Consider the following 115,343-nt stretch of genomic DNA (forward strand, 5'->3'; position numbering starts at 1 on the left):
AGCAGGTCAAGGCCGCCCCCACGCCGGAGGCGCGGGAGGCGCTGCTGTCGGCCTTCGCCGCCAAGATCCACCTGCCTTACCTCACCATGGCGGCGCTGCTGGCTCTGCTGGCCGTCTGGGTGGTTCGCTCCCCCCTGCCGGAAATCTCGGCCGAGTCCAATGCCGGCGGCGGCCAGTCGCGGGACAGGGACACCCCACCCCTGAGCCGCATTCCCCATCTATGGCTGGGCGTGCTGTGCCTGTTCCTTTACGTGGGGGTGGAGGTCATGGCCGGCGACGCCATCGGCACCTACGGCCATGGATTCGACCTGCCGCTGGATGAGACCAAGTTCTTCACCTCCTTCACCCTGGCCGCCATGCTGGCGGGCTATCTGGGCGGCCTGGTGCTGATTCCCCGCGTGCTGTCGCAGGAACGGTATCTGGCCCTGTCCGCGGCCCTGGGCGTGGTGCTGACCATCGCTGCCTATGCCACCCATGGCTACGCCTCCGTCGCCTGCGTGGCGGCGCTGGGCTTCGCCAACGCCATGATGTGGCCCGCCATCTTCCCGCTGGGCATCCGCGGCCTGGGCCGGCACACGGAGATCGGCTCCGCCTTCATGGTCATGGGCATCGCCGGCGGTGCCGTCCTGCCCCAGCTGTTCGTGCAGCTGAAGCAGCACTTTCCCTTCCAGGCCGTGTTCCTGGCGCTGATGGCGCCGGCCTATCTCTACATCCTGTTCTTCGCCCTCTATGGCCATCGCGTCGGCCGCAAGGCCGCCATCGCGGCTCCCTCCCTCGCCTGATCCTTATCGCTTCTTCTGAAAAAGCTCATGACATCCGATCGCTACTATCTGGGCGTCGATGGCGGCGGCACCAAATGCCGTGCCCGCCTGCGCGCCGCCGACGGCACGCTGCTGGGTGAAGGCCTGGGGGGTCCCGCCAACATCCGCCTTGGCCTTGACCGGGCCTGGGCCAGCATCATGGAGGCCATCCAGGCGGCCCTGGCACAGGCCGGCCTGGACGCCGCCGCCTTCCCTCGGCTGCACGTCGGCCTGGGTCTGGCCGGCATCGTCACGGCGGCGGACAGCGTCCGCACCCGCGCCGCAGCCCCCAGATTCGCCAGCGTTTCCGCCGAAACGGACGCCCACGCCGCCTGCCTCGGCGCCTTCTCCGGCCGGGACGGCGCCATCCTGATCGCCGGCACCGGCAGCGCCGGCTATGCCCTGATCAACGGCCAGGGCCACGCCGTGGGTGGCTGGGGTTTCGAGGTCTCCGACGAAGGCAGCGGCGCCAGCATCGGCCGCGAAGCCATCCGCGTCGCCCTGCGTGCTCACGACAGCCTGGCCCCGGAAACCGGCCTGACCCGGCAAATCCGGCAGCGGCTGGGCGGCTCGCCCGCCGCTATCGTCGCCTGGGTGAACGATGCCGGCCCCGCCGATTATGGCCGCCTGGCCCCGGATGTCCTGGCGCACGCCGCCAAGGGCGACGTGGTCGCCTGTACCATCATCGCCAAGGCCGCCAAGGAGTTGGAGACCTACATCCGTCACCTGCACGCCCTGGGCGCCCCGCACCTGTGCCTGATGGGCGGGCTGTCCGCCCCGCTGACCCCGTGGCTCAGCCCTTGGGCACGGTCGCTGCTGGCCGATCCCGAGGGCGATGCTCTGGAAGGGGCCTTGCTGATGGCCCGCCTAAACATCCCCTCCCCCATCGCCAAGAGCGCCCTGCCATGACCCTTGATAACCTGATGGCTGACACCCTGATGGCCCCTCTTATGGCCAGCGAGGCCGCCGAAACCCCGGATGCCCTGCGGCGGCAGATCGATCGTTGCGCGCCCCTGTTCCAGGATCTGGGTGAGCGCCTGCGCCGCCTGGCGCCACGCTTCGTCGTGACCGGCGCCCGGGGCAGCAGCGACCACGCCGCGACCTACGGCAAGTACCTGGTTGAAACCCAGCTGGGCCTGCCCGTGGCCTCCATCGGTCCGTCGGTGGTATCGTTGTACCAGACGCCGCTGCACCTGAAGGACGGACTTTACATCGCGGTGTCACAATCGGGTCGCAGCCCGGACCTGTTACGCCTGACGGAAACGGCCAAGGCCGGCGGCGCCTTGACCGTGGCCTTCGTGAATGACGAGACCTCGCCCCTGTTCCAGATGGTGGACGTGGCCATCCCGCTGTGCGCTGGCCCGGAAAAGAGCGTCGCGGCGACCAAGTCCTATCTGACCTCGCTGTTCGCCTTCCTGCAGATGGTGGCGCATTGGAAGGCGGATCCGGCCCTGCTGGCCACGGTCGCCGACGCCCCCGGCTGGTTGGAAAAGGCCATGGCGCTGGATTGGTACCCCGGCCTATCGCACCTGGCGACCGTCCGGGGTCTCTACATCATCGGCCGGGGGCTGGGTGCCGCCGCCGCCCAGGAAATGGCCCTGAAGTGCAAGGAGACCAGCCGCCTGCATGCCGACGCCTTCAGCGCGGCCGAGGTCATCCACGGCCCCCTGGCCCTGGTGGGTCCGGACTTCCCCGTCCTGGCGCTGACGCAGGATGACGCAACCCTGGCGCCCACCAGCGATGCCATCCGCCGCATGGTCGGCCTGGGCGCCACCGTGCTGTCCACGGCGGGCGACATTCCGGGCGTGGTGGCGCTGCCCGCGGTGGCCGGCGTGCCGGCGGAACTGGCCCCGCTGACGGCGGTGCAAAGCTTTTACATGGGCATCCACCGCATCGCCGCCGACCGGGGCCTGAACCCCGACGTTCCCCCCAACCTGGCCAAGGTGACGGAGACGGTCTGACATGCGCCAACTTCTGACGGGGGCCCGGCTGTTCACGGGCGACGTGCTGCTGGATGACCACGCGCTGCTGCTGGCGGGGGCCGAAATCCTGGACATCGTGCCGGCCGTCGCCAGTGTGGCGGGCGCGGCCCGGGTGCCCCTGCCCGAGGGCAGCCTGCTCGCCCCGGGCTTCATCGACACCCAGGTCAATGGCGGCGGCGGCGTGCTGTTCAACGACACGCCCACCGCGGCCGGCGCGCTGACCATCGCCGCCGCCCACCGGCGGTTCGGCACCACGGCGCTGCTGCCCACCGTCATCACCGACGACCTGAACATCATGATGGCAGCGGCGGAAGCCGCCGCCGAGGCGGCTGCCGTACCCGGCGGCGGCATCATCGGCGTTCATCTGGAAGGCCCGTTCCTGAACCCGGAACGCCGGGGCGTGCACAAGGCGGCCCACATCCGCCGACCCAACGGCATCGACCTGGACCGGCTGTCCGCCCTGCCCCGCCACTTCGGCGACCTGGGCCGCGTGGTGCTGACCCTGGCGCCGGAACAGGTGAACGACGGCGACATCGCGCGGCTGGTGCGCGCCGGGATCGTGCTGGCCGGGGGGCACTCCGCCGCCAGCCATGAACGCACACAAGCAGCCTTGCGCGCCGGCCTGCGCGGTTTCACCCACCTGTTCAACGCCATGCCGCCCATCAGCAACCGGACGCCGGGCATCGCCCTGGCGGCCATGACCGCCAAGGACGCCTGGTGCGGCCTGATCGTCGATGGCGTGCATGTGCATCCCGACCTGCTGGCGCTTGCCCTGGCCGCCAAGCCCCGCGGCAAGATGATGCTGGTCACGGACGCCATGCCGCCCACCGGCACCGACGCAACCACCTTCACGCTGTATGGTGAGCGCATCCACCGGCGTGATGGGCGGCTGGTGACCGACGACGGGGTGCTGGCCGGCGCCGACATCGACATGGCGCAGGCGGTGCGCAACGCCGTGCGCCTACTGGGCGTGGAACTGGAGGAGGCGTTGCGCATGGCGTCGCTTTACCCCGCCCGCTTCCTGGGCATGGACGGGCGACTGGGGCAATTGGCCGCCGGTTTCCAAGCCGACCTGGTGCTGCTGGACGCGCAGCAGCGGGTCCTAGGCACCTGGGTCGCCGGCCAGCGGGACGGCGCGAATGCTCCCGCCTGAGCGATCGGGGATCCGGACAGGAGCATTATATTTTATATGCTATCCTACTGTACAAATGTGCAATAAACTTTCTTCGCCCGACCGCAATTGCGTCATTGTGTCTCTGACAGCGGTGTCTCATCATCGGGTGGAATAAAGAAATTAATTTGAAAAAGGGAACCCGGCCGCATGCAGCCGCCCCTCCTCCCCCACCAGACCGAGCTTCATCCTGCGCTGGGGGCCAGCCTTTCCGGCACGAATCTGGAGCGCGCCGGCGACCATAACCAGCGGGTCATGCTGCAGGCCATTCGCGTCAGCGGTCCCCTGACCCGGGCAGACTTGGGGCGAATCACCGGCCTCACGCCACCGGCCATCGCCAATATCACCCGACGCCTGCTGAACGAAAGTCTCATTCTCGAGGTCGGCCGATTGCAGGGCACACGCGGGCAGCCCGCCATGCGCCTGGCCATCAATCCGGACGGTTGTTTCGCCATTGGGGTCAATGTCGACCGTGACCATGTGACCCTGGTGGTCCTGGACCTGCTGGGCCAGGTGCGGCACCGCGCCGTGCTGGAGGTGGACTTCCCCCTGCCCGACGCCGTCGCCGCCTTTTTCAAGTCGCAGGTGGAGGAATTGGTGGAAAGCCAGGCCTTTCCCCGCAACCGCCTCATCGGCATTGGCGTGGCGCTACCCGATGATCTGGGCCGGGTGAACCTGCCAAACCGGCCGAAGAGCTTTGAGGCGTGGAGCACGACGGACATCCCCGGCCTGTTCACCGCCACCCTGCCCCTGCCGGTGTTCATCGAAAACGACGCGGCGGCGGCGGCCTTGGGGGAACTGCAGTTCGGCTACGGCCTGCGCGACCTGAGTTTTTTCTACGTGCTGATCAACCAGGGCCTGGGCGGCGGAATCGTCATCGACGGGCAGTACTTCAGGGGGGCCCAGGGCCGTAGCGGCGAATTGGGTTTTCTGCCCATCACCTCCCCCCGTACGCCGGCACGGACGTTGGAGGAGGCGGTGTCACTCTCGGCCCTGTGCGCCTATCTGGCCGCCCGGGGCCGCGCCGTCACGCGGCCGGAACAGCTGCTGGATCTCGACACCGTGGGCCAGCAGCTACTGAACGATTGGCTGGACCTGGCCGCCGAGTTGCTGACCACACCCATTGTGGCAGTCAGTTGCCTGGTGAACCCAGAGGCGGTGTTCTTCGGCGGCCGCCTGCCGGCCCCGCTGATCGACCGCCTGGCCCAGATGATCAATGACCGCCTGTGGGCGCACTCAGGCGCCATCCCCGTCATCGTTCCCGTCCGCCGCGCGGCCACGGCCGTTGACGCGCCGGCGGTGGGGGCGGCCTTGTTGCCCTTCAATGACCGTCTGCTGCCATCCCGGACCACTCTCATGAAAACGGCAGCCGACTGACTGTATTAATTATTTCATTTTGCCTTTTTAATGGGTATGGTTTGTTTAGGGAGACATCCGAAGGCCTCGAGCAAGGGAGGGGGCCCGGACAGCGCACCATTCCCCCATCCGTTACCAGACGGCCTGCGAGAGGGCTTACGCATGATTCAAATCGGGGTCGATTTCGGCGGCACGAAGATCGAGGCCGCCGCCCTGGATCTCAACGGCCGCTTCCTGTCGCGGCTGCGCGAACCCAATCCGGGCAGCTATGACGCCGCCATCGCCACCATCTGCCGTCTGATCCAAAAGGTGGAGGCGCAGGCGGGCACGCAGGGCACCGTGGGGATCGGCGTCCCAGGCTCGATTTCCCCCCAGACCGGCCTCATGCGCAACGCCAATTCGGTTTGGCTGAACGGTCGCGTCTTTCACAGCGATGTCGCCGCCGCCCTGGGCCGTGAGGTCAGGGTCGCCAATGACGCCAACTGCCTGGCCCTGTCCGAGGCCGTGGACGGCGCCGCCGCCGGCGCGCGCATCGCCTTCGCCGTCATCCTCGGCACCGGCTGCGGCAGCGGCCTCGTGATCGATGGCCGTCTGATCGAGGGCGCCAATGGACTGGCCGGGGAATTGGGCCATATCTCCTTGCCTTGGCCCAAGGCGGATGAGGTGCCGGCGCCCGACTGCTGGTGCGGCAACAAGGGCTGCCTGGAAACCTGGGTGTCCGGCACCGGCTTGAGCCGGGAGTTCCGGGCGGTCACCGGCCGCAAGTTGGATGCCGAAACCATCATCCAGAGCATGCGCCGCAACGAGCCGGATGCCGTCGCCGCCTTTGATCGCTTCATCGACCGGCTAGGCCGCGGCCTGGCCGTGGTCAGCAACATCGTCGATCCGGACGTCTTCGTCTTCGGCGGTGGCCTGTCTAACGTCACCGAAATCTACGACCGGCTGGCCGGCGCCATCCGGCCCTATCTCTTCACCGATGTCTGGGAAGCGAAACTGGTCCCGGCCCGGTGGGGTGATTCCTCCGGCGTGCGCGGCGCCGCCCGACTGTGGGAACGCACGCTGTAATGCTGCCCCCTCGGCTCTGGGCCGCGGTGGTCATGGCCGCCATGGCCGCTGCCGTGTCACCCATCGCAGAGGCCGCATCTCCCCTGGACTTGTCGGCGGCTGTGGTCGTGGCCCCTGGGGTCGAGGGACCGGAGGCCGCCGCCATCGACATGCTGGTGGATGAGGTCCGCAAGCGTACCGGCATTGCCTTGTCCCAGGTGCCAGTGGCACCCGACACGCCGGCGCGCATCGTCATCACGCATGCGGTTGGTAAACCGGAAGGCTATCGCCTCACGACCCGACAGCAGGGACAGCGGATCGTGCTGACGATCGCCGGCAACGATAGCCGGGGCGTGCTGTTTGGCATCGGGCACCTGCTGCGCACCCTGTCGATGACCCCGGGCCACATCGTCCTGGACCAACCGCTGAACCTGTCCACCAGCCCGAACCAACCGGTACGCGGCCACCAGATCGGCTACCGCTACAAGAACAACACCTATGACGCCTGGACGCTGCCGCAATTCGAGCAGCAGATCCGCGACCTGGCGGTGTTCGGCGCCAACGCCGTCCAGCTGATCGCCCCGGCGTCGGACGACGCGCCCAGCAGCCCTCTGTTCCCCGCGCCGGCCCTGGAAACCACCCTGGGCATCGCCCGTCTGCTGGACAAGTACGGCCTGGATTGCGACCTGTTTTACCCGGAAATGCGCCAGGACTATGCAGATCCGGCCACGGTGGCGGCGGAGCTGGCGGCGTTCGAGGATCTGGTGCGGCGCTTCCCCCACCTGCACGCCGTCTACGTCCCGGGCGGCGACCCGGGCCATACGCCACCGGACCTGCTATTCCCCCTGCTGGAGCGGCAGGCGCGGATCCTGCGGCGGTATCACCCCGGGGCCCAGCTGTGGGTATCGGGCCAGGGATTTGACGAGGCGCACTACGAAGCCTTCTACCGCCTGCTGGCGCGGCGCCCCGCCTGGCTGACCGGGGTGTTTTTCGGCCCGCAGTCGCGCGATCCGTTGCCCGTGCAGCGCGGCCGCATTCCCCGGCGCTATCCCATCCAGTTTTATCCTGACATCGGCCACACCCTGCACGCCCAGTTCCCCGTGCCGCACTGGGATTCGGCCTTCGCCCTGCTGGAGGGGCGGGAGCCCATCAACCCCCGCCCCCGGGATGAAACCCTCATCTTCCGCCACTTCGCCAGCCTGACGGCCGGGTTCGTGACCTATTCGGAAGGGGTGAACGACGATGTCAACAAGGTGCTGTGGACGCGCCTGGGCTGGAACGCCGCCACCCCGCCGGAAGAGACGCTGCGCGACTACGCCCACTATTCCCTGGGCGGGGCGGAAGGAGACCAACTGGCCGCCCTGATTCTGGCGCTGGAGCGCAACTGGTCAGGCCCCATCAAGGACAACAGCGGTATCGCCGCCACGCTGCAGGGCTTCCAGGGCCTGAAGGAACGTTCCGGCCTGAAGGACAACTGGCGCTTCGAGTCCCTGCTCTACCGTGCCACCTACGATGCTTACGCCCAGGCGCGGGCCCGGGCGGAGGCGCGGCGCGAGGCCAAGGCCCTGGACGCCCTGGCCCAGGCACCCGCCCGGGACAGCCGCGACGCCATGGCGGCGGCGACCGCCGCCCTCGCCCAACCTGACGATGCCGAAACCGGCCGGCTGCGCGACCAGCTGTTCGACCTGGCCGGCCGCCTTTACGCGCATGTGGGATTGCAGTTGAGCGTTCCCCGCTACGGCGCCTCGGGCGTCGAGCGGGGCGCCAACCTGGACCGGGTGGACACCAGCCTGAACGACCGTGTCTGGTTGACACGGCGCTTCGCGGACATCGCCGAACTGCCGGATGAGATGACGCGCCAGGCGCGCCTGGCCGAGATCGTCACCTGGCGGCACCCGGTACCGGGCAGCCTGTACGATGACCTGGGGAACCCGGAGCAAGAGCCGCACCTGGTGCGGGGCAAGGCCTACGGCCAGGATCCGGAACTGTACGACAGCGCCATCGACGGCATCGCCGACCGGACCCCGGATGACGGCTGGCGCCTGTCCTGGATCACCTATGCCGAGACGCTGTATGAGCGCCCCATCCACCTGCGGTACCAGCGGCTGGATCCCAAGCGCCATTACACCCTGCGCGTCACCTATGCGGGCGAGGATTACGCCCTGCCCATGCGCCTGACGGCCAACGGTGGCATCGAGATCCATGCGGCCCTGCCCAGGCCGGCGAACCCGGCGACCCTGGATTTCGACATTCCCCAACAGGCCACCCGCAACGGCCGGCTGGACCTGGAATGGACGCGGCCCCCAGGCCTGGGCGGCAGCGGACGGGGACACCAGGTGGCCGAGGCCTGGCTGATCCCCCGGCCCTGAGGCCGTCAGCGGATCACGACACCCAGCTCGGCGAAGGCCACCTGGCCCTCGCCCCCCGCGGCCCGGGTGATTTCCAACCGCAGGAAGCGGCCGATGCGCACCTCGGGGAACATCACGCGCTGCTCACCCGTGTTGGCGGCGATGTTGGCGAACTCCCCCGCCACCACCGGCCCCCAGGTCTTGCCATCGGCGCTGACCTGGAAGCGGTAGTCGCCCGGCGCGCCCACCCCCGGGGGACGCTGGCCCGCCGGCAGCAGGGTGACACCCTTCAGCGGGCGTATGGCCCCCAAATCCACCACGACCTCATGCGGCAAGCCCCGCCCGCCGGTGACCCACAGGCTGCCGAGGTCGTCATCGATGATCGCCTCGGCCCCCGGCGCCGTGGCCGACACCACTCGCCAGTCCGCCTTGGACACGTCGAACCGGCGCATGGCGACGCCGCTGCTGGCACCAGTGCGCGGCAGGTGGCAGATGGCCTGGACGATACCGCCATCCGGCAAGGGGAAGGGATCCTGGTAAAGGGGGGAGCGTAGGCTCGGAACCTCGCCATCGGTGGTGTAGTGCAGGATGGCGCCCGGGATGTCGCTGGACAGCGCGACCAGGCCCCGGCGGTCGCGGCGGATGCCCGGTTCCTCCACCAGGTCGGGCAGGTGGAACAGCGCCACCTCGCGGATGGCCGGGCAAGCGTCCGCGTCCAGGATGCGCAGGCGCAGCCGGGTGGTGCTGACCGGCGCGGGCAGGCGCACCAGGCGCTGGCTGCCGATGGCGGTGTAGCGGGCGAGTTCCGCCCAGTTGCCCTGCCCGTCGTCCCAAACTTCCAGCGTGAAGGCGCCGATCCGCTGGCCCAGCGGCAAATATTCGCGCAGGCGCACGACGTTGAAGGTGCGCGCCTGGGGCCATTCCAGTGTCAGGTCGGCGGCGTGGGCGGTATCCGGCGGCGCCCAATAGCTGTCCGCCCGCCCATCCAGGACGTTGCCGGGGTCAAAACCGGGCCCGCGTACGGCATTCGCCTGGACCACGGCCCCTTGGGCCAGGTCCGTGCCGAAGGTGGCGCGCAGCAGATCGCCCCAGCCTTTCAGCACGCTGGCGTCATGGTCCGGAATGCGGCCGCGCCGGTCCGGCGGCAGGTTCAGGATCAGGTTGGCGCCCCGGCCGACGGACTCGAAATAGATCCGTGTCAGGCGCCCCACCGACTTCACGTCGGCATCCTCGCGCGCATGCCAGAACCAGCCGGGCCGCAGGGAAACGTCCACCTCCGCCGGGCGCCAGTGCGTCCCGCCGCGCACGCCATGCTCCCCAATCTCCTGTGTGTAGGGGGTATCGCCCACCGTGGCGCGGCAGGGGTCGCCGGCATACCCTTCCTCATTGCCAACCCAGCGCGCATCGGCGCCCCAAGGCCCATGGGCGTCGCGGCCCCAATTGCCCCAGATGACGGCGTCCGGCTGGTATTGCCGCACCAGGGCCCAGGTGTTGGTCCAGTCGTAATAGCTTTCGGCGTCGATGGAGCGCTTTTCCCGCGCCCCGCCGTAATAGCCGTCGCCCCCGTTGGCGCCATCGAACCACATCTCGAACAGGGGGCCGTAGCCTGTCAGCAGCTCACGCAGCTGATTGTGATAATAGGTGATGTAGGCGGGCCGGCCATACTCCGCGTGGTTGCGATCCCAGGGGGAAAGGTAGAGGCCAAACCGCAGGCCGGCCCGGCGGCAGGCGGCCGCCATCTCCCCCACGATGTCGCCCTGCCCGTTCTTGTAGGGGCTGTTGCGGATGCAGTGCTCGGTATGCCGCGTGGGCCAGAGGCAGAAGCCGTCGTGGTGCTTGGCGGTCAGGATCAGGCCCGTCAAGCCCGCCGCCTTGGCGGCCCCGGCGATCTGGTCGGCGCTGAAGTCCGTGGGGTTGAACAGGGCTGGCGATTCATCGCCATAGCCCCATTCCCGATCCGTGAAGGTGTTGATGCTGAAATGGACGAAGGCGTAGGCCGCCATTTCATGCCAGGCCAACTGCCGTGCCGTCGGCACCGCCCCCCAGGGTTGCGGCGCCGGCACCTGCCCCGCCGAGGCGCCCACCAGGGACAGCGCGCTGGAGGCGGCACCGGTCGCCAGGACGGCACGGCGCGACGGCAGGAACGGGCGGGACATCGGCAGGCTCCCCGGTATGGCTTATCATTAATGAAACTGAATTAAATTAATGATGCCATGCTTGCGGAAGCGTTTAAAGACCTAAACCCGCGTGGCGGTGAAGGACGGCGGCCGATCCTCCGCCGCGGCACCAAAGCGTGGGTTGGGCCTGGATCCCATGGTGAAGACCAGGCGGCCGCCCTGCACCAAGTCGGCATGCCGGATCCATGTCCGGGTATAGGGCTTGCCCTGCCAGGCGACCGACTGAATGTAGGGGCTGTCCGGGCCGTTGCCGATGGCCTCGATGGTCAGGGTCCGCCCCTCCCCCACCGTCACGTCCACCCGGTCGAACAGAGGGGAGCCGAAGACGTAGATTGGGGTAACCGGATCGACGGCGTACAGGCCCAAGGCACTCATCAGGTACCAGGCGCTCATCTGGCCGCAATCCTCATTTCCGGCCAGGCCGTCGGGATCCGCCCGGTACATGGTCTTCAGCAGGCTGCGCACACGCGCCTGGGCCTTATGGTGGGCGCCGGTGTAGGCGTAGAGATAGGCGATGTGGTGGCTGGGCTCATTGCCATGGGCGTATTGGCCCACCAGGCCGGCGATGTCGGGGGGGGCGTCGTCCGGCAGCTCGGAACTGGTGGTGAACAGCTCATCCAGCTTGGCCTCGAACGCCGCCGGGCCGCCGAACATCTCCATATAGCCGTAGATGTCATGCTGGTTCAGGAAGGTGGCCTGCCAGGCATTGCTTTCCGTGAAGTCGCGCCACTTGCGGCTATGGCCCATGCCGCGCGGGTCGAAGGGCTGGGCCCAGCTTCCGTCGGTAAAGCGCGGGCGCATGAAGGTCACGTCGCGGTCGAACAGGTTGCGGTAATTCAGGGAGCGTCGGCGCAGCGCGTTGGCGTCGTCCGCCGCCCCGACGGCATCGCCCAGGCGGGCGATGGCCCAGTCGTCATAGGCATACTCCAGTGTCTTGCTGACCGCCTCTTCCACCGTGTCGCTGGGGATGTAGCCCAGGCGCCGGTATTCCGGCAGACCGCTGGTCTGGGCCTGGAAGGCCTGCTTGCGGAAAACGGGCCAGGCCGCCTTGTAGTCGACGCCGGGTATGTTCTTGGCCGCCGCCTCGGCCACCACCACCGCCGAATGCCAGCCGATCATGCAGCCTGTCTCGGTACCCTGCAGAGGCCATACGGGCGGACCAGCGGGGCTTTCCTCCGCCATGCGCACCAGCCCACCGACGATGTCGCCCACACGGCCGGGCGGCTGGGCCAGGGTGAACAGCGGATGCAAGGCGCGATAGGTGTCCCATAGGGAATATGTGGAGTAGTTGTTGGCCCCCGCCGGCAACTGGCGCACCGTGCTGTCCATGGCGCGATAGCGGCCGTCCACGTCGCTGAACAGCGTGGGCGCCAGCAGGGCGTGGTAGAGGGCGGTGTAGAAGATCTTGATGTCGGCGGCGTCACCGCCCTTGGTGATGGCCAGCCGGCCCAGTTCCGCCTCCCACGCCGCGGCCGCCGCCGCGCGCACACCGTCGAAATCCCAGCCCGGAATTTCCGTGTCCAGGTTGCGCAGGGCGCCGTCGATGTCCACAGCCGACAGCCCCACCTTGACCAGCAGAGGGCCGCTGTGGGCGTCGGGCAGGTCCAGCACGCACTTCAGCGCCGCCCCTTCGACATCCTGCGCGCCCTCAGGCATGGCGTGGTCGTTGCTGTAGAACCACGCGCCGGCGAAGGGGCGCGACAGCTTCATCGCGAAGTAGATGACCCGCCCCTGCCCCCATTGATGGACATGACGGCCGCCCACCAGCGTGTCCTTGCCCACCAGGCGTAGCGAGGCGCCCGTAATACGGGTGACGGAGCCGGCAGGGTCCTGGAAGCCGTGGGCGAGGTCGATCAGCAGGTGGGCGCCGGCCGTGTCAGGGAAGTGGTAACGGTGCAGGCCGGCCCGCGCCGTGGCCGTCAACTCCGCTTCGATGCCGCTGTCCTTCAGCCGCACGCGGTAGTAACCGGGCGCCGCCTGTTCGTCCGCATGGTCGAAGCGGGCGCGGTATCCTTCATCCGGGCTTTCCAGCGTCCCGGGGTCCAGGCGGACGGGGCCGACCCGGGGCACCACCAGCACGTCCAGCATGTCGCCCACGCCGGTGCCGCTGAGATGGGTGTGGGAAAAGCCCAGAAGGCTGCGATCCTGGATATGATAGCCGGAGCAGGCGTCCCAACCGGCGGTGTTGGTGTCGGGGCTCAGCTGCACCATGCCGAAGGGCACGGTGGCGCCGGGGTAGGTGTGACCATGGCCGCCAGTGCCGATGAAGGGGTCGACGTGGCGGCAAAAGCCCCCGCCGGCTTTCGGCCCCGTGCCGGCGACCGCGGTGCCGACACCGCCCGCCAGCGGCACCAGGGCCGCGGCGGCCACACCGCCCAGCAGGTCACGCCGTGTCATCATGGGAAGGCCCTCCATCATCATCGCTGGCTCAGGTCAAAGGCTGGCGCAGCAGCGCCGGCTTGCGCGCCATCAGGTCCAGGATCAGTTCGCCGAACAGGCTGTTGGCCCAGGCAAACCAGGGTCGGGTGAAATGGCTGGGATCGTCCTGGCCGAAGGCTTCGTGCATGAAGCCGGTACCGGCATGCGTGCCCTTCAGCCACACCAGGCACTGGCGGATTTCCGCGTCGTTGTCGCTGGTCAGGGCGCGCACGATCAGGGACATGGGCCAGATCATGCCCAACCCTACATGCGGCCCGCCGACACCCTCCGCCGCGCGGCCCCGGAAGAAATAGGGGTTGCGGCCACTCAACACCCGTTGCCGGGTACGCCGGTACAGCGGGTCCCCGGCGTCACAGCAGCCGAGATAGGGCAGGCTGAGAAGGCTGGGCACGTTGGCGTCGTCCAGGAACAGGGCGTTGCCGAAACCGTCGACCTCATAGGCCCAGACCTCCTGGCCCTCTCCATCCGCGATGCGGCCGTTCCGCGTCAGCGCCACCGCCACGGTGTCCGCAAGGCTGTGGCAGGCGTTGGCGAGGGCGATGTCGCCATGGATGGCCTGCGCCATGTCGGCGAGCTGGCGCAGGCTGGCCACGGCGAACAGGTTGGCAGGGACGAGGAAGGGCAGCACGCAGGCGTCATCCGACGGCCGGAACATGGAATGGATCAGCCCGACCTTGGCCGTGGGGGCGCCGTAGCCGTCCAGCGGCAGCGTGTCGCTGGGCGTTTCGCTGGTGCGCTGGAAGCGGTAGGGCCCGGGGCCGTCCAGCCGCTGCTGCTCACGGAAGGTGCGCACCACCTGGGCCATGGCCTGGCGCCAGGCGGCGTCGAAGGGGACGGTGTCACCCGTCGCCCGCCAATAGCCGTGGGACAGGCGGATGACGTGGCACAGGCTGTCCACCTCCCACTTCCGCTCAGCCACCCCGGGCTTCATCTCCGTCATGTCCTCCTTGGCCCAGCTCAAGGGCGTGGTGGCATCGGCGTCTCGGCTGAAGGCGTTGGCGTAGGGGTCGATCAGGATGCAGCGCGCCTGGCGGCGGATCAGCCCCTGGTAGAGGTGGCGCAGGGCCGCGTCCCGCCGCGCCAGCGGCAGATAGGGCCAAACCTGGGCGGAACTGTCGCGCAGCCACAGGCAGGGGATGTCGCCGGTGATGACGAAGGCGTCAGGGCCACCGTCCAGGGATCCTAAGGATACCGTGGTGTCCAGGGTGTTGGGATAGCAGTTCTGGAACAGCCAGTAGAGTTCCGGGTCGGCGATGGCGGCGCGGGCATCCCGTATCACCGCCTCCACCGCCGGGCTCATGCAGCCCCGGGCGGCGGGTGCGGGGCGCCGGCCAGCCAGGGTGGGCGCGGCGGCGGCACGAAGCGGGCCCGACAGGCCCATACCCACGCCGGCCACGGCCATAGTCAGCACATCTCGGCGATTAGGCATCCACAACCCATGTCCAGGGCCCGTGATGGGAATGGGCCGGTTCCGCCGGCCTCATCCCCGCAGAATAGGGAAAGGCCCTGGTGACCGCCACCAGGACCTTTCGTCTCAGCGCAGGATCAGTAGCTGTACTTCATGCTGACCAGGATGGTCCGGCCCGTCTCCACCACGTCGGAGATGGCCAGGCTTTCCTTGCCGATGTGCGACCAGTAGGAGACGTCGTCGAACAGGTTGGCCACCGACAGGTCCGCCCGCACGCCATAGCCGAAGTCGTAGCCGGCGTGCAGGTCCACCCGCTGTGACGAACGCACCCACAGGTCATCCCAGCTGCTGCCCAGGCCCAGGTAGTCGTACTGGGCCACATAGGCACCGGTGTAGTGGTAGATCAGGTCCAGGGTGAAGCCGTCCTTTTCATAGAAGGCCTCGATATTGGCCATCCATTCCGGGGCGTTCTGGATGCGCTCGTTCGGGTCCAGCCCGGCGGCCTTGGTATCGACCGAGGTCCACTGCCGCGTGAGGTTGGCACCGATGCCGAAACCGTCGAACGGCGCCGGCATGTCCTGGAACTTCTGCCGGGCGGACAGTTCGACGCCATAAACCTGGCCATCCCCACCGTTGGTGGGATGATGGAAGATCACGGAGTTGCTGTTGGTGACGGCCGGGTTCGAATAGGTGCTGCCGTTGTCGTAGATGTAGTTGGAGAGTTGTTTGGCATAGCCTGCCACAACCAACGTACCGCCGTGGCCGCTGTCCCACTGGCCGGAAACGTCATAATTGACGGCGGTGATGGCCTTCAGGTTGGGGTTGCCCTCGGTGATGGTGGTGACACCGTTGGAGATGCTGGTCTGCGAGCCGCCGCCCAACTGCACAAAGGGTGGACGGGTGTAGCTGGTCCAGATGGCCGCGCGATAGACCGAATTGTCGTCGGGCCGGTAGTTGGCGAAAATGCTGGGCAGCGGCTCGTTGTAATGGGTGGAGTTATAGCCCCAGTGGCCCGCCAGCTCATTGCCGTCGGCATCATGCGGCGTCACCCAGAAAGTGTTGTGGATGGCCGTGTGTTCGAACCGGAAGCCGGGGATGACCTCCAGGTCGTTGAACTTGAGGTTGGCCATCACATAGGCCGCCGTGACCGCCTCGGTGCCCTTCTGCGTGTTGCAGTTCCAGTTGTTGACGTAGAGGCTGCTGCAGCTATCCAGGTTGCTGGGGCTGGAATAGGTGTTGTACAGGCGGAACAGGGCGGCCTGGTCGATGACCGGCACCGACCAGTTGTAGACGCCGGGATAGACCGCGGAATAGTTGCCGTTGATGATGCCAAGAGAACCAAAGGTGCGGCCGTCGGTGAAGTTGCCGTTGTACCAATCGCGGTTGGTCACCTGGCGCTCGCTGTCCTGATACTTCACGCCGAACTTGATGTATTCCAGCGGGCCGGCGTTCACGTCATACCGGGTGTCCAGCTTGGCGCCGCCGCGCACCTGGCCGCTGTACTGCTCCGTCAGTTCACCCCGGTCGCGGGCCGGCAGGCTGGCGACATTACCCAACTGCGAGATGATCTGCGAGCCGACCAGCGGATACGGCAGGTCGTTCACATATGTCGCCAGGACGTTGTTGCCGTACGCGAAGCCGTTGCCGTCGTTCTGGGTGGACCGGGTGGAGATTTCGATGTGGTTGGGGCGGTCGTTGTCGCCCCAGCTCAGGAATACGCTGGGGCTGAAGGTCCAGTTGCCCCACTTCTTCTCCCCGCCCAGCTGGGCGGTCGCCAGATCGGAATATTCCGGGTTGGTCTCGTACCACAGGCGGGTGGACAGGTACTGGATGTTGGGGTGGTAGAGGCCCGTGCTGCCAATTTGGTCGTAGGTCACGTTCATGCCGACCAGCTGGCTCAGCGTGCTGTTCTGTTCCGTCTGCGCCACGGCGTAGCCCAGGCGGAAATAGGCGCTGGTGGTGTCGTCCGGGCGCCAGTCCAGCGACACGTTGCCGCCGTAACGCTCGGTGTAGCCGGAGGAGACGCCGGCGTTGAAACCCGTGGTCTCCAGGTTCTTGGACGGGTCCAGGTTGCTGGGGTTGCTGCCGTCGGCGTTGGCAACGGCAAAGGCCCAGGCGTTGTCGCAGCAGGTGGACTCCATCACCGCGCCCATTTCGCTGTTGGCGTAGTGGCGGATGTCGTAATAGGCGCTGACGTAGACGCCGAACTGGTTATCGCGGCCGAACTTGCCCGCCGCCTCACCCGCCAGGCCGTAGCCCAGGCTGTCCTTGCTATAGTCCTCCGCCCGCGTCTCCAGCCGGCCGCTGGCCGTGAAGCTGAACATCAGCGGCTGGTTGTAGTCGAAGGCCGTGGGCGTGCGGAAATCGACGGTGCCGCCGATGGCGTCGCCGTCCATGTCGGCCCTGGACGTCTTGTTGACGACGATGGTGTTCAGGCCGGACGGCGGCAGCAGGCTCAGCTGCACCTCGCGGCTGTAAGGCATGCCCTGGGCGACGTTGACGCCGTTGATCAGGTTGACGTTGTACTCGCCGTTCAGGCCGCGGATGGAGGTGAACATGCCCTCGCCGCGCGAGGCGCCGTCGATGCCGCCCACGAAGGACTGGCCGGTGTTCATGACGTTCACGCCGGGCAACAGGCCCAGCGCCTCGGCCACGTTGTGCACCGCCGTGTGCTCCAGGTCCGCCGCCGACATGACGTCAACGGTGTTGCTGGCGTTCATCTGCAGGCTGGAGGCTTGGTAGCGGTTGGCGGCGACGATGATCTCTTCCAGGGCGGCGGTGTAGGCCTCGAAGCTGACCGTCACGGCACCATCCTTGGGCACGGTCACGCGGGTCGAGCTGGTGTGCAGGCCGGGGCGTGAGGCCGTGACCGTGTAGCTGCCCTCGGGAATGTTAGCCAGGGTGAAGGTCCCGTCCTCGCCCGAGGCGGTGGAATAGCCGGTACCGGGAATGGTGATGGCCGTGGCGGCCAACGGCTTGCCGGTGCCCGGGTCCACGATCGTGCCGGTGATGCTACCTGCGATAGCCGGCAGCGAGAACGCCATCACCGTCGATCCCGCCAGAAGGCCAGCCCTGAATTTGCCCAGGCCCATATCTTGCTCCCCGATTTTAGTGGAGCGGCGGCCGGTTTCACCGGGGCATCGGTCCCCGGGGAAAGGGTGGTTCAGCGCGCCGTTCTACCTACACAGGAACGCCTGGCTGGCGGCCAAGTCAATTCATTTTTTCTATTTTCTTTATTTTTGATCTAAAAATTTCATTCTATGCCGCCCCTCATATGAAACCTGGGCTCATGAAGATGGAAGGGGGTGCCGGCGAAGATATTGGAATTGCTTGCATTGCCGGATCAAGCCATACGGCCGTATCGGTCAATAGAGTGGCCATGCCTCAAGGTGATGTTTCACATAGGCGCGGGAAAGCGCGCTTTCCCTAGTCTTGCGCAGGCGTATCGCCACCTGCCGATGTAAAGCCCCGGACCATACGAACCCTTGGATGCGGCAACGGTTTCAGGCGGCGCCGGACACCCCGCCCTTTTCCCGACTCGCGAAGGTCGTCACCGCGGCGGCCAAATGGAAAATAATTTCCACTAGATGGCATTTGGGAATATATTTATCGAAGCAGGCTCCGCACACGACAGGGAAAGCCGACGCCATGGCCGTCATCCGCCGCCGCCTCGCCACCGTTCTGGCCGGGACCGCCCTCGCCACCCTCATGGCGCTCGGGACGCAAGCCAGGGCGGATACCGCCCCGCCGGGCATGGCCCAGGCCTATGCGCCGACGGCGGAGAACCTGGCCGCGCGGCAGTGGTTCCAGGATGCCCGGTTCGGCATCTTCCTGCACTGGGGCCTGTATAGCGAACTGGGTGGCGCCGGCAAGATGGGTATCGCCGAATGGATCATGGATGAGAACCAGATCCCCGCCCGCCATTACGAACGCCTGGCCCGGTTCTTCAACCCCACCGCCTTCGACGCCGACACCTGGGCGCAGACCTTCAAGGCGGCGGGCGCCCGCTACGTCGTCATCACGTCGAAGCACCATGAGGGCTTCGCCATGTTCGCCAGCAAGGCCAGCCCCTACAACGTCGTCGACGCCACCCCCTTCCATCGCGATCCGCTGGCCGAACTGGCCGCCGCCTGCCGCAAGGCCGGGCTGAAGCTGTTCTTCTATTATTCGCAGCTGGACTGGCACCATCCCGACTATTTCCCCCAGGGTACGACAGGCCATGCCTCGGAACGGCCGGCCGGCGGCGACTGGGACCACTACATCGATTTCGAACAGGCGCAGCTGCGCGAGCTGCTGACCCATTACGGACCTATCGGCGGCATCTGGTTCGACGGCTGGTGGGACCAGAAGGACACGGCCATGCGCGACCGCTGGCGCCTGGATGAAACCTACCGCCTGATCCACAGCCTGCAGCCGGCCGCCCTGATCGGCAACAACCACCACCAGGCACCCTTCCCTGGCGAAGACTTCCAGATGTTCGAGCGCGACCTCCCGGGCGAGAACAGCATGGGCTTCAACAAGGCCGGCGTCAGCGCCCTGCCCCTGGAAATGGCCGAGACCATGAACGGATCCTGGGGCTTCAACATGATCGACGACCAGTACAAGTCGACGGCGACCCTGATCCGCAGCCTGGTGGGCGCCGCCGGCCGCAACGCCAACTTCCTGATGAACACCGGCCCCATGCCCAACGGCGAGCTGCAGCCGGAGAACGTCCAGACGTTGAAAGAAATGGGACAATGGCTGAAGCGCTATGGCGAAAGCGTCTACCAGACCCGGGGTGGTCCCGTGACGCCGCGGCCCTGGGGCGTCACCACCCAGGCGCCGGGGCGCGTCTATGTTCATGTCCTGGACTGGAAGGATGGGCCCCTGTTCCTGCCCCTGACCCAGGCCGTGCGCAAGGCGACCCTGCTGCGCGACGGCAGCGCCGTGCCGGTACAGCCCCGGCCGGACGGGCTGGAACTGACCCTGCCGGCGGCGACGGGCGAGGCCATGAACGATTGGGACCGGGTGATCCGCTTAGATCTTCAGTGATGGAATTGAAGCGGGCGGGGGGCGCTGGGTTGCAGTCATCCTACTCCGTCCGCTTCACCCTCGTGAGCGTGCGGCGGAGATGTGCCTGCAGGATCTTGTCGCGAACCCGTGCGAAGAACTTAGGCGGCAGCATTCCGTACTCGAAGCGCACTGGCTTGGTACCGGGAACGGGCCGCAGGTCAGGACTGGGCCATAGGAAATCGTTGGTCTCCGTGACGACAATCCAGGAGGATAAGCCATCGAGCCCAAGATGGGCTTTCAGGGCAGCCGGTATTTCAATGGCATCGGCAGGGTCATTCGGTGGTGTATGTGTCACCGGTACAACGGTGATCATCTCCCGCCCCGCGACGATCTGGCGGGCGGCGACGATGGCGCAGGGCCGATCTTTCCGGCCCTCTTCCGCACCCCGGCGGTGTTCCCGCTCCCATAGATACGCGTAGGAAATGACGAGGCCCGGCCGCGGCGTCGGTAGGCTCATAAAGGTCAGTCTTCAAGAAGCTTGTCGAGATGATCGAATTCCGCGGGCACGGCGCTGTCGGCGATGGCCTTGAGGGTGTCCGCGTCCAGATCCTCGACCTTGCGGGCAACCCGCCCCTTCATCACCATCTCAAAGAACGCTGCCGACACCAGCACCGTATGGGTACGGCCATTCTTGGTGATCGCCACCGGAGCCTGTTGCGCGGCGTCCTGGTACCGCCCGACATGCTGCTGGAATTCGCTCGATGTGACTTTCATGGCCTCGCTCCTTTTATCTAAAATAGATAAAATGGATAAAATTGGCGAGGGCAATCGACGTCAGCGCCGCATGATCCAGTCGTGCGCGGGGTCGTTGCGGAATATCCAGCGCCGCTCCGGCCCCGCCATCACGTTGAGGTAATAGAGGTCGTAACCGTGGGGTGCGCCCACCGGATGATAGCCCCGGGGGACCATGACCACGTCGCCGTCCTGCACGCAGATGGTCTCATCCAGGCTGCGATCGTCGGTGTAGACGCGCTGGAACGCGAAGCCCTGCGGCGGGTTCAGGCGGTGGTAGTAGGTTTCCTCCAGCGCCGTCTCCCGCCCGGCCTCGGCCGTGTCGTGCTTGTGCGGCGGATAGCTGGACCAATGGCCGCCGGGGGTGATGACCTCCACGACCAGCAGGCTGTCGGCCGGCTTGCCCTCCGGCAGGATGTTGCGGACATGGCGGGTGTTGGTGCCTTGGCCACGCACCTCGCGCGGCATCTCATCCGCCGCGATGACGCGGGCCTGGGCGCCGTTCCGGCCCGGCGCGGTGCAGACCGCCAGCTCGACGGCATCCGTCGCCACCACACCATAGGACTGGCCCGCCGGCACGTAGACCGCGCCCGGCGCCTTGTCCTCGAACACGCTGGCGCGGCCACCGACGAGGCCCAGGTCCTGGTCACCCGCCGTCACCCGCGCCGTACCCGACAGCACCACCAGGCAGGTCTCACGCCCCGGCTCCACCCCGTCGAGCATCTGGCCCGGTGTCAGCCGATGCAGGCGGAAACCGACATGGGTCCAGCCAGCACTTTCCGGCGTCACTTCCAGCACGCGGCCGTCTGCGCCGGGCGCGCCGGATCGCACCAGCAGGGGTGACGCGCTCATAACGCCACCGTCAGGCCGGCGCCCGCCGCCGCCTGTTGCAGGTGACGCAGGCCCATCTCGCCATACTGGCGCGGGTCGGCCTTGGCGGGATCCTGTTCCGCCTCGATGATGACCCAACCGCTATAGCCGATGTCGGCCAGGGCCCGCATGACGGCGGCATAGTCCAGGCGGCCGTCGCCGGGCACGGTGAACATACCGTCCAGCACACCGTCCAGAAAGCTGCCACCCCGGCTCATCAGCGCCTGGAACACCGGCTGGCGTACGTCCTTGCAATGGACATGGGCCACGCGGGCCGAATGGGCGCGGATGACATCCACGGCGTCGATGCCGCCCAGGGCGGCGTGGCCGGTGTCCACCGTCAGGCCCACCGACGGGCCGGTATGGGCCAGGAACTGGGCCAGATCATCCGGCCGTTCCACCACTGTGCCCAGGTGATGGTGATAGGCGAAGCGCAACCCCTGCCCCACGATATAATCGGCGACCTCGGTCAGCCGGCGGCCGAAGACGGCCCACTCGGCGGCGTCCAGCCGGGGCGTCTGCGCCAGCGGGCGGGCGCGGTCTCCATGGATGGCGTTACTGGTCTCGGCATGGACGAAGACGGTGCTGCCCATGGCCTTCAGCAAGGCCAGATGCCCCTGCAAGGCGGCGATCTCAGCCGCCGCGTCATGGGCCAGCAGGTTGCCGCTGTACCACCCGCCCACCAGGTCCAGGCCATGAGCGGCCAACAGGGGCCTCAGCGCCTGCGGATCGCGGGGGAACTTGCCGCCCAGCTCTATACCGCTGAACCCGATGGCGCGGGCGTCGGCCAGCACCGTTTCCACCGGCGTCGCCCCGCCCAGTTCGGGCATGTCGTCGTTGATCCAGGCGATAGGACTGACGCCGAAGCGGATGGCCCCAGAGCGGACGGGCATGGCGGTTGATCTCCCTAACGTTGGTCTTTTGTCTTCTCGTCATACGCCGCGCGGGCCTGGCGGACGGCCGCCCGGTCGGACACCTCGGGTACGGCCACGTCCCACCAGGCGCCGCCGGCGGCGGTGGATGCAGCCGGGTCGGTGTCGATGACGATGACGTGCACGCCCGTGCCCGATCGCGCCTCGGCCAGGGCGGCTTCCAGCCCGGCGATGTTCGCGACCTTGCGCGCCGTGGCGCCCAGGCTGCTGGCATGGGCGGCGAAGTCGATGGCCGGCAGGGCCGCATGGCGCGTGTCGGCCAGCAAATTGTTGAAGGGCACGCCGCCCGTGGCCCGCTGCAAGCGGTTGATGCAGCCGTAGCCGCGGTTGTCCAGCACGGTGATGGTCAGTTTCAGGCCCAGCATCACGGCCGTGGCGATCTCGGAATTCATCATGAGATAGCTGCCGTCGCCCACCACGACGTGGACGTCGCGCTCCGGCTCCGCCATCTTCACGCCCAGGCCGCCGGCGATCTCATAGCCCATGCAGGAATAGCCGTATTCCACATGGTAGCCGCCGGGCCGCCGCACCCGCCACAGCTTGTGCAACTCCCCCGGCAAACCGCCGGCGGCACAGACGACCACCGCATCCTCGGCCGCCTGGCGCCATAGGGCGCCCAGCACCTGGGCGTCCGTGGGCAGGACGTTACCGCCCCCTGGGTTCCCCGGGGCGGCCATCGCCGCCTCCCACGCCTGATCCCAGGCCAGCGCCGGGGCCGCCAGGGCCCGCGTCCAGTCCGCCGGCACGCGCCAGCCGGCCAGCAGCGGCGCCAGGGCCGCCAGCACGGCGGCGGCATCGCCCACCACACCCACGGCGCCCTGCTTGGCCGCGTCATGGGTCGAAACGTTAACCTGCACCAGCGTACGCGCCGCCCCTCGGAACAGGGCGCGGGATCCGGTGGTGAAATCCTGCAGGCGCGTGCCGATGCCGATGACCAGGTCCGCCTCGGCCGCCGCCGCGTTGGCCACGCCGGTGCCGGTGACGCCCACGGCGCCCAGGTTGGACGGATGATCCCAGGGCAGCGCCCCCTTGCCCGCCTGCGTCTCCGCCACCGGAACACCGGTGGCCGCCGCCAAATCGGCCAGCAGGGCTTCGGCACCAGCATACAGCACGCCGCCGCCGGCGATGATCAAGGGCCGCCGCGCACCCCGGATGCGCACCACCAGGTCGGCCAGGTCATAGGGATCGGCCGGCGGGCGGCGGAACCGCCATAGGCGGGGGACAAAGAAATCCTCAGGATATTCCCAGGCTTCGGCCTGCACATCCTGGCAGAAGGCCAGGGTGACGGGGCCGCAGGCGGCGGGATCGGTCAGGACCGCCATGGCCTTGGGCAAGGCGTCCAGGATCTGCTCGGGCCGCGTCAGCCGGTCGAAATACCGCGAGACCGGCCGGAAGCAGTCGTTGGCCGAGACGGTGCCGTCGCCGAAATCCTCGATCTGCTGCAGCACCGGATCCGGCCGGCGGCTGGCATAGACGTCGCCCGGCAGGAACAGCACGGGCAGGCGGTTGACATGGGCCAGGGCGGCCGCTGTCACCATATTGGTGGCGCCCGGCCCGATGGAGGTGGTGCAGACCATGGCCCGCCGGCGGCGCGCCTGCTTGGCGAAGGCGATGGCGGCGTGGGCCATGGCCTGCTCGTTATGGGCGCGATAGGTGGGCAGGGCGTCCTGGCTGGCCTGCAGCGCCTCCCCCAGCCCCGCCACGTTGCCATGGCCGAAGATAGCCCAGCAGCCGGCGAAATAGGGCACCGCTTGCCCGTCCGCGCCCTCGACCCGTTGCGCCGCCAGATAGCGTACGGTCGCCTGGGCCGCCGTCAGGCGCAGGATCCCGGTGGTCACTTGCCCTGCCCCCTGGTGCCCTGTCCCCCGGTGCCCTGCCCCCCGGCGTCCTGTCTCTTGGCCACGGCCGCACGGGCCTGCCGCCAGGCGTCCACCAGGGTCTTCAGCTTGCCCGCCATCATGGCCACCACCTGTTCATCGTCCAGCCGGTTGGCAAGCCAGCCGCGCGCAACATCATAGAAGATGGTCCGCCCGACGGCGAAGCCCTTGACGATGCCCGAGGGGGCCGCCGCCTGGAAGGAGGCCAGCAGTTCCTCCTCCGGCGCCGAGAGGCCCAGCAAGACCACGCCCCGGCAATAGGGGTCGTTTTCCAGCACGGCCCCCTCGATATTGCGCCACGCTTCGGGATCGGTCACCGGCTCCAGCTTCCACCAGTCCGGCTTGATGCCCAGGGCGTACAGGCGGCGGATGCCGCGGGCCACCGTCATGGCATCGACGGGCAAGCCGGCCGGCACGATCATCTCGACCAGCAGTTCATGCCGCGTCTTACGGCAGGCATCAAACAGGCGCAGCAGCTGCCGCTCCTGCCGGTCGCGCAGGTCGGCGGCGTCGTCCGGGTGATAGAAGACCAGGCACTTGACCACATGGTGCAGCGGCCATTCCGCCAGCTCCGTCGCCACGTCGGCGGAGCTTTCGAACACCAGCGGGCGGGACTTGGGTTCCTCGATGGGGCGCCCGATCCAATAGGGGTCGTCGGCGGAACTGGCGAGGGCCGCGAAGCCATAGCGGCCATCCAGCAGCAGGCCGAAACGGTCGTCGCCGCCGGCCACCGTCTCCACCGCCCGCAGGGCCAGGGCCTTGAACAGCGGGATGCGGGCCGGGTCGGCGCCCAGCTCCGCCACCAGATCCTCGAACTGGCTGCGGTGGTCCACGGCCAGAACTGTCAGCTCGTCATAGCGCCGCCGCCGGGTGGTGGCCCAGTGGATGTGTTCCAGTTCGGCGCTGTCGCGCAGGCGGTGGGGCAGGCTGGGCTGGGCCAGGAACCATTCCAGTTCCGGCCAGGTGGGCATGGCGGGGGCGCAGCCGTGGCGCGACACGACGATGGCGCCGCAGGCGTTGCCCCAGGCGCAGCAGCGCTCCAGCGGCTCATCGTGCAGCCAGCCGCGCAGGAAGCCCGCCATGAAGGCGTCGCCGGCGCCCAGAACGTTGAACACCTCGACCGGGAAGCCGGGTACCACGACGCCCTCCGCCAGGGTGGCCGGAATGGCACCGGGGAAGGCGGTGCAGCCACCCGCCCCCTGTTTGCAGACGATGACGGCGCCGGTCTGGGCGCGGATGGCGCCCAGCGCCGCCAGCGTGTCGGTCACACCGCCCAGGATGTGGATTTCCTCCTCCGTGCCGACGATCAGGTCGCACAGCGGCAGAACCTCGCGCAGGCGGGTGGTGACGCCCTCATGTGCAACAAAACGATCCTCGCCCCGGTCGCGGCCGGCCAGGCCCCACAGCACCGGTCGGTAGTCGATGTCGAACACCACCCGGCCGCCGTTTTCCTTCACCAGCCGTGCCGCCGCCACGCTGGCGGCGAAGGCCTGGGGCTGGGACAGGTGGGTGCCGTTGATCAGCACCGCGCCGGTATGGCGCAGCCAGTCACGGTCCAGATCCCCCACGTCCAGCGCCATGTCGGCGCAGTTCTCGCGATAGAAGATCAGGGGGAAGTTTTCGCGGTCGCGGATGCCCAGGACCACCAGGGCGGTCAGCCGGTCGGGGTCGGAGACGACACCGGTGACGTCCACCCCCTCCCGCTCCAGCTCTTCCCGGATGAAGCGTCCCATATGGTCCGCCCCCACCCGGGTGATAAGGCCAGTGCGCAGGCCCAGGCGGGCGCCGCCGGCCGCGGTGTTGGTGGGACTGCCGCCCAGGTACTTGGCGAAGGACGCCATGTCCTCCAGCCGGCCGCCGACCTGCTGGCCGTAGAGGTCAACGCTGGATCGGCCGATGGCGATCAGATCCAGCGACTTGGGACGGGTTTGGACGGGGGATTGCGCAGAAGACGCCATGCCGGTTCCAGCCTTGGGGGCGCCGGATCGGCGCCCGATAGAATGGAACGTATATTCCACGTTTCATGTTTTTGTAAATAACGTATCGCCAAATGGGTCAGGCTTTCCGGCGGCGGGGCCGCGATACGCCCCTGGCGCTCGCCCGTTCGCGCTCGAACGCCAGGCTGATCACCAGGGTTTGCGCCAGGCACAGCGAAGCCGCCAGCGACCGGAAGCCGCGCACCTCGGACTCGCGCACCTGCAGGACATGGACCGCCATCTTGGCCATGGGGCTCACCAGGCTGTCGGTGATGGTCAGGACCTTGGCACCGGCGCCGGCCGCCGCCTCGACGGCGTGCACCGTTTCCTCGGCATAGGGGTGGTAGCTGACAGCGATCAGCAGGTCGGTTTCCCCGACCGCGCCCATCTGCTGGCTGGTCAGGCCGCCCACGCCATCGACGAAGATGGTGCGCTTGCCCACCTGTTGGAATGAATATGCCAAATAGGACGCCACCGGGAACGCGCGCCGAAAACCCATGATATACAGGGTTTGCGCCTGGTCGATCAGCTTCACGGCACGCGCGAGGTCGGCCTTGGTCATGGTCTGGCCCAGGTTTTCCAGCGCCAGCGTGTCGCGTTCCACGAATTCAGCCAGCAGGTCGCCGTCGTCACCGGCCCCCGCCTGGTGGTCCAGGGCGGCATTGAACTGGCGCACGCGCTCGCCATAGCCCAGGGCGGTGTGGTTGGCCAACAGGCCGTCGCGCAGCAGGCGCTGCATGGGCATGGCGCCGGAATAGCCCAGCGCCTTGGCGAAGCGGACGATGGCCGAAGGCTGGACGCCCGAGCGTTCCGCCACCACGGCCAGGGTTTCCAGCGCGAGGTCGTCCGGATGATCCAGGACAAAGCGTGCGATCTGCTGCAGCCGCTTGCTGAAGGTGTCATAGCGTTCCAATATGGCGGCCCGCAGCTCCTCGGCCGTGCGCGGCACGGTGGCACTCCCCGTCATCGCCCCTCCAAAATCCTATGTGGCCCCAAGAATAGACTCTCACCGGGTGAAGGCAACGCCACCCGGCGTTATGGATATTCCATCATACCCCATGGTATGATATTTTCATTCCATAATGTGATGATGACCGCCCCGCTGGCGCCGAAACCGGCCAGCCGGGCGGCCAGGCCTTGACAGGGAGCCTGCATGTTCGACATCGCCATTCTGGGGGCCGGCCGCATCGGCCGCATCCACGCCCGCAACGTCGCGGCCCACCCGGCCCTGCGCCTGAAGTACGTCACCGATCCCAACGCCGCGGCCAGTGACGCCGTGGCGGCCGAAACCGGCGCCGCGGTCAGCGACCTGGACACGGTGCTGGCGGACGAGGGCGTGCGCGGCGTGATCATCGCCAGCTCCACCGATCTGCACCTGGACCAGGCCGCCCGTGCCATCACCGCGGGCAAGGCCGTGCTGTGCGAGAAGCCGCTGGACATGGATCTGGCCCGCGCCCAAGCCGCCGCCCCGGTCCTGGGCGGCGACGTTCCCCTGATGCTGGGTTTCAACCGCCGCTTCGACCCGAACTTCGCCACCCTGAAGGCCCGACTCGAGGCCGGCGCCGTGGGGGCGCTGGAAACCCTGCAGATCACCAGCCATGACCCGGCCCCGCCGCCCGTCAGCTACATCAAGGTATCCGGCGGGCTGTTCAAGGACATGGCCATCCACGACTTCGACATGGCCCGCTGGCTGCTGGGCGAACCGGTGGTGGAGGTGTACGCCGCCGCCAGCTGCCTGGTGGATCCGGCCATCGGCGAGGCCGGGGACGTCGACACCGCCAAGACCATCCTGCGCACCGCCACGGGCAAGCTGTGCGTCATCAGCAACAGCCGCCGGTCCGGCTATGGCTATGATCAGCGCATCGAGGCCTTCGGGTCCAAGGGCCTGCTGCGCGCCGACAATATCCTGGAAAGCAGCGTCTCTACCTGGGGCGGTGCCGGCGGCAACCCGGGCGCCGCCAGCGACGCCTTCCAGAACTTCTTCCTGGACCGCTATGCCGAGGCCTATCGGCAAGAGGTGGCCCATTTCGCCGAGATCCTGGCCGGCACGGCCAAGCCCAGCGTGGGGTATGCCGACGGCGTGGCGGCCCTGGCCCTGGCGGAGGCCGCCGCCCGATCCGTCGCCACCGGCCAGGCCGTGCGCCTATGACGACGGCCCTGGAGCCTGCTTCCCAACCGGCCCTGAGGCCCGTCCGCGGCATCGGGCTGGGCGGCGGCTTGGCCGCCAACATCCTGAACATGGTGGGCATCGGCCCCTTCATCACCATTCCCCTGGCCATTTCCGCCATGGGCGGGCCGCAGGCCATGCTGGGTTGGCTGGTGGGCGCCGTGCTGTGCGCCTATGACGGCCTGGTGTGGGCGGAACTGGGGTCCGCCTTCCCCCGCTCCGGCGGGCCCTACCATTACCTGCTGCACGCCTTCGGCCCCGCCCGCCTGGGCCGGCTGTTCAGCTTTCTCTATCTGTGGCAGTCGCTGCTGATCGGTCCGCTGTCCATTGCCTCGGGCACCGTGGGTCTGGCGCAGTACGCCAGCTTCCTGGCCCCGGACATGAAGCCCTGGCACATGATGGCCATCGCGGCGGCCGTCTGCCTGGTGAACACCGCCCTGCTGTACCGCGACATCCGTTCCATTCAGCGCCTGTCCATCGCCATCACGGTGGTGGTGGTGGCCGCCTGCCTATGGATCGTGTTCAGCGGCGCCCTGCATTTCGACGCCAGGCTGGCCTTCGACTTCCCCGAAGGCGCGTTCAAGCCCACGGGCGCCTTCTGGATGGGCATGGGCTCGGCCACGCTGATCGCGGTCTATGATTACGGCGGGTACAACAACGTCTGCATGATCGGCGAGGAGATCAAGAACCCCGGCCGCACCATCCCCCGCGCCGTGCTGCTGTCCATCGCCATCGTCGCCTTGCTGTACCTGGGCCTGAACCTGTCCATCCTGGGCACCCTGCCCTGGCAGACGGCGCAGAAGTCCGGCGCCGTGGTGGCGGATTTCATGCAGGTGATCTATGGCCGCTGGGGTGGGGTGGTCGTCTCCGTCCTCATCCTGATCGCCAGCTGGGGGTCGGCACTGGTGGTGCTGCTGGGCTTTTCCCGCGTGCCCTACGCGGCGGCGGTGGACGGGCGCTTCTTCAAGCCCTTCGCCCGGCTGCACCCCAAGGGGCGCTTCCCCACCGTGTCGCTGCTGTTCATGGGTGTGGCGTCCGCCATCGCCTGCTTCTTCTCGCTGGCCGACCTGATCGCCGTGCTGATCGTCATCCAGACCCTGTTCCAGTTCACCGCCCAGTGCGTGGCGGTGGTCATGCTGCGCCGGCAAGGAGCAGCGGCCCCGGGGCAGTTCCGCATGCCGCTGTACCCCCTGCCCGTCATCATCACCATCGCCGGCTGGCTGTATATCGTCGTCACCAGCCAGCCCCGGCACATCGCCATCGGTATCGGCATGCTGGCGCTGGGTGTCGCGATCTATCTGGCGCAATCGCGGCGCGAGGGGGCCTGGCCCTTCCGGGTGCCGGCCTGGCGAGCGCCATGACCGCGACCAAGACCCATGACGTGGCCGTGGTCGGTGAGCTGTACATCGACCATGTGCTCAGCGGCTTCACCACCTGGCCGCAGCCGGGGGAGGAGGTGGTGACCGACGCCTACACCCGCGAGGTGGGCGGCGGGGCCGCCAACACCGCCTGCGGCCTGGCCCGCCTGGGCCGCGCGGTCCAGCTGGTGGGCATCGTGGGCGAGGCCGACGCCGCCTGGTTCCGTCAGCGCCTGGCCCCTTATGCCCTGGACACCGGCGGCCTGCGCATCGGCGACGGCGCCACCGGGATCAGCATCAGCGTCTCCACCCGCGAGGACCGGTCCTTCTTCACTCATATCGGCGTCAACCGCGCCCTGCCGGCCCTGCTGTCCGACCCGGCGACGATGGCCGACCTGACCCGCGCCCGCCACGTGCATTTCGCCCTGCCGCTGGATCGCGCGGTAGCCGACGCCCTGCTGCCCGTCCTGCGGGACGCCGGCTGCACCACCTCGCTGGACGTGGGGTTCCAACCCGGATGGCTGCCCGATCCGGCAAACCACGCCACCTGCCGCGCCGTCGACCACCTGCTGCCCAATGAGAAGGAAGCGGCGCTGTTCTGCGGCAGCGACGGGACGGAGGACTATCTGTCCCTGGCCCGCCGCCTGGCCCTGCCCAATCCCATCCTGAAGCTGGGGCGGCGCGGCGCCCTGGGCCTGGACGGCGCCGCGACCCTCAGCGCGGCCCCGCCCCCCGTGGACGCCATCGATACCACCGGCGCCGGCGACGCCTTTGACGCGGGCTACATCGACGCGCTGCTGGACGGCGCGCCGGTGCTGGAACGCCTGCGCCGCGCCTGCATATGCGGCGCCCTGTCCACCCGGGTGGCGGGCGCCTTGGGGGGCATCCCCGACCGAACGGAACTATGGAGCACTTATGAGCAATCCTACCGATCGTAAGATCGCGATGATCGGCGGCGGCGGCGTGCGCACCCCACTGGTCATCTTCGGCATCAACGAGGCGGCGGAGGCCCTGGGCGCCCGCGAGATGGTGCTGTACGACCCGGACCAGGAGCGTCTGAAGGTCATCGCCGCCCTGGGCCGCGCCGTCGTCGCCAAGGAGGGCGGCAGCCTGGTCATTCGGGAAGCCGCTGCCATCGAGGACGCGGTGGAAGGCGCCGATTTCGTCCTGAACAGCGTGCGGGTCGGCGGCATCGCCTCGCGCGCGGCGGATGAGCTGGCGGCCATCAAGCACGGCTATCCCGGGCAGGAGACCACCGGCCCGGCCGGCGCCGCCATGGCGCTGCGCACCGTGCCCGTGGCCCTGGACCACGCGCGGGTGGTGGAGCGGCTGGCGCCCAGCGCCTGGATCGTCAACTTCACCAATCCCGCCGGACTGATCACCCAAGCCGTCAGCACCCACACCAAGGCGCGGGTGGTGGGCATCTGCGACACCCCCACCGAGCTGCTGCACCGCATCACCCTGGCGCTGGGCGCCCGGCATGACGAGGTGGTGTGCGACTATGTCGGCCTGAACCACCTGGGCTGGGTGCGCCGCATTCGCCTGCGCGGCGAGGACGTGACCGACCGTGTGCTGGACGACGACCGCATCCTGTCGCAGCTGTACACCGCCCCGCTGTTCGACTTCGCCATGATCCGCACCCTGCGGCTGATCCCCACGGAGTACCTGTTCTTCTACTACAGCCGCCGCCGCGCGCTGGAGAACCAGAAGCGCCAGGGCAGCAGCCGGGGCACGGAGGTGGAGCAGTTGAACCACCAGCTGTTCGCCACCCTGAAGGATCGCCTGGGCGCCGACGATGGCGAGGGGGCGGTCGCCGCCTACGCCGCCTATCTCAACCGCCGCTCCGGCTCCTACATGAAGCTGGAGGCCTCGGCCGGCTCCGCCTTCGACAAGGACGCGCCGTTTGACGAGGATCCCTTCCGCGTAGCCAGCGGCTACCACCGCATCGCCCTGGACGTCATGACGGCGCTGTGCGGCGACAAGCCCGCGCGCATCATCGTCAACACCCGCAACGACGGCGCCGTGCCCAACCTGCCGGACGACGACATCGTCGAAACGCCCTGTCAGATCAGCCGCGACAGCATCATTCCGGAACCGCTGGAGCCCCTGCCCGACGAAGTCCACGGCCTGGTGCAGTCGGTGAAGTCCTATGAGCGGGCCGCCATCCGGTCGGCCATGAACACCGACCGGCTGACGGCGCGCATGGCCTTCCTGATCCACCCCGCCATTGGGGAGTGGGAGCCGTCGGACCCGCTGCTGCACGACCTGCTGGACCGCTGCATCCACTGCTGATCCCAACCGCTGATCAGGCACCGCGAGGGAGAGGATCCAGCGCGGTGCCCGGCCAGCGGTCAGGCCTGACGCACCGCGACGTTGCGGCTGAAGCCGAACTCGGCCCCGGCGGGCGTGCGGAACACCACGTCCAGGCGCCGTACGCCCGCCCCGGGGGCCAGCGCCACGGTCAGCGGCCCCGGCGGTGCCGCCGTCTTGCGGCCCAACAGGCGGCCGCCCTCATAGACGTCGCAGGACCCGACCAGGCTAAGGAACGCCACGCGGCCGCCCTGGCGCCCCACCTTGGCCTGAGGGGTGAAGCGGACTGAGCAGAGGGTATAGCCGTCCGCCGTCTGCGGGTCATGCGCCCAGCGTGTGCCGAAGTCGTCCCACGCCGTCATGTCCGCGTCGCGGTAGGCAAGCGCCCCTTCCATCGTGGCGGCAGGGGGAGCCGCGTACCAGGTATCCAGGATCAGGTCGGAGGGAGCGGTCGCCTGCTCCGTCGGGGCCGCCGCCGCCTCGACCGCCATGCGGGCACTGGCGGATTTCAGGCCGGGCGCGATGGCCGTCAGCGTGAGGGCCCCACGGCTACCCGCCCGCGTTTGCACGATGACCTGAGCCAGGCCGTTGAACAGGGCCCGGCGGGTGCCTTTCTCGGGGGCGGCGCTGTTGGGATCGCCGTTGCCCAGGCCGATGATGTCGCCCCCCTCGATGGTAAAGGTGACCATGTCCTGGGCCAGCGGCACCGGCCGGCCCTGGGCGTCGATCGCCTCCACCATGACGGGCGTGGCGTCCAGCCCATCGCCGCGCAGGCGGTCGCGGTCGGGCGTCAGTCTCAGGGCCGCGGCCGGGCCCGTCGTCTCCACCTGCGCGCGGGCCGTGACCTTGCCCCCGGCATAGCCCACCGCCTCCAGCCGTCCCGGGGCGTAGGCCACCATCCAATGGTTCATCTCATAGGGGTCGACCGCCTGCCGGCCCTGGGAGCGGCCATTCAGGAACAGCTCCACCTCCTCCATGTTGCCGCAGGCCATGACCTTGACGGGCCGGCCCTCCCGCCCCGCCCAGTTCCAGTGCGGCACCAGGGCCAGCACGGGGCGGTCCGTCACCCATTGGGCCTGGTGGATGTGGAAGGCGGCCTTGGCGAAGCCGCACAGATCCATGATGCCGTAGAAGGAGGAATTGGAAGGCCAGCCCCAGGGCGACGGCTCGCCGTGATAATCGAAGCCCGTCCAGACGAAGCCGCCGGCGATGAAATCGCGCGTCGCGATCGCCTTCCAGGCGGCGCGGTGGGTGTTCCAGTCCTTCACCGGGTCGTCATAGCCGGCGATGGTGCGGCTGTCCTTGTCCGTCACATAGGCGCCCCGGGTGCTGAAGGCGCTGGTGTCTTCCGACGAGATCAGCGGCACGTCGGGATGGGCGGCATGGAAGGCGTCGTACTTGTCCTGCTGGTAGTTGAAGCCGACCACGTCCACCGCCTGGGACACGTTCACCGGGGTGAACAGGCCGCCGTTCATGGCCGCCGTCACCGGGCGGGTGGTGTCCAGCGCCTTCACCGCGTGGGCCATGCGCCGCACCATCTCATACCCGGCGGCCGATCCCTGCATCGGTTCCTCGTTGAACACCGACCAGAGGATGACGGAGGGATGGTTGCGGTCGCGCCGCACCATCCATTCCAACTGGGCCAAGGTGTCGGGCGACGGGTTGAACTGCCGGTTCTCATCCATCACCAGCAGGCCATGACGGTCGCACAAGTCCAACACCACGGCCGATGGCGCGTTGTGGGTGCAGCGGATGGCGTTGCAGCCCAGTTCCTTCAGCCGCCGGATGCGGTAATCCCACAGCGCGTCGGGTATGGCGGTGCCGACGCCGGCATGGTCCTGGTGCACGCACACGCCCTTGATCTTGAGCGGCCGGCCGTTGAGAAAGAAACCCTTGTCCTTGTCAAACCGGGTGGTGCGAAAGCCGCAGGTGGTGGTGACCGCGTCCACGCACCGGTCCCCCGCCATCAATCGGGTCTGGACGCGGTAAAGGGTGGGCGCCTCCACGCTCCACAGCCGGGGATTGGCCACGCCCAGGTCCAGCCGGGCGACGCCCTGGTCTAGGGGCGTGATGCTCACCGGCGCCTGGCCGCTGGCCACCACCCGGCCGTCGGCATCCTCCAGCGTGCTGACCACCATCATGGCGGCGGGGTTCTTGCCGCTGTTGTAGGCGGTGACCTCCACCGGCAGCACCCAGCCGTCCCCTTGCGGCACTGGATGGGCATAGACGCCGTCGGTGATGATGTGGACGGGATCGCGCTTCACGATGCGAACGGGGCGGTACAGGCCGCCCCCCTCATACCACCAGCCTTCCATGGCATGGGCGTCCACGCGGATGGCCAAGGTGTTCAGGTCGTCGCCGAAGGTGGCGAAGGGCGTCAGGTCGATGGTGATGCCGTTGTAGCCGCTCCAGTTCCGGTCCACGACGGTGCCGTTGAACCAGAGGGTGGCGTGGGTGGCGATGCCGTCGATCTGCAGCTCGATATGGCGGCCCTGGTCGGCCGGATCGAAGCGCAGGACGGTGCGGTACCAGGCGATGCCGCGCCGGCGGTAGCCCTGGGCCCGGTTGGCGTCGGCCTCGATGGGCTGAAAACTGACGAAATCATGGGGCAGACGCACGTCGGCCCAGTCGGAATCATCGAAGCTGGGGGCGGCCGCCCCCCAGGCCTTGCCGGCCTTGGCGTTGTCGTAGGAATCGTCCTGGCTGAGGATCTCGGGGAACGGGATGTCGCCCTCGAAGAAGCGCCATCCCTGGTCCAGCGCCAGCACCTCGCGGGGACTGGCGATGGGTCGCGGCGCCATCGGGGATGCCGCGAAGGCGCCCACAGCGCCGATGGGGTCGCATCCGCCCACTGCCACGGCGATGGCGCCACCCGCCTTCAACATCTGCCGCCGGCTGATACCCCCGTCCCTGACCGCCACCGCGCCCTCCCCCGCTGATTTAGCGCCGATGCTACTGGGCGGTCCGGAGTGTCGCAATGACTATTTCATATTTATAGTATTTGGAAATTACGTTCCATCCAGGTGAGCATCAGGACAACCGCAGGCGCGGTGTCAGCATGAGGCAGAGCACCGCCCCCAGGGAGGGCAGGATGGTCATGGGCAGGATCAGGCCCAAGGCGGAAACGACCGTCTGGCGATCTCCGGTCCGCCAGACCAGGATCTCGCTGACCACCAGGATGGCGACGGCACACGCCACCTTGATGCATAGGGTCAGCAAGCCGAATACCTGTGTTGGCGCCAGGCGATGGCCGGACATCGCGGGTGACGCGGCACAGGCCCCGGCAGCCGCCCACAACAGCATGCTCATGCCCCCCAGGCCTGTTCCCAGCAAACCGGCAGCGGCGGCGGTGAGCGGCAGGCTGTGCGCGCCGGAGACCAGGAAGGTCAGCGCCCCGGTGATGGCCGCCGCCGCCGAGGCGCGAAACGCGGCCGAGGGGCTGTGTCGGTCCACCACCAGCGTCCACAGCGGCTGCCCCACCAGCCCGCCGATGGCGACGCAGGCCATGACGGTTCCCCGCGCCAGGGAGGAGGTGAGGACGGTGGCGGCGAAGTAAGGCTCCAGCCGCGTGAATACCGAGGCCGTCCCAGACAGGACGAACTCCGCCGCCAGCACGGCGGCCAGGGCCATGGGGAACCGGAATTGCGACAGGAAAGGGCGCGTCATCGCCGGTGCCGACGGCTCCAGGGCCAGTCCGCCACGCGCAGCCCACCAGAACCAGCCGGCGCTCACCATGCCGAGCCCCCACAGCACCAGGGCGAAGACGGCAAAGGCGCGCGCCTGTTCCAACCCGCTTCGGGCCAGCAGCAGCGGCGCCGCCACTGCGACGGACAGGGTGGCGAGGCCGGCGCCGACGAAGCGCAAGGCCGACAGGGCGGTGCGCGCCCTGTCGCCAGCGACCATGCCCAGCACGGCGTTCTGCGGCACGTCATACAAGGCGTAGGTCAGGCGGAACAGCAGCCCGGTGCCCAGCGCATAGAGGATGCGCCAACCGGCGGGTACCAGCCCGGTGGCCAGGAACAGCAGCAGCGACGCCCCCGCGAGGACGCTGCCCAGGACGTGCAGGCGGGCGGCGGCCGGAACGGTCGCCGCCCGGCGCCGCAGCACATGCCCCATCACCATATCGGTGGCGCCATTGATCACCAGCGACACCGCCAGCACGGCCCCCATGGCGCGGGGCGGCAGGCCGCACGCCTCGGTCAGGAAATAGGCGAACAGCAGCTCGCTGCTGTACCAGATCAGGCTCTTGCCATAATGGCCGACGCTGTAGGCGCGCCACACGGCCACCCGCAGCATCCGCGCCCATTCCGGGCCGCCATTCCCATCCATGCTGGACATCCGGCCCACCCGGCTTTGTTCGGGCGGCACACTAGCCCGTCCGCCGTTGCGGCTTTATGACAGGATATCAGGCGAAGAACGCCTCCCGCAGGGGCATGACGGCGGCACCCAGCGCCACCGGGTCGCCCAGCGCCTCGGCCACCACCACCGCGGGAAGCGGCGGCGGATAGCCCCGGCGATTGGTCGGGACCGGCACGACGATACGGTCGGCCAAGGCCTGGGCGATGGAGGGGGGCAGCCGGCCGCCGATGACGATGAGGCCGGGATCCATGCTGTAGGCCAGAAGCCCGCACAGCATGGCGAAGGAGGGCTGCGCCTGTTCCAGCCAATCCGCCACACCCGCCCATCCCACGTCGATGGCCTGCACCATTTCCTCAACCGTCGCGAAAACGTGGCCGTGGTTCTTCAGGCAGGTCTGCAACAGGTCCAGGTTGGCATACGTCACGCCGGCCAGCGTCCAGATGCCGCCGAACTCCCCCGCGTTACCGTTCTGGCCCCGGAAGGGCTTGCCATCGGCGATGATGCCGCCGCCGAAGCCATTGGTCAGGTGCAGGTAGGCGAAGTTGCGGCAGCGCCGGCCCACGCCGAACAAGCTTTCGCCGATGGCGGCCACGGTACCGTCGTTGTCCACACGGACCGGCAGGCGCAACGCCTCTTCCAGGATGGGCTCGATCTCCACCATCGCCCAATCGTCCAGGTAGGCCGGTGGGTTGAACAACCGCCCCCGCCCTACATAGAAGGCGGAAATGCCCACGCCCACACCCACCAGGCGCCGGGGATCGATCCCTGTCTCCTCCTCCAATTCCCGGCGAAAGGCCCGCAGGCGTTCCAGCACCACCGGCCGCGCCATGGTGGGCATGGCGGCGCGCCGCTGCCCCCGCACCGTGCCGGTGAAATCCATCAGGGTCATGGACACGGCGTCGCCCAGCAGCGACACGCCCAGGGCATAGGCGAAATCAGGGTTGAGGGAGACGTGGACGCTGGGATGGCCCGGCCGGTCCGCCTGCCGCGCCGCCGTGCGTACCAGCCCGTCTTGGTGGAACCCCTGCAGCAGCCGCGTCACCGTCGGCTGCGACAGATCCAGCGACCGGGTCAGTTCCGCCTGGCTCAAGCCCCCGCTTTTCAGCAGCAAATCCAGAATGCGCCGTCCGCCCTCGCTGACGGGCCGGGCCACCGAAACCATAGGAAGGGTTGGTTCTGACTCAGGAAACATCCGCATGGGAACAGGCAGCCGGTAACGGGTGACGACAGCACCATAGAGACATAAGCCCCCGCCGTCATCAAGGCGTCATACATTTCGCATAGTATGCATGCTGCATACATTTAACGCGCCGTGGGCGCCCGCGGTTCCATCCGCGGTTCAAGGGCCGGAACAGGCCAGGGGAAAGAAATGAGGTTGGGGACCATGCTCTGTGATAAACGCCGCCGGCGCGTGCTGATGGGGTCCGCGCTATCCTGGGGGCTCCTGCACGCGACGACCGTCTGGGCACAGCCGGGCACGGGTGCGGAAACGGCCGCACCCGTCGATACCACCGACAGCCCGGAAGAGATCATCGTCACCGGCGTGCGCCGGTCCAATGCCAAGGCGATCGACACCAAGCTGAACACGCCCGGCGTCACCGACGTCATCAGCGCCGACGACGCCCAGGCCCTGCCGGACCGCACCATCGTGGAGGCGCTGCGGCGCGTGCCCGGCCTGTCCGTCCTGCCGGCCACCGACAACGAACACCCGCGTGATGAGGCGGCGACGCCTGTCATCCGCGGCCTGGGCCCCGCCTACAACAACGTGACCATCGACGGCGTGCCCATCGCCAGTCCCGGCACGCCCAACGGCAACCTGGGATCGATGGGGCGCGGCGTGCGGCTGGACATCCTGCCCACCTCCATGATCAGCGAACTGCAGGTGACCAAGACCTTCACCGCTGACCTCGACCCCAATGCCGTGGGCGGCGCCATCAACCTGAAGACGCGCAGCGCCTTCGACAACGGCGGCCGTCCCTTCTTCACGGCGGAGGGCGCGCTGGGCATGGCCAACGACCATGGACAGCCCCGCAGCCAGGATCCGCTGGGCCGGCGCATCAGCGGCACGGGCAGCATGACCTTCGGCCCCGACCATATGTTCGGCGTGGTGGTCTCAGCCAATTACCAGAAGCTGGACAGCTTCACCGACACCCACATGACGACGGACACGGTCCACTATAATTTCTACAACAGCGCCGGCGTCCTGCAGAGCAACAACAACCTGGGCAACGGCATCGCCGTGCCGCAGCAGGACAAGTATTGGTATGTGGAAGACAGCCGCCAGCGCGTGGGCGTTACCACCAAGCTGGAAGCCCAGCCCACCGACACCCTCTACGGCTTCCTGACGCTGGGCCATTACCGCTTCGTCGACACGATGGAGCGCAACGAAGTGATCCTGGATCCCCGCAGCACGGCGCGGGTCTACAACCAGACCCCCACTTCGGGCAGCTATCCCGGTGGCGACGTGGAGGTTGGGTTCGAGCATTCCAACATCATCACCAGCACCAACCTGGCACAGGCGGGCATGGACTGGCACCCGGCCGACAACCAGGTGCTGTCGGTACGGGGCGACATGTCGCGGTCAACCTATCGCGAGCCGTTCGACATGGTAAAGTACATGAGCGGGGTGAGCTATCCCGCCCCCGGTTCAGCCGGCGCCATCACCTCCAGCGCGGCCAAGCCCGCCTATGGCTTCACCTATGACACCAGCCAGCTGAACCAGCAGTTCGCCATGCCGCCCAGCGCCTACTACAACCTGTCGAACTATGGCGGGCTGTACTGGCGCGATGCCAAGCGGTCAGCCGATGACGACATCAAGAACGCCCGCGCCGACTACCGCTACAACATGGGGGCCAAGGACCAGGGTCTGGGCTTCGCCGTGGGCGCCAGCTTCACCGACGACCGCCCCGACTACAACGTCTGGCGCAATGACTGGGAGCCGAACAACACCGCCGGCCGCGTGCTGCTGGTGGACGCCGCCGGGCCGGCCGGCGCGCCCATGAAATATTCCAATGGCCTGAACTTGCTGACCATCGACCCGGCCAAGGCCTGGGCCGTATTCAACGCCAACCCGTCCTGGTTCAACCTGACCGACCAGTCGTCCTTCAACAACCAGGACAACTTCAAGCACACGGAACAGACCGTGGGCGCCTATGCCACCGTCGCCTACGCCCTGGAGGACTTCCACGCCCAGGTTGGCCTGCACAACGACAGCACCGACCAGGACACGGTCAGCCGGGCCAAAATCTCCGGCGCGTGGACGGACCTGAAGACCAGTTCCAGCTACGACTACCTGCTGCCATCGGCCCTGGCCAGCTACGACATAACCCATGACCTGGACGTGCGCGTGGGCGCCAGCCAGACCATAGGCCGGCCGAGTTACGACAGCTACGCCGCGCGCACCTCCATCAGCTTCACCAACGCCTCCGACCTGGGCAATCCCAACGCCACCGGCGTGTCCGTCACCATCGGCAACCCCAACATCAAGCCGCGCCTGTCCACCAACGTCGACCTGGCCTTCGACTACAAGCTGCCCAACGAGGGCGGCGGCCTGCTGTCGCTGGCCCTGTTCAACAAGGACATCAAGGACGAGATCTTCACGGCCAGTTCCATCGGCTACACCTACCAGGGTGTCACCTACAGCAACGCCGTGGTCTCCACCCCGCAAAACGCCAGCAACGCCTCCATCCGGGGCGTGGAGTTGAACGCCATCGTCAACTCGCTGGAATGGATCCATCCGTGGCTGCGCGACTTTGGCGTCAGCGGCAACTGGTCCTTCATGGAGGGGGAGCTATCGGTGCTGCAGTCCAGCGGCGCCAGCCGCACCTTGAGCCGACTGGTGGGCCAGCCCAACCAGACCCGCAACATCCAGGTCTTCTACAGCGACAGCGATTTCGAGGTCCGCCTGGCCTATAACCGCCAGGGCAAGGCCCTGCGTTCCATCGTGCCTGACATCGCCTGGCAGGATCTGTACTGGGCCCCGCGCGAACAGCTGGACCTGCAGGCCAGCTACAAGGTGCGCGACAGCGTCACCCTGTTCGGCGAGGCCAGCAACCTGACCCACAGCCGCCTCACCAGCCTGGTCGGCCCCAACCAGAACCTGCTGAAGGACAGCTACTCCGTCCCCACCGTGTTCTGGGTGGGCGTGCGGTTCACGCCGGACCTGTGACGGACCGGAAGCCCCGGGGCGACGGTCCCCGGGGCGCTTCTCCACCTTATCGACGCGAGATCACCCCCGTGCGGTTCACCCGACGCCATCTCCTCTCCGCCGGCGGCGCCACCGCCCTGCTGGCCCCTATCCGGCGGGCGCTGGCCCTGTCACCGCCCCCCAACGGCGGTGGCCTGGGCGATATCCGCCATGTCGTCATCCTGATGCAGGAAAACCGCTCCTTCGATCACTATTTCGGGACGCTGCGCGGCGTGCGCGGCTTCCACGATCGGGCGACCGCACCCGGCAGCAACGGCGATATCTGGCGGCAGGCGGACGGCCAGGGCGGCCATGTGCGCCCCTTCCCCCTGGATGGCGCCGCGACCGCCGCCCAGAACATTGCCTCCCTGCCCCACTCCTGGGTGGACGGGCATGCCGCCTGGAACGGGGGCCGCAACGACAACTGGGTGCCGGCCAAGGGGGCGCTGACCATGGCGCATTATACCCGCGCCGACATTCCCTTTCACTGCGCCCTGGCGGACGCCTTCACGATCTGCGACGCCTTCTTCTGCTCCACGCCCAGCGCCACCAATCCCAACCGCATCCATCTGATGACGGGCACCCCCGACCCGTTCGGCAGGGCGGGCGGCCCGGTGCTGAAACAGCCGGCGGAGGGACCGGACTTCCAGCCGCTGAATGGGCCGCCCTTCTCCTGGACCACCTATCCCGAGCGCCTGGAACAGGCCGGCATCTCCTGGTGCGTCTATCAGGGGGTGGACGCGGACGGCCCCTTCACCATCGACGTCCAGGACATGATCCGGCCGCGGCATCGCCCGGCGGTGGATGAGAACGACGGTGTCAGCTGCTTCAACGCCCTGCGCTTCTTCACGCAGTTCGCCCACGCCCCGGTGGGGTCGCCGCTGCACGCCAAGGCGATGACCCGCCGGCCGCCCAGCGTCTTCGCCGCCGATGCCAAGGCGGGCCGCCTGCCTGCCGTCTCCTGGCTGATGCCACCGCACAACCACTCCGAACATCCGCGCTATGCCCCGCTGGACGGGGCCGCCTATATCGCCACGGTGCTGGAGGCGCTGACCGCCAATCCGGAAACGTGGCGCCACACCGCGCTGTTCGTGCTGTACGATGAGAATGACGGCTTTTTCGACCATGTCCTGCCACCGGCCCCGCCGGCGGGGCCGAGCGGCGGCCTGTCGAACGTGGACCTGACGGGCGAAATCAACGCCGGCGATGGCCAGCCCTTCGGCCTGGGCGCCCGGGTGCCCATGATCGTCGTTTCCCCGTGGACCACGGGCGGCGCCGTCTGCTCGGAAGTGTTCGACCACACCTCGGTCCTGCGCTTCCTGGAGGCACGGTTCGGGGTGGCGGAGCCCAACATCAGCCCCTGGCGCCGGGCGGTGTGCGGCGACCTGACCAGCGCCTTCGACTTCGCGCAGGCGGCGCAGGCACCGGCGGCCCTGCCGGATACGCGCGGCTACCGAGCCGAGGTGGAGGCGCAGGCCCACCGGCCGGAACCGATACCCCGCCGTCACGACACGCCATTGCCGCAGGAACCCGGCCAGCGCCCGCTGCGGCCCACGCCATATGACTTGGCGGTGGATCTGGTCGCGGCGCTGGGGCGGCCTCCCTCTCTGGTCTTCCACAACCGGGGCCGGGCCGCCGCCGTTTTCCATGTCTTCGACCGCCTGATGCCCGGCGCCGGCCCGGCGCGGCACACGGTGGCCCCGGGCACCAGCCTGCCCACCCCGGTACCGCTCAAGGCCGGACAGGGGTGCGATGTGCTGGTGCTGGGCCCCAACGGCTTCCTGCGCCATCTCACGGCCGGCCCGGACATGGCTGGCCGCTTGTCCCTGTCGGCCATACCCAACGCGGCCGACATGACGCTGACCCTGACAGTGCATAACCATGGTGGCGAGACGGTGCGATGGCACCTCGCTGACGGCGCCTACGGGGCCGCACCCGTCACGGCGACGGTCGCGGCCGGGGCATCCCAGGTCCTGTCCTGGCTCAGCGCCGCCCATGACGGATGGTACGACGCCACGGCGACCCTGACGGGCCCCGGGGGGCAGTTGAGCTGGCGCCTGGCCGGCCATATCGAAACCGGCCAGTCGAGCCGGTCCGATCCGGCGTGGGGGGTCTCGAGCTGAAAGGTTGGTACGTCCCGCCCGTCGTTCTGACATAAATGCGCGGATGTATGCGGTGCCGGTCCGCCAGCAGGATAGCCTCACGCACGGGCGGCGACAGCGTGGCGCTGGGCCAGCCACCCCGCCCTTCCTGCGCCGCTTCTTCTGATCACGGAAACTCGTTTCCGATAGCCACGTACTGGAAGGAAGCGGCTACCAGCACCATGAGATGCCACAGGACGTTATGATAACGCACGCGGTGCGCCAGATAGACGCCGACGCCTAGCGTATAGGTCAGCGCGCCGGCACCAATCCATGGCCCAGTGTCGGCCAGCAAGCGGCCGGACAGCGCGGGGATCAGGGGCAGGCCGATCCAGCCCAGGCAAACATAGAGGATGAGGCCCAGCCGTTCATGGCGGCGGGGCCACCCCAGCTTCAACAGGATGCCCGCCGTGGCGACGCCCCAGACAATGCCAAGGGCCACGGCGGCCGTCACCGCCGGCAGACGTGTCAGCAAGGGGGTGTAGGTACCGGCGATGGCGGCGTAGATGAAGGCATGGTCCAGCCGCCGCAGATAGTCCTTGAGCCACCCGCCGCCCATCAAATTATAAGCCGCGGACGCGGTGAACATTCCCGCCATGGCCAAGGCGTAGATGGCCACGGCCGTCAAGCTGCCGGCGCCGAGGGACTCTGAGCGCGACAGGACCAGCCAGGCACCTCCCGACCATCCGGCCGTCACGCCCAGCAGGTGGACGACGGCATCGGCGGCGTACTCACGACGGCTGTAGACGGAACAGCGGAGATGGTCGGGGTGGGTATCGATGGCGTCCCCCCTGAAGGAACGGGCCCCCGTCAGCGGCGGCGGGGTGGGGGACGGCGGGCGGGGGCGGCGGACCCGGGCCGCTCGTCCTTATGCCGGTAGGTGATGCGCCCCTTGGTCAGGTCGTAGGGCGTCATTTCCACCGTGACGCGGTCACCCGCCAGCGACCGGATTCGGCTCTTGCGCATCTTGCCGGCGGTGTAGGCGATGATCTCATGCCCGTTTTCCAGCTTCACGCGGAAGCGGCCATCGGGCAGCGCCTCTTCGACATAGCCGTCGAATTCGAGAAATTCTTCCTTGGCCATTGCATCCTCCCAGATAGGAAAAAGGCGGCGGCACGCCTAGGCATGCCGCCGCCGCTCGTCCAGATGAGGAGGAGGTCAGATGGCGCGCAGGTTCTCCGCCGCGGTCTTACCCTTGCGCGGGTCGCGGACGGAGTCGAAGCTGACCTTCTGGCCTTCGTTCAGGCCGCTGAGGCCGGCGCGCTCAACGGCGGAGATGTGGACGAAAACGTCGGCGGAGCCATCCTCGGGCTGGATGAAACCAAAGCCCTTGGTGCTGTTGAACCACTTGACGGTACCGGTGGACATGGGATGCCTTCTGGGATTTTTCCCGTTCGGAGCTGCCCGGCGCGAGAGTGCGGACGGGCATCAAAGTCACGACAGGGAACAGAACCGGCGTCAGCCGGTAGATAGCCCAGTAGCAAAGTCGACCCTGTCAGCATCTACCTCGCAGCGCCAAACCACAAGCATTAACGCACACTCTTCAGGACATGGCTGCACCCCGCGCCCTCTCCTGCCATGGGTATTGTGGCAACGGAATTCCGCACTATGACGGGCATGTTCGCCTTCAACCGGCCGCTCTTGCTGACCGAGGGGCCTGCTTTTTTTATGTAGGATCCACTCCGGACGTGTCCATCTGAAGCGGTCGCACTTTAGACCCCCAAACGGCGCAGGTCGGCGTCGACGGCGGCGGCGTAGGCTGGGCCGAAGAGCCGCAAATGGACCAGCAGCGGCCAGAGCCGGTAGACCGGCAGCCGCTCGCGCCACCCGGGCTCCAAGGCCAAGGCGTCAAAGAACGACACCGGCGGATGGTCAAACAGGGTCAGCATGGCCGCGTCCACCTCGCGGTCACCGACGTAACAGGCCGGATCGATCAGGCCGGAGACGCGGGTCCCGGACACCAGCACATTGCCGCCCCATAGGTCGCCATGCAGCAGCGACGCCGGCGGGCATCGCGGAACGTGATCGCCCAGCCGTTCGGCCAATTGCTCGATACGGGAGCCGAGACCGGCATCGACATGAGCGATGTGGCAGCGCAGCCGCTGCTCCGCCCAGAAGCCAGGCCAGTCTTCGGCGCGGCGATTGGGCATGGCCACAGAGCCCAGGCAATGGTCATGGGACCAGCCATAGGGCTCATCGGCGGGCGCGTGCAGCCGGTTCAGGCAGGCGGCCAGATCGTCCCAGGCCGCCGCCGGCGTGCCGTCAGCGGGCAGCTTTTCCATCACCAGCCAGCCGCCATCCGCCGCCAGCACCGCCGGTGCCGGAACGCCCGTGGCGGCAATGGCCCGCAGCATGGCGCCTTCCCGTCCGGCGCCGTCGCCGTGTTTGGCGACCACGCACGCGCCATCCGACAGCGTCAGCTCATAGACAACGGAGAGATCGCCCCCCGCCAGACGGCGCAGAGACAGTACGCGCCGCCCTAGCAGGCCGGATAAGCGGTCCTTCAAGGCATCCATGTCACCCCTCATCCGTCACAGGCCTGAAAGAGTAAACAACCAGGCGGCCCAGATCCCCAGGGCCAGGCAGGGCCCAAAGGGGATGGGCGTGGCCGCGTCCACGCGCCGGCCGGCCAGGCGCAGCGCCGCCATCGCCAGCAGGCCGGCCAAGGCGGCGGTCAGCAGCACCTGGGGCAAGGCGGCGGGGCCGACCCACGCCCCGCCGGCGGCCAACAGCTTGGCATCCCCCCGGCCGATGCCGTCACGGCCCCGGAAGCGGCGGTACAGAACCTCCAGCAACACCAGGCCGGCATAGGCCGCCGCCGCCGCCGCCAGCCGGTCGATGGGCAAACGCCCGTCCTGCACCCATGCCACCAGAATGCCGGCGGCGGCCAGCGGCAGGGTCAGCACGTCGGGCAGGATCATGTGGCGCAGGTCGATCCACGCCAAAGCCAGCAAGACCCAACCCAGGCCCGCCCCCGCGCAGAGCGTCAGGGAATCCAAAGGCATCAGGAAGGCCAGGCACAGGGGCGGCAGGACGGCCGCCAGCTCGATCGCCGGGTGGAAGGCGTCGATAGGCGCCGCGCAGTGCCGGCACCGTCCCCTGGACCATAGGTAGGAGAGGACGGGCACCAGGGAGGCCGGACCCAGCGTATGGCCGCACCGGTCGCACGCCGACCGCCCCCAGACGACGGACCGCCCTTCCGGCAGCCGGGTCACGACCACCCCCAGAAAGCTGCCGACGAAGGGGGCGGCGATCAGCAATGTCCAAAGGGTGATGATGTCCACTTTCCCGTTTCCCAACGCGTCCCGGGACTCCATGGGACCGCCCGCCATACCCCTCCGATTCGCAAGGGATTTCAACAGCCAATCGGCACCGGCAGCTGGAAATGAGCCGTTAACGCCGCTGAAACGGCGCCACACTTTTGAATCTTTCAAAATTTTAAGTACAGGTTCGATGTCACCGGTTACCTGTCCGGATAGACGACACACCCATCCTTTCGATGGCTTGCGCACGACCGCAGCACATTCCTGCGTTCCAGGTAACAATGTATACCGTTGCATCATGTTTAAAGTTGTAAGCGAGAGCTTTCCCCTTTTGGACAGTTACATTCGAATTTTGTAACCATTGCGGCCATATGAAATCAGAACATGCGGCAGTAACGTTGAGAACGACATCGATAACATTTTAGGAATTAACCACTTCTTTGACTCGACAGTGCGGGATTATACAGCCTCCCGAAGAAACGCGCCCGCTCAGGCGGCGCTACTGCAAGAGAAGACGGGGCATGTCTCTCGCAAGTTGGGGGCTTAAAATGACAGCTCGTGCCTTGCTCGCGTCCTTAGGGGCGCTGAGGGTTTTGTTTGTCGGGTTAATTATTAGCGGTATTTTAGGAATGTCCGCTGCATGGGCGGATAACGGCACTGCATTGCCGCCGTCCAACCGCATCTCCATCAACCTGGGAGAAACGCCATGGCGCTTCCTGAAGGACAGCGACCCGGCCAACGCCATGGATCCCGCCTATAACGACACCCCCAGCAACCCTAATCCGAACGAGGTATGGACTTCGGTCGGCGTGCCCCATTCTCCCAGCGACAACGACACCTTCCTGAATCTGAAGTCCGGTGGCGGCCAGGGTCAGCTGACGGGCAACATCACCTGGTACCGCAAGCACTTCTCGCTGGATAACGCCTACAAGACCCGCAAGATCTTCGTGGAGTTCGAGGGCGCGCACATGGGCGCCCGCGTCTTCATCAACGGCCATTTCATCCCGGGCAACAGCCTGGTGAATCCCAACGCCACCCACGTCGTTGGCTTCGTGCCGTTCATCGTCGACATCACGGACTATGTGAAGTTCGACGGCGCCGACAACGTGCTGGCGGTCAAGGTGGCGCGCGGCGACACCTTCTTCACCAACCCCAATTTCTCCGGCGCCTTCCGCTTCGGCCAGGCCGACAGCGGGCTGTTCCGCCCGGTGTGGATGTACATCACCGATCGGGTGCACATCCCGCGCAACACTTACGCCGTGCTGAACACCTGGGGCACCTACGTCTCCACGCTCAGCGCCAGCGACGCATCAGCCACCGTTCGGGTGCAGACCAACGTCGCCAATGAGTACGCCAACGCCCAGACGGTGACGCTGAACACCCAGATCGTGGACGCGTCGGGCAACGTGGTGGCGTCCGCCCAGGACACCAAGACGCTGGCCTCGGCGCCGCTGCCCGCCGTGCCGGCGCAGAACGCGCCTGAAACGGCCCCGCCACCCGCCACCTTCGACCAGACGCTGACGGTCGACCACCCCACCCTCTGGTACCCGAACAACAGCCAGTGGGGCCGCCCCTACATGTACACGGTGGTGCACACCGTCAGCGTGGACGGCGTCGTGGTCGACGCCACCACCACGCCGCTGGGCATCCGCACCATCGCCTGGGACCAGAACTTCCCCATCATCAACGGCCACGCCCATTACCTGTGGGGCGCGTCGGGCCGCTACGACTACCCCGCCCTGGGATCCGCCGTGCCGGAGGAACAGCAGTGGCGCGACGTGGCCCTGCTGGCCAACGCCGGCGGCAGCCTGTACCGCCCGGGCCATTCCGCCCAGGGGCCGGAGTTCCTGGCCGCCGCCGATGCCTTTGGCGTAATGATGGTCCAGCCCAGCGGCGATGGTGAGAACGGCTTCGCCCACCTGTGCCCCGGCGACACCTATGTCGGCAACTGCACCGCCTCCACCCTCGACATCGAGATGAAGAAGGAGGTGCACCGTGACATGATCGTGCACGACCGCAACAACCCGTCCGTGCTGGCGTGGGAGGCGGACAACGGCGTCACGGACACCGGCTTCGCCCGCGCCCTGAAGTCCCTGTCGGAAACCTGGGACCCGGTCCTGACCCGCGCCCAGTCCGACCGCACGCCCGATGCCGCCAACGGCGACATCCTGGGCTGCTCGGGCGATGGCTGCGATATCGGCGTGAAGCGCGACAACCCCAACGTTCCGGCCTGGGGCTCGGAATACTGGGACAACGGCGTCGGCCGCGACCTTTATGACTTCGAACTGCCCTTCGCCGCGCTGTACATGAAGCAGTGGGTGCAGAGCGTGGCCATGAAGTCCTTCGGCATGGCCCACTGGTACCTGGCCGACACGCCCGGCGAGATCGTGACCCAGGTGGACGGCCCCGGCTCGCCCACCGGTTCCGCCAGCGGCCACACCCCGGAAAGCATCCGCGGCAACGGCGCCTCGATGATGGACGCCAACCGCATTCCCCGCCTGCTCTACTACATCTACCAGGCGGCCTGGACCCCATACGACACCCGGCCGGTCGTGAAGCTGGCCTATCACTGGAACCGCGTGGGCCAGGTGCGGGTCAACGCCTTCTCCAACTGCCCGTCCGTGCGCCTGCTGCTGAACGGCCAGCGCCAGGGCGGCGACATGACGCCCAACCCGCTGACCAGCGACGTCAGCCCGGACATGACCCAGAACACCACCCTGCTGCCCACGCAGGTGCATTGGGACGTGATGTGGGCCGCGGGCACCCTGACCGCCCAGTGCCTGGACGCCAACGCCCGCGTGGTGCTGGACGCCTCCGGCAACCCCATCCAGGACACCCAGGTCACCGCCGGCACGCCGGACCACATCCGCCTGACCGTCACCCCGGAACTGGTTCGCCCCAGCGGCCAGCCCTTCGCCGTGCAGGCCAACGGCACCGACGCCGCCTTCATCACGGCGGAGGTGGTGGATGCCAATAATGTGCGCGTCCCCAACGTTTCCCCCACCCTGACCTTCGCGGTCAGCGGGCCCGGCACCTACCGCGGCGGCGCCGACCATTACGTCAACGACGGCCAACCCGACAGCTATCACGCCCCGGGCGACCCCAACCTGACGGCAGAGGGCGGCGTCACCCGCATCGCCGTGCGCGCCCAGTTCACCCCCGGCACCGTGACGGTCACCGCCACGGCACCCGGCCTGGGCGCCGGTACCGCCAGCTTCCAGACCGTGCCCACCACCGGGCCCAGCCTGGGCGTCAACGGCAACCTGTCCGTCCCAGCCACGCCGGCCGGCCAGCTGTCCATCGTCACCCCACCCCAGGACCAGACCGTCACCGTCGGTCAGACGGCGACCTTCACGGTGCTGAGCGCGGGGGCGGCGCCCCTGAGCTACCAATGGCAGCGGGGTGGCGTCGCCATCCCCGGCGCCACCAGCTACAGCTACACCACCCCCGCCACCAGCCTGGGCGACAACGGCGCCGCCTACAGCGTCATCGTCTCCAACGCTTCGGGCGCCAGCGTTACCTCCACGGCGGCCTTGCTGACCGTGGTGCCGCCCACCGTGCCCACCGTGCTGACCCAGCCCAAGGGGGCAACGGTCATCGCCGGCCAGAACGCCAGCTTCAGCGTCCAGGCCAACGGATCGCCCGTGCTGAAGTACCAATGGTTCAAGAACAAGACCGCCATCGATGGCGCCACAGGGTCGATCTACAACACGCCCGTGCTGACGCTGGCCGACAACGGCGCCAGCTACACCGTGGTGGTCACCAACACGGCGGGCAGCGTCACCTCCGACGCCGCCGTCCTGACCGTGGGGGCCGCCACCCCGCCCACCATCCTGACCCCGCCCGCCAGCCAGGCGGTGCCGGTGAACCAGACGGTGGTACTGTCGGTCCTGGCCTCGGGCACGGCGCCGCTGCATTACCAGTGGACGCATGACGGCGTGGCCGTCGGCCCCGACGCGGCCAACTTCGTCATCCCGTCGGTGCAGACGGGCGACGCCGGCGCCTACACGGTCACCGTCACCAACGTGGCGGGCACCATCACCTCCAAGCCCGCCGCCACCCTGTCGGTCAGCGGCAGCAACGGCACCAACCTGGCCCAGGGCAAGACGCCGCTGGAAAGCAGCGAGCAGAACGGCGGCCTGACCGCCAAGTACGCCTTCGACGGCAACGCCACCACCCGCTGGTCCTCCGCCCCGCAGATCGACCCGTCCTGGGTGGGCGTGGACCTGGGCTCCCTCCAGACCTTCGACGAGGTTGTCCTGGTGTGGGAGAACGCCTACGCCACGGAATACCAAATCCAGGTTTCCAACGACGAGGGCGACAACAAGACCTGGACCACCGTGTACCCGGCGGACGGCAGCATGGCCGTGGGCCACGGCGGCACGGAAACCCTGGCCTTCCCCAGCACCACCGCCCGCTTCGTGCGCATGCTGGGCAACAAGCGCGCCACGGACTACGGCTACAGCCTGTTCGAGTTCCAGGTCTACGACGTGCCCCAGTGCGGCACGGCAACGGAGCGCTACACCCTGCAGCCGGCCAAGTCGGGCACCTATGTCTCGCCCATCGCCGGCATCCCCAACGGGCCTTTTGTGCCCACCGTGGTCGACAACGTCAGCGGCCTGACCTGGCAGCAGTACGTGACCACCTTCACCCAGGCCGGCGCCCAGTTCACCCGGCCGGTGGCCGAGCAGTACTGCGCCTCCGTAGGCATGCGCGTCCCCACCCAGGACGAGGCGCTGACCATCGCCGGCAACAACTATTCGGCCTGCGCCTTCCCCAACCCCTGGACCACCTGGACCGAAACCGACGTGGCGGGTGAGACCGACCGGTCCTACTTCGTCTCCTCGGCCGGCCAGTCGTCCTCGCAGATCACCGACAACTCGCCAGGCTGGGCCCTGTGCGTGGTGGGCAAGCCGCTGGCCGCCCCCACCATCACGGCGCAGCCCGCCAACCAGACGGCGCCGCTGGGCGGCACCGCCACCTTCACCGTCGGCGTCGGCGGCCCCGGCCCCTTCAGCTACCAGTGGCTGGAGAACGGCGCGCCCATCGGCATCACCACGGTTCCCACCTTCACCACCGCACCCTTGCAGGCGACCGATGACGGCGCGTCCTTCAGCGTCATCGTCAGCAACGGCGGCGGCAGCGCCACCAGTGCCACGGCCACCCTCACCCTGAACGGCACCGCCGGCGACGGTAACGGCAACACCGGTAATGGCGGCAACGGCAACACCGGCGGCAACACCGGGGGCGGCAACAACAATGGCGGGGGCAATAACGGCGGCGGCAACGCCGATCCGCTGGCGCCGCCCACCAAGTCCCCGGCATCGGACCTGGCCGCCGGCAAGAAGGCCACGGCCACCAGCGACCAGGGCGACGGCTATCCCGCGTCGGCCGCGGTGGACGGCGACCTCAACTCCCGCTGGTCGTCCGGCTTCAGCGACACGGAATCGATCACGGTCGATCTCGGTGCCGTCCAGACCGTGGACCGCGTGGTCCTGCGCTGGGAAGCCGCTTACGGCGTGGGTTATCTGATCGAGGTGTCGACGGACAACAAGTCCTGGAAGACGGTGCACACCGAAACCCAGGGCAAGGGCGGGGTCGATGACATCCGCTTCGACGCCACCCAGGCGCAGTTCGTGCGGATGAGCGGCACCAAGCGCTCCAGCCAGTACGGCTACAGCCTGTTCGAGTTCGAGGTCTACAACACCGCCACCACGCCGCAGTACACCCTGACCGCCACGGCCGGGGCCAACGGCGCCATCCTGCCCGGCACGGTGTCGGTCCTGGCCGGCGCCAGCCAAACCTTCACCTTCCAGCCGGCCAACGGCTTCGCTGCCACCGGCGTGACGGCGGACGGCCAGAGCGTGGGGCAGGTGGCCAGCTACACCTTCACCAACATCCAGGCCGCCCACACCGTGGCCGCCACGTTCAGCGTCTCTTCGGCGGCGGTGGACCTGGCCTTGCACCAGCCGGCCACCTCCAGCGAGCTGGAGAACGCGGGCTACCCCGCCGGCAACGCGGTCGACGGCGACCCCAACACCCGCTGGTCGTCCGCCGTCGGGCCCACCGCGTGGTTGCAGGTGGATTTGGGCACGCCCAAGGCCTTCAACCGCGTGGTGCTGAGCTGGGAGAACGCCTACGCCGTGGGCTATCAGGTCCAGGTGTCCAACGTGGGTGGTGCTGATGACCAGAACTGGACCACGGTCCATCCCGAAACCAACGGCAAGGGCGGGATCGAGGACATCACCTTCACCGAAGTGACCGCCCAGTATGTGCGCCTGAAGCTGACCCAGCGGTCCGGCCCCTACGGCTACAGCCTCTGGTCCTTCCAGGTGTACGACATGCCGACCCCGCCGACGCTGACGGCCCAGCCCGCCAACGTCACGGTGATGGCCGGCCAGACCGCGCAGTTCACCGTGGCCGCCACCGGCACCGCCCCCTTCACCTACCAGTGGTACGTGAACGGGCAGCTGGCGGCGACCACCGATGCCCCCCTGTTCACCACCAAGAGCCTGACCACCGCCGACAGCGGCACCACCGTCAGCGTCGTCATCAGCAACGTGGCCGGCACCGTCACCAGCGGCAGCGCCACGGTGACGGTGACCGCCCCGCCCCAAACGGGGACCGGTTCGGGTGACACGGGTAATGGAAACACCGGTAACGGCAACACGGGCACCGGGGGCACGCCGCCGGTCTCCACCAACGCCAACCTGGCCCTGGGCGTCACCATGACGGCCAGCGGCACGGAGAATGACGGCTACCCCGCCGGCAACGCCGCCGACGGCAGCACCAACTCGCGCTTCTCCTCCAACTTCGACGACCAGGCTTGGCTGCAGGCCGACCTGGGCGCGGTGCGGGCGCTGAACCGGATGGTCCTGCGGTGGGAAAACGCCTACGGCGTGGGCTACGTGATCCAGACCTCCGCGGACGGCAAGTCCTGGAACGACGCCTACACCCAGACCAACGGCAAGGGCGGGGACGAGGATCTGTCCTTCGCCACCGTGAACGCCCGTTATGTCCGCCTGCAGGGGGTGAAGCGCTCTTCCGGCTACGGCTACAGCCTGTTTGAGTTCGAGGTCTACAACACCGCCAGCACGCCCCGCTTCACCGTCACGGCGACGGCGGGCGACAACGGCGCCATCACCCCGGCCGGCGCCACCCAGGTGCTGCAGGGGGCCGACCCGCACTACACCTTCACCGCGGCCGACGGCTTTGTCGTCACCAAGGTGGCGGTGGACGGGCAGGACATCGGTCCCCAGGCCGGCTACACGTTCACCAACGTCCTGGGGCCGCACAGCCTGGCCGTCACCTTCGGTCCGGCCTCGGCCGGCGTCGACCTGGCGGCCGGCAAGGCGGCCACCGCCAGCGGGGTGGAGAATGACGGCTACCCTGCCGGCAACGCGGTGGACGGCAACCCCAACACCCGCTGGTCCTCCGCCTTCGTCGATCCGTCGTGGATCGCCATCGACCTGGGATCCCCACAAACCTTCAACCGCGTGGTCCTGAGCTGGGAAAACGCGCACGGCATCGCCTACCTGATCCAGGTGTCAAACGTGGGCGGCACCGACGACAAGGACTGGACCACCGTCTACACCCAGGCCGCCGGCAAGGGCGGGGTGGAGGATCTGGGCTTCACCCCCGTGACCGCCCGCTACGTCCGCCTGCTGGGCACGCAGCGGTCCAGCCCCTACGGCTACAGCCTGTTCAGCTTCCAGGTGTTCAACAACCAGGCGGACCAGGCGCCCACCATCACCAGTCAGCCGCAAAACCAGACCGTGGGCCTGGGCCAGAGCGCCAGCTTCTCGGTCACGGTCAGCGGCACGGGCCCCTTCACCTACCAGTGGCAGCGCAACGGGGCCGATATCGCCGGCGCCACCAGCGCCAGCTACAGCACGCCGGCCACCACCAGCGCCGACGACAACGCCCAATATGCCGTCGTCGTGACGGGTCCGCAGGGCACGAAGGTGACCAGCACCCCGGCCATCCTGACGGTCAACGCCAGCGGCCTGCCCTACACGGTCTTCCCCGGCTTCGTCGGTGTCGACCTGCAGAACAACACCCACGGCGCCTACAGCGACGATCAGGTGTACGTGGCCGTCATCGGCCGCGACCCGGCCACGGGGCAGTTCGCCTGGCTGAAGCCGGACGGCACCCTGACGGCTGCCAGTGCCGCCGACAATGACGGCGCCGGCCACCTGACCAAGAACGGCCAGAACTACAGCAACTACTTCTTCACCCTGGCCCAAGCCAAGCAGCTGAAGCTGCCCAGGATGGACAGCGGCCGCGTGTTTATCGCCCTGGGTGAGCCGCTGTACATCAAGATCCTGATGGATGCGAACAACCAGGTCGGTTACGCGGGGCCCAACCCGCTGAACGGCACGGACCCCAACATCAACGTCTATTACGACTGGTACGAATTCACCTACAACCGCGACGGCCTGTGGATCAACACCACCCAGGTGGACCAATTCGGCCTGCCGTTGCTGCTGGACGTGTACGGTGCCAACAACACCTTCCACAAGCAGACCGGCATCAACCAAAGCCGTTCCGCCCTGTATGACGCCTATGTCGCGGAGACGCCGGCGGCCTTCCATTCGGCCCCGCTGTCGCCCTACCGCATCATGGCGCCGTACAACAGCACCTTCGACGTGGGCCAGGCCAACGCCACCTACTTCGACGGCTACATCGACCAGATCTGGGCGTTCTACGCCACCAACACCCTGACCATCGACATGTGGGGCGGCGCCCGCCGCTTTGTCGGTCAAGTCCAGGGCGGACAGATGGTGTTCAGCGAGGTCGACCTGAAGAACGGCGCCTACGTCGGCGGCAGCTACATCGTGAACAAGCCGACGACGCAGGACGTGCTGCGCGGGGCCGGGGCCCTGCACGCCGGCAACGATACCGAGCTGGCGCTGGAGGCCCAGCTGTGCGCGGCCTTCAACCGCCACATCACCGACAACGCCGGGGCCTGGGCCACGCCGTCGGTCTGGTACAGCGCGGCGCCGGCCAACTTCTACGCCAAGTTCTGGCACGACCACAGCGTCGGCGGCCTGGCCTACGGCTTCGCCTACGACGACGTGTCGGACCAGAGCTCCACCATCACCACCGACAAGCCGGAGCACGCGGTGTTCGGCATCGGCTGGTGACGGCGGCAACGTCAAGCAACCGAAAGGACGGCGGCGCCTGAAAAGGCGTCGCCGCTTCTTCGCATTTCAGGACCAGTGATTTAGGGGTCGAGGATGAGGGGATTTGAGAACAGGGCGCGCGAGCGGGGTTTCACCCTGCTGGAACTGCTGGTCGTGGTGCTGATCATCGGCCTGCTGGCCTCTTACGTCGGGCCCAAGTACTTCTCGCAGGTATCGAAGTCCGAGGTGACGACGGCCAAGGCGCAGATCGAGGCCTATGCCAAGGCCGTCGATAATTTCCGCCTGGACGTGGGCCGCTTCCCCACGACGGAGGAAGGGCTGGCGGCCCTGATGACCCGGCCGGCCACCGACGGCGACAAATGGAACGGCCCCTACCTGCGCAAGGACGTGATCCCAGACCCTTGGGGCCACCCCTACCTTTATCGCTCCCCCGGAGAGAAGGGCGAGTTCGCCATCACCTCCTACGGGCGCGACGGACAGCCCGGCGGCAGCGGCCCCGACGCCGACATCAGCAACGAGTAGGCCGCCAGGCGGGGATCATTTCGAATGCGGTATGAGGTCCGGGCGCTGTCGCCCGATCACCTGATGACCCAGCTGGTCCTGGATGCCCAGGATGAGGACGACGCGCGCCGCCAGACGGCGACGCGCGGCCTGGCCGTGGCCGAGGTGCGGCCGGCCAAGGGCCTTCGCGTGCCCGCGGCCCTTGGGGGAGCGACCGCCCGCCAGTGGTCGCTGGTGCTGTTCAGCCAGGAGCTGCTGGCCCTGCTGCGTGCCGGCCTGTCCATCGTCGAGGGGCTGGAGGCGCTGCTGGAGAAGGAGGCGAACGAAACCGCACGCGCCATCCTGCAGCGCCTGCTGGCCGGCCTGCGCGACGGCAAGCGCCTGTCGGTCGTGCTGGCGGAACAGCCGGCGCACTTTCCCCCCCTCTATGTCGGCATCGTCCGCGCGGCGGAGGGGACCAGCGACCTGCCCCGCTCGCTCGCCCGCTATCTCGACTATCGCCAGCGGGTGGACGGCGTGCGCGGCAAGGTGGTCAGCGCCGCCATCTATCCCTGCATCCTGGCCCTGGTGGGCGGGGCCGTGTCCTTCTTTCTGGTGGGCTACGTCGTTCCCAGCTTCGCCCAGATCTACCAGGGCACCGGCCGTTCACTGCCCTTCCTGTCGCGCCTGCTGATGGACTGGGGCCGCTTCGCCGGAGCGCATTCCGCACCGCTGGCGGCGGGCATCGTCGCCCTGGCCGCCCTGCTCGCCCTCGGTGTCCGGCACACCGTTCGGCGCGGTGGCGTGGGCCGGCTGCTGGCGGTCATCCCCGGCATGGCGGCGCGGGTGCGGATTTATGAGCTGTCGCGCCTCTATCTCACCATGGGCATGCTGCTGGAAGGCGGCATCACCGTGGTCGCGGCCATGGCGTCTATCCAGGGCATGATGTCGGCCGACGTGGCCGCCCGCCTGCGGCTGGCCAGCGACGCCGTGCAGGCCGGCACGCCCCTGTCCGACGCCTTCGAGGCCCAGGGCCTGGCCACGCCCATCTCGCTGCGCATGCTGCGCGTGGGGGAACGCTCGGGCGAACTGGGCGCCATGTTGACCCGCTCCGCCGAGTTCTACGACGGGGAGATCGGGCGCTGGATCGACCGCTTCACCCGCATCTTCGAACCGCTGCTCATGGCCGCCATCGGCATCATCGTCGGCGCCATCGTCGTGCTGCTCTACATGCCCATCTTCGACCTGGCGGACAGCCTGCAATGAGCCAAGACGCGCCCCTTCTAGCATTGGATGACGAAGCCCTGCTGCGCCAGGCGCGGCGGGCCGCCCTGGCCAGCCGGCGCGGCACGCTGGCGGAGTTCGAGGCCCTGGCCGGCGGGGAACCGCGCCAGCGCCTGCACCGCCTGGGCCAGGTGTTGGGCCTGCCCGTGCTGGAGACGGCGGCCATGCTGGCTCTGACGCCGGCTCTGGACCTGCTGCCCCTGCCCCGCGCCATGCAGCGCCATTGCGCCCTGCTGCACGCCGAGCGCGGTGGACTGCTGGCCGCGGTCACCGACCCCTTCGACGCCGACCTGCTGACCTGGCTGGAAACCCAGGCGGGGGTGGAGATGGGCGTGGCCCTGGCCCTGCAAGCCGACATCCATGCCTATCTGTCCAAGCTGGAAGAGTCCGTGCGCGCTATGGACAGCGTGGTCCAGGCCGGCGACGGCGACCGCCGCGACGGCCGCACCGCCGCCATCCTGTCCTTCGCCAGCGTCAGCGAGGCCGCCAGCCCGGCGGTGAAGTTGGTCAACTCCACCCTCTACGACGCGCTGAAGGCCGGCGCATCGGACATCCATATGGAAAGCACGGCCACCGGCCTGGCCATCAAGTACCGCGTCGACGGGGTGCTGGACCGGGGCACGGCAATCAATGGCACCGAAACGGCGGAGCAGGTCATCAGCCGCCTGAAGGTGCTGGCAGAGTTGGACATCGCCGAACGCCGCGTGCCGCAGGACGGTAGCTTCCGGGTGGAGGCGGCGGGCCGGGAGATCGACCTGCGCGTCTCCATCATGCCCAGCATCCATGGCGAGGACGCCGTCATCCGCATTCTGGACAAGCGCGCCATGATGGCGGCCTACGGCGCGCTGAGCCTGGAAACGCTGGGCTTCGACGCCGCCTCGCTGGCCATCCTGCGGGAGCTGGCGGAGGAACCCCACGGCATGCTGCTGGTCACCGGCCCCACCGGCTCGGGCAAGACCACCACGCTCTATGCCGCGCTGACGGAAATCCACAACGGGCGCGACAAGATCATCACCATCGAGGATCCGGTGGAATACCAGCTGCCGGGCATCCTCCAGATTCCGGTGAACGAGCGTAAGGGCCTGACCTTCGCCAAGGGCTTGCGCAGCATCCTGCGGCACGATCCCGACAAGATCATGGTGGGCGAGATCCGCGACCGGGAAACGGCGGAGATCGCGGTGCAGTCGGCCCTGACCGGCCATCTGGTGCTGACCACCGTGCACGCCAACAGCGTGTTCGACGTCTTCGGCCGCTTCACCCACATGGGCATCGACCCCTACGCCTTCGTCTCCGCCCTAAACGGCATCTGGGCCCAGCGCCTGATCCGCGTGAACTGCCCCCATTGCGCCACCGACTACGCGCCGGAGGACGGGGAGTTGCAGCGTCTGGGCCTGACGGGGGAAGCCATCGCCGGCTTCCGCTTCCGCCGCGGCCTGGGCTGTGGCGATTGCCGGGGCACGGGCTACAAGGGCCGGCGCGCCATCGCCGAGATCCTAACCCTGACGGATGAGCTGCGCGAGATGGTGGTGGAGAAAAGCCCCATACGCCTGATCAAGGACACGGCCTATCGCAACGGTACGCGCAGCCTGCGCGACGTGGCCATGGCCCTGGCGCGGGAGGGCACCACCACCCTGGCCGAGGTCAAGCGGGTGACCCAGCATGCGTAAGCCCACCCTCCCCTCCCTCACCCGTTTCCTGGGCGGCCGGCTGGAGCTGACGCTGACCCGTGCCAGCCTGTCGCTGGCCCTGCGGCGCACGGCTTGGGGGGCTCCCGTTTCCGTGGCGGAGCTGCCGTTGGCCAGCACCTTTCACCCGGACATGCTGGCTCCCGCCCTGGCGGCAGGCCATCTTGCCGGCCTGCCGCTGTCAGTCACGCTGGGTGACGATCTGGTCCGGCTGTTCATGGTGGCGCCGCCTGGCAACGCGCGCGGCCTGGGCGACATCCGCGCCGTCGCGGCGTTGCGTTTCCAGCGCCTATACGGCGATGACCCGTCCGCCTGGCGCCTGACCTTCGACGGGGCGGTGGACCGGCCCTTCCTGGCCTGCGCCATGCCGCAGGCGTTACACGCCAAGCTGCTGGACCTGGCCCGAACGCACCGGCTGGCGCTGACCGCCATCACCCCGCGCTTCGTCACCGCCTGGAATGCTGAACACCGGCGGCTGGACGGTGCCTGGCTGGGCGTGGCGCAGGAGGGCGGCATCACCCTGGGCTGTGTGGATGTTCCGCCTGGCGGGGGTGCCGCCGGCCTGATGGCGGTGCATCGTCTGGCCCTGCCGCCGGGGGCGGACGCGCGCTGGCTGCGCGATCAACTGCGCACCGTCGCGCTGCGCCATGGCCTGGCGGACCCGGTGGCCGTCAAGCTGGTAGGGCGGCCCCTTCCCGGGCTGGCCGCGCCCACCGCAGGCACACCCATGCTCAGCTGGCAGGTCCCGGCGGCACGGCCCACCGCGGCCCAGGCGTTCTCCTATCTCTTCGGTTGGGGGCCGCGCGCGGGATGAGACGGCAGAGCATCAATTTCGCCCCTGCGAGCTACACGCGGCTGAAGCAGGAAACCCCCGCCGCCGCCAAGCTGCTGGGCATCATCGGCCTGGGCCTCTGCCTGGCGGCGGCACTGGAGGCACGGAACCGGCTGGACCGCCTGGCGGCCCTGGATCGGGCCGTCGCCCAAGCCGAAGGCGATCTGGCGGCGCGCGCGCGCGGCCGGGCCCCAGTGGCCGACATCCCCATCCCCGAAGCGCAGGCCACGGCGGTGAACGCCGCCGTGCGGCAGCTGAACCTGCCCTGGCGCGGCGTGCTGGACGCGGTAGAGGCCGGCACCCCCAAGACAATCGCCCTGCTGGCGCTGGAGCCCGACGTGCGGCGCGGCCTGGTCCGTATCGAGGCGGAAGCGGCGGATGGTGAAGCCATGCTGGCCTACGTGAAGCAATTGAAACAGCAACCCCTGCTGGCCGGCGCCGTGCTGGTGAAGCACCGGGCGGAGGAAAGCCAAGCGCGGCGCCCCCTGCGCTTCCAGATCGAGGCCGGGCTGGCCGGGGGAACGCCATGAGCCTGCTATCGACCCCCGCCCCCACCCTGCTGCTGCGTGCCCGCCTGGCCCTGGGCCGGGCCGGCTGGACCACCCTGCTGGCCATCGCCCTGTTCCTGGCCGGGGCGGCCGCCTTCCTCATCGGCCTGCCCGCCCTCCAGGCGCGGGTGGACGCCCGTCAGGCCGACTTGGCGCAGGTGACGGCCCGCGCGGCCCGGGCCGCGCGGCAGCCCCGGACGGCCGTCGCCCCCCTGCCACCGGCGCAACGCAACCTGCAGGCCTTCTACGACGCGCTGGGCGATGTGCGCTATATCGACCAGGATGTGGCCGTCGTCCTGGATGAGGCCGACCGCCAGGGCCTGACCATCGCCCAGGCGGACTACAAGCTGAGCTATGAGAAGGCCGGCCTCTACCACGTCTACACCATGCAGATGCCGGTGGCGGGCAGCTACGCCGCCATCCGGGCCTTCTGCCAGCAGGTGCTGCTGTCCCTGCCCTATGCCGCCCTGGAAGAGATCAGCGTCAAGCGCGCCGCCATCGGCGACGCGACGGTGGAGGCGCGACTGCGCTTGGCGCTGTACCTCGACGGTCCGACGGACTACGCGCCGGGCAAGGCGGTGGACGGGGGTGCGCGATGAAGGCGCGCCAAGCCCTGATGCTGGCGGCCCTGGCCGCGTCCGCCGGCCTCGCCATCTTCGGCGACCGCACACCCAACGGCAGCGGCGAGACGGTGGAGCCGGCGCCGCGCCCGCAGCCCGCGGCGGCCCCCAAGCCGGCCGCCTCCCCCGCCAAGCACAAGCACGCACCCGCCATCCTGGCCCTGCTGCCCCGTGAGGAGCTGGTGGGGCCGCGCGATGAGGATAGGCCGGCGTCCATCCTGTTCGCGGCGCAGACGCTGGACCGCGCGCCGGCAGCGGTAGCGGCCCAGGCGCCCGTGGCGGCGGCGTCCGGCACGCCGGGACTGCCTTTCACCTACCTGGGCAAGAAGTATGAAAACGCGGCTTGGGAGGTCTACCTGGCCATCGGGGACCAGACCTACTTCGTCCGCGAGGGCACGGTCATCGACCAGAAATATGCGGTCAACCAGATCCGGCCGCCGGTGCTGACGATGACCTATCTACCAACCAAGCAGCAGCAGACGATGACGATCGGCGGGGAAGAGTGATGGGGGTTGTGAGGGGGTGGCGGGCCGCCGCGCGCAAGGGGATTTCCCTGATGCTCAGCGTGGCGCTGACGGCCTGTGCCGGGCATTCCGCCTATCAGGACGGCGTGGACCTGGTGGCCGAAGGCAAGATGGACGACGGCCTGGCCAAGCTGCAGGAGGCCTATCGCCAGGATCCGCGCGACGTGCAGGTGCGCACCGCCTATCTGCAGACGCGGGAACGGGCCCTGACCACGGATGTGGAGCGGGCGGACAAGTTAGCCGCCGCCGGCTCGTACGACGAGGCGCGCGGCCTTTACCGCCACGCCCTCAGCCTCAACGCCAATTACGAGCGCGCGCAGGACGGCTTGGCGGCGCTGGAGGCCCGCGCCCGGCAGGCCGGCTGGATGAACGAGGCCGACGCCCTGCTGTCGCGCGGCCAGGTGGACGCCGCCAGCCAGAAGCTGGCCCGCGTGCTGACGGAGGCGCCGGCCGATCCGCGCGCCCTGGCGCTGAAGCAGGCCATCGACACCCGCCTGGCGGCCAGCACGCCCCAGGCGCGGCTGGCCCAGGTCTACCGCAAGCCCATCACCATCGAGTTCAAGGACGTCAGCCTTAAACAGGTGTTCGAGGTGATCGCCCATACCTCGGGCCTGAACTTCCTGTTCGACAAGGATGTGAAGACGGACCAGCGCACGTCCATCTTCCTGAAGAACAGCACCATCGAGGCGGCGGTGCGCCTGGTGCTGCTGACTAACCAGCTTGAACAGCAGGTGCTGGACGGCAACACGGTCCTGATCTACCCCAACACCCAGGCCAAGCAGAAAGACTATCAGGAGCTGAGCGTCCGCACCTTCTACCTGGCCAACGCCGAGGCCAAGACCATCGCCAACACCCTGAAGACCATCATCAAGGTGCGCGACATCGCGGTGGACGAAAAGCTGAACATGGTCATCGTGCGCGACACGCCCGAGGCCATCCGCATGGCGGAAAAGCTGGTGGCGGTGGAGGACGTGCCGGATCCCGAGGTCATGCTGGATGTGGAGGTGCTGGAGATCCAGCGCAGCAAGCTGCAGAACTTCGGCATCCAATGGCCGGCCTCCGCCAGTTTCCAGCCCTCCCCCCTGGGCAGCCTGACGACGGGCGGCGACAGCTCCTCCAGCGGTTCCTCGGGCGGCAGCAGCGGCAGCGCCAGCACCAGTTCCGCCGTGTCGCTGTATGACCTGACACACCAGACCACGCGCAACATCGGCGTCAGCGTGGGCAGCGCCACGGCCAACGCCAACCTGCAGGACTCCGACGCTCGGCTGCTGACCAACCCGCGCATCCGGGTGCGCAACCATGAGAAGGCCAAGATCCTGATCGGGCAACGGCTGCCCAACATCACCTCCACCGCCACCTCGACCGGATTCCTGTCGCAGTCGGTGAACTACATCGACGTGGGCCTGACCCTGAATGTGGAGCCCACGATCTACCTGGACGACAACGTCGGCATCAAGCTGACGCTGGAGGTCAGCAGCATCATCCGCCAGGTGACGACGCAGACCGGCACCAGCGCCTACGAGATCGGCACCCGCACGGCCAGCACGGCGTTGCGTCTGAAGAATGGGGAAACCGATGTGCTGGCCGGCTTGATCGACAGCCAGGAACGCACCTCGGGCAACAAGCTGCCGGGCCTGGGCGACGTGCCCGTGCTGGGCCGCCTGTTCGGCGCCACGACGGACGACGACCAGAAGACGGAAATCGTCCTGTCCATCACCCCGCATCTGGTGCGCAACCTGCAACGGCCGGACGTGAACGACGCCATGTTCAACGCCGGCACGGAAACCAGCATGCACACCGCCCTGCCCGGTTCCGGCGGCGGCAGCGTTTCCACCACCCCCACCGTCACCACCACCGTGGCCCCGGTGTCGCCCATGCCGCCTGCGGCCCCGAACCCCACCAGCGGAATCAATGGCGGCAACGGTGCGTCCACCACCGGCGGCGGCACGGGTGCGGTGAACGACCTGGGCCTCGGCCTCAGCCAGAATGGCGTGGGCGGCACCGTCGGCGGGGCGGAGGAAGGGGCGGTGGGCGCCGTGCCCGGAGCCGGCACTGCCCAGCTGCAGCTGCAGGGCACCAACCAGGCGACGGTGGGCGGCACCGTCACGGTGAACCTGCTGGCGCAGGCGACGCAGGGGGTCACCAGCTTCCCCGTCACCCTGGGCTTCGATGCCGCCAGGCTGCAGGTCACCAACATCGCGGAAGGGCCGTTCCTGAAGCAGAGCGGCGCCAGCACCAGCTTCTCCAGCCGCCTGGGCAACGGCCAAGTCATCATCGCCGATAGCAGCACCGGGGGGGCCGGCGTCACCAGCCAGGGCGTCCTGGCCACGGTGACCTTCAAGGCGCTGGCCACCGGGCCGGCCAATGTGCAGGTGGCCTCCGCCTCCCCCATCGGGGTGGATGGGGTGCCCGTCACCCTGCTGTCGCCCAGCCCCTACACCGTGCAGATCGCCGCCAAATGACGGGACAACGCACCTCAGAGGCGGGGTTCACGCTGGTGGAGCTGCTGGTCACCCTGGCCATCGTCGGCCTGCTGGCCACGCTGGTCCTGCCGGTGGCCCAGGTGGCGACCCAGCGGACACAGGAGACGGAGCTGCGCCGCGCCTTGCGCGACATCCGCGCAGCCATCGACGCCTATCACCGCGCCAGTGACGACGGCCGTATCGCCAAGGAGGCCGGGACCACCGGCTATCCCCCCGACCTGGACGTGCTGGTGGCGGGGGTGGAGGACCAGAAGGATCCAGAGAAGCACAAGATCTATTTCCTGCGCCGGGTGCCGCGCAACCCGCTGGCCAGCGACCCCGACTTGGCCGATGCCGCCACCTGGGCCAAGCGCAGCTATGCCAGCGAACCCGACGACCCGCAGGAAGGCGGCGACGTCTATGACGTCTACGCCGCCAGCCCCCGCGTCGGCCTGAACGGCGTCCCCTACAACAAATGGTGAGGACCATGGCGCGACGCGCGGCGAAGAAACGGACCGCCGGCTTCACGCTGGTGGAGCTGCTGGTGGTGATGGCCATCATCGGCATGCTGCTGAGCCTGGCCTTGCCCCGCTACTACCACGCCATCGACATATCAAAGGAGCGGGTGCTGGCGGAAAACCTGCGCGTCACCCGCGACGCCATCGACAAGTTCTACGGCGATACCGGCCGTTACCCCGAGGCCTTGGACGAACTGGTGCAGAAGCACTACCTGCGCGCGTTGCCCTTCGATCCGGTGGCCGACAGCGACAGCGCGTGGATCATCGTCCCGCCGGAGGAGCAGTTCACCGGTAACGTCTACGACATCAAAAGCGGGGCGCCGGGTACCAGCCATGACGGCAAGGCCTTCGGGGACATGTGATGCGGGACCGCCGTGACGCCATCCGCCCCGATGAAGCGGGCTTCACCTACCTGGGCCTGCTGATCATCCTGGCCATCATCGGGGTGGTGGCCGCAGCCAGCCTGCAGGCCGGCGCCCTGATGCAACGGCGCCTGGCTGAGGAAAGCTTGCTCGACATCGGATCGGACTTCCGCACCGCCTTGCGCAGCTATGCCGACAGCACGCCCGCCGGCCTGCCCCGCTGGCCCCGCACCTTGCAGGATCTGATGCGCGACCCGCGCTATCCCGGTGTGCGCCGTTACCTGCGCCGGGTACCGCCCGACCCCTTGGGCGGCGGCCAGCCCTGGGGCCTGGTCATGAGCCCGGATGGCGCCGGCATCATCGGCATCTACAGCCGCGCGCCGGGGCATCCCATCAAGCAGGACAATTTCCCGGCGGCCTACCAGGACTTCCGTAACCGCAACAGCTATGCCGACTGGGTCTTCACCCAGGCACCGGCCCGTAATTCCCAGCTGCCCTCGCGACCCATTCCGCTGGGCCCAGGCGCGTCCCCGCCAGCCAGCCCCAGCGCCGGCCCCTCCGGTCCCCGCTGATCCCTTCACCAATTCCAGGACCAGAAGCCCGTGCGAACCGCCCTTTCCGCCCTGATCACATCCTGCCTGATGCTGGCCGGCACCGCCGCCCAGGCCGGGCAACAGGCCACCCGGCAGCCGGATGATCTCGACGCCCGCATTCACGCCTATCTCTTGGCCCACCCCGAAGTGCTGACGGAAATGCAGCAGGCCCTGGCAGCCAAACAGGCGGCGGAGCGGGATGCCCAGACCCGCGCCACCCTGGCCGCCAACCACGACGCCCTGCTGGCCGATGCCGGAGACGCGATCCTGGGCAACCCCAAGGGCGACGTCACCATCGTGGAGTTCTTCGATGACGAATGCCCCTACTGCAAGATGATGGCACCGACGCTGGAGGCGGTGGTGAAGACCGATCCCGGCGTCCGCGTGGTGCTGAAGGAACTGGCCGTCCTGGGCCCCGGCTCGGAAATCGCGGCGCGCTATGCCCTTGCGGCCCAGCAGCAGGGCAAATACCCGGCGCTGCACGCCGCCCTGATGGCGGACAAGACGCCGGAACACCAGCTGACCGAAGCGCGCGTGAAAGAGATCGCCGCCGGCGTCGGGCTGGACACCGCCCGGCTGGAGCGGGACAGCCAGTCGGCGGACATCGTCGTCCGGCTGCAGCGCACCCGCGCCCTGGCCCAAACCATCGGCATCCGGGGCACGCCCGGCCTGGTCATCGGCGACACCGTGCATTCCGGCGCCATGACGCCCGACGCCCTGGTCAAGGCCATCGCCGCCGCGCGGGCCGCCAAGACGCCCTGACCGGAACAGCGCGACGGGCCGTCAGTGCAGCCAGCCCGCGTCCTGCCCGTGGCGGATTTCCGCAGGCCGGACCAGGGCCGCCGACACCACCGTCACCCGATGGATGCGACCGTCCAGCCGAGCCTCCCAAAAATCGAGGAACTGGCGGAGTTGCGGGAAACGGGGCGCCTGGTCCAGCTCCTGCCACAGATAGGCTTGCAGCAAGCCGGGATGGTCGGGCATGCGATAGATGATCTCAGCGGTGGTTAGGCGCCAGCCCAAAAGTTGCTTTTCCAAGTCCGTCATGACGTCCTTCCAACCAGGGTGCGGAGGATGGAATTCTGGCATCACCGGAGTGCCGCGCGTCAATATTTATCTAATATCTCCAGATAGTTAGCAGCCGACGGCAGTGGCTGCTGCCATCAATTCCCCTCCATGGGCTTGCGGGGGTTGTACTCGGCCGGCCGCCAAGTCCGCAGGAAGGATTCCAGCGCCGGGTCAGGCGATGGCGGTAAGGCCAGGCGCACGGTCACGTATTGGTTACCCCGAGCACCCGCTGAGGATATGCCGCGTCCCTTCAACCGCAGCCGGGTGCCGTCGTTGGCCCCCTTGGGGATGGTCATCAGGACGGAACCGTCGATGGTTGGAACCCGCACCTTGGCACCGAAAACCGCCTCGTGCAGGGTGACGGGCAGGTCCAGGTACACATCTTCCCGCTCGCGCCTGAACCATGGATGGGGCCGCACCGACACCGTGACCAGCGCGTCGCCAGCAGGTCCGCCAGCGGTCCCCGGGGCGCCCCGGCCGCGCAGCCGGACCTTGCCCCCTTCTTCGAGCCCTGGCGGCAGGTCCACGTCCAGCCGGGTCCCGTCGGGCAGGGTCACACGATGGCGCCCGCCTTTCGCCGCCTCAACGAAGTCCACGGTGATGTTGACCGATATGTCCTTGCCTTTGCGCGGACCGGCGCCGGCCCGGAAACCGCCGCCGCCGAACATGTCGGCGATAATGTCCTCAAAGCCGCCCATCCCGCCGGTGTTGGACGTGAACTGGAAGCCGCCGCCGGGCGCGCCGGCATAGTGGCGCCGTGCATGGGCCTGCGGCCGCTCATTGCCGTCGGCGTCGATTTCCCCGCGGTCGAAGCGGGCCCGTTTTATGGCATCCGACAGCAGGTCATAGGCGGCGGTGATCTCCTTGAAGGCGCGCTCCGCGTCGGGGCGGCTCTGGTTGAGATCCGGATGATGGGCTTTGGCGAGCTTGCGGTATGCCCGGCGGATTTCCTCGGCCGAGGCGCTCCGCGATACGCCCAGGATGTCATAGGGATTGCGCATCTATCGTGCACGCGCTCAATGAAGGGGAAGCGTACGGATGGACACGCCCATCCCATCGCCCGTGTCGGCGGCACCATCACGCAGAAGGTCAAGCAGCGCGCCCGAATCCGGCAGGCCGTCCATCTGGCCCACCAGGGCAGACAGGACCTCGGCGCAGGCCTGCACCAGGGCCTGGTTGCCCGGCATCTGCTGATGAACCATCACCAGGTTGTCGACCATATCGCAGGCCAAGGCGTATTCCCGCGTTCCCGGCAGGCTGGGGGCCGGCAAGGGGATTGCCGGCGGCACCTCGCCCACCTCCTTCAAGGCGGTCAGCTTGTGCTGCAGCAGGCAGGCGCCAACGCTGCCATCGATCAGCGTGGCGGCGGACACCTCGCCATCCGCCTGCACGACAAGCTGGCGCAGCAGGCGCAAGGCCGACAGGCAGGTCCCCGCCGCCGCGGCGCGACCCGCGCCATCAGCCGCCAGCGCGACGGCGGAGCGGACCAAGGTGGTGACAACCGGAAACATGGCGATACCCTCCTCACGAGCGATACCGGTTCAAACAGCCGGTCCTTGTCGCGGCACCGGCAACGTCAAGGTGAAGCGGTGACATCGGGCCAGTGACGCGCCGCCGGCGCGAACGCCGGCGGCGGCTCCCTTCATCTTCGGCCTCAGGCGGCTTGCTTTTCGCCGGCTTGATGCTCTTCCAGGCGCGGATTGGCGCCACCGGACAGGATTTCGATGCGCCGGGGCTTCATGGCCTCCGGCAACTCGCGCTTCAGATCGATGGTCAGCAGGCCGTTTTCCAGCGAGGCGCGATCAACGAAAACGAAATCCGCCAGCTCGAAACGGCGCTCGAACGACCGGGCCGACAGGCCATGGTGCAGATACTGCGCCTTTTCCTCAGCGGCTTTGCGGCCCTGAACGATGAGCAAATTGGGATGGGCGGTCAGGGCCAGTTCGTCGGCGGACCAGCCCGCGAGGGCGACAACGATGCGATAAGCGTTCTCACCGGTTTTCAGGATGTCGTACGGGGGATAGCTGTCCGCCGGTGTCGTGGTGGACAGCTGTTCCAGCACAGAGGCCAGACGGTCGAAGCCAACGCCGGAACGAAACAGGGGCGAAAAATCAAAAGCGCTCATAGCCATGTCCTCCATTGAGCAACGAGGTACGAGCGGCCCCGGGACCCACCCGGGAGCCGGTTCGGGCCGGATCCGCAATCGGCATCCAGCACTTATGAATATAGTGAATATTGGCAAAACATCAATAATGAATTTGGTATAGGCGGATCTTCGGATAATTCTCTTTAGCGAAATGACAGTAACCACGGCGGCGAACCCCGCCGTGGCCAAGTATAATTAGGCTATTATGTTATGACGCGGTCAGTCGAAATCCGCCGGCGCCGGGGGGGCGGGTTTCTTCTCCGGCAGCTGCGCGACCATGGCCTCGGTGGTGATCAGCAGGCCGGCGATGGAGGCCGCGTCCTGCAGGGCGGTTCGCACCACCTTGGCCGGGTCGATGATACCGGCGGCCACCAGGTCGCGGTACTGCCCGGCCTGGGCGTCGAAGCCCCAGTTGTAGTCCGGGTTGTCGGTGACCTTGCCAACGACCACCGACCCATCGTAGCCGGCGTTGGCCGCGATCTGACGCACCGGCGCCTGCAGGGCCTTGCGGATGATGTCCACACCCATGCGCTGGTCGTCGTTGGCCGGCTTCAGCCCCTCCAAGGCCTTCACCGCCCGGGCCAGCGCCACGCCGCCGCCCGGCAGAATGCCTTCCTCCACCGCCGCGCGGGTGGCGTGCATGGCGTCGTCGACGCGGTCCTTGCGCTCCTTCACGTCGACCTCGGTGGCGCCGCCCACGCGGATGACGGCAACGCCGCCCGCCAGCTTCGCCAGACGCTCCTGCAGCTTCTCACGGTCGTAGTCCGAGGTGGTCTCCTCGATCTGCGCCCGGATCTGGGCGCACCGCGCCTGGAGGGCATCCTTGGCGCCCGCCCCTTCGACGATGGTGGTGTTGTCCTTGCCGATGACCACTTTCTTGGCCCGGCCCAGCATGTCGATGGTGACGGTGTCGAGCTTGATGCCCAGGTCTTCGGAGATGACCTGGCCGCTGGTGAGGATGGCGATATCCTCCAGCATGGCCTTGCGGCGGTCGCCGAAGCCCGGCGCCTTCACCGCCGCCACGCGCAGGCCGCCGCGCAACTTGTTCACCACCAGGGTGGCCAGCGCCTCGCCCTCCACATCCTCGGAAATGATCAGCAGCGGCCGGCCGCTCTGCACCACCCGCTCCAGCACCGGCAGCAGGGCTTGCAGGCCGGACAGCTTCTTTTCATGGATGAGGATGTAAGGGTCCTCCAGCTCCACGGTCATCTTGTCGGCGTTGGTCACGAAATAGGGCGAGACATAGCCCCGGTCGAACTGCATACCCTCGACGATGTCCAGTTCGGTGTCGAAGCTCTTCGCCTCTTCCACCGTGATCACGCCCTCATGGCCCACCTTTCCCATAGCCTTGGCGATCATCTCGCCGATCTCGGCCTCACCATTGGCCGAGATGGTGCCAACCTGGGCGATCTCGGCGTTGGTGGTGATCTTCTTGGCCTTGCCCTTCAGCTCGGCCACGACGGCCTCCACGGCCAAATCGACGCCGCGCCGCAGGTCCATGGGGTTCATGCCGGCGGCCACGGCCTTGGCGCCCTCGCGCACGATCGCCTGGGCCAGCACGGTGGCGGTGGTGGTGCCGTCACCCGCCAGGTCGTTCTGCTTGGACGCCACCTCGCGCAGCATCTGTGCGCCCATGTTCTCGAACTTGTCGGCCAGCTCGATTTCCTTGGCGACGGTCACGCCGTCCTTGGTGATGCGGGGCGCGCCGAAGCTCTTCTCGATGACGACGTTGCGACCCTTGGGACCCAGCGTGACCTTGACAGCGTCCGCCAGGATGTCGACGCCCCGCAGCAGGCGCGCGCGGGCATCGGCCGAGAACTTCACGTCCTTGGCTGCCATTTCCTTCTCCCGTGATAATGTACTGCCTCAGGCGGCTTTGCGGGCCGCGCTGGTGTCGATGACGCCGAGGATGTCGCTCTCCTTCATGATCAGGAGATCCTCGCCGTCTATCTTGACCTCGGTGCCGGACCATTTGCCGAACAGCACGCGGTCGCCGACCCGGACGTTCAGGTCGATGACATGGCCCTGCTCGTCCCGGGTGCCGGGACCAACGGCGAGCACCACGCCCTCCTGGGGCTTTTCCTTGACGGTATCGGGGATGATGATGCCGCCAGCGGTCTTCTGCTCGCTGTCAACGCGGCGCACGACGACGCGGTCGTGCAAGGGGCGGAATCGCATGGGGGTCACTCCTCATTACAAGCGAATGCCATGGATTTCTAAGGCGGCCCGCCCTTCTGGGCCGGACCGCGGCAAAAATTTATTCAGTCCGGAATCCGTGTCAAGAGGGGTGGCGCAGGGGCTGGGCCAAAAATTTCCGACCCCGGTTCCACCGCCCCAATGGACCGCCGCGGTGGCAGGCCAAGGACGGTGACCCGGTGCCAAGTGGGCATTGCGCCCGGACCAGATGCCTCAGCCGGTCGGTTGCCTATGCCTTGGGTATAGGCGCGGTCGTTTTGAACATTCCCAGTGTCTCACATTGCTTTTTCAATTACGCATACAATTGTACTTATTTGAATTAAATTGCTCGTCCACGAAATATTAAGTTGTTCACGTCGCCAATGTTTGACCGTAACTGCCGCGATTATAACTGACTAATTCTGACATTTACGGGCAAAAATTCCCGTTTTAGGGGCGGTATCACAAATCATCACATATTGTCGTAAATTTTCACTCTTCCAACATTCACTCTTTATTAAGTGCTGCGCTATTGACTATCGCCGTTCTAGTGCGCCATTGTCGCACCACCCTCAAAAGCGATATATCCGAAAGTAGCTGATTCTCCAGCCCCATCCCCCTTTCGCCTGAGCCGTTCTTGCCCGCCGGTCCCATCCAGGTTCGACACCCTGGGGACCGGGTTTTCCGTTGTTTGCCGCCGCCATCCCGTCCGCCGTCGCTTAAGCCCCAAGGTACCCCTGGAAATGACCAAGACCGCCCAACCCCCCCTGTCGCCCTACGCGCGCATGGCCCACAAGCGGGCGGTCCCGGGGCGTAGCCGACGTGCCCTGAGAATGGCGGCCCTGACGACGGCGGCCTTGTTCATCACCCTGCCGGCGCTGGCGCAGCAGGCCCAGCCGCCGCGGCTGCCGTCCGGTGCCGAACCGGGTCGCGAGGCGCCTCGGCCGGTCATGCCCACGCCTGGCGCACCCGGCGGCGCCATCACCGTGCCCAAGGCGACGGCGGCCCAGGCGCCGCAGGGGGCCGAGCAGTACAGCTTTGCGCTGAAGGGGGTCGCAATCGAAGGCGCCACCGCCTTCCCGGCCGATGAACTGGCGGCCTTCTACGCCAGCCTGGTGGGCAAAACGGTCACCGTGGCCGACATGTTCAAGGTCGCCAACGACATCGAGGTACGCTATCGCGAGGCCGGCTATATCACCAGCCGGGTCGTGGTGCCGGAGCAGACCATCGAGGACGGCCACTTCCGCATCCAGGTGATTGAGGGCTTCGTCGCCGACATCCGGTTCGACGACGACATCGGCCCGGCCCGTGCGGCCGTCGCCCGCCTGCTGGAACCCTTGCGCGGCGTCACCCCCATCAGCGTGGGCGAGATCGAGCGGCGCCTGCTGCTGGCCGACGACCTGCCCGGCCTGACGGTGCGCGCCAGCCTGGAGCCATCGCCCACCATCCTGGGCGCCTCCATCATCGTGGTGAAGTCGGAACGCAAGGCAGTCGATGCCTCGCTGGCCTTCGACAACCGCAACACGCCCTATGTCGGCGCCTTTGAATGGGTGGGTTCCGTCTCGGTCAACAGCTTCGGCGAGCATGCCGACCGCCTGACCCTGACCAGCAAGGTGTCCACCCCCTTCCGCCGTGAATGGTTCGTCCAGGGCGGCTACCAGGGCATGTTCAGCAGCGACGGGCTGACGGCCGGCCTGACCTCCAGCTTCTCCCGCGCCAGCCCGGGGCAGGAGCTGGACCAGTTGAACGTCCACAGCCGCGTGGCGTCCGAGACGGGCACCGTCACCTATCCCATCATCCGCTCGCGCCTGGAAAACCTGCGCGCCTTCGGGGAGTTCGAGTACCGCGACATCCGCACCACGCTGGGCGCCGACCTGTTCAACCAGGACCACCTTCGCATCTTCCGCGCCGGCGTCAGCTACGACAAGACCGACACCTGGGACGGCATCACCGCCGTGCGCGGCACCGTGCACCAGGGCCTGGACATCCTGAACGCGACACCGCGCAAGTCCGACTACGCCTCGCGTCTGGGTGGCAACGCCGACTTCACCAAGTTCACGGTGGACGTGACCCGCGTCCAGCAGCTGCCGGCCAACTTCAGCCTCCTTGCCACGGCCACGGCGCAAATGTCGCTGGCGCCCCTGCTGGCCAGCGAGGAGATGGCGCTGGGCGGCCCCAACTTCGGCCGCGCCTATGACGAGGGCGAGATCTCTGGCGACAACGGCTGGGCCGGCTCGCTGGAGCTGCGCTACACGCCCGTCGTGCCCGAGCTGTTCCCCGAAGGGATGCAGTTCTACGCCGTGTTCGACGGCGGCCGGGTGTGGAGCCTGTCCAACTACCGCCCCACGGGTCGCGTCACCGTGGCGTCGGTGGGCGGCGGTGTCCGCATCAACATGGCCAAAGAGCTGTTCACGACCCTCGAGGTCGATCAGCCGCTGGACCGCCAGGTTCAAACCCAGGGCGGAAAGCCGACCCGGGTCTTCTTCAGCATCACGGCGCACTACTGAGATCGGAACGGGGAAATCCAATCATGAACCACGGCAGCTTTTTCCGCCCCCGTTCCGGCGCCAACCGTCCGGGCACGCAGCAATCCCAGGCCCTGCCGGGCATGAAGCGCTTCCGCGCAGACCTGCGCGGCGCGTTGATGGCGTCCGTCGCCGGGCTGGCGGCGCCGACGCCCAAGATGGCCAACCGCCGCAACCGGCGCGCCGGCCGCACCGCCATCTTCTTCGGCACCACGCTGGGCGCCTACATTGTCTCGTCCCTGCTGTCGGCGGCGCACGCCAACCCCACCGGCGGCACGGTCACGGTGGGCCAGGCCGTCATCGACGCGTCCAAGCCCAACACCCTGACCATCACCCAGGGCACCGACAAGGCAGCCATCAACTGGCAGTCCTTCAGCATCGGCGCCGGTGAAAAGGTCGACTTCCTGCAGCCGTCCAGCAGCAGCGTCATCCTGAACCGGGTCATCGGCAACGACCCGTCCAGCATCTTCGGCCAGCTGACCGCCAACGGCACGGTCATGCTGGTCAACCCCAACGGCGTCATCTTCGGTGCCGGGTCCCGCGTCGACGTGGGCAGCCTGGTGGCCACCACTGCCAACATCAGCGACGCTGATTTCCTGGCCGGCCGGTACGCCTTCAACCAGGCCTCGGCCAATCCCAACGCCGCCATCGTCAACGCCGGCGACATCACCATCAAGGACAGCGGCCTGGCCGCCCTGGTGGCGCCCAGCGTGCGAAACTCCGGCGTCATCCACGCCAGGCTGGGCCGCGTGGCCCTGGGCGGCGCCCAGACCTTCACCCTGGACTTCCAGGGCGACGGGCTGCTGAGCTTCGACGCCAGTTCCGCCGTCACCGCCCTGCCCCACAACGCCGACGGCACGCCCGCGCAGGCGCTGGTGGTCAATTCCGGCCAGATCGCGGCCGAGGGCGGCACCATCGAGCTGTCGGCCCGCGCCGTGAAGGGCGTGATCGACCACGTCATCAACACCGACGGCGTGCTGGTCGCCACCAGCGTCAGCGCCAAGAACGGCAAGATCGTGCTGTCGGGCGGGGACAGCGGCACCGTCGCCGTCAACGGCACCCTGAACGCCAGCGGCAAGGACGCGGGCCAGACGGGTGGCACCGTCATCGCCACGGGCACCGACGTGGCCGTGGCGACGGGCGCCGTGGTTGACGCCAGCGGCGACGCCGGCGGCGGCCACATCGCCATCGGCAGCGACGGCACCGGCACGACGCTGGACACGGCCAAGTCCCTGTCGCAGAGCGTCAGCCTGGCGGCGGGCGCCACCGTGAACGCCGACGCCGTGACCAGCGGCAACGGCGGCCGCGTCAGCCTGTTGTCCCAGGACAGCACCCTGTTCTCCGGCACCATCAGCGCCAAGGGCGGGGCCCTGGGCGGCGATGGCGGCTTCGCCGAGGTGTCCAGCCACAACGGCGTGGCGCTGGCGGGTGACGTCAGCCTACAGGCACCTAAGGGCAAGACCGGCACCTTGCTGCTGGACCCCACCACGCTGACCATCACCAGCGGCACCAGCGGCAGCGGCAGCCAGGACAGCGCCATCAGCGGCGGTACCCTGGCCTCCACCGCCTCGGACGTGGGCCTCAACACCGTGTCCTCGGGCAAGATCGTCGCCCTGACCGCCACCAGCGACGTCGTGCTGCAGGCCAGCGGCCTGATCACCGTGGGCAACCTGGGCACGGTCAACCTGGGCAGCGGGCACAGCCTGACCCTTCAGTCCACCGCCACCGGCGGCATCACCTTCACCAGCCCGTCCACCACCGAGATCGTGGCCAGCGGCGGCGGCAACATCACCCTGCAGTCGCTGGGCATCGGCAGCACGATCACCAATGTTGCCAAGCTGACCAGCGACACCGGCGTCATCACCATCACGGCCAACGGCAACATCACGCTGGCCAACACCATCACCGGCGGCGGCGTGGGAATCACGTCGGTGGTGGGTTCCATCACCAACGTCGGCGCCACGAACCTGATCACAGGCAGCGGCAGCGGCGTCATCCTGTCCGCCCAGGGCGGCAGTATCGGCACGCCCACCTCGACCATCAGCACCCACACCCAGGGCCTGGGCCTGGAAACGGGCGGCAGCCTGTACGTCACCAACGACCAGACTTTGCTCGTCCTGGCGCTGAGCGCCACACACGCCCATCCGGGCGTCATCAACACCTATCAGCTGACCTCCCCCGGCCTGACGTTCGACGCGACCGACACGGGCAGCCTCAACCTCAACACACTGCAGCAGTCGTCGACCCTGTACGCGCAGGTCAGCACGGACCATGACGCGATCGTTGGCAACGTCAACGTCACCAGCAGCGGCGCCTTCTCCCTGACCTCCACCGGCGGCAACATCCTGGCCGGTGCCGGCAACACCGGCGCCACGCCCATCACCGCCGGCTCAGTCCAGCTGACGGCCCAGGGGACCACCGGCCTCAATGGCGCCGTGGGCAGCAGCGCCTCACCCCTGCAGACCGACACCGCCACCCTGCGCGTCAGCGCCGGCTCGGGCGGCATTTATGTCGGCAACGGCGGCGCGCTGGCACTGCAGAGTGCCGTCGCCAGCGGCACGGTGAGCGTCGCCACCGCCGGCACCCTGACCGTCGGCACCGTCACCGGCAACACCGTGACGCTGACCAGCACGGGCGGCGCCATCCTGGATGACTCCATCGCCACCACCAGCATCAGCGCCAACAACCTGAACCTGAGCGCCTCCACGGGCGTCGGCACGCATGGCGGCCCGCTCACCAGCAACGCCGCGACCGTTCAGGCCACGACGAATACCGGCGGCGTCTTCCTGAACCTGACCAACCCCGTCGTCACCACTCTCGCAAACGTGAGCGCCGGGGCGGGCGCCGTCGAGGTCGCCACCGCCACCAACACGGTCGCCACCGCGGTTTCCTCCGGCGGGGGCGCGGGCGACGACATCACCATTACGGTGACGGGCGGCGCCCTGGCGGTGAACACCATCAACGCCGGCGCCTCCGGCAACGTCACGCTGACCACCACCTTGGGCGGCAACAATGGCGACGGCATCGGCGCCATGGGCAGCGGGTCGCTGATCACCGGCCGGAACCTGGTGCTGAGCACCTCGTCCTACAGCTATGTCCAGCTGTACACGGCGGTGCAGAAGGTGTCCGGCACGTCCGGCACCGGCATCACCATCGAGCAGAGGACCGGCGACCTGACGGTGGGCGACCTGGCCACGACCTACGTCCCCAGTTCCACCAGCAACCCGCTGTCCCAGCCGACCTACCCCAAGATCAAGATCCTGGCGGACGACGGCAGCGTCACCGTCGCCGGCACCGTGAAGTCCCTGGGCAGCACCGCCTACACCGGATCGGTGGAAATCCAGGCCAGTGGCGCCATCCTGGCGGACAGCGGCGTCACCACCGCCATCACCTCCGACAGTGTGGAGCTGGAGGCCGGCCGGAACGTCGGCACCACCGCCTCGCACATCAAGACCAACACGACTGAACTCTATGTCTCCGCCGTCGGCGACATCTACCTGGACAACGCGGTGGCCTTCACCGAACTGTCCATCGACGATCAGCACACTTCAGCCGGCGTGATCAACACGGTGGCCGTCACCGCTCCTTACCTGACCTTCGGTATCAGCGACGACGGGTCCAAGTTCACGCTGACCAACATCGTCGGCACCACCATCGACAGCCTGAGCTTCGCCAGCGATGAAACGCTGGTGCTGGGCCATGTCCAGGGCGCCGCGGACAGCAACATCAGCCTGCGTTCCTACGACGGCGACATCCTGGACGACGGCAACAGCCAGACCCGCGTCACCGGCTATTACGTCGCCCTGCAGGCCGACAGCGGCAAACTGGGCACGTCCGCCAGCCCGCTGAACATCAATGCCCCCCGCCTGGAGCTGACGACCGAGGGCGACCTCTACGCCAGCGACATCGCCGACCTGACGACCCTGTCGCTGACCACCAATCACCGCACCAACGGCAGCGTGAACACCTATCAGCTGACGGCGCCGTCGCTGGTGTTCAACATGACGGACAGCACCAGCGGCACGTCCATCAACACCCTGACCGACGTCACGGGCCTGTCCGCCACCTACGTCAACGACCGTACGACCACCCTGGGCGACATCAACGTCACGCGGTCGGGCTCGCTGAACCTGACGGCCCAGTACGGCAGCATCCTGGATGACGCCAACACCGCGACCCAGGCTCTGGCCGGCAGCATCACTCTGACCGCCACCTGGACGGCCGGCGGCCTGGGCACCGCCGCCCACCCGCTGCAGTTGGCGACCGGGGACCTGAAGGTGGCCGCCAATTCGGGCGGCACCTACGCCCAGATCTCCATGCCCGTCAACTCCACCACCAACGTGGTGAAGCTGAGCACGGGCAACTACAACAGCGGCACCATGATGGTGGAGGCGCTGCAGGGCGACCTGGCGCTGGGCACCATCACCACGACGGGCCAGTCCGTCACCCTGAAGGCCGACGCCGGTTCCATCACCAATCCCAACACCAGCGGCGGCGGCACCCCCAGCTACAGCACGCTGACGGTGGGCAGCGGCGGCACCGTCAGCCTGACCGCGTCGGGCGCCATTGGTAGCAGCGCCGCCCCCATCCTGATCAGCGCCTCGGGCGGCACACTGAACGCCACGGCCACGACCGGCGATGTCTACGTCACCAACGCCGGCGCCCTGAAGCTGGGCGCCATCGGCGCCAGCGGCACGGTGGGTGTCACCGCCACCTCCGGCAGCCTGACCGACGACGGCGACGCTACCACCACCGTCGCTGGCACCACCGTCATCCTGACCGCCGCGTCCGGCAGCGTTGGCACCTCGGCCAGCCCACTCAGCGTCGCCACTGCCAACCTGGCCGTCACCGCGCAGGGCAGCATCCAGGTGGCCGACAGCGCCGCCCTGTCCAACCTGACCCTGGCCAGCACCAGCACCAGCGCCGCCAACAGCTTCTCCGTCGGCGCCGCCAACCTGACCGGCTTCGCGCTGAGCGACAGCGGCAGCCTGTATACCCTGACCCAGCTGACCAGCACCTCCGCGCTGAACTTCACCTTCACCGGCGGCCATGCCCTCACCGTCCTGGGCCCGGTGAACGGCAACACCGGCACCGCCAATTACGGCATCAGCACCGACGGCGGCGCCGTGACCCTGGCGTCCACCGCCGGCAACGTCACCATCGGCAGCATCGCGACCGGCGGCGGGGCGGCGACCATCACCAGCGGCGCCGGCGGCGCTCTGACCGTCACCAGCCTGGCCACGGGCGGTGGCGCCGCGGCGTTGACCGCGGGCGGCGCCCTGACCATCACCGGCCTCACCACCACGGGTGGCGCCGCCACCCTGACGTCCGGCACCACGGCCGCCCTGTCGGGCGTGGACACGGGCAACGGCGCGCTGGGCATCACGGTTGGCAGCGGCGACTTCACCGTCGGCGCCCTGACCGCCAGCAGCGTCTCGATCAACGCCAGGGCCGGCAACATCAAGGACGACGGCGACAGCACCACCAAGATCACGGCCGGCACGGTCTCGCTGACCTCCGGCACCGGTTCCATCGGCGTGGCCGGGACCAGCGACAGCGACACGTCCAAGTGGATCGCCCTGTCGGGCACCACCAACCTGACGCTCAGCGCCCCCACCAACATGTATGTGGTGGATGACCACGCGCTGACGGCGCTGGCGTTGAGCTTCACCGGCAACAACAGCGCCGGCGTCTTCAAGCTGACCGCCCCCACCCAGACCTACATCATCTCCAGCGCCAGCGGCACGCTGAGCGTCAACCGCGCGGGCGCCACCTCCGGCGGCACCGGTGATTTGAGCACCTTCAGCCTCTACGCCCGCGAAAGCGTGAACGTCGGCACCGTTTCGGCGACGGACAGCATCTCGGTCACCACCGACAACACCACGGCCAACATCGGCTTCCTCAGCGGCTTCGGCGGCTTGATTTCCGCCAATGGCACCGTCAACCTGACGACCAAGAACGCCAACGCCAGCAACGGCAACATCGGCGCCAGCACCAACTCGGTGTCGATCGAATCCACCACGCTGAACATCGATTCCGTGGGCGCGATCTATGTCGACGACGCCGGTCTCGCCAACCTGTCCATCATCAGCCGGCACGTGTCGTCGTCGGATAACGACAACAACATCAAGATCACCGGCTATTTCCTGCAGAGCTCGGGCCTGATCGTCGGCGACGGCGCCACCCAGTCGCTGGCCAACGGCAGCGTCTTCGCCGCCAAGAACGGCTCGCCGGCGCTGAACTTCAGCTACACGACCGACCGGGCGATCGCGGTGATGAACAACATCACCGGTAATTCCGTCTCGCTGACCTCCACCGGCGGGTCCATCACCGGTTCGTCCGGCAAGACCATCACCGCCGGTTCGGTCAGCCTGTCGGCCCTGGCCAAGGACGCATCCGTCGGCACATCCGGCCAGGCCGTCGGCGTCAGCACCGCCAACCTGTCCATCGCCTCGGCCGGCAGCATGTATGTCGCCGACAGCGCCGCGCTGTCGTCCCTGACGCTGAATTCCACGCTGACGCAGAGCGGCACCCTGTCCGCCGGCTTCGGCATCACCGCCAGCAACATCACCGACAGCATCACTTACAGCAACAGTGGGCCCTATGGCCTGCAGATCGGCACCTTTACCGCCAACAGCGGCAACGTCGCGCTGAGCGTCACGTCCAACCAGCTGATCACCGTCGGGACCATCAACACCGGCACGGGCAGCGGCGCCGCCGTCACGCTGACCACCACGGGCGCCATCCAGGCCGCCACCAGTTCCTCGCGCATCACCACGGGCGCTCTGACGCTGAACGCCACGGGTGTCAGCATCTACAACGACGGTATCGATCCCTTCCTGACCACGGCCAGCAGCCTGGCGGGGACCATCGTCACCCTAGACCCGAACACCAAGCTGGCGACCGGGGGCAGCATCAACCTGTCGAACACGGGCGACCTGGCGCTGGGCGCACTGACCGTGGGCAACACGGCCAAGATCACCACCAGCGGCGCCATCACCAGCAGCGGCGGCACCGTGTCCGCCCCCATCGTGACCATCAAGGCCACCGGCGGATCCATCGGCACCAGCGGCGCCCACCTGAGCGTCGATACTCAGGCCCTTTCCCTGGACAGCGGCAACGACATCTATGTCGACGCCCGGTCGGACCTGTACGCCCTGAACGTGACCGACCGTCACGCCACGGCGCGGGCCAACACCCTGGCCATCACAGCCCCGCACCTGGTGTTCACCGTCACCGACACCGGCAGCCGGTTCAACCTGGCGAACGTTGTCGACGCCAGCGGCCTGGACTTCAGCTTCACGGGCGACAAGGACATCCAGATCGGCATCGTGAACGGCCAGATCGGCCGCACGGTGAGCGTCGCCTCCACCAACGGCAGCCTGACCGACAACGGCGCCGTGATGCTGACGGGTGACGAGGTCGATCTGGCCGCGACCGGATCCATCGGCACGGCCGGCGCGCATATCAAGACCACCGCGCTAACGCTGGACGTCCGCACCGGCGCGAACCTCTATGTCGACAACGCCACGGATCTGTCCGCCCTGTCGGTGGAAACCACCCAGGCCGCCGCCACCGGCGGCGTCTTCTCCATCACCTCGGGCGGGGCCTTCGGCTCGGCCACGCCGACCCTGACCTTCTCGGGCGGCGACGACGGCACCTACACCCACTTCGACCTGGTGACCGACAGTACCGGCATCAACTTCAGCGGCACGGCCGAACACAGCCTGAAGATCGGCACCATCGACACGCGCGCCACCGGCATGCTGGCCGGCGGCCTAGTGACGCTGTTCAGCGACCAGAGCATCCTGGCCATCGACGGCACCAACCGGATCACCGCGGCGGAGACGTCGCTGACCACCTGGAACGGCGGCGGATCCGTCGGCAGCGGCGCCACGGCGCTGAACCTGTCCACCCCGCTGCTGGACATGGACACCAGTGGCAGCGTCTACCTGAATTCCGATACCCACATCGACGCGCTGGACCTCTACACCCGCCACCCCACGGCCAACGCCAGCACCTACAGCATCACCTCACCCGACCTGACCTTCGGGATGAGCGACGGCGGCACCGGCGCCAGCCTGACCAACATCGTCGATACCACCGGCCTGGCGCTCACCGTCACCAGCGACGCCACCCTGACCGTGGGCACCGTCAACCTGGGCACGGCCGGCACGCTGGCGCTGCACACCACCAGCGGTGACATCAAGGGCGACGGCAACGGCAGCACCGGTGTGACCGCCGCGACCCTGTCGCTGGTGTCGGACAGCGGCGCCATCGGCACCTCCGGCGCCGGCAACGAGATCGACGCCCAGGTCAACACCCTGACGGCGAACGCCCAGAGCGGCGCCGTCAACCTGGGCTTCTCCGCCTCCGCCGCGCTGAAGGGCCTGACCGCCGGCGGCGATGTCATGCTGAACAACAGCGTGGGCGACATCGCGCTGGGCACCATCGAGTTGAACGGCCACAACCTGACCGTCGACAACGAGGGTGGCTCCATCCTCAGCGGCACGCTGAACGACACCGCCACGGTGACGCTGATCGCCCAGGGATCCATCGGCAACGTCAGCGCCATCACCACCTCGTCCAACGGCGCCGCCACCACCCTGAACCTGACCGCCCACGCCGCCAACGGCGCGACGGGCGGCGTCAATGTCAGCGAAAGCAACGGCAACCTGGTCGCCAGCAGCATCCTGGCCCCGGGGGACGTGACGCTCACGGCCGTCGATGGCGCCATCACCGTCGGCACCATCAACGCCGGCACCGCCGCGGTCAGCCTGACGGCCGGTGACGGCGACATCCTGGCCATCAACGGCAGCAACCTGATCACCGGCGGCAGCGTCATGCTGGTGACGGACAGCGGTAGCGGTCATTCCATCGGCGGTGGAAGTGGCGGCGTTCTGGTTGTGTCCACGCCGGTCCTGTCGCTGACCAATACCAAAGACATTTACCTCAACGACAACACCACGCTGACCAAGCTGACGCTGGACCGCACCGGTGACTACACCGGTGGCGGCACCATCCAGCTGAGCGTCCCCGGCTTCACGGCCGCCTGGGTCGACAGCACCACAACCCTGAACCTTACCTATCTGGCGCAGTCCGGCCTGGACCTGACGTTGCGGACCAACCACAACGTCGCCGTCGGCACGATCAACCTCGGCAGCACCGGCAAGCTGGACCTGGAGGTCGACCCGGCATCGGGCAACGGCGCCATCACGGCGACCAGCGGCAGTTCCTCCATCACCGCCGGCAGCCTGACGCTGGCGGTCTCGTCGGAGAGCAGCATCGACGGCAGCAGCATCGGCGCCTCCGGCACCCTGCTGAAGGTCTCGGCCACCGACTTCACCGCCACGGCCGGCCAGGGCGGCATCTACATTGCGCCCACGTCCAACATCAACCTGTCGAACGTCACGTCGGGCGGCGCGCTGACCGTCTCCACCACCTCGGCGGTCGACATCACGCTGGGCAGCGTTTCCTACGGCAACGGCCAGGCGCTGACCGTCACCACCGCCGGCGCCATCCTGGGCGGCGGCGGCGTGCTGCAGGGCGGCAGCCCCAGCACCGTCGGCAGCTACGGTGCCATCAACCTGACGGCCGGCACCGGCATCGGCGGCGTGGACGCGCCCCTGCAAATCTCCGCCACCAACAACGCGGTGAATGCCACCGTCACCGGTACCGGCGACATCGTCATCAACAGCCAGGGCGCGATGCTGGGCGGTCTCACCACCGCCACCCATGATGGCCAGATCGTCATCACCTCCGCCGGGTCCCTGTTGCTGAACGGCGCCACCTCGTCCACCGACAACTCCGGCGACGGCATCTCCGTCACCGTCAGCAGCGGCAACCTGACGCTGGGCGGTGCCATCACGGCCGGGGCCACCCAGGGCAACATCACCCTGACCGCCAACAGCGGCAGCATCCTGGCGAGCAACGCGCCCACCATCAGCAACGAGGTCAGCGCCTTCTCCGTCACCGCTGACGCCACCACGGGCCTGGGCGGCTCGGGCAAGGGCCTGAACCTGGTGGGCCAGCGGGTGAACGCCCTGACGCAGGGTGGTACCATCTACCTGTCGCCGCAGGCCACCACTACCCTGGCCTACATCTCTTCCGGCGGCGGCGCCGTCAACATCGTCGGCAACGGCGGCCTTTACCTGGGTAACGTTCTCTCGGGCGGCGGCAACATCACCGTCTCGGGCAATACCGGCACCACCGTCTACGCCGGCAACGTCAACGCCGGCAGTGGCAATGTCACCATCGTCGCCAGCTCCAGCGGCGGTGCCATCCTGGACGACGGTCTGGACCTGACCCGCGTCGTCGGCAACACCGTCTCGCTGAGCGGCGCCACTGGCGTCGGCACGTCCACCCGCGCCGTCCAGACCACCGCCAACAGCCTGACCCTGGTCGACAACGCCGGCGGCGCCGGCATCTATGTCGACGACAACAACACCAGCGGCGTCACCATCACCAGTTCCACCGCCGCCGGCGGCAACACCGTCATCACCACGGCGGGCCCGACCACGGTGGTCAGCGCCACCGCCACCTCCACCACCGGCGGCGGCAACGACATCACCATCACGGCCGCCACCGGCAACCTGACCATCGGCGCAATCAGCACCAACACCGCCAGCCTGAACGGCGGCACGCTCACCCTGACGGCGACCAACGGGTCCATCCTCGCCCGCGCCGGCAGCGACACCAACCTGACCGGCTACAACGCCAGCCTGTCGTCCAAGAGCGGCATCGGCACGCTGACCGATTTCGCCAGCGGCGCCGGCGCCCCCATCGTCACCGCCGTGACCAACCTGACGTCGCTGTCGGCCACCGACGCCGGTTCCATCATCAACGTCAAGCAGACCGGCAACCTGACCCTGGGCACCGGCACCAATGTGACCCTGGGCACCAACGGCTCCGTCTATCTGCAGGCCACCGGCAACATCAACGTCAGCAGCGGCCTGCCCAATGTGGGCACGGGCAACCTGGCCCTGCTGGCCGGCGGCACGCTGACCCTGCCCTCGGCCGGCGTCAGCACCCAGGGCGACCTGTACCTGAAGGGCGTCACCGACATCGTCGCCACCGGCGCCACCCCTCGCGCCCTGACCATCACCGCCGACAGCCTGAAGTTCATCAGCGGTGCCGCCGGCGGCACTATCAGCCTGACCACCACGGTGGGCGCGCTGGACGCCGAACTGACCGGCACCGCCACCGCCGCCAACTTGACGGTCGGTAACACCGGCGCCCTGTCGGGCCTGACGCTCAGCACCGCCAAGGGCAACATCACCTTCACCAACGACGTCGGCTTCACCACCACGTCGGTGACGGCGGCCGGCACCACGCCGACCGTCAGCCTGACGGCCAGCACCGGCGACCTGACCGTGGGCGCGAACGGCATCAGCGCCGGCGCCACCGGCACGGTCAACCTGACCGCCACGACCGGCGCCATCAGTGGTGCCGGCGGCGGCGCCATCACAGCCAATACGCTGAACCTGACCAGCCTGAAGGCCATCGGCAGCGCCGTGCAGGCGCTGAGCGCCACCGCCGCCACCCTGTCGGCCACGGTGACCGGTACCGTCCTGGCCAATGGCGCCGGCGACTACGGCATCTACCTGTCCGCCCCCGGCACCCTGTCGCTGGCGGGCCTGACCACGGCGGACGGCGTCGTCTCCATCACCGGCGGCGGAGCGGGCACCACACTCACGTCCACCGGCGGCATCACCGCCGGCAACGGCCACGCCATCACCCTGACCAACAGCGGCGGCGCCATCACCGTCAGCGGCAGCATGAGCGGCGCCAGCCTGGACGCCACCGCGACGACCATCAGCGTCGGCGCCCTGACCACCACCGGCGCCCAAAACTACACCGGCAACACCACCGTCACCGGCGACCTGACGGCCAGCGCCGTCACCGTCACCGGCAACCTGACCTTGGGCGGCACCGGCACCCGCGCCATCGACACCAGCGGCGGCAACGGCGCCATCAGCATCACCGGCACCCTGACGGGCGCCACGCACAGCCTGACCCTGACGGCCGGCACCGGCGCCATCACCCTGGGCGGGGCCGCCAGCGGCATGGGCGCCCTGTCCGCCACCGGCGCCACCATCAACACCAAAGGTGTGTCCAGCACGGGCAACCAGTCCTACACCGGCGCCACCACCCTGAACGGCACCTACGGCACCGGCAGCGGCACCTTTACCGTGACCGGGGGCGCCACCCTGGGCGGCGACACCACCATCACCACCACCAACGCGGCGGCGGGCTTCTCCTCCACCCTCGACGGAGCGCATGACCTGACCATCGGCAGCGGCACGGGTGCCGTCACACTGAGCGGCGCCGTGGGTGGCACCACTCGCCTGGGCGCCCTGACCGTCAATTCCACCGGCACCACCACCTTCACCAGCGCCGTGAAGGCCGGCAGCGTCACCACCAACGCCGGCGGCAGCCTCGTCCTGACGGCCGGCACCGTAGACGCCGCCGGCATCATCAGCCTGGGCGACAGCCTGACGCTCAGCGCCGACACCACGCTGAAGGGCAGCACCGTCACCCTGGGCGGCGGCGTAGAGGGCGCCCACGACCTGACCATCACCGGCAATGCCGTCTTCAACGGCACCATGGGGGCCGACACGCGCCTGAGCGGCCTGTCGGTCAGCGGCACGTCCGCCATCAACACCACCATCATCAGGACCACCGGCACCCAGACCTACACCGGGGCCACCACCCTGGATGCCAACACCACCCTGACCGGCACCACCGTCGGCTTCGGCGGCACGCTGGACGGCGCCAAGACCCTGGCCATCACCGGCAACGCCAGCTTCGGCGGCGACGTGGGCGGCACGACCAGCCTGAGCAGCCTGTCCGTCAGCGGCACCAGCAGCCTGCCGGGCAACGTCACCACCACCGGCACCCAGGCCTACACAGGCGCCGTCACCCTGGCGAACGACACCACCCTGACTGGCACCACCGTCACCCTGACCAACGGCGCCAACGGCACCACCGCCAACACTCAGTCGCTATCCGTCGTCGGCAACCTGGGCACCAGCGGCGCCTTCGGTGCCACCACCCACCTGAAGAACCTGTCGATCAGCGGCACCGCCAGCCTGACCGGCACCACCACCACCGGCGGCACCCAGACCTACGGCGGGGCCGTCACCCTGGCCGGCGACACCACGCTGGCCGGCACCACCATCACGCTGGACAGCACGGTCAACGGCGCCCACAGCCTGACCATCACGGGCGACGCACTCATCGCGGGCACCATCGGCGGCAGCACCGCCCTGACCAGCCTGTCGGTCAGCGGCGCCAGCACCCTCAGCGCCGCCACCATCACCACGACCGGCACCCAGACCTACGGCGGGGCCGTCACCCTGGCGCGCAGCACCGGCGCCACCGTCCTGAACACCACCAACAGCAACGTCCTGTTCAGCGGCACGGTCGACGGCAACGGCGACGTGGTGTCGGGCAGCGACGGCCTGACCATCAACGCCGGTACCGGCAACATCACCTTCAGCAGCACCATCGGGGCCACCACCCGCGCCGGTACCCTGCAGTTCTACAGCGGCGGCACCACCAGCTTCGGCAGCGCCATCAAGGCGGGTTCGGTTTACACCGACAGCGTCGGCACCCTGGCGTTGAACACCGGCAGCGTCGATACCACCGGGTCCCAGGCCTATGGCGAGGCGCTGACCCTGACCGCCGACACCACGCTGAAGGGCAGCAACATCATCCTGAGCAGCACGGTCGATGGCGCACACAGCCTGACCATCACCGGCAATGCCACCGTGAGCGGCATCATGGGCGGCACCACCGCCCTGAGCAGCCTATCGGTCAGCGGCACCGGCACACTGTCGAAGAACATCACCACCTCCGGTACCCAGACCTACACCGGGGCCGTCACCCTGGGCGCTAACGACGTGCTGTCGGGCAGCACCATCGCCTTCGGCGGCACGGTCAACGGCGGCCACACCCTGGCCATCACCGGCAACGCCACCTTCGCCGATACCGTCGGCGCCACCAACGCCCTGACCAGCCTGTCGGTCAGCGGCACCTCCGGCCTGAACGGCGGCAGCATCCGGACCACGGGCGGCCAAACCTACACCGGGGCGGCCACCCTGGGCGCCGACACCACCCTGACCAGCACCGGTAACGGCACCGTCGCCTTCGGCGGTACGGTGGATGGCGCCCACGGCCTGACCATCGCCAACGGCGGCACGGGCAACACTACCTTCGGCGGCGCCGTGGGCGGCACCGCTGCCCTGTCGAGCCTGTCCGTCAGTGGCACCAGCAGCCTGCCCGGCGCCATCACCACCACCGGCAACCAGACCTACACCGGCCTGGCCACCCTGTCGGCGGCCACCACCACCCTGGCCGGCGCCACCATCACCCTGAACGGCGGCGCCGACGGCACCACCGCGGACCAGCAGTCGCTGACCGTCACCGGCAACCTGGTGACCGGCGCTCTGGGCGCCAACCACCGCCTGAACAACGTTTCCGTCAGCGGCGCCGAGACCCTGTCGGGCAACGTCACCACCGCCGGCACCCAGACCTACAGCGGCGACGTCACCCTGGGCGCCAACGCCACCCTGACCGGCACCACCGTCACCTTCAGCGGCACCCTGAACGGCGCCCACGCCCTGGCCGTCGTCGGCAATGCCGACTTCAGCGGCGTCATCGGCGGCACCGCCACCCTGACCAGCCTGTCGGTCAGCGGCAGCAGCAGCCTGTCGGGCGACGTCACCACCACCGGCACCCAGACCTACACCGGCGTGGTCACCATCGCCGGCGACACCATCCTGACCGGCACCACCGTCACCCTGACCAACGGCGCCAACGGCGTCACGGACGGGGCGCAGTCCCTGTCCATCGTCGGCAACTTGGGCACCAGTGGGGCCTTTGGCGCCGTCACCCGTCTGAAGAACCTGTCGGTCAGTGGCACCGCCAGCCTGACCGGCACCACCACCACGGCCGGCACCCAGACCTATAGCGGCGCCGTCACTCTGGCGGGCGATACCACCCTGGCGGGCAGCACCGTAACCTTGAGCGGCACGGTCAATGGCGGGCATGCCCTGTCCATCATCGGCAATGCAGGCTTCGGCGGCGTCATCGGCGCCACCAACGCGCTGACCAGCCTGTCGGTCAGTGGCGCCAGCAGCCTGTCGGGCAACGTCACCACCACCGGCGCACAGACCTACACCGGGGCGGCCACCTTGACCGGCGCCGCCATCCTGACCACCAGCAACGGCGCGGTCGGCTTTGGCGGCACCCTTGACGGCAACAAGGCCCTGACCATCCAGGCGGGTTCCGGCAACGTCACGTTCGGTGGCGCCGTCGGCACCACCACCACCCTGGGCACGCTGACCGTGAATTCCAGCGGAGCCACAGCCTTCAACGGCGCGGTCAAGGCCGTTAACGTCGCCAGCGACAGCGCTGGCACCTTGTCGCTGGGCACCGGTTCGTTGGAAGCCCAGGGCACCCTGACGCTCGGTGAGGCCTTCAACCTGACCAGCGACACGGTGCTGAAGGCCACCACCATCACGCTGAGCGGGGCCGTCAACGGCGCCCACGGCCTGACCATCACCGGCGACGCCGTGCTGAACGGCACCGTGGGCGCTACCACCGCCCTGACCAGCCTGTCGGTCAGCGGCACCGGCAGCCTGGGTGGCGGCACGGTCCACACCACCGGTACCCAGACCTACACCGGCGCCGTGACCCTCTCCGCCGACGATGTGCTGACCGGTAGCGCCGTCGCCTTCGGCGGCACCGTCAACGGTGGGCACAGCCTGAGCATCACCGGCAACGCCACCTTCGCCGGCGCCGTGGGCGCGACCAACGCGCTGACCAGCCTGTCGGTCAGCGGTACCAGCGGCCTGAACGGCGGCGGCATCCGGACCACGGGCAGCCAGACCTACACCGGGGCCGCCACCCTGGGGGCGGACACCGTCCTGACTACCACAAGCAGCGCCGTCACCTTCGCCGGCACTGTGGACGGGGCGCGGGCCCTGACCATCACCGCCGGCAGCGGCACCGTCACCTTCACCGGGGCCGTGGGCGGCAACACCCGCCTGGGCGACCTGACGGTCAACAACAGCGGCACCCTGGCGATCAATGCCGCCGTCAAGGCCGCCAGCATCACCACCGATCTGGCCGGCGGCGTCACCTTGGGCGGCGGCACCATCGACACCACCGGCACCCAGGGTTATGGCGAAGCGGTCACGCTAACCGCCGACACCACGCTGAAGGCCACCACCGTCACCCTCAACGGCATGGTCGACGGTGCGCATGCCTTGGCCATCACCGGCGACGCCGCCTTCAACGAGGCCGTCGGCGCCACCGCCGCGCTGACCAGCCTCTCGGTCAGCGGCGACACCATCGTGAACGGCGGGGTCATCAAGACCACCGGCACCCAGGGCTACACCGGCGCCGTCCTGCTGGGCGGTAACGCCGCCCTGACCGGCAGCACCGTCACCTTCACCGGCACCCTGGACGGGCTGGCCAGCCTGGCCGTCACCGGCAACGCCGTGTTCAGCGGCGCCGTCGGCGGCACCACTGCCCTGACCGGCCTGTCGATCACCGGCACCTCGGCCCTGAATGGCGGCGCCGTCACCACCACCGGGGCGCAGAGCTACACCGGGGCCGCCACCCTGGGCGCCGACACCACCCTGGCCACCACCAACGGCGCCGTCACCTTCGGCGGCACGCTGGACGGCGCCCACGCCCTGACCCTGACCACCGGCACCGGCAACGTCACCCTGACCGGCGTGGTGGGCGGCATCACCCGCCTGGGCGACCTGACGGTCACTAGCGGCGGCGCCACCACCGTCACCAGCGCCGTCAAGGCCGCCAGCGTCACCACCAATGCCGCCGGCACCCTGGCCATTAATGGCGGCAGCATCGACACCATCGGCACCCAGACCTACGGCGAGGCCCTGCCGCTCAGCACCGACACCGTGCTGAAGGCCACCACCGTCACCCTCAACGGCACGGTCGACGGCACGCATGCCCTGGCCATCACCGGCAACGCCGTGCTGAACGCCGCCGTGGGCGGCATTAGTTTCCTGAGCAGCCTGTCCGTCAGCGGCACGACCACCATCAACGGCGGCAGCGTCGGCACCTGGGGGGCGCAGACCTACACCGGGGCCACCACCCTGGGCGCCAACACCGCCCTGACGGCCAGCAGCGCCGGCTTCGGCGGCACCCTGGACGGCGCCAAGACCCTGGCCATCACCGGTGACGCCAGCTTCGGCGGTTCCGTGGGCGGCACCAACGCCTTGGCCAGCCTGTCAATCGGCGGCGCCAGCGCGCTGAACGGCGGCACCGTCACCACCACCGGCACCCAGACCTACAGCGGCGACATCACCCTGGGCGCCGACACCACGCTGGCTACCAGCAACAACACCGTCATCGTCACGGGCATGGTGGACGGGGCCCACGCCCTGACCATCAGCACCGGCACGGGCAACGTCATCCTGGGCAACGCCGTGGGCGGCACCACCCGCCTGGGCGCCCTGACCATCAACGGCAGCGGCACCGCAACCCTCGGCGCGGCGGTCAAGGCCACCAGCCTGACCACCGACGCCGGTGGCGCCACCGACCTGTTCGGCGGCGTCGACACCACTGGCGCCCAGACCTACAACGACGCCGTCGTCGTGGGCGTGGACGCCACCCTGAAGGCCACCACCGTCACGCTGAACGGCACGGTCGACGGCACGCACGCCCTGACCGTCACCGGCGACGCCGTACTGAACGGCACGGTGGGTGCCACCCATGCCCTGGGCAGCCTGTCGATCAGCGGCGCCACCGCCCTCAACGGCGGCGGCGTCAAGACCACGGGCGGCCAGACCTACAGCGCGGCCGCCACCCTGGGCGCCGACACTGCCCTGACCACCACCAACGGCGCGGTCACCTTCGCCGGCACGCTGGATGGGGCCAAGGCCCTGACCATCACCGCCGGCAGCGGCACCGTCACCTTCACCGGGGCCGTGGGCGGCAACACCCGCCTGGGCGACCTGACGGTCAACAACAGCGGCACCCTGGCGATCAATGCCGCCGTCAAGGCCGCCAGCCTGACCACCGACCTGGGCGGCGGCGTGACCCTGGCCGGCGGCAGTGTCGACACCACGGGCGCCCAGGCCTATGGCGAGGCCGTGACCCTGGCCGCCGACACCACGCTGAAGGCTACCAGCGTTACCCTCAACGGCGCAGTCGATGGCGCGCACAGCCTGACCGTCACCGGCGACGCCGCCTTCAACGAGACCGTTGGCGCCACCACCGCGCTGACCAGCGTCTCGGTCAGCGGCGATACCATCGTGAATGGCGGCGTCATCAAGACCACCGGCACCCAGGGCTATACCGGTGCCGTCCTGCTGGGCGGCAACGCCGCCTTGACCGGCAGCACCATCACCGTCACCGGCACCCTGGACGGGCTGGCCAGCGTAGCCGTCACCGGCAACGCCGTCTTCGGCGGCGCCGTCGGCGGCACCACCGCCCTGACCAGCCTGACCGTCAGCGGCACCAGCGTGTTGAATGGCGGCGCGGTCACCACCACGGGGGCGCAGAGCTACACCGGGGCCACCACCCTGGGCGCCGACACCACCCTGGCCACCACCAACGGCGCCGTCAGCTTCGGCGGCACGCTGGATGGGGCCCACGCTCTGACGCTGACCACCGGCACCGGCAACGTCACGTTGACCGGTGCCGGTGGCGGCACCACCCGCCTGGGCGCCCTGACGGTCAATAGCGGCGGTGCCACCACCTTCGGTGCCGCCGTCCAGGCCGCCAGCGTCACCACCAGTGCCGCCGGCACCCTGGCCATCAACGGCGGCAGCATCGACACCACTGGCGCCCAGACCTACGGCGAGGCCCTGCCGCTCAGCACCGACACCGTGCTGAAGGGCAGCACCGTCACCCTCAACGGCACGGTTGACGGCGCGCATGCCCTGACCATCACCGGTGACGCGGTGCTGAACGCGGGTGTCGGCCTCACCACCAAGCTGACTACCCTGACGATCAGCGGCACCACCCTGCTGAACGGCCACAACGTCCGCACCACCAGCGTGCAGAACTACCAGGGCGCCGTCGTCCTGGGCGGGGCCGCCACGCTGGCCGGCGACACCGTCACCTTCGGCGACACGCTGGACGGGGCCTACATCCTGGCCGTCAACGCCAACGGCGTATTCAACGGCATCGTGGGCGGCACCACCGCCCTGTCCCGCCTGTCGGTCAACATCGGTACCGCCACCCTGAACGGCGGCGCCATCACCACCAGCGGTTCGCAGAGCTACAACGTCGCCGCCGTCCTGGGGGCCGACACCACGTTGGTCACGACCGATGGCGGCTCCATCGGCTTCGGCACGCTGGATGGGGCCCATGCCCTGACCATCAACGCCGGCAGCGGCAACGTCTTCCTCACCAAGGCCGTGGGCGGCACCACACGCCTGGGCGCCCTGACCGTCACCGGCAGCGGCACCACCACCGTCACCAGCACGGTCGCCGCCGCCAGCGTCACCACCGGAACCGGAACCGCCCTGGTGCTCAACGGCGGCAGCGTCGACACCACCGGGGCCCAGACCTACGGCGGTACCGTCACCCTGGGCGCGGACACCGTCCTGACCGGCAGCACCGTCACCCTGTCCGGCACGCTGGACGCCCAGACGGCTGGCGGCCAGTCCCTGGCTATCGTCGGCAACGCCGTGATGGACCAGGCGGTGGGCGGCGCCACGGCGCTGAACACCGTCCGCGTCAGCGGCACCGCCCTGTTCGGCGACCCGTCGGTCACCACCACCGGCGACCAGATCTATGCCGGCGCCGTCACCCTGGGCGCCGACACCACCCTGACCAGCACGGCCGGAACCATCACCCTGGCGGCCGGCGCCAATGGCATCGCTGCCGGTGGCCAGTCGCTGATCCTGGTAGGCAACACCGTGCTGACCGGCACCTTCGGCGGCACCACGGCCCTGAACGCCCTGTCGGTCACCGGCACCGCTGCCCTGAACGGCAGCGTGACCACGGCCGGCGTGCAGACCTACGACGGCGCCGTCACCCTGGCGGGCGACACCCGCCTGGGCAGCGGCGGGGCGGTCACCTTCACCGGCACCCTGGACGGCGCCCAGGCGCTGACCATCACCGCCGGTACCGCCGATGTCACCCTCACCGGTGCGGTGGGCGGCACCACCCGCCTGGGCAACCTCAGCGTCACCACCGGCGGGGCCACCACCTTCACCAGCGCGGTCACGGCGGCCAGCGTCACCACCGACGCCGCCGGCACGCTGGCGATCAACGGCGGCAGCATCGACACCACCGGCATCCAGAGCTATGGCGAGCGGGCGGTCATGGGCGGCACCACCGTCCTGAGCGGCAGCCTGGTCACCCTGGCCGCCGGCGCCGACGCGGCGGCGAACCTGGAGGGGACGCCCGCGCTGACCATCCGGGGTGACGCCAGCCTGTCGGGCGATATCGGCGCCAACGCCGCCTTCTCCAGCCTGAGCGTGACCGGCGCCACCACGCTGAACGGCGGCGCCGTCCGCGCCGGCCAGCAGACCTACACCGGCCTGGTCAGCGTAGCCGGCGGCAGCGTGCTGTCGGCCGATACCGGCATTACCCTGACCACCGGTGCCGCAGGTGCCGGCAACCTGACCGTCAGCACCTCGGGCGGCGACATCGCCCTCGGGACCCTGGCCCTGACCGGCACCACCACGGTCACCAGCAACGGCGGCTGGGTGCATGCAGGCACCGTCGCCACCGAGGCCTTGTCCATCACCACCAGCGGCGGCGACATCACGTTCAGCGGCCCTGCCACTCTCGCGGGTGACAGCACCCTCAGCACCGGCCACGGCGCCGTCACCTTCGCCGCACTGAACAATGGCGGCGCACTGGTGATCAACGCCGCCGGCGGCGACGTCACCTTCGCCGGCGCCATCGGTGGCGTGGGCGGCGCGCTGGGTACCCTGGCGGTCAACACCAGCGGCGCCACCACCTTCGGCGGTGCCGTGCGGGCCACGTCGGTGACCACTGACGCCCCGGGCTCGCTGTTCCTCAACGGCGGCAGTGTCACCACCACCGGCGCGCAGACCTTTGGCGAGCGCGCGGTGCTGGGGGCGGACACGGTGCTGACCGGCACCACCGTCACCCTGTCGCAAGGGGCGGACGCCAAGACCGCCGGTGGCCAAGGCCTGACCGTGGCCGGCACCCTGGTCGCCAACGGCGCCCTGGGCAGCGGCACCGCCCTACGCCAGGTGTCGGTGACCGGCCCGGCCGCGCTGACCAACGCGTCCGTCACCACCACCGGCGATCAGGCCTACAGCGGCGCCCTGACCCTGGGCACCGACACGGTCCTGACCGGTGGCACCCTCACCCTGACAGGCGGCATCGACGGCGCCCAGGCGTTGACCCTGGCGGGCAACGCCATCCTCAGCGGCGCCATCGGTTCCAACCAGGCGCTGAAGAGCCTGTCGATCAATGGCAGCAGCAGCCTGAACGGCGGCAGCATCGTCACCACCGGCGCGCAGACCTACGCCGGCGCCGTGTCGGTGGCCGCCGACCAGAGCCTGACCAGCACCGGCGCCTCGCTGGTGTTCGGCGGCACGGTGGACAGCGCCAGCCGCGCCGCCCTGAACCTAGTGGCGGGCGACGCCATCCAGGTGTCGGGTGCCGTCGGCGGCACCGGTCCGCTGGGTGCGCTGACCCTGTCGGCCAAGGGCAAGGCCACCTTCGCCCAGGCGGTAAGGGTCAACAGCCTGATCGAAACGGCGGCGGGCGACGTCACCACCTTCCACGGCACCCTGGTGGCGGACGGCAGCGGAGGCCTGCAACTGGCGGGCAACGGCTTCGTCTTCGACCAGGCGGTCTCGGCCACCGGCGGCGCCATCACGCTGAACGACACCAAGGCCGACGGAACGATCAGCTTCGCCAGTGCCGCCAACGTGTCGGCGGCGGCGGGCTTCGCCCAGACGGGCGGCGCCAGCTTCCTGCTGCCAGCTAGCATCACGGTCACCAGCGGCCCCATCACGTTTGCCACGGTGGCGACGCTGCCCGCCGGCAGTGCCAGCATCACCACCAACGGCGACATCACCATGGTGGGTCTGCAGGGCCCGGCCACGGCCCTGACCATGGCGTCGGGCACGGGGGCGCAGCGCATTGGCATCGCCAACGGCCTGCCCACGCAGACCATTGTCGTCGCCAGCCTTAAGGTACCCACCGCCGCCTCCGCCAAGATGTACGGGACGGTGGCGTCCAAGCAGCAGTCTCTGGCGGCCGGCGCCATCGACAGCCCGCTGAAGGGGGCACCGTGGTTCATCAACGACACGCCCTGGGGCCCGACCGATACGGTCAGCACCGTGGCGGCGACGGTGGTGGCCAAGGTGCCGGTGCCGAGCACCCCCGGCGTCACCGCGCTGTTCACCGGCACGGTGTCCAACACCGGCATCACCCCGGACGCCCTGTCCGCCTACGTCTCGCCGCAGGTGCTGTCGGCCGGCGGCAACAGCGTGGTGGGCGCCAGCGCCCAACCGTCGGTGCTGACCACCTCCGGCACCACCCCGACCCCGGCCGGCGTCAGCACCCCCTCCACACCGCTGACCACGACCGGTACTACCGAGGAAAACACCCCCCGCTGAGATCCGGGCGGCGCGGGCGGTCCAGCGCCACCCCCTCGGCGGCATGAACAACCTGACTTGGACTTGGAACAGAGATGAGCACGCAGACCCTTCCCGCCTTCTACCAGCGCCCCCGCCCCCTGGCCGCGGAGCGTGACGGCGACCTGTCGCTGACCCCCGCCGCCGGCTACCAGTTCGCCGCCGGTTCCAACTCCGTCCCCGTGATCGCGGCGGAGTTCACACTGGCCTGCAAGCATTACCCCATCCTGTTCCTGGACGGCGCCCCGCCCCAGGCCGTGGCCCTGCTGAGTTTGCGCAATGGCGAGAACCTGTTCGTGGACGCCGACGGCGCCTGGGAATCCGGCGCCTACATCCCAGCCTATGTCCGCCGTTACCCCTTCATCTTCCTGGAGAACCGCGAGAAGGCGGAATTCACCCTGTGCATCGACGAGGCCGCCGCCAGCCTCAGCCACGGCGGCCCCAACAAGCTGTTCGAGGGCGGCCAGCCCACCGAGGTCACCCGCAACGCCCTGGCCTTCTGCAGCGACTACCAAGGCCACTACAACGCCACCACCGAGTTCGTGGAGGCCCTGATCAAGGCCGACCTGCTGGTGGAGAACCGCGCCGACGTCACCCTGAAGGACGGCCAGAAGCTGAGCCTGGCCGGTTTCAAGGTCATCGACGAAGCCCGGTTCAACCAGCTGCCGGCCGAGGACTTCCAGCGCTGGCGCGAGCGCGGCTGGCTAGCCCTGGCCTATGCCCATTTCATCTCGGTCAGCAACTGGGCCGGCCTGGTGGACCGCACCTCGCTGCGCCCGGCGACCAACTGACGCGCAATAGCAACGGCATGAGGCAGAGACTCATGCCGTTGTAGGCCCCGACCCGTTGTAGGCCCCGACCGGGGCCGCCGCAGGTTTTTGGGGAGCGCAGCGGACTGGAAACCGAGGAAGCCCAAGCCAGCGGATGCTGGCGCCCGGCGCCTGAGGGCGGCATTTGAGCGGTCACGATCAAATGCCAATGATTATGACTGAAACGGCGGCCCGGGTCATCCCACGCCGCCGTTTTCATATCCGCCGGTTGCCGTCCGTCCGGCGCGCCGACAGAATGCGGACCCACCGTACCACGATGGGATCGCCCCCGATGGACACTATCGGCAACCTGCTGACCGACCTGCCCTCCGCCGTGGAGGAGGAGCGGTTCAGGGATATCCTGCGCCGCCCCGGCTGCCGCATCGAGCAAATCGTCTCGCACGGGCAGACGACGCCGATCGATCGTCCTTATTGCCAGGCGCATGACGAATGGGTCCTGGTCCTGGCCGGGGCCGCGCGGGTGGAGATGGCGGGCCGGGAGACGGCCCTGCTGCCCGGCGACCATTTGTTCATCCCGGCCAACACCAGCCACCGGGTGACCTTCACCGACCCCGGCCAGCCCACCGTCTGGCTGGCCATCCACATCGGCGAGACCGCGTCACACCACCAGTGAGGACATGGCCGGCGGCTGGCCCAGCAGGTCCGCCACCGCGCACGGGCGTGCCCTCCTCCATCCAGCCTGAGGGCAACGCGGCCGTGAGCCTGCGCCTCGCGACAAATCAGGATCGGGGCAAGAAAACATCAAAGACAATCCGCCGGCGAAGAAGGCGGGAATACGTCAGCCCCCCACGAACAACGGCGCCGCCGCCACCACATCGACCATATGGTCGATGAAAGCGCGCACCCGACGGGGCACTTGGCCACCGCCGACATATACGGCGTTAACCGTTTCCAGATCGCCTGGGTTGTAAGCCTCCAGCACCGGCACCAAGTCGCCACGCCCAATGGCATCAACCACGTGCCAATGGCTCAGCCGCGCCAGCCCTATGCCCGCCAAGGCCATCTGTCGCAAGGTCTCGCCATTGTTCACCAGCAGGGTGCCGGCCACCTGCACCTCCACCTCGCGGCCATCCTCCCGGAAGGGCCAGCCTACGCGGCTGCGGCGGAAATTGAAGCCCAGGCAGTTGTGCTGGGCCAAATCCGCCGGCGTTCGCGGCGTGCCGTGGCGGGCCAGGTAATCTGGCGCGGCGCAGATCACCCGGCGGCTCTGCCCCAGCTTGCGCGCCACCAGGGCGCTGTCGGGCAGCGTGCCCACGCGGAAGGCCAGATCGGCCTTCTGCGCCAGCAGGTTCACCACGTCGTCGGTCAGGCTGAGGTCTATGGTCAGGTCGGGATGGCGCGCCAGGAAGGCCGGAAGGGCAGGCGCCAGGACATGGGTGCCGAAGGGGACGGAGGCGTTGATGACCAGCCGGCCTCGCACAGTGCCCGATCCCACCGCCTGGTCGGCGTCGTCCAGGGCGCGCAGCGCCCGCTCCGCCGCCTGCAAATACCCCCGCCCCTCATCCGTCAGGGTCAGCGCCCGCGTGGTGCGGGTCAGCAGGCGGGCGCCCAGCCGTGCCTCCAGCCGGGCGACCAGCTTGCTGACGGCCGACGGCGTCAGGTCCAGGGTGCGGGCGGCGGCGGAAAAGCCCCCTTCCCGCACCACGCGGACGAACACCTCCATCTCACCGGACCGGTCCATCTGTACGCGCGCCATCTGTGCCTGCAATTCATAGATATTGTTCTTCCATACTCCATACTCCCATCGCCGGTCGCTGCCTAGATTTGGCGTCGAAACGTCATCGGGACGTGATGGAAGGAGTATGGATCATGGACCTGAAGATCACGGGCAAGACGGCCCTGGTCACCGGATCGACGGCCGGCATCGGACTGGAAATCGCCCGCAAGCTGGCGGTGGAAGGGGCCAGCGTCATCCTGTCCGGCCGCGACCAGAAGAAGCTGAACCAAGCGGTGGAAGATATCCGCGCCTCCGGCGGTGTCGATGTGAGTGGCGTGCGTGCCGACATCACCACGGCCGACGGTGCGGCCGACCTGCTGCGCCAGGTGCCGTCGGTGGACATCCTGGTCAACAACCTGGGCATCTATGAAAGCAAGCCCTTCGCCGACATCAGCGATGCGGACTGGCAGCGCTATTTCGACGTCAACGTCATGAGCGGCGTGCGCCTGACGCGCCACTATTTCCCGCAGATGCTGGCCCGCAACGAGGGCCGGATCATCTTCGTCTCCAGCGAGACGGGGCTGGCAGTGGATCCGGCCATGATCCACTACGCCATGACCAAGACGGCGCAGCTGTCCATCGCGCGCGGCCTGGCCGGACAGACCAAGGGCACGCGGGTGACCGTCAATTCGGTGATGCCCGGGCCCACGCGATCGGAAGGCATCGTGGATTTCCTGCGCAGCGTGTCCAGCAAGCCGGACGCCACGGTGGCCGAGGCGGAGGCAGAATTCTTCGCCACTGCCCGATCCGGATCGCTGCTGCAGCGCATGATCGAACCGGAGGAGATCGCCAACATGGTGGCCTTCCTGGCCAGCCCCCTGTCGGCCGCCACCAACGGCGCCGCCATCCGGCTGGAAGGCGGGCTGATCAACACCCTGGCGTAAGGCCCACGCGTCTGGGCCATCGTGGGAGTTCTGAAATCAGAACTCCCACAAGGCACCTCGTCTCACTTGGCCTGCCACACCTCGGGATGGGCGTCCATGTAATCGCCCAGCGCCTTGGCGATCTTGGCGTCATCCGCCAGGCCAGGATGGGAATGACAGCCGCTGAAGGCGATGTCGTGCATGGGCAGGAAGGCCAGGCGGCTCTCCCCCGCCGCGTGCAGCTTGTCCGCCACCTTGGCCACTTCCGCCGCGATCTCGCCATCGGCCATGTCGGTCGCCCACAACAGGAAATAGGCCTGGGGGTTGTGGGCGCGCAGGGCTTTCACGAAGTCGACGTAGGTCGCCTCGTAATCGGTGTGCAGGGCGTCACGGGTGGCCCACTTCTCACCCGCGTGCAGGGGTGTGGTGAAGTCGTTGGTACCCAGGGCGATGACGATAATCTGGGGATGCCAGGCCGGATCGTCATAGCGGACGGCATGGTCGAACAGGGTGTAAGGGTAGGCCTGCGGCAGGGTATCGGCGGCGAAGCCGTTGTAGTTGCGGACGATGCCCCGTCCGGAGATGGCGTTTACCTGGTAATCGGCCCCATAGCGGCCGGCCAGGCGCGGCGCGATGCCTTGCGAGGTATCGGTTGTGTCCCACACCTCGGCCGTCGTGCATGTTTGCTGGAACGCCGCCTGATCCGCGATGTTGCCGTAGCCCACGGTGTGGCTGTCGCCGATGAACTCGATCTGCCGCGCCCGCGCCGGAATCGGCAGCGGTTTGGTGCCCACCGGAGCGTAAAAGCCGCCGAAGGCGCTGGGGCCCGCCTGGGTTTCACTGGCGGTGTCAACGCGCAGGGTATGCGCGCCCGGCTTCAGTCCCGTGACGCGGTAGACACCCGGCTTGGGCTTCACCAGCGCCGCCGGCGCGCCGCCATCGACGCTGACGCGCAGGCTGACGTCGCCCGGGCCGACGCGGAACAGGGCCGAGGTCCCCGTGAAGCGGGTCTCGACATAGGTGCCCGGCCATTGCCGGCGGAAACCGCCGTCGGTGCCCTCGGCCAACGCCCGGCCGCCGATGTGCCTCGGCAGGGCCGTGGCACCGGCGGGCAGGCTGGCCACGGGCTCCACCTTGGGTGCCCCGCCATGGGACGCCGTATCCCTGGCCAGGACCGGGCCGGCGGCCAGGGTGGCCGTAAGCGACAGAACGAACGCCGACAGAACGTTTAGGGACTTCACCGCTTTCCTCCCAGCATCGGACTTATATGCCAAATGGTGGGAGAGTAACGGTATCGGTTGCCGGCTGCCAGTGCGGGAACTAAAGCGCCCCAGGCTGGCCAAAGGGGTGCGGCTTCAAAATATCCTCCAGTCCGATGCGGCGCAGCAGTTCGGCCCGCACCCGGTCGGCGACACCGTTCACCACCTCGCAGCCATCGCTGGCGGGATCGACGTGGGTGCGAAAGGGACGCTGGCCATACGGCATCTCCACCACCCGAGCCAGGGCGTCGGCGACCAGGCGGGCGTCGGCGTCCGGCGGTTCCAACTTGGCCAGGCCGGCCTCCGCCACCTCGGCCATGCCCTTGTCGGGCCCCTGCTCATAAGCCAACACAGTGGCCAGGTCCGCCGGGCGGCCCGCGTGGGCGAAATGGTTGGTGCCTTTGGTGAAGGCACCCGGCACCAGGATGTTGGTCTCGATGCCCCAGCGCGCAAGTTCCCCGGCATAGCTGACGGCCAGACTGTCCATGGCCGCCTTGGCAGCGAAATAGGGTGCCAAATAGGGGGGTGTACCGCCACGGGCGCTGCTGGACGACACCCAGATCACCAGGCCCCGTCGCTGGCGCCGCATCTGCGGCAGCACGGCGCGGTTCACCCGCTGGGTACTGATGACGTTGATGTCATACAGTTCCGCGAACTGTTCCGGCGTGAACGCCTCCGCCGGGCCCAGGGACATGTGGCCGGCATTGTGCACCAGGACATCGACCCGGCCGTGGATAGCGACGACGGTGCCCACGGCCCGCTCCACCGATGCCTGCGACTGCACATCCATCTCTATCGTCCGCAGGTCGGATCGATGGTCCTCCGCCCAAGCCGCCGCCTCGACCACCGCCCGCGCGTTGCGGGTGGTGGTGTCGCGCATGCCGGCGTAGACGGTGTGGCCGTTCAGGGCCAGGGCGCGCACGGCCAGGGCGCCGAAGCCGCTGGATGCGCCGGTAACGAGGATGACCTTGGACATTGGCGGGACGCTCTTCCTGGGGTTGGACGCCGGTTGGGTTGAATGCCCAGGGGCCGGCGGAACGACGGGAAGGCTAGGACGCGGGCGCCCCTGCCCGACAGACACACCTAGGTTTGCCCATACCTTGGTTTATCCCCGCGCGCTCATAAGCAATCGAACACGGATTTCGTTGCACAAATGCGATACTATTTACCAACCGCTAGGCCCTTGATTATCTTGGGCACGACGCAACACCGCAGGCCCGGCCTGGATAAATAAACACGGGCGGACCATGGGCCCCTCTCCTTCGCACCCCCACCGGGCGGCACCGCGCCGGCGGTCACGGCCCCTGGTGGCGCTGGCCAGCCATGGCCGCGCGCAATGCCTGGCCGCGGCCGTGCTGGCGCTGCTGATCTTTTCCGCCGACGCCTTCAGCCCGCTGCAAGGCGCGGTGGCGGTGTTGCACACGGCCGTCGTGCTGCTGGTCGCCATCTCCCACGGCCGCCGGGCGGTGATGCTCACCGGCCTGGCCTGCGCCACGCTGACCGGTGGCGCCTTCCTGGTCGGCCATATGGATGACCTGTCGGAAGGGGCGGCTATGCGCCTGGCCGTCAGCCTGACGGCCATCCTGATCACCACCTTGCTGTCGCTCAGCAATCGCAGCGCCCGTACCGCCATGGCGGAGCAGGCCCGCATCCTGGAACTGACGCACGATACCGTGGTCATCCACGACGCCGACGGCATCATCCGCTATTGGAACGATGGCGCGGAACATCTGTACGGCTGGACCCGGGAAGAGGCGCTGGGCCAACCCTGTCAGCAGCTGCTGCAGACGGCTTACCCGGCGGGCGAGGTGCACCAAGCCCTTGCCCAGGCCGGCCACTGGTCCGGCGAGCTGACACGGGTGCGCCGCGACGGCCGCCGCATCGTGCTGGCCAGCCGTTGGCTGGCGCGCTTCGACGGCCAGGGCGGCAACATCGGCATTATCGAGACCAGCGCCGACCTGACGGAACAGCGGCGGGCGGACGCGGAGCGCCATAGGTCTGAGGGACGCTATCGCGCCATCTTCAACGCCGCCGGCTTCGCCATCTGGGAGTCGGACTGGACGGACGCCTTTCGCGTTCTGGAAAGGGCGCGCGACCTGGGTGGCGGCGACCTCAAGGCCGGCCTGGCCCTGCACCCCGACCTGATCCGGCAGGCGGGCCAGGCAACCCGCATCCGCGCCATCAATGCCGCCGCCGTCCGCCTGTTCGAGGCCGAGGGGGCTGAACAGCTGCTGGCGGGCAGCATCGTCGCCATGTACACGCCCAGCAGCGAGGCCGCCCTGGTCCAGGTGTTCGCAGCCCTGTCGGCGGGTGAGCGCATGGTGGAAGCGGAAGGCCAGTTCCGCACGTTGTCGGGCGGCATGGTGGACGTGGTGCTGCGCGTCACCGTCCCGCCGGAGGATGAGGACTGGTCGCGCATCCTGGTCATGGCACTGGACGTGACGGAGCGCAACCAGGTCCAGGCCAAGCTGGCGCAGCTCAGGACCGAACTGGCGCATGTGTCGCGCATGAGCACGCTGGGGCAGCTGGCGGCATCCATCGCGCATGAGGTCAACCAGCCGCTGTCGGCCATCATCACCTATGGCAAGACGGGCCGCCGCTGGCTGGCGCGGGGACCGGAACACGCGCATGAGGTGGAGGACTGCCTGCAGCATGTGGTGACCAACGGCACCCGCGCCGCCGACGTCATCGCCCGCATCCGCGCCCTGGCCCGCAAGGCGCCGCCCAAGGCCGACACCCTGATGGTAGAGGCGCTGGTGGCGGAAACCGTGGCCCTGGTGGGCCGCGAGGTACAGGCCAAGGCCATCGCCGTCCGCGTTCTGTGCCCATCCGACCTGCCACCGGTGCGGGGTGACAAGGTGCAGGTGCAGCAGGTGCTGATGAACCTGCTGATGAACGCCATCCAGGCCACCGCCGCGCAGGGGAGTCCGCTTGTGGACGGCGACGCAGCCCGCGACATTACCATCCTGGCGGAGCGGGTGGACGATCTGGTCAGGGTTTCCGTACGCGACAGCGGCGGCGGCATCCAGGATGTGGAACCCGCGACCTTATTCGAGCCCTTCTTCACCACCAAGGCCGATGGCATGGGCATGGGCCTGTCCATCTGCCGTTCCATCATCGAGGCGCACGGCGGGCAGATCACCGCCGCCAACAACGACGCTACCGCCCCCGGAAGTGGCCGCCGGGGCGCCACCTTCGCCTTTACCCTGCCGGTGGCGCCGGAGGAGCGGGCGGCCGGCCATGACGTTGGGGAAAGCGGCGGCATGCACGCCGCATGACCGCCGTGCCAGGTCCCCCCTGGCAACTGACACCCAAATTAACATCTATGTATGATGGGCCCGCGCCCACCCGCCAGGGTACAGGGATGCGTTCAAGGAGGCGCGCCGCACCATGGGCGCGCATCCCCACCAACCGTCATCCGGTGGTGTGTGTCCGAAGGCGGAGTAAGGGCCCTGAGCAATCCCATTATCGCGATCGTCGACGATGACGCGGAAGTCCGCGGCAGCCTGCTGAGCCTCATGCGCTCCGCCGGGTTCGATGCCCGGGGATTCGACGGGGCGGTGGCATTCCTGGACTCCCCTGCGCGGGATCAGGCCGCCTGCCTGGTCACCGACCTGCACATGCCGGTCATGGACGGGCTGGCCCTGCAGGCGGCGCTGCGCGACGCCGGCAACGACCTGCCCATCATCATCATGACCGCCTTTGCCGACCCCGCCCTGAGCCAGCGGGCGCTGGAGGCCGGTGCCGCGGCCTTCTTGTGCAAACCCCTGGATCCGGAGGATTTGCTGACCCGGGTTGAAGCAGCGGTGACGGGGCGGGACCCATAGTCCGTGCCGCTGTATCGGGGATTCGTCTCCAGGAGGAATATGAAGAAATCGCAGAGGGATTCCCGCCAGGTGCCAGCCTGGTAGCGGTCCCCGCCTGCGTCGGGCCGTCAGCCCGGCGATGCGATTGACCAAGTTGCGCTCGGGCCGCGCACCAGCCGATGATGGCGGCGACCGGGGAGTGAGCGCCGCCGCCGTTCCCCTTCCACACCAACACCTGGATCGCTGTCGCGGAAGATGTCGTAAAAATCCCGGGAACCGTTCTCACGATGGCTCTGCCGGCCACCGCGAACTTCCGTTAAGGTCCGGTAATTGTTGTTCCGAGGAACCGTCATTGGCTTGGCCCGAAACGCCCCCGCTCCCGCAATTCCTGACGCCCCTGCTGCAGGGCCTGAACGACGCGGTGGTGATATTCAACAGCACCGGGCAGGTGTGCGCCATCAACCCGGCTGCGGAAGGGCTCTACGGTGTCGCCGGGGCCGACGCGCTGGGCCAGCCCGTGGACGGCATCCTGACGGCGCAGGACGGGACGACGCGAGAGGCTATCGAGGGCCGCCTGGCGGCCTGCGGCTCATGGCGCGGCGAACTGGCCAGACGCAACGCTCAGGGCAAGGCCCTGGTGGTGGAGGCCTGCATCAGCCGGCTGGACGAAGGCGGCACCCTGTTCATGGACGCGGCACGCGACTTGACCGCCCAGCATGAAACCATCGCCGCCCTAAAGCTCGCCACCGCGCGCAACACCAACCTGTTTGAGGCCATGGCCGTTTCGTTCTGGGACATGGATTTCCAGGCCGCAGCGGCGGCGGTGCGGCAGAAAGCGGCGGAAGGAATCACCGACATGGCCGCCTATTTCGCGGCCAATCCCGAGTATGTGCGTTGGCTGCAGGGTCAGGTCCGCGTAGTGGCCACCAACCCGCGCACCCTCGATATGTTTCGCGCCACATCCCAAGCGGACTTCGCCGACATCGCCCGCTACTGGCCGGACGCCAGCCTCGTCCACTTCACTAACGGCCTGCTGAAGGGGATGAGGCGCGAGGCCAGCTACATCTCCGAGGTGCGCCTTCGCCGCGCCGATGGGACGGAATTCGATAGTCTGTTTTCCGCCGCCTTCCCATCCGAGACGGTGCCTTCGGGCCGGGTCATCGTCGGCGTCATGGACATAGACGAGCAGAAGCGGACCCTGGCGGAGCTTTCCCGCAGCGAGAACCGTTATCGAACGCTGTTTGAGACCACTGGCGTGGCGTTCTTTCGCTTCGACACGTCCGGCATCAACCAGATCTTCGCGACGCTGCGAAGCCAGGGCGTGACGGATCTCGATGCCCACATCCGGCACCATCCCGATTTCCTGGACCTGGCCAAGGAGCAGATCCTGTGCGTCGACGCGAACGCCAGCGCTGTGCGCCTGCTGGGGGCGGCATCGAAGGCGGATTTGCTGCGCGATCTCCGGTGGATCGTCACACCCGACCATCTTCAGGGCCTGCGTGAGACCCTGGTGATGACCTTCGGCGGCCACTACACCTATCAGAGCCAGCGCTTGATCGGCCGCGTGGATGGCAGCCTTGTGCCTTGCCTGTGGTTCACCGTCGCCCCGCCGGAGCTGCGCGCCCAGAACACCGCCTTCGTGGGCCTGATCGACATCTCGGAACAAGAAGCCGCGCGCGCCGCCGAGCAGGCCATGCAGGTGGAATTGGCCCATGCCGCACGCATCGGCATCCTGGGGGAGCTGACGGCGTCGCTGGCCCACGAGGTCGCGCAGCCCCTCAGCGCCATCTCCTCCCGCGGCGAAGCGGTCAGGCGCTGGCTGTCCCGCGATACGGTGGACGTGCCGGTGGTGCAGGGCCTGATGGGCAAGATCATGGACAGCGTCGAACGGGCGGCCGGGATCGTCAGCCGCATCCGCGACATGGCAATCAAGGCGCCCTTCCATGTCGAACCCGTCGACTTGGCGAAGCTGGCGCGGGATACCGTAGCCTTCCTGTCACATGAGTTGGGGCGCGGCCGCGTGGCGGTCCGCATCGACGTGGCGGACCGCCCGTGCTCCGTGGAAGGTGATCGGGTACAGCTGCAGCAGCTGCTTTTCAACATCCTGCTGAACGCGCATCAAGCGCTGGAACAGGGGGCGATTGCCCATCCCGCCATCACCGTCACCCTTCGCGGGGAGAACGACCACATCGTCGTCACCATCGATGACAACGGGCCGGGTATCCCAGTGGAAGACCTGGGGCGCGTCTTCGACAGCTTCCGCACGACCAGAAGCGATGGCATGGGGATCGGCTTGTCGGTGTGCCGGTCCATCGTATTGCGGCATGGTGGCAACCTGTCGGCCGGCAACCTGCCTGCCGGCGGCGCCCGGTTCACGATCCGCCTGCCGGTGGTGGCGGGCTGATCGCTCAGACCGGCATGCGGGGTGGCCGAGCCTCAAGGCGGGAAAGCCAGCGCCCGCTCCACGCTGGCGATCAGCGCATCGGGATTGCAGGGCTTCTCAAAAAAATCGTGGACTCCAATTTTGCGCGCCCTGGCCCTGACCTGTTCACTGGGGAAGGCGGTCAGCAGGATCACCGCGCAGCCGCACCGACGCTGGCGCAGCAGCGGCTGGATTTCCAAACCGGATAGCCCCGGCATCTGGATGTCCGATATGACACAGTCTATTCTGTCCAGGTCAAATGCCAAAAGGTCCTCGGCCGACGGAAACACTGCCGTGCCGAAACCGAAGGATTGCAGCAAATCCTCCAAGCTTGCGCGCACGGACGCGTCGTCGTCGACCACCGCAACGGTTCTTTCAGACGTCATCCCGATCGTCATTACAAGTCCCTATACAGACCCATGCGGAAGCAGTGCCGCTAGCCGTGGATGCCGGTGGTGCCGTCCCGCTTCCAAGCGCGCCGCCAGCGTAACGGGGTTTCGCCCACCGACCGGCGGAACTGTCGGGTGAAATGGGCCTGGTCGCTGAAACCGCAGGCGCATGCCACGGAACTGAGCGCGTCATTCGTGGACAAAAGGAGGATTTGCGCGTGGCGAAGCCGCTTCTTCACGATGAAATCGCGTGGCGCCTCTCCCGTCGTCGCTTTGAACGCCCGTGAAAAGTAGGAGTAGCTGAGGCCGCTGACATCCGACAATTCCTTAAGGGGGATGGTTGCCCCCAGCTTGCTCTCTATACGAGCCATGACCTGCCGCAATTGCCAAGGCGTCAAACCGCCCTTGTGTGATGCTTTATTGTCGGTCGTGACGGAGATGAGCGTCACGTTTTCATCGACAGGCTCGCGAAGTCCGAGCACTTCCCATATTTCGTCGAGGTATCCGCGAACGGCCGATACGTCTGAATCCAGCGCCGCCCTGGCGTTCGTGGCCAGCAGCGCCAACCTCCTGGCCTTTTCACCTTCAATCCTCCCAGCGGCGTTATACGCATGGTTTTCCATGGACCGGCTCCCCTCTTGTAGACGGCCGCCAGCCTGGGCCCGCAGCGCATTTTATGGAATCGTACCGGTGCTCGTGCCAAGCCATACCGGGTACTTGATACCCTATACCGCGGTCTAGGCTCGGGCGTGACAGGGCCCTCCCCAGGTCTAAGGTTCCAGGCCGGTTCGGAACCGATAAATTGCGACGCGCCGACCTGGTGACAGGCCGCGGCGCCGAATGGTTCCAACCGCAACAGGGCAGCCTGTGCAGATGATTATAGACAGTGGCGAGGGCGGTGGGGCCGCTCTGTCGCGATAATGGCGGACATCTTGATCCTGGTGGCGGCCGGCCTGCCCTTGTGCCTGCTGGCGGGTCTGGCGCTTGGCTTCCACCGATGCAGTCAAATCCTGAAGCGCGTCTATTTCGACGCCTCCCCCCTGCCCATGCTGATCGAGGATTGGTCGGGCATACGCACCCTCCTGGCGGCGCTGAAGATGCATGGCGTCACCGACGTCGCGGCCCACCTGATGGCCCGTCCGGATCTGGTCCGAAGCTATCAGGCCAGCCATCGCTTCGTTGACGCCAACCAGGCGATGCTGCGTTTGTTAGGCGCGACGGACAAGGCCCAGTTCATGGCGCTGGCCCCCCAGTTGCTGCCGGCCAGCCTGGAAAGCACCGTGCGCCTCTACCAGACATTGATGAAGGGCAAGCCGGTCGCCCAGGGGGAGCGTGTGTTGCGCACCCTGGATGGCCGCGTGGTGCCCCTAATCTGGCATGCGACATTGCCGGCATCCGGCGACGCCCGGCGCATCCTGTTCTATGCCTTCGACATGAGCGGCCAGAAGCAGGCGCAGGAGGCCATGCTGACGGCTCATGTCGACCTGGCGCATGCGGCCCGCGTCTCCACCGTTGGCGAGTTGAGCGCGTCCATCGCCCACGACGTCGCGCAGCCCCTGGCGGCGATCGCCGCCTCGGCGTCCGCAGCGGAACGATGGCTGAAGCGGAATGAGCCTAGCCTGGATAGGGCACTGAACGCCCTGTACCAGATCCGCCAGAATGCCCAGTCCGCCAGCGACGTGGTCGGCCGCATCAAGGCCTTCCTGCGCAAGGCGCCGAAACGCACCACCGTCAGCCTGCACACCCTGATCCGCGATGCGCTGGAACTGATCGAAAGCGAGGCCTATCGCTTCGACGTCAAGTTCCGGACCACTATCGAACCGGGCCTGCCGGCCTTGTGGGTCGACGAGGTGGAGATCAAGCAGGTGATCATCAACCTGGCTCTCAACGCCATGCAAGCCATGGCCGGCGCTGGCACCAGCGACCGCGTCATCACCATCGCCGCTGCCTTGAAGGCACGAGAGGGCATGGTAGAGGTGCAGGTGCGCGACAACGGCCCCGGCATCGGCCACGACGTCATTGGCCGTATATTCGAACCCTTCTTCTCCACCAAGGAGGACGGCATGGGGCTGGGATTGGCCATCTGCAAGTCCATCATCAACGGCCACGGCGGCGACCTGACCGTGGTGAGCGTGGACCAGCTGGGCACGGCGTTCCGTTTTACCCTGCCTTGCTGCCCCGGGCTGTTCCAGTAACCCGGTCGTATTCGGTGCCTTAGGCCAGTTCCAGCATCTTCACTTTCCGGATAAAGTCTGAGGCCGTGGTGGCGCGCAGCTTCCGGAAGGCGCTGCTGCGGTGCATCTTCACCGTGATCTCGGCGATTCCGAGTTCGTGGGCGATCTGCTTGTTCAACAGTCCACGATCGACAGCCTTCAGGATTTCCAGTTCGCGGGGCGTCAGGTCGCTGGCCAGGCGCCGCAGTTCCATGAGGCGCTGGTCACGCGTCCACCGCTCCCGCTCATAGCGCAGGGCCTCCCACACCGCATCCAGCAGATCCTGGTCGCGGAATGGCTTGGGCAGGAAATTAATCGCCCCCTGCTTCATCGCCCGGACCGACATGGGCACGTCGGCGTGCGCGGTGATGAAGATGATGGGCGGTTGCCGGCTTTCCGATTTGAGGCGCGCCTGAAGTTCCAGGCCGCTTTCCTCAGGCATGCGAACATCCAGCACCAGGCAGCACGGACGGTTCGGGATCCCGGTCGCCAGGAAGGGGGCCGCGGCCCCGTAGCTGGCGACCTCCAGGCCTACCGATAGAAAAAGATCGGCGATGGCACCGCGCAGGTCATCGTCATCGTCGATCACGATGACCAAGGGCTCCGGCTGAGAAGCGTCATCCGGTATCGCATTCGCCATGTCACAACATCCCCAGCATTCCGGCAGTCGCGCCCGGCAAAAATCAAGTCATTAACCAAACCGCCGACTCAAGAGCCTAGCATGCCCCAGTTTGCGAGACCCTCGCCTTCATACGCTGGTATAGGTGGGCCAAGATGCTGGCAGCACTCAATCGCCAATCGCACCGGTGCACCTTATGGCCACGTGCTCCAATCGCGGGCAGAGCCTCGGTATACGCCCTGGCTTTGCTGTCGAAGTCGGGCGGCGACATTTCCAGTTTATCGGAAGAAGCGTGCCGCGCCTTCCAGCGCCGTTTCGGACACGCGCCTGAGCGCCGAAAAAAAAACCACGCCGGCGACGAGCCGGCGTGGCGAAAGGGGCCACCATGGCCCCGAAGCGAACCATCCTAATGCCCGCACCCTGTCAAACGTCCGCCATCTCCGCCGCCAGCTTGCCGGATCCGAGGTCGGCGCCTGTCACGGGATCACTTTCTGGGTTGGACATGGTGCGGGCCGCCAGGGCCTGGGCGGCTTCCCTCTGCGCGTCGGTCAAGGTAACGGACGGCAGGCCGTCGCCGCCGTCCAGCGGCAGGCTGGCCTCCACGTCGTCCAGCCGTTGCCAGGTCCCGCCGGCGTTCCACGGGCCTTCGGTGTCCCCTTCGCCTTGGGACGTGTTGACGTAAAGGTCGGCGAATTCGGCCTTGCCCGGCAGCTTGCCCGGCGGGAAGTTGGGTTCGATGGCGTAGAGCGCCTTCTCGAACGATTTCTGGTGCGCGATCTCCCGCGTCATAAGGAAACCCAAGGCGTCCTTGATGCCGGGATCGTCGGTGACGTTGATCAGCCGTTCGTAAACGATCTTGGCCCGGCTCTCCGCCGCGATGTTGGAGCGCAAGTCGCAGGTGGGATCGCCGATACTGTCGATGTAAGCCGCCGTCCACGGCACGCCGGAGGAGTTGGTCAGCGACGGCCCGCCGCCGTACAGCAGCGACTGGGTATGGCTGTCGCCCCCCTGATTCAGCGCGGCATAGAGGTCGGCCTCCGCCATGTTGGCCTCGGCCAGGTCGCCCTTGATGCCCTTGTTCAGCATGGCGACGATGCTGCCGATGATCTCCAGGTGGCTCAGCTCCTCCGTGGCGATGTCGAACAGCATGTCCTTGCGGCCGGGGTCGGTCTCACCCAGCGCCTGGGTGAAATAGCGCATGGCGGCCGCCAGCTCGCCCTGCGGGCCGCCGAACTGTTCCAGCATCAGGCTGGCCAGGACGGGGTTGGGTTCGGCGACCCGCACCGTGTATTGCAGGCGCTTGTTGTGCATGAACATCGTCTTCGTCCTTCTGATTCATGTCGTGACCCATGGGCGATACCGCGCGCCCTTGAAGCGCCTTCTAAAAGGCCGCGAATCTGGAATTGTTCCAATAGAGCGCAGCGATAAAAGTAATTGCTGAGACAAAGCTTCGCTTATTCGTATGTAAATTTTGGAAATCCGCAGTCAATTTTTGGGCTCCCCTTCTTTTCATTGCTGGGGAACCGGAGGCGCCGGCTCGGCTTGTCTGCACGGGGGCGGTACGCCCATGAGGAGGCAGACGTTGGCGAAGCGGCACGCGGTCGCCCACCCGCCTTCCCGTTCCCGCATCCCAACCCGACACACTCAGCGAGGAGGATGGCCAATGGCCACGAACGAGGAACATTTGCTGGACTGGCTGCGCGACGCCCACGCCATGGAACAGCAGGCGGAAACAATGATGACCGCCATGTGCGAGCGCATCGAGAACTATCCCCCCGTGCGCGACAAGCTGCGGGACCATATCGCGGAAACCAGGACACAAGCCCAGCGTCTCGAAAGCTGCCTGGCACGCCTGGGCGGCGACACCTCAACCCTGAAGGACATCGCGGGGCGGGCCACCGCCTTCGGCCAAGGCTTGGGCGGCATGTTCGTGAGCGACGAGATCATCAAGGGCGCGCTCGCCAGCTTCGCCTTCGAAAACATGGAGATCGCCTCGTACACCATCCTGATCGCGGCGGCGGACGCGGTGGGCGATACCGAGACGCGTGATCTGTGTGAACAGAGCCTGCGTGAAGAGCAGGCGATGGCCGCCTGGTTGGCGGAGCATCTGCCCGCCCTGACCAAGAAGTACCTGGTGCGCGACGAAGTGATGGAAGAGGGCGGCAAGCGTTAGACCGCCGGCACGCGCCCACACAGCCCAGGAGGACCTAATGGCCCCACACCCCCACAGCACGGCGCCGCCACCCCAACCCCGTCAGGGAACCGCATCCATCAGGAGGAAGGATGTCGTCCGGGAAACCAGCGAGGACTCCTTCCCGGCGAGCGATCCACCGGCCTGGACCGGCGTGTGCGGCACCTGCCAGCCGGGAGAGAAGACCGACCTGGCTCAATCAGCGGGGGCCCCGGCCCCTGATGCCAAACCTCCGCGGTAACCGGCGGCGCAACGGGAACGCTTCTGACGTGGGAGGAGCTGGCAGCGGGATTTCATTCCGCGGCCAGCCCCTCCGCCTGCAAGCGCCACATGCGGGCGAACAGGCCGTTGCGCCGGCGCAGGTCCGCGGCGGACCCATCCTCAACGATGCGGCCGTCCTCCATAACCAGGATCCGGTCGAAGGCGGCGACTGTGGACAGCCGGTGCGCCACGGCAATGACCGTCCGCCCCGCCATGAGCTCGACCAGGGAGCGCTGGATTTTCAGTTCGGATTCCGTGTCCAGGGCGGAGGTCGCCTCATCCAGGATGAGAATGGGGGAGTTCTTCAGAAAGGCGCGGGCGATGCCGATGCGCTGGCGTTGGCCGCCGGACAGCTTGGTCCCCCGCTCTCCAACCAATGTTTCATACCCCTCCGGCAGAGATAGGATGAAGTCATGACAGTTGGCGGCCCGCGCGGCGGCGTGGACCTCCTCATCCGTGGCGCCGGGCCGGCCGAAGCGGATGTTTTCCAGGATGGTGCGGTGGAACAGGGTTATCTCCTGGGGCACCACGGCCAGGGCCGCGCGCAGATCGTCCTGGCGCAGTCCGGCCACCGGCCGGTCGCTGATGAGCAGTTCCCCGTCCTGGACATCGTAGAGGCGCTGCAGCAGGCTGACCAAGGTCGACTTGCCGGCGCCGGACGGCCCGACCACCGCGACCTTCTGGCCAGGTGGAATGTGGACGTTGAGATCCCGCAGGGTTTCCGCCCGAAAGGGAACGCGGGGCCTGTCCTCATCCCCAGTCCCATCAGAGCCAGCCTCATCCTGCATCGTCTTGGACACGCCATAGGCGAAAGCCACCTGGCGCAGTTCCACGGCCCCCGGCTCCGCCAAGGGGTCGAAGGGCGCGCTGGCTGGGTTGTCGGTGATGGTGGGGCGCAGGCCGATGACCCGAAGGGTGTCCTCGATATGGCCGACATGCTGCACCATGTCGACCAGGGCCAGCGCCAGGTCACGCGCGCCGTGCAGGATGCGGAACGTCAAGGCGCTGACGATCACCACGTCACCGGTGGTCACCGCCCCCTGCCCCCAGCGGAACAGCACCCAGGACAACATGGCGCCCGCCATGATCCACAGCACCACGTCATAGAACATGCGGGTCTTTTCCATGTGCATCCAGCTGGCCTTCTGCATCCCCGCCTCCTCCTGGAAGCTGGCTGCCAGCCGGTCATATTCACGGCGCCGGGCGGAAAACGCCTTCACCGCCCACATGTTGGAGATGACGTCGGTCAGGGCGCCCGCCACCTCGCCGGCGCGGGCGGCATAGGCGCGGTGCAACGGCTGTCCCCCCTGGCCGAACAGGATCAGCCCTGTGGTCACCAGGGTCACGAACACGGCCAGCGCCGCCGCCATGCGCCAGTCTATGGTCGAAAACACCACCACGGCGCCCAGGAAGTCCACGCACGGTGGCGCCACCCGCCAGATGACGGTGTTGCACAGCGCCCCGAAGTTGCCGGCAGTGGCGGTGATCCGCTGGCCCAGCGACCCTGCCAGGTTTTCCGTGAAGTAGCGCATGGGCAGACCGCTGAGATGGGCGAACAGGTCCAGCCGCATGTCCACGCCGATCCCGACGGTGGTGCGGCAGCCCAGCCAGCCGGTCAGGCGCCACAGGACGCTTTCCAGCCCGATCAGGGCGATGAACAGCGCCAGCGGCCGCCACACCGCCACCGGCACGCCGCCGCCGTCCGGCGCGCCGGCGGACATGGCGTCGATCAGCAGTTTCATGCCGTACTGCACGGCCACGGCACAGGACGCCGCTCCCAGTACCAGCACCGCCAGCAGCAGGCAGTGCCCCCGCCAGCGCCGGGCGTACCGCGCGATGAACCGGCGGGGTGAGGTCAGGAAGGCGGGTAGGCCGGCATCCGCCGGGCTGTTGCGGTCATCCATGCCGGACACCTCCCGCCAGCGCCCCGTCCCTCGCCACCGCCGGCACGAAAGCCCGTTCCCGGCTCCCTTCCCGGTCCATAAGATGGCGTTGCACGGTCAGCTCATCCATCAGAGGCTGGTGGATGCGGCCGGTCCCGGCCGGGCCCCGCGCGGTCAGCAACCCCACCTCACAGGGCCGCTCGTCATCCCAGCCGGGATAGTCCAGTACGGGATAGAGGCAGATCCCTCGGACGGGAACGCCATTCGCGCACGCCTGGCGCACTTCGGCACACACATAGTGCAGCCAGGAGGGGCGCGCGCTGCCCTCGGCACCCGTCTCCGCGATCAGCAGCGGCCGCCCATACCGGGCATGGAATTCCGCCAATATCTGATGCAGCGGCCGATAGCCGTGGTGGCCCAGCGGGATGGTGCTGCCACCCTGGTACCATTGGTTATGCGGATAGAAGTTGACGCCGACGATGTCCAGGTAGGCCGGCGCGCCGCCCAGGCCCGGCTCCTCCCGGCCGCTCAGCATGTCGTAGGTCTGAAACTGCGACAGCCGCCGCCGTTCCGCCGCCTCATGTTCCTCCGTCAGGGGGGCGCCCGCCGCCACGTGGATGGCCGGTTCGGCGTAGACGAAGCGCGCCTTGGGGTCGACCGCCCGGATGGCGTCGACGGCGGCGATGGCGGCGCGTACCAGCTGGACCTTCAGCCGCTCACCCTCCCCTCGGGCGAAAGGGTTCATATAGCCTTCATCCCCCCCGGCCCATGCCAGGAAGGAGATTTCGTTTATCGGGCAGAAAAAGGGTATGGCGTCGCTTTCCGATCGGATGAGCCGCGCGGCGGCGGCCGCGAAGCCGGCGAAACGATCGACGAAAGCCGGCGACCAGATATCCAGGTCGTCCGGCCAGCCGTAGTGGCAAAGATCCCAGATCACTTGGACGCCCGCCGCCCTGGCCGCCCGCAGCTGCGGCAGGACGGACGACCAGTCGTACCATCCGGGCCCGACCTCTATCCTGTGCCAACGGATCCCGTCGCGCACGGCGCGGATACCGGCTGCCGCCAACAGACGGTAATTCGCCTCGGCATGGTGGTCGTGGCCCGTGGCGGCCAGAATGTCCAGCCGCCGCCCGTCCAGGCGGCGATGGGTTGAGCATTCGAAGCCACCCAGGAAGAAGCTTCGGAACAGATCCCCGTCCTGCACGTCCATATCACCTCCGCTCCCGGCCCGATACTGGCCATGGGTTCAGCGGGGGCATAATTCCTGGGCGACCGCCAAGTTCGGCCGCCTGCATTGATTTTTTTATTTTCTTAAACCAGCGCCTTCCCGCGAAGCCGCCGGGAACTTTCGTTCC

71 protein-coding genes (1 of these 71 only partly in view) are annotated in these 115,343 nt (G+C 68.0%); 37 read left to right on the forward strand and 34 right to left on the reverse strand.

Features of this window, described 5'->3' with window-relative positions:
• From FBZ87_RS17810 to FBZ87_RS17840, 7 genes are all read left to right on the forward strand, one after another.
• Nucleotides 1-782, forward strand: partial view of a sugar MFS transporter gene (locus FBZ87_RS17810; RefSeq protein ID WP_145611832.1) — the 3' portion only. The gene continues 523 nt to the left of window position 1, outside the view; only the last 782 of its 1,305 coding nucleotides appear in the window; the start codon falls outside the window, past its left edge; its stop codon occupies nt 780-782.
• Nucleotides 783-809: 27 nt separating this feature from the next.
• Nucleotides 810-1,709 (forward strand): glucosamine kinase nucleotide-binding domain-containing protein, encoded by a 900-nt coding sequence (locus tag FBZ87_RS17815; protein ID WP_145611834.1) that lies wholly within the window; start codon nt 810-812, stop codon nt 1,707-1,709.
• The gene (locus tag FBZ87_RS17820; protein WP_145611836.1) at nt 1,706-2,761 is read left to right on the forward strand and encodes an SIS domain-containing protein; all 1,056 of its coding nucleotides are present in this window, start codon (nt 1,706-1,708) and stop codon (nt 2,759-2,761) included. The genes FBZ87_RS17815 and FBZ87_RS17820 overlap by 4 nt, the downstream gene beginning before the upstream one ends.
• A gap of 1 nt (nt 2,762) precedes the next feature.
• Nucleotides 2,763-3,935 (forward strand): N-acetylglucosamine-6-phosphate deacetylase, encoded by a 1,173-nt coding sequence (gene nagA, locus FBZ87_RS17825; protein WP_145611838.1) that lies wholly within the window; start codon nt 2,763-2,765, stop codon nt 3,933-3,935.
• 168 nt (nt 3,936-4,103) lie between these two features.
• Nucleotides 4,104-5,330, forward strand: coding sequence for an ROK family transcriptional regulator (locus FBZ87_RS17830; protein WP_145611840.1), 1,227 nt, complete (start codon nt 4,104-4,106; stop codon nt 5,328-5,330).
• Between the two features lie 141 nt (nt 5,331-5,471).
• Nucleotides 5,472-6,374: an ROK family protein gene (locus FBZ87_RS17835; RefSeq protein ID WP_145611841.1), complete on the forward strand. Its 903-nt coding sequence runs from the start codon at nt 5,472-5,474 to the stop codon at nt 6,372-6,374.
• A complete protein-coding gene (locus FBZ87_RS17840; RefSeq protein WP_211106981.1) occupies nt 6,374-8,722 on the forward strand; it encodes a hypothetical protein in 2,349 nt (782 codons plus the stop codon). The genes FBZ87_RS17835 and FBZ87_RS17840 overlap by 1 nt, the downstream gene beginning before the upstream one ends.
• 5 nt (nt 8,723-8,727) lie before the next feature.
• Here the strand turns inward: FBZ87_RS17840 and FBZ87_RS17845 are convergent, their stop codons facing one another.
• From FBZ87_RS17845 to FBZ87_RS17860, 4 genes are all read right to left on the reverse strand, one after another.
• A complete protein-coding gene (locus FBZ87_RS17845) occupies nt 8,728-10,857 on the reverse strand; it encodes an alpha-L-fucosidase (protein ID WP_246134467.1) in 2,130 nt (709 codons plus the stop codon).
• An 81-nt stretch (nt 10,858-10,938) separates the two neighbouring features.
• On the reverse strand, nt 10,939-13,278 hold the full coding sequence (locus tag FBZ87_RS17850; RefSeq protein WP_145611845.1) for a GH92 family glycosyl hydrolase: 2,340 nt from the start codon (nt 13,276-13,278) through the stop codon (nt 10,939-10,941).
• A gap of 28 nt (nt 13,279-13,306) precedes the next feature.
• On the reverse strand, nt 13,307-14,746 hold the full coding sequence (locus FBZ87_RS17855) for a glycoside hydrolase family 125 protein (protein WP_186454829.1): 1,440 nt from the start codon (nt 14,744-14,746) through the stop codon (nt 13,307-13,309).
• 116 nt (nt 14,747-14,862) lie between these two features.
• Nucleotides 14,863-17,769, reverse strand: coding sequence for a TonB-dependent receptor (locus FBZ87_RS17860; protein WP_145611847.1), 2,907 nt, complete (start codon nt 17,767-17,769; stop codon nt 14,863-14,865).
• A gap of 604 nt (nt 17,770-18,373) precedes the next feature.
• Between FBZ87_RS17860 and FBZ87_RS17865 the strand changes: the two genes are divergently transcribed.
• Nucleotides 18,374-19,756: an alpha-L-fucosidase gene (locus FBZ87_RS17865; RefSeq protein ID WP_246134468.1), complete on the forward strand. Its 1,383-nt coding sequence runs from the start codon at nt 18,374-18,376 to the stop codon at nt 19,754-19,756.
• Nucleotides 19,757-19,796: 40 nt separating this feature from the next.
• Here the strand turns inward: FBZ87_RS17865 and FBZ87_RS17870 are convergent, their stop codons facing one another.
• The 7 genes from FBZ87_RS17870 to FBZ87_RS17900 form a co-directional block, all read right to left on the reverse strand.
• A complete protein-coding gene (locus tag FBZ87_RS17870) occupies nt 19,797-20,234 on the reverse strand; it encodes a hypothetical protein (RefSeq protein WP_145611849.1) in 438 nt (145 codons plus the stop codon).
• A 5-nt stretch (nt 20,235-20,239) separates the two neighbouring features.
• A complete protein-coding gene (locus tag FBZ87_RS17875; RefSeq protein ID WP_145611851.1) occupies nt 20,240-20,491 on the reverse strand; it encodes a type II toxin-antitoxin system Phd/YefM family antitoxin in 252 nt (83 codons plus the stop codon).
• A 60-nt stretch (nt 20,492-20,551) separates the two neighbouring features.
• Nucleotides 20,552-21,361 carry a 5-deoxy-glucuronate isomerase gene (gene iolB, locus FBZ87_RS17880; protein WP_145611853.1) on the reverse strand — a complete coding sequence of 270 codons (810 nt, stop codon included), beginning with the start codon at nt 21,359-21,361 and terminating at the stop codon, nt 20,552-20,554.
• The gene (gene iolE, locus FBZ87_RS17885) at nt 21,358-22,272 is read right to left on the reverse strand and encodes a myo-inosose-2 dehydratase (RefSeq protein ID WP_145611855.1); all 915 of its coding nucleotides are present in this window, start codon (nt 22,270-22,272) and stop codon (nt 21,358-21,360) included. The genes iolB and iolE overlap by 4 nt, the downstream gene beginning before the upstream one ends.
• A gap of 14 nt (nt 22,273-22,286) precedes the next feature.
• Nucleotides 22,287-24,149 carry a 3D-(3,5/4)-trihydroxycyclohexane-1,2-dione acylhydrolase (decyclizing) gene (iolD, locus tag FBZ87_RS17890; RefSeq protein ID WP_246134469.1) on the reverse strand — a complete coding sequence of 621 codons (1,863 nt, stop codon included), beginning with the start codon at nt 24,147-24,149 and terminating at the stop codon, nt 22,287-22,289.
• Entirely contained in the window at nt 24,146-26,146 is a 2,001-nt protein-coding gene (locus FBZ87_RS17895; protein ID WP_145611857.1) for a bifunctional 5-dehydro-2-deoxygluconokinase/5-dehydro-2-deoxyphosphogluconate aldolase, read from the reverse strand. Before FBZ87_RS17895 ends, iolD begins: the two co-directional genes overlap by 4 nt.
• Before the next feature lie 97 nt (nt 26,147-26,243).
• Nucleotides 26,244-27,131 (reverse strand): MurR/RpiR family transcriptional regulator, encoded by an 888-nt coding sequence (locus FBZ87_RS17900; RefSeq protein WP_145611860.1) that lies wholly within the window; start codon nt 27,129-27,131, stop codon nt 26,244-26,246.
• A gap of 186 nt (nt 27,132-27,317) precedes the next feature.
• On the opposite strand from FBZ87_RS17900, the gene iolG reads away from it, so the two are divergent.
• From iolG to FBZ87_RS17920, 4 genes are read left to right on the forward strand one after another with little or no spacing between them, the layout of a single operon-like run.
• Nucleotides 27,318-28,313, forward strand: coding sequence for an inositol 2-dehydrogenase (gene iolG / locus FBZ87_RS17905; RefSeq protein ID WP_145611862.1), 996 nt, complete (start codon nt 27,318-27,320; stop codon nt 28,311-28,313).
• Nucleotides 28,310-29,692, forward strand: coding sequence for an APC family permease (locus FBZ87_RS17910; RefSeq protein ID WP_145611864.1), 1,383 nt, complete (start codon nt 28,310-28,312; stop codon nt 29,690-29,692). Before iolG ends, FBZ87_RS17910 begins: the two co-directional genes overlap by 4 nt.
• Nucleotides 29,689-30,627, forward strand: coding sequence for a carbohydrate kinase family protein (locus FBZ87_RS17915; RefSeq protein ID WP_145611866.1), 939 nt, complete (start codon nt 29,689-29,691; stop codon nt 30,625-30,627). The genes FBZ87_RS17910 and FBZ87_RS17915 overlap by 4 nt, the downstream gene beginning before the upstream one ends.
• Nucleotides 30,605-31,981, forward strand: a complete 1,377-nt coding sequence (locus tag FBZ87_RS17920; protein ID WP_145611868.1) for a family 4 glycosyl hydrolase — start codon at nt 30,605-30,607, stop codon at nt 31,979-31,981. The genes FBZ87_RS17915 and FBZ87_RS17920 overlap by 23 nt, the downstream gene beginning before the upstream one ends.
• A gap of 59 nt (nt 31,982-32,040) precedes the next feature.
• Here the strand turns inward: FBZ87_RS17920 and galA are convergent, their stop codons facing one another.
• From galA to FBZ87_RS17935, 3 genes are all read right to left on the reverse strand, one after another.
• Nucleotides 32,041-34,920 carry a beta-galactosidase GalA gene (gene galA / locus FBZ87_RS17925; RefSeq protein ID WP_211106983.1) on the reverse strand — a complete coding sequence of 960 codons (2,880 nt, stop codon included), beginning with the start codon at nt 34,918-34,920 and terminating at the stop codon, nt 32,041-32,043.
• Between the two features lie 109 nt (nt 34,921-35,029).
• Nucleotides 35,030-36,337 (reverse strand): MFS transporter, encoded by a 1,308-nt coding sequence (locus tag FBZ87_RS17930; RefSeq protein ID WP_145611870.1) that lies wholly within the window; start codon nt 36,335-36,337, stop codon nt 35,030-35,032.
• Between the two features lie 67 nt (nt 36,338-36,404).
• Nucleotides 36,405-37,520, reverse strand: coding sequence for an ROK family transcriptional regulator (locus FBZ87_RS17935; RefSeq protein WP_145611872.1), 1,116 nt, complete (start codon nt 37,518-37,520; stop codon nt 36,405-36,407).
• Nucleotides 37,521-37,727: 207 nt separating this feature from the next.
• Between FBZ87_RS17935 and FBZ87_RS17940 the strand changes: the two genes are divergently transcribed.
• Both FBZ87_RS17940 and FBZ87_RS17945 read left to right on the forward strand, forming a co-directional pair.
• Entirely contained in the window at nt 37,728-40,526 is a 2,799-nt protein-coding gene (locus FBZ87_RS17940; RefSeq protein ID WP_145611875.1) for a TonB-dependent receptor, read from the forward strand.
• Between the two features lie 68 nt (nt 40,527-40,594).
• Nucleotides 40,595-42,667 carry a phosphocholine-specific phospholipase C gene (locus FBZ87_RS17945; protein ID WP_211106984.1) on the forward strand — a complete coding sequence of 691 codons (2,073 nt, stop codon included), beginning with the start codon at nt 40,595-40,597 and terminating at the stop codon, nt 42,665-42,667.
• A gap of 145 nt (nt 42,668-42,812) precedes the next feature.
• On the opposite strand, the gene trhA is transcribed toward FBZ87_RS17945, so the two are convergent.
• The 5 genes from trhA to FBZ87_RS17970 form a co-directional block, all read right to left on the reverse strand.
• A complete protein-coding gene (gene trhA, locus FBZ87_RS17950; protein ID WP_145611876.1) occupies nt 42,813-43,499 on the reverse strand; it encodes a PAQR family membrane homeostasis protein TrhA in 687 nt (228 codons plus the stop codon).
• Entirely contained in the window at nt 43,496-43,768 is a 273-nt protein-coding gene (infA, locus tag FBZ87_RS17955; protein WP_040849877.1) for a translation initiation factor IF-1, read from the reverse strand. Before infA ends, trhA begins: the two co-directional genes overlap by 4 nt.
• Before the next feature lie 75 nt (nt 43,769-43,843).
• Nucleotides 43,844-44,053 (reverse strand): cold-shock protein, encoded by a 210-nt coding sequence (locus FBZ87_RS17960; protein WP_040849878.1) that lies wholly within the window; start codon nt 44,051-44,053, stop codon nt 43,844-43,846.
• A gap of 344 nt (nt 44,054-44,397) precedes the next feature.
• Nucleotides 44,398-45,201, reverse strand: a complete 804-nt coding sequence (locus FBZ87_RS17965; RefSeq protein ID WP_145611878.1) for a fructosamine kinase family protein — start codon at nt 45,199-45,201, stop codon at nt 44,398-44,400.
• 15 nt (nt 45,202-45,216) lie between these two features.
• Nucleotides 45,217-45,969: a prepilin peptidase gene (locus tag FBZ87_RS17970; protein ID WP_211106985.1), complete on the reverse strand. Its 753-nt coding sequence runs from the start codon at nt 45,967-45,969 to the stop codon at nt 45,217-45,219.
• Nucleotides 45,970-46,577: 608 nt separating this feature from the next.
• Between FBZ87_RS17970 and FBZ87_RS17975 the strand changes: the two genes are divergently transcribed.
• From FBZ87_RS17975 to FBZ87_RS18045, 13 genes are all read left to right on the forward strand, one after another.
• Nucleotides 46,578-55,094 (forward strand): discoidin domain-containing protein, encoded by an 8,517-nt coding sequence (locus FBZ87_RS17975; protein WP_211106986.1) that lies wholly within the window; start codon nt 46,578-46,580, stop codon nt 55,092-55,094.
• A gap of 93 nt (nt 55,095-55,187) precedes the next feature.
• Complete coding sequence (gene gspG / locus FBZ87_RS17990) at nt 55,188-55,616, forward strand: type II secretion system major pseudopilin GspG (protein WP_145611881.1); 429 nt, start codon at nt 55,188-55,190, stop codon at nt 55,614-55,616.
• 24 nt (nt 55,617-55,640) lie between these two features.
• The gene (locus FBZ87_RS17995; protein WP_145611883.1) at nt 55,641-56,840 is read left to right on the forward strand and encodes a type II secretion system F family protein; all 1,200 of its coding nucleotides are present in this window, start codon (nt 55,641-55,643) and stop codon (nt 56,838-56,840) included.
• Complete coding sequence (locus FBZ87_RS18000) at nt 56,837-58,525, forward strand: GspE/PulE family protein (protein WP_145611886.1); 1,689 nt, start codon at nt 56,837-56,839, stop codon at nt 58,523-58,525. The genes FBZ87_RS17995 and FBZ87_RS18000 overlap by 4 nt, the downstream gene beginning before the upstream one ends.
• A complete protein-coding gene (locus FBZ87_RS18005; RefSeq protein ID WP_145611888.1) occupies nt 58,518-59,357 on the forward strand; it encodes a hypothetical protein in 840 nt (279 codons plus the stop codon). Before FBZ87_RS18000 ends, FBZ87_RS18005 begins: the two co-directional genes overlap by 8 nt.
• Entirely contained in the window at nt 59,354-59,905 is a 552-nt protein-coding gene (locus FBZ87_RS18010) for a hypothetical protein (protein WP_145611890.1), read from the forward strand. The genes FBZ87_RS18005 and FBZ87_RS18010 overlap by 4 nt, the downstream gene beginning before the upstream one ends.
• Complete coding sequence (locus FBZ87_RS18015; protein WP_145611892.1) at nt 59,902-60,522, forward strand: hypothetical protein; 621 nt, start codon at nt 59,902-59,904, stop codon at nt 60,520-60,522. The genes FBZ87_RS18010 and FBZ87_RS18015 overlap by 4 nt, the downstream gene beginning before the upstream one ends.
• Complete coding sequence (locus FBZ87_RS18020; protein ID WP_145611894.1) at nt 60,519-61,049, forward strand: hypothetical protein; 531 nt, start codon at nt 60,519-60,521, stop codon at nt 61,047-61,049. The genes FBZ87_RS18015 and FBZ87_RS18020 overlap by 4 nt, the downstream gene beginning before the upstream one ends.
• 50 nt (nt 61,050-61,099) lie before the next feature.
• Complete coding sequence (locus FBZ87_RS18025) at nt 61,100-63,529, forward strand: secretin N-terminal domain-containing protein (RefSeq protein WP_246134470.1); 2,430 nt, start codon at nt 61,100-61,102, stop codon at nt 63,527-63,529.
• Nucleotides 63,526-64,011, forward strand: a complete 486-nt coding sequence (locus tag FBZ87_RS18030; RefSeq protein ID WP_145611896.1) for a type II secretion system protein — start codon at nt 63,526-63,528, stop codon at nt 64,009-64,011. The genes FBZ87_RS18025 and FBZ87_RS18030 overlap by 4 nt, the downstream gene beginning before the upstream one ends.
• A 5-nt stretch (nt 64,012-64,016) precedes the next feature.
• On the forward strand, nt 64,017-64,409 hold the full coding sequence (locus FBZ87_RS18035) for a type II secretion system protein (protein WP_211106987.1): 393 nt from the start codon (nt 64,017-64,019) through the stop codon (nt 64,407-64,409).
• Nucleotides 64,409-64,981, forward strand: coding sequence for a type II secretion system protein (locus FBZ87_RS18040; RefSeq protein WP_186454831.1), 573 nt, complete (start codon nt 64,409-64,411; stop codon nt 64,979-64,981). The genes FBZ87_RS18035 and FBZ87_RS18040 overlap by 1 nt, the downstream gene beginning before the upstream one ends.
• 30 nt (nt 64,982-65,011) lie before the next feature.
• Nucleotides 65,012-65,764 (forward strand): DsbA family protein, encoded by a 753-nt coding sequence (locus FBZ87_RS18045; RefSeq protein WP_145611900.1) that lies wholly within the window; start codon nt 65,012-65,014, stop codon nt 65,762-65,764.
• A 21-nt stretch (nt 65,765-65,785) separates the two neighbouring features.
• Here FBZ87_RS18045 and FBZ87_RS18050 read toward each other — a convergent pair whose 3' ends face one another.
• From FBZ87_RS18050 to FBZ87_RS18075, 6 genes are all read right to left on the reverse strand, one after another.
• Entirely contained in the window at nt 65,786-66,049 is a 264-nt protein-coding gene (locus tag FBZ87_RS18050; protein ID WP_040844215.1) for an usg protein, read from the reverse strand.
• 116 nt (nt 66,050-66,165) lie between these two features.
• Nucleotides 66,166-67,071 carry a DnaJ C-terminal domain-containing protein gene (locus tag FBZ87_RS18055; protein WP_145611902.1) on the reverse strand — a complete coding sequence of 302 codons (906 nt, stop codon included), beginning with the start codon at nt 67,069-67,071 and terminating at the stop codon, nt 66,166-66,168.
• A gap of 15 nt (nt 67,072-67,086) precedes the next feature.
• Nucleotides 67,087-67,581 (reverse strand): hypothetical protein, encoded by a 495-nt coding sequence (locus FBZ87_RS18060; protein WP_145611904.1) that lies wholly within the window; start codon nt 67,579-67,581, stop codon nt 67,087-67,089.
• 143 nt (nt 67,582-67,724) lie between these two features.
• A complete protein-coding gene (locus FBZ87_RS18065; RefSeq protein ID WP_211106988.1) occupies nt 67,725-68,195 on the reverse strand; it encodes an Hsp20 family protein in 471 nt (156 codons plus the stop codon).
• Nucleotides 68,196-68,435: 240 nt separating this feature from the next.
• Nucleotides 68,436-70,055: a chaperonin GroEL gene (gene groL / locus FBZ87_RS18070; protein ID WP_145611908.1), complete on the reverse strand. Its 1,620-nt coding sequence runs from the start codon at nt 70,053-70,055 to the stop codon at nt 68,436-68,438.
• A gap of 27 nt (nt 70,056-70,082) precedes the next feature.
• Entirely contained in the window at nt 70,083-70,394 is a 312-nt protein-coding gene (locus tag FBZ87_RS18075) for a co-chaperone GroES (RefSeq protein WP_145611910.1), read from the reverse strand.
• Nucleotides 70,395-71,134: 740 nt separating this feature from the next.
• Between FBZ87_RS18075 and FBZ87_RS18080 the strand changes: the two genes are divergently transcribed.
• From FBZ87_RS18080 to FBZ87_RS18095, 4 genes are all read left to right on the forward strand, one after another.
• Complete coding sequence (locus tag FBZ87_RS18080) at nt 71,135-72,898, forward strand: ShlB/FhaC/HecB family hemolysin secretion/activation protein (RefSeq protein ID WP_246134471.1); 1,764 nt, start codon at nt 71,135-71,137, stop codon at nt 72,896-72,898.
• A gap of 23 nt (nt 72,899-72,921) precedes the next feature.
• On the forward strand, nt 72,922-95,517 hold the full coding sequence (locus tag FBZ87_RS18085; protein WP_145611912.1) for a filamentous hemagglutinin N-terminal domain-containing protein: 22,596 nt from the start codon (nt 72,922-72,924) through the stop codon (nt 95,515-95,517).
• Between the two features lie 74 nt (nt 95,518-95,591).
• The gene (locus FBZ87_RS18090; RefSeq protein WP_145611914.1) at nt 95,592-96,326 is read left to right on the forward strand and encodes a SapC family protein; all 735 of its coding nucleotides are present in this window, start codon (nt 95,592-95,594) and stop codon (nt 96,324-96,326) included.
• Between the two features lie 310 nt (nt 96,327-96,636).
• Nucleotides 96,637-96,978 (forward strand): cupin domain-containing protein, encoded by a 342-nt coding sequence (locus FBZ87_RS18095; RefSeq protein ID WP_145611915.1) that lies wholly within the window; start codon nt 96,637-96,639, stop codon nt 96,976-96,978.
• Nucleotides 96,979-97,143: 165 nt separating this feature from the next.
• Here FBZ87_RS18095 and FBZ87_RS18100 read toward each other — a convergent pair whose 3' ends face one another.
• Nucleotides 97,144-98,061 (reverse strand): LysR family transcriptional regulator, encoded by a 918-nt coding sequence (locus tag FBZ87_RS18100; protein WP_145611917.1) that lies wholly within the window; start codon nt 98,059-98,061, stop codon nt 97,144-97,146.
• Between the two features lie 113 nt (nt 98,062-98,174).
• Here FBZ87_RS18100 and FBZ87_RS18105 point away from each other — a divergent pair, with 113 nt between their 5' ends.
• The gene (locus tag FBZ87_RS18105; RefSeq protein WP_145611919.1) at nt 98,175-98,966 is read left to right on the forward strand and encodes an SDR family NAD(P)-dependent oxidoreductase; all 792 of its coding nucleotides are present in this window, start codon (nt 98,175-98,177) and stop codon (nt 98,964-98,966) included.
• A 62-nt stretch (nt 98,967-99,028) separates the two neighbouring features.
• Here the strand turns inward: FBZ87_RS18105 and FBZ87_RS18110 are convergent, their stop codons facing one another.
• The gene (locus FBZ87_RS18110; RefSeq protein WP_211106989.1) at nt 99,029-100,186 is read right to left on the reverse strand and encodes an SGNH/GDSL hydrolase family protein; all 1,158 of its coding nucleotides are present in this window, start codon (nt 100,184-100,186) and stop codon (nt 99,029-99,031) included.
• A gap of 79 nt (nt 100,187-100,265) precedes the next feature.
• Nucleotides 100,266-101,180, reverse strand: a complete 915-nt coding sequence (locus FBZ87_RS18115; RefSeq protein WP_145611921.1) for an SDR family oxidoreductase — start codon at nt 101,178-101,180, stop codon at nt 100,266-100,268.
• Between the two features lie 271 nt (nt 101,181-101,451).
• On the opposite strand from FBZ87_RS18115, the gene FBZ87_RS18120 reads away from it, so the two are divergent.
• From FBZ87_RS18120 to FBZ87_RS18130, 3 genes are all read left to right on the forward strand, one after another.
• Nucleotides 101,452-103,482: a PAS domain-containing sensor histidine kinase gene (locus FBZ87_RS18120; protein ID WP_145611922.1), complete on the forward strand. Its 2,031-nt coding sequence runs from the start codon at nt 101,452-101,454 to the stop codon at nt 103,480-103,482.
• Nucleotides 103,483-103,632: 150 nt separating this feature from the next.
• Entirely contained in the window at nt 103,633-104,031 is a 399-nt protein-coding gene (locus FBZ87_RS18125; protein ID WP_186454832.1) for a response regulator transcription factor, read from the forward strand.
• A 331-nt stretch (nt 104,032-104,362) separates the two neighbouring features.
• Nucleotides 104,363-106,414, forward strand: a complete 2,052-nt coding sequence (locus tag FBZ87_RS18130) for an ATP-binding protein (protein ID WP_186454833.1) — start codon at nt 104,363-104,365, stop codon at nt 106,412-106,414.
• Nucleotides 106,415-106,446: 32 nt separating this feature from the next.
• Here FBZ87_RS18130 and FBZ87_RS18135 read toward each other — a convergent pair whose 3' ends face one another.
• Both FBZ87_RS18135 and FBZ87_RS18140 read right to left on the reverse strand, forming a co-directional pair.
• On the reverse strand, nt 106,447-106,830 hold the full coding sequence (locus FBZ87_RS18135) for a response regulator transcription factor (RefSeq protein WP_145611928.1): 384 nt from the start codon (nt 106,828-106,830) through the stop codon (nt 106,447-106,449).
• A 38-nt stretch (nt 106,831-106,868) separates the two neighbouring features.
• Nucleotides 106,869-107,444, reverse strand: a complete 576-nt coding sequence (locus tag FBZ87_RS18140; protein WP_145611930.1) for a helix-turn-helix domain-containing protein — start codon at nt 107,442-107,444, stop codon at nt 106,869-106,871.
• A 297-nt stretch (nt 107,445-107,741) separates the two neighbouring features.
• Between FBZ87_RS18140 and FBZ87_RS18145 the strand changes: the two genes are divergently transcribed.
• Nucleotides 107,742-109,016, forward strand: a complete 1,275-nt coding sequence (locus FBZ87_RS18145; RefSeq protein WP_145611932.1) for a sensor histidine kinase — start codon at nt 107,742-107,744, stop codon at nt 109,014-109,016.
• Nucleotides 109,017-109,035: 19 nt separating this feature from the next.
• On the opposite strand, the gene FBZ87_RS18150 is transcribed toward FBZ87_RS18145, so the two are convergent.
• Both FBZ87_RS18150 and FBZ87_RS18155 read right to left on the reverse strand, forming a co-directional pair.
• The gene (locus FBZ87_RS18150) at nt 109,036-109,674 is read right to left on the reverse strand and encodes a response regulator transcription factor (protein WP_145611934.1); all 639 of its coding nucleotides are present in this window, start codon (nt 109,672-109,674) and stop codon (nt 109,036-109,038) included.
• Between the two features lie 402 nt (nt 109,675-110,076).
• Nucleotides 110,077-110,970 (reverse strand): manganese catalase family protein, encoded by an 894-nt coding sequence (locus FBZ87_RS18155; protein ID WP_145611936.1) that lies wholly within the window; start codon nt 110,968-110,970, stop codon nt 110,077-110,079.
• Between the two features lie 346 nt (nt 110,971-111,316).
• Here FBZ87_RS18155 and FBZ87_RS18160 point away from each other — a divergent pair, with 346 nt between their 5' ends.
• A complete protein-coding gene (locus FBZ87_RS18160; RefSeq protein ID WP_145611938.1) occupies nt 111,317-111,826 on the forward strand; it encodes a ferritin-like domain-containing protein in 510 nt (169 codons plus the stop codon).
• A gap of 311 nt (nt 111,827-112,137) precedes the next feature.
• On the opposite strand, the gene FBZ87_RS18165 is transcribed toward FBZ87_RS18160, so the two are convergent.
• Nucleotides 112,138-114,009, reverse strand: a complete 1,872-nt coding sequence (locus FBZ87_RS18165; RefSeq protein WP_145611940.1) for an ABC transporter ATP-binding protein — start codon at nt 114,007-114,009, stop codon at nt 112,138-112,140.
• Nucleotides 114,002-115,198: a glycoside hydrolase family 1 protein gene (locus tag FBZ87_RS18170; protein ID WP_211106990.1), complete on the reverse strand. Its 1,197-nt coding sequence runs from the start codon at nt 115,196-115,198 to the stop codon at nt 114,002-114,004. The genes FBZ87_RS18165 and FBZ87_RS18170 overlap by 8 nt, the downstream gene beginning before the upstream one ends.
• Nucleotides 115,199-115,343 lie beyond the last annotated feature (145 nt).

It is taken from the genome of Nitrospirillum amazonense, assembly GCF_007828035.1.
Lineage (GTDB): Bacteria > Pseudomonadota > Alphaproteobacteria > Azospirillales > Azospirillaceae > Nitrospirillum > Nitrospirillum amazonense.

Coding starts and splice junctions, on each gene's coding strand:
- FBZ87_RS17815 (WP_145611834.1), top strand. CDS start 810: ATGACATCCGATCGCTACTATCTGGGCGTCGATGGCGGCGGCACCAAA.
- FBZ87_RS17820 (WP_145611836.1), top strand. CDS start 1,706: ATGACCCTTGATAACCTGATGGCTGACACCCTGATGGCCCCTCTTATG.
- nagA (WP_145611838.1), top strand. CDS start 2,763: ATGCGCCAACTTCTGACGGGGGCCCGGCTGTTCACGGGCGACGTGCTG.
- FBZ87_RS17830 (WP_145611840.1), top strand. CDS start 4,104: ATGCAGCCGCCCCTCCTCCCCCACCAGACCGAGCTTCATCCTGCGCTG.
- FBZ87_RS17835 (WP_145611841.1), top strand. CDS start 5,472: ATGATTCAAATCGGGGTCGATTTCGGCGGCACGAAGATCGAGGCCGCC.
- FBZ87_RS17840 (WP_211106981.1), top strand. CDS start 6,374: ATGCTGCCCCCTCGGCTCTGGGCCGCGGTGGTCATGGCCGCCATGGCC.
- FBZ87_RS17845 (WP_246134467.1), bottom strand. CDS start 10,857: ATGTCCCGCCCGTTCCTGCCGTCGCGCCGTGCCGTCCTGGCGACCGGT.
- FBZ87_RS17850 (WP_145611845.1), bottom strand. CDS start 13,278: ATGATGACACGGCGTGACCTGCTGGGCGGTGTGGCCGCCGCGGCCCTG.
- FBZ87_RS17855 (WP_186454829.1), bottom strand. CDS start 14,746: ATGCCTAATCGCCGAGATGTGCTGACTATGGCCGTGGCCGGCGTGGGT.
- FBZ87_RS17860 (WP_145611847.1), bottom strand. CDS start 17,769: ATGGCGTTCTCGCTGCCGGCTATCGCAGGTAGCATCACCGGCACGATC.
- FBZ87_RS17865 (WP_246134468.1), top strand. CDS start 18,374: ATGGCCGTCATCCGCCGCCGCCTCGCCACCGTTCTGGCCGGGACCGCC.
- FBZ87_RS17870 (WP_145611849.1), bottom strand. CDS start 20,234: ATGAGCCTACCGACGCCGCGGCCGGGCCTCGTCATTTCCTACGCGTAT.
- FBZ87_RS17875 (WP_145611851.1), bottom strand. CDS start 20,491: ATGAAAGTCACATCGAGCGAATTCCAGCAGCATGTCGGGCGGTACCAG.
- iolB (WP_145611853.1), bottom strand. CDS start 21,361: ATGAGCGCGTCACCCCTGCTGGTGCGATCCGGCGCGCCCGGCGCAGAC.
- iolE (WP_145611855.1), bottom strand. CDS start 22,272: ATGCCCGTCCGCTCTGGGGCCATCCGCTTCGGCGTCAGTCCTATCGCC.
- FBZ87_RS17895 (WP_145611857.1), bottom strand. CDS start 26,146: ATGGCGTCTTCTGCGCAATCCCCCGTCCAAACCCGTCCCAAGTCGCTG.
- FBZ87_RS17900 (WP_145611860.1), bottom strand. CDS start 27,131: ATGACGGGGAGTGCCACCGTGCCGCGCACGGCCGAGGAGCTGCGGGCC.
- iolG (WP_145611862.1), top strand. CDS start 27,318: ATGTTCGACATCGCCATTCTGGGGGCCGGCCGCATCGGCCGCATCCAC.
- FBZ87_RS17910 (WP_145611864.1), top strand. CDS start 28,310: ATGACGACGGCCCTGGAGCCTGCTTCCCAACCGGCCCTGAGGCCCGTC.
- FBZ87_RS17915 (WP_145611866.1), top strand. CDS start 29,689: ATGACCGCGACCAAGACCCATGACGTGGCCGTGGTCGGTGAGCTGTAC.
- FBZ87_RS17920 (WP_145611868.1), top strand. CDS start 30,605: ATGAGCAATCCTACCGATCGTAAGATCGCGATGATCGGCGGCGGCGGC.
- FBZ87_RS17930 (WP_145611870.1), bottom strand. CDS start 36,337: ATGTCCAGCATGGATGGGAATGGCGGCCCGGAATGGGCGCGGATGCTG.
- FBZ87_RS17935 (WP_145611872.1), bottom strand. CDS start 37,520: ATGGTTTCGGTGGCCCGGCCCGTCAGCGAGGGCGGACGGCGCATTCTG.
- FBZ87_RS17940 (WP_145611875.1), top strand. CDS start 37,728: ATGAGGTTGGGGACCATGCTCTGTGATAAACGCCGCCGGCGCGTGCTG.
- infA (WP_040849877.1), bottom strand. CDS start 43,768: ATGGCCAAGGAAGAATTTCTCGAATTCGACGGCTATGTCGAAGAGGCG.
- FBZ87_RS17960 (WP_040849878.1), bottom strand. CDS start 44,053: ATGTCCACCGGTACCGTCAAGTGGTTCAACAGCACCAAGGGCTTTGGT.
- FBZ87_RS17965 (WP_145611878.1), bottom strand. CDS start 45,201: ATGGATGCCTTGAAGGACCGCTTATCCGGCCTGCTAGGGCGGCGCGTA.
- FBZ87_RS17975 (WP_211106986.1), top strand. CDS start 46,578: ATGTCCGCTGCATGGGCGGATAACGGCACTGCATTGCCGCCGTCCAAC.
- gspG (WP_145611881.1), top strand. CDS start 55,188: ATGAGGGGATTTGAGAACAGGGCGCGCGAGCGGGGTTTCACCCTGCTG.
- FBZ87_RS17995 (WP_145611883.1), top strand. CDS start 55,641: ATGCGGTATGAGGTCCGGGCGCTGTCGCCCGATCACCTGATGACCCAG.
- FBZ87_RS18000 (WP_145611886.1), top strand. CDS start 56,837: ATGAGCCAAGACGCGCCCCTTCTAGCATTGGATGACGAAGCCCTGCTG.
- FBZ87_RS18005 (WP_145611888.1), top strand. CDS start 58,518: ATGCGTAAGCCCACCCTCCCCTCCCTCACCCGTTTCCTGGGCGGCCGG.
- FBZ87_RS18010 (WP_145611890.1), top strand. CDS start 59,354: ATGAGACGGCAGAGCATCAATTTCGCCCCTGCGAGCTACACGCGGCTG.
- FBZ87_RS18015 (WP_145611892.1), top strand. CDS start 59,902: ATGAGCCTGCTATCGACCCCCGCCCCCACCCTGCTGCTGCGTGCCCGC.
- FBZ87_RS18020 (WP_145611894.1), top strand. CDS start 60,519: ATGAAGGCGCGCCAAGCCCTGATGCTGGCGGCCCTGGCCGCGTCCGCC.
- FBZ87_RS18025 (WP_246134470.1), top strand. CDS start 61,100: ATGCTCAGCGTGGCGCTGACGGCCTGTGCCGGGCATTCCGCCTATCAG.
- FBZ87_RS18030 (WP_145611896.1), top strand. CDS start 63,526: ATGACGGGACAACGCACCTCAGAGGCGGGGTTCACGCTGGTGGAGCTG.
- FBZ87_RS18035 (WP_211106987.1), top strand. CDS start 64,017: ATGGCGCGACGCGCGGCGAAGAAACGGACCGCCGGCTTCACGCTGGTG.
- FBZ87_RS18040 (WP_186454831.1), top strand. CDS start 64,409: ATGCGGGACCGCCGTGACGCCATCCGCCCCGATGAAGCGGGCTTCACC.
- FBZ87_RS18050 (WP_040844215.1), bottom strand. CDS start 66,049: ATGACGGACTTGGAAAAGCAACTTTTGGGCTGGCGCCTAACCACCGCT.
- FBZ87_RS18055 (WP_145611902.1), bottom strand. CDS start 67,071: ATGCGCAATCCCTATGACATCCTGGGCGTATCGCGGAGCGCCTCGGCC.
- FBZ87_RS18060 (WP_145611904.1), bottom strand. CDS start 67,581: ATGTTTCCGGTTGTCACCACCTTGGTCCGCTCCGCCGTCGCGCTGGCG.
- FBZ87_RS18065 (WP_211106988.1), bottom strand. CDS start 68,195: ATGAGCGCTTTTGATTTTTCGCCCCTGTTTCGTTCCGGCGTTGGCTTC.
- groL (WP_145611908.1), bottom strand. CDS start 70,055: ATGGCAGCCAAGGACGTGAAGTTCTCGGCCGATGCCCGCGCGCGCCTG.
- FBZ87_RS18075 (WP_145611910.1), bottom strand. CDS start 70,394: ATGCGATTCCGCCCCTTGCACGACCGCGTCGTCGTGCGCCGCGTTGAC.
- FBZ87_RS18080 (WP_246134471.1), top strand. CDS start 71,135: ATGACCAAGACCGCCCAACCCCCCCTGTCGCCCTACGCGCGCATGGCC.
- FBZ87_RS18085 (WP_145611912.1), top strand. CDS start 72,922: ATGAACCACGGCAGCTTTTTCCGCCCCCGTTCCGGCGCCAACCGTCCG.
- FBZ87_RS18090 (WP_145611914.1), top strand. CDS start 95,592: ATGAGCACGCAGACCCTTCCCGCCTTCTACCAGCGCCCCCGCCCCCTG.
- FBZ87_RS18095 (WP_145611915.1), top strand. CDS start 96,637: ATGGACACTATCGGCAACCTGCTGACCGACCTGCCCTCCGCCGTGGAG.
- FBZ87_RS18100 (WP_145611917.1), bottom strand. CDS start 98,061: ATGGCGCGCGTACAGATGGACCGGTCCGGTGAGATGGAGGTGTTCGTC.
- FBZ87_RS18105 (WP_145611919.1), top strand. CDS start 98,175: ATGGACCTGAAGATCACGGGCAAGACGGCCCTGGTCACCGGATCGACG.
- FBZ87_RS18115 (WP_145611921.1), bottom strand. CDS start 101,180: ATGTCCAAGGTCATCCTCGTTACCGGCGCATCCAGCGGCTTCGGCGCC.
- FBZ87_RS18120 (WP_145611922.1), top strand. CDS start 101,452: ATGGGCCCCTCTCCTTCGCACCCCCACCGGGCGGCACCGCGCCGGCGG.
- FBZ87_RS18135 (WP_145611928.1), bottom strand. CDS start 106,830: ATGACGATCGGGATGACGTCTGAAAGAACCGTTGCGGTGGTCGACGAC.
- FBZ87_RS18140 (WP_145611930.1), bottom strand. CDS start 107,444: ATGGAAAACCATGCGTATAACGCCGCTGGGAGGATTGAAGGTGAAAAG.
- FBZ87_RS18145 (WP_145611932.1), top strand. CDS start 107,742: ATGGCGGACATCTTGATCCTGGTGGCGGCCGGCCTGCCCTTGTGCCTG.
- FBZ87_RS18150 (WP_145611934.1), bottom strand. CDS start 109,674: ATGGCGAATGCGATACCGGATGACGCTTCTCAGCCGGAGCCCTTGGTC.
- FBZ87_RS18155 (WP_145611936.1), bottom strand. CDS start 110,970: ATGTTCATGCACAACAAGCGCCTGCAATACACGGTGCGGGTCGCCGAA.
- FBZ87_RS18160 (WP_145611938.1), top strand. CDS start 111,317: ATGGCCACGAACGAGGAACATTTGCTGGACTGGCTGCGCGACGCCCAC.
- FBZ87_RS18165 (WP_145611940.1), bottom strand. CDS start 114,009: ATGGATGACCGCAACAGCCCGGCGGATGCCGGCCTACCCGCCTTCCTG.
- FBZ87_RS18170 (WP_211106990.1), bottom strand. CDS start 115,198: ATGGACGTGCAGGACGGGGATCTGTTCCGAAGCTTCTTCCTGGGTGGC.